Origin of the sequence: Xanthomonas albilineans (genome assembly GCF_002939705.1) — a bacterium.
Classification (GTDB): Bacteria; Pseudomonadota; Gammaproteobacteria; order Xanthomonadales; family Xanthomonadaceae; genus Xanthomonas_A; species Xanthomonas_A albilineans.
On sequence record NZ_MDCB01000005.1, the window covers coordinates 1 to 112,904 of the forward strand.

General features: G+C 63.1%; 102 protein-coding genes, 1 tRNA gene and 3 pseudogenes (1 of these 106 running past the window's edge). 65 read left to right on the forward strand and 41 right to left on the reverse strand.

Translation table 11 applies throughout. The features are described 5' to 3' along the window. The 15 genes from XalbCFBP2523_RS05985 to XalbCFBP2523_RS06055 all read left to right on the forward strand — a co-directional run. Positions 1–2,861: YadA-like family protein (locus XalbCFBP2523_RS05985; protein ID WP_045766269.1), on the forward strand; the 2,861-nt coding region annotated here is incomplete at its 5' end. Positions 2,862–3,063: 202 nt separating this feature from the next. Further along, positions 3,064–4,908 (forward strand): S8 family peptidase, encoded by a 1,845-nt coding sequence (locus XalbCFBP2523_RS05990; RefSeq protein ID WP_407071009.1) that lies wholly within the window; start codon positions 3,064–3,066, stop codon positions 4,906–4,908. Positions 4,909–5,143: 235 nt separating this feature from the next. Beyond that, positions 5,144–6,874 (forward strand): type II secretion system ATPase GspE, encoded by a 1,731-nt coding sequence (gspE, locus tag XalbCFBP2523_RS05995; RefSeq protein WP_045766267.1) that lies wholly within the window; start codon positions 5,144–5,146, stop codon positions 6,872–6,874. A gap of 124 nt (positions 6,875–6,998) precedes the next feature. Further along, positions 6,999–8,216 (forward strand): type II secretion system protein XpsF, encoded by a 1,218-nt coding sequence (gene xpsF / locus XalbCFBP2523_RS06000; protein WP_045766266.1) that lies wholly within the window; start codon positions 6,999–7,001, stop codon positions 8,214–8,216. A 300-nt stretch (positions 8,217–8,516) separates the two neighbouring features. Beyond that, positions 8,517–8,951, forward strand: a complete 435-nt coding sequence (gene gspG, locus XalbCFBP2523_RS06005; protein WP_012917132.1) for a type II secretion system major pseudopilin GspG — start codon at positions 8,517–8,519, stop codon at positions 8,949–8,951. A gap of 78 nt (positions 8,952–9,029) precedes the next feature. After that, a complete protein-coding gene (xpsH, locus tag XalbCFBP2523_RS06010) occupies positions 9,030–9,479 on the forward strand; it encodes a type II secretion system protein XpsH (protein ID WP_080928225.1) in 450 nt (149 codons plus the stop codon). Then, positions 9,476–9,892, forward strand: coding sequence for a type II secretion system protein XpsI (gene xpsI / locus XalbCFBP2523_RS06015; protein WP_045766265.1), 417 nt, complete (start codon positions 9,476–9,478; stop codon positions 9,890–9,892). The genes xpsH and xpsI overlap by 4 nt, the downstream gene beginning before the upstream one ends. Further along, positions 9,889–10,542 (forward strand): type II secretion system protein J, encoded by a 654-nt coding sequence (locus XalbCFBP2523_RS06020; protein WP_012917129.1) that lies wholly within the window; start codon positions 9,889–9,891, stop codon positions 10,540–10,542. The genes xpsI and XalbCFBP2523_RS06020 overlap by 4 nt, the downstream gene beginning before the upstream one ends. Next, complete coding sequence (locus XalbCFBP2523_RS06025; protein WP_012917128.1) at positions 10,539–11,396, forward strand: type II secretion system minor pseudopilin; 858 nt, start codon at positions 10,539–10,541, stop codon at positions 11,394–11,396. The genes XalbCFBP2523_RS06020 and XalbCFBP2523_RS06025 overlap by 4 nt, the downstream gene beginning before the upstream one ends. After that, positions 11,393–12,517 carry a PilN domain-containing protein gene (locus XalbCFBP2523_RS06030; RefSeq protein ID WP_012917127.1) on the forward strand — a complete coding sequence of 375 codons (1,125 nt, stop codon included), beginning with the start codon at positions 11,393–11,395 and terminating at the stop codon, positions 12,515–12,517. Before XalbCFBP2523_RS06025 ends, XalbCFBP2523_RS06030 begins: the two co-directional genes overlap by 4 nt. Then, the gene (gene gspM / locus XalbCFBP2523_RS06035) at positions 12,498–13,301 is read left to right on the forward strand and encodes a type II secretion system protein GspM (RefSeq protein ID WP_012917126.1); all 804 of its coding nucleotides are present in this window, start codon (positions 12,498–12,500) and stop codon (positions 13,299–13,301) included. The genes XalbCFBP2523_RS06030 and gspM overlap by 20 nt, the downstream gene beginning before the upstream one ends. Further along, the gene (xpsN, locus tag XalbCFBP2523_RS06040; RefSeq protein ID WP_012917125.1) at positions 13,291–14,043 is read left to right on the forward strand and encodes a type II secretion system protein XpsN; all 753 of its coding nucleotides are present in this window, start codon (positions 13,291–13,293) and stop codon (positions 14,041–14,043) included. Before gspM ends, xpsN begins: the two co-directional genes overlap by 11 nt. Positions 14,044–14,054: 11 nt before the next feature. Next, positions 14,055–16,373, forward strand: coding sequence for a type II secretion system secretin GspD (gspD, locus tag XalbCFBP2523_RS06045; protein WP_045766264.1), 2,319 nt, complete (start codon positions 14,055–14,057; stop codon positions 16,371–16,373). A 6-nt stretch (positions 16,374–16,379) separates the two neighbouring features. After that, positions 16,380–17,213 (forward strand): glycosyltransferase, encoded by an 834-nt coding sequence (locus XalbCFBP2523_RS06050; RefSeq protein WP_045766263.1) that lies wholly within the window; start codon positions 16,380–16,382, stop codon positions 17,211–17,213. Beyond that, positions 17,206–18,060, forward strand: coding sequence for a glycosyltransferase family 2 protein (locus XalbCFBP2523_RS06055; protein WP_012917122.1), 855 nt, complete (start codon positions 17,206–17,208; stop codon positions 18,058–18,060). Before XalbCFBP2523_RS06050 ends, XalbCFBP2523_RS06055 begins: the two co-directional genes overlap by 8 nt. A 231-nt stretch (positions 18,061–18,291) precedes the next feature. On the opposite strand, the gene XalbCFBP2523_RS06060 is transcribed toward XalbCFBP2523_RS06055, so the two are convergent. The 3 genes from XalbCFBP2523_RS06060 to XalbCFBP2523_RS06070 all read right to left on the reverse strand — a co-directional run bounded on the left by XalbCFBP2523_RS06060 (position 18,292) and on the right by XalbCFBP2523_RS06070 (position 21,181). Next, a complete protein-coding gene (locus XalbCFBP2523_RS06060; RefSeq protein ID WP_012917121.1) occupies positions 18,292–19,578 on the reverse strand; it encodes an AGE family epimerase/isomerase in 1,287 nt (428 codons plus the stop codon). Positions 19,579–19,670: 92 nt separating this feature from the next. Then, positions 19,671–20,999 carry a sugar MFS transporter gene (locus tag XalbCFBP2523_RS06065; protein WP_012917120.1) on the reverse strand — a complete coding sequence of 443 codons (1,329 nt, stop codon included), beginning with the start codon at positions 20,997–20,999 and terminating at the stop codon, positions 19,671–19,673. Then, a complete protein-coding gene (locus tag XalbCFBP2523_RS06070; protein ID WP_045766262.1) occupies positions 20,996–21,181 on the reverse strand; it encodes a hypothetical protein in 186 nt (61 codons plus the stop codon). The genes XalbCFBP2523_RS06065 and XalbCFBP2523_RS06070 overlap by 4 nt, the downstream gene beginning before the upstream one ends. Positions 21,182–21,589: 408 nt before the next feature. Here XalbCFBP2523_RS06070 and glgB point away from each other — a divergent pair, with 408 nt between their 5' ends. The 3 genes from glgB to XalbCFBP2523_RS06085 all read left to right on the forward strand — a co-directional run bounded on the left by glgB (position 21,590) and on the right by XalbCFBP2523_RS06085 (position 25,242). After that, positions 21,590–23,776, forward strand: a complete 2,187-nt coding sequence (gene glgB / locus XalbCFBP2523_RS06075) for a 1,4-alpha-glucan branching protein GlgB (protein ID WP_045766261.1) — start codon at positions 21,590–21,592, stop codon at positions 23,774–23,776. Between the two features lie 312 nt (positions 23,777–24,088). After that, positions 24,089–24,164 (forward strand) — tRNA-Ile (locus XalbCFBP2523_RS06080). Between the two features lie 178 nt (positions 24,165–24,342). Further along, entirely contained in the window at positions 24,343–25,242 is a 900-nt protein-coding gene (locus XalbCFBP2523_RS06085) for a hypothetical protein (RefSeq protein ID WP_045766260.1), read from the forward strand. A 295-nt stretch (positions 25,243–25,537) separates the two neighbouring features. Here the strand turns inward: XalbCFBP2523_RS06085 and fabR are convergent, their stop codons facing one another. Next, on the reverse strand, positions 25,538–26,182 hold the full coding sequence (fabR, locus tag XalbCFBP2523_RS06090) for an HTH-type transcriptional repressor FabR (protein WP_012917076.1): 645 nt from the start codon (positions 26,180–26,182) through the stop codon (positions 25,538–25,540). A gap of 94 nt (positions 26,183–26,276) precedes the next feature. Between fabR and XalbCFBP2523_RS06095 the strand changes: the two genes are divergently transcribed. From XalbCFBP2523_RS06095 to XalbCFBP2523_RS06115, 6 genes are all read left to right on the forward strand, one after another. Further along, positions 26,277–27,353: a ferredoxin reductase gene (locus XalbCFBP2523_RS06095; RefSeq protein WP_045766259.1), complete on the forward strand. Its 1,077-nt coding sequence runs from the start codon at positions 26,277–26,279 to the stop codon at positions 27,351–27,353. 11 nt (positions 27,354–27,364) lie between these two features. Beyond that, positions 27,365–28,489, forward strand: a complete 1,125-nt coding sequence (locus tag XalbCFBP2523_RS06100) for a fatty acid desaturase family protein (RefSeq protein ID WP_012917074.1) — start codon at positions 27,365–27,367, stop codon at positions 28,487–28,489. Positions 28,490–28,572: 83 nt separating this feature from the next. Beyond that, positions 28,573–28,731: a hypothetical protein gene (locus tag XalbCFBP2523_RS16540; protein ID WP_155394559.1), complete on the forward strand. Its 159-nt coding sequence runs from the start codon at positions 28,573–28,575 to the stop codon at positions 28,729–28,731. Between the two features lie 112 nt (positions 28,732–28,843). After that, complete coding sequence (locus XalbCFBP2523_RS06105) at positions 28,844–30,280, forward strand: sensor histidine kinase (RefSeq protein WP_045766258.1); 1,437 nt, start codon at positions 28,844–28,846, stop codon at positions 30,278–30,280. Next, positions 30,265–31,602, forward strand: coding sequence for a sigma-54-dependent transcriptional regulator (locus XalbCFBP2523_RS06110; RefSeq protein ID WP_045766257.1), 1,338 nt, complete (start codon positions 30,265–30,267; stop codon positions 31,600–31,602). The genes XalbCFBP2523_RS06105 and XalbCFBP2523_RS06110 overlap by 16 nt, the downstream gene beginning before the upstream one ends. A gap of 186 nt (positions 31,603–31,788) precedes the next feature. Beyond that, positions 31,789–32,541 carry a hypothetical protein gene (locus XalbCFBP2523_RS06115; RefSeq protein WP_012917071.1) on the forward strand — a complete coding sequence of 251 codons (753 nt, stop codon included), beginning with the start codon at positions 31,789–31,791 and terminating at the stop codon, positions 32,539–32,541. Between the two features lie 207 nt (positions 32,542–32,748). On the opposite strand, the gene glgX is transcribed toward XalbCFBP2523_RS06115, so the two are convergent. The 7 genes from glgX to XalbCFBP2523_RS06150 form a co-directional block, all read right to left on the reverse strand. Next, entirely contained in the window at positions 32,749–34,917 is a 2,169-nt protein-coding gene (gene glgX, locus XalbCFBP2523_RS06120; RefSeq protein WP_045766256.1) for a glycogen debranching protein GlgX, read from the reverse strand. 12 nt (positions 34,918–34,929) lie between these two features. Further along, on the reverse strand, positions 34,930–35,127 hold the full coding sequence (locus XalbCFBP2523_RS06125; RefSeq protein ID WP_012917069.1) for a DUF2934 domain-containing protein: 198 nt from the start codon (positions 35,125–35,127) through the stop codon (positions 34,930–34,932). Between the two features lie 14 nt (positions 35,128–35,141). After that, positions 35,142–37,763: a malto-oligosyltrehalose synthase gene (treY, locus tag XalbCFBP2523_RS06130; RefSeq protein ID WP_045766816.1), complete on the reverse strand. Its 2,622-nt coding sequence runs from the start codon at positions 37,761–37,763 to the stop codon at positions 35,142–35,144. Next, positions 37,760–39,736 carry a 4-alpha-glucanotransferase gene (locus tag XalbCFBP2523_RS06135; protein WP_045766255.1) on the reverse strand — a complete coding sequence of 659 codons (1,977 nt, stop codon included), beginning with the start codon at positions 39,734–39,736 and terminating at the stop codon, positions 37,760–37,762. The genes treY and XalbCFBP2523_RS06135 overlap by 4 nt, the downstream gene beginning before the upstream one ends. Positions 39,737–39,896: 160 nt before the next feature. After that, on the reverse strand, positions 39,897–41,690 hold the full coding sequence (gene treZ / locus XalbCFBP2523_RS06140; protein WP_045766254.1) for a malto-oligosyltrehalose trehalohydrolase: 1,794 nt from the start codon (positions 41,688–41,690) through the stop codon (positions 39,897–39,899). Between the two features lie 97 nt (positions 41,691–41,787). Next, complete coding sequence (gene glgA / locus XalbCFBP2523_RS06145; RefSeq protein ID WP_045764690.1) at positions 41,788–43,392, reverse strand: glycogen synthase GlgA; 1,605 nt, start codon at positions 43,390–43,392, stop codon at positions 41,788–41,790. 457 nt (positions 43,393–43,849) lie between these two features. Next, positions 43,850–44,227, reverse strand: a complete 378-nt coding sequence (locus tag XalbCFBP2523_RS06150; RefSeq protein ID WP_045766253.1) for a response regulator — start codon at positions 44,225–44,227, stop codon at positions 43,850–43,852. A gap of 117 nt (positions 44,228–44,344) precedes the next feature. Between XalbCFBP2523_RS06150 and XalbCFBP2523_RS06155 the strand changes: the two genes are divergently transcribed. The 5 genes from XalbCFBP2523_RS06155 to hemC all read left to right on the forward strand — a co-directional run bounded on the left by XalbCFBP2523_RS06155 (position 44,345) and on the right by hemC (position 50,414). After that, complete coding sequence (locus tag XalbCFBP2523_RS06155) at positions 44,345–45,643, forward strand: two-component system sensor histidine kinase NtrB (protein WP_012917064.1); 1,299 nt, start codon at positions 44,345–44,347, stop codon at positions 45,641–45,643. A 339-nt stretch (positions 45,644–45,982) separates the two neighbouring features. After that, the gene (gene mdoH, locus XalbCFBP2523_RS06160) at positions 45,983–47,914 is read left to right on the forward strand and encodes a glucans biosynthesis glucosyltransferase MdoH (protein WP_045766252.1); all 1,932 of its coding nucleotides are present in this window, start codon (positions 45,983–45,985) and stop codon (positions 47,912–47,914) included. Positions 47,915–47,952: 38 nt separating this feature from the next. Beyond that, positions 47,953–48,618, forward strand: a complete 666-nt coding sequence (locus tag XalbCFBP2523_RS06165) for an alpha/beta hydrolase (protein WP_045758083.1) — start codon at positions 47,953–47,955, stop codon at positions 48,616–48,618. Positions 48,619–48,721: 103 nt separating this feature from the next. Further along, a complete protein-coding gene (locus tag XalbCFBP2523_RS06170; RefSeq protein WP_012917061.1) occupies positions 48,722–49,447 on the forward strand; it encodes a LytR/AlgR family response regulator transcription factor in 726 nt (241 codons plus the stop codon). 58 nt (positions 49,448–49,505) lie between these two features. After that, a complete protein-coding gene (gene hemC / locus XalbCFBP2523_RS06175) occupies positions 49,506–50,414 on the forward strand; it encodes a hydroxymethylbilane synthase (RefSeq protein WP_012917060.1) in 909 nt (302 codons plus the stop codon). A gap of 90 nt (positions 50,415–50,504) precedes the next feature. Here hemC and XalbCFBP2523_RS06180 read toward each other — a convergent pair whose 3' ends face one another. Next, entirely contained in the window at positions 50,505–51,290 is a 786-nt protein-coding gene (locus XalbCFBP2523_RS06180) for a DUF481 domain-containing protein (protein ID WP_012917059.1), read from the reverse strand. Positions 51,291–51,468: 178 nt separating this feature from the next. Here XalbCFBP2523_RS06180 and XalbCFBP2523_RS06185 point away from each other — a divergent pair, with 178 nt between their 5' ends. After that, a complete protein-coding gene (locus tag XalbCFBP2523_RS06185) occupies positions 51,469–52,440 on the forward strand; it encodes a helix-turn-helix transcriptional regulator (RefSeq protein WP_045766251.1) in 972 nt (323 codons plus the stop codon). Between the two features lie 33 nt (positions 52,441–52,473). Here XalbCFBP2523_RS06185 and XalbCFBP2523_RS06190 read toward each other — a convergent pair whose 3' ends face one another. Together XalbCFBP2523_RS06190 and XalbCFBP2523_RS06195 are read right to left on the reverse strand one after the other, a co-directional pair. After that, complete coding sequence (locus XalbCFBP2523_RS06190; protein WP_268747609.1) at positions 52,474–52,905, reverse strand: winged helix-turn-helix transcriptional regulator; 432 nt, start codon at positions 52,903–52,905, stop codon at positions 52,474–52,476. An 89-nt stretch (positions 52,906–52,994) separates the two neighbouring features. Further along, positions 52,995–53,582 carry a lipocalin family protein gene (locus XalbCFBP2523_RS06195; RefSeq protein WP_045766249.1) on the reverse strand — a complete coding sequence of 196 codons (588 nt, stop codon included), beginning with the start codon at positions 53,580–53,582 and terminating at the stop codon, positions 52,995–52,997. Between the two features lie 125 nt (positions 53,583–53,707). On the opposite strand from XalbCFBP2523_RS06195, the gene XalbCFBP2523_RS06200 reads away from it, so the two are divergent. After that, positions 53,708–53,998, forward strand: a complete 291-nt coding sequence (locus tag XalbCFBP2523_RS06200) for a hypothetical protein (protein WP_045766248.1) — start codon at positions 53,708–53,710, stop codon at positions 53,996–53,998. A 67-nt stretch (positions 53,999–54,065) separates the two neighbouring features. Beyond that, positions 54,066–56,177, forward strand: a complete 2,112-nt coding sequence (locus XalbCFBP2523_RS06205; RefSeq protein WP_045766247.1) for a prolyl oligopeptidase family serine peptidase — start codon at positions 54,066–54,068, stop codon at positions 56,175–56,177. A 139-nt stretch (positions 56,178–56,316) separates the two neighbouring features. Here the strand turns inward: XalbCFBP2523_RS06205 and XalbCFBP2523_RS06210 are convergent, their stop codons facing one another. Then, positions 56,317–57,528 carry a pyridoxal phosphate-dependent aminotransferase gene (locus XalbCFBP2523_RS06210; protein ID WP_045766246.1) on the reverse strand — a complete coding sequence of 404 codons (1,212 nt, stop codon included), beginning with the start codon at positions 57,526–57,528 and terminating at the stop codon, positions 56,317–56,319. Positions 57,529–57,724: 196 nt separating this feature from the next. Here XalbCFBP2523_RS06210 and XalbCFBP2523_RS06215 point away from each other — a divergent pair, with 196 nt between their 5' ends. The 7 genes from XalbCFBP2523_RS06215 to hslU all read left to right on the forward strand — a co-directional run bounded on the left by XalbCFBP2523_RS06215 (position 57,725) and on the right by hslU (position 65,175). After that, positions 57,725–59,806, forward strand: a complete 2,082-nt coding sequence (locus tag XalbCFBP2523_RS06215) for a S9 family peptidase (RefSeq protein WP_196297599.1) — start codon at positions 57,725–57,727, stop codon at positions 59,804–59,806. 205 nt (positions 59,807–60,011) lie between these two features. Continuing rightward, on the forward strand, positions 60,012–60,251 hold the full coding sequence (lptM, locus tag XalbCFBP2523_RS06220; protein ID WP_045757003.1) for an LPS translocon maturation chaperone LptM: 240 nt from the start codon (positions 60,012–60,014) through the stop codon (positions 60,249–60,251). Further along, positions 60,238–61,098 carry a diaminopimelate epimerase gene (gene dapF / locus XalbCFBP2523_RS06225; RefSeq protein WP_045766244.1) on the forward strand — a complete coding sequence of 287 codons (861 nt, stop codon included), beginning with the start codon at positions 60,238–60,240 and terminating at the stop codon, positions 61,096–61,098. Before lptM ends, dapF begins: the two co-directional genes overlap by 14 nt. After that, positions 61,095–61,760, forward strand: a complete 666-nt coding sequence (locus tag XalbCFBP2523_RS06230) for a DUF484 family protein (RefSeq protein ID WP_012917050.1) — start codon at positions 61,095–61,097, stop codon at positions 61,758–61,760. The genes dapF and XalbCFBP2523_RS06230 overlap by 4 nt, the downstream gene beginning before the upstream one ends. After that, positions 61,757–62,731, forward strand: a complete 975-nt coding sequence (gene xerC / locus XalbCFBP2523_RS06235; protein ID WP_080928153.1) for a tyrosine recombinase XerC — start codon at positions 61,757–61,759, stop codon at positions 62,729–62,731. Before XalbCFBP2523_RS06230 ends, xerC begins: the two co-directional genes overlap by 4 nt. A gap of 340 nt (positions 62,732–63,071) precedes the next feature. Next, the gene (hslV, locus tag XalbCFBP2523_RS06240) at positions 63,072–63,623 is read left to right on the forward strand and encodes an ATP-dependent protease subunit HslV (protein ID WP_045766243.1); all 552 of its coding nucleotides are present in this window, start codon (positions 63,072–63,074) and stop codon (positions 63,621–63,623) included. 175 nt (positions 63,624–63,798) lie between these two features. Then, positions 63,799–65,175: an ATP-dependent protease ATPase subunit HslU gene (hslU, locus tag XalbCFBP2523_RS06245; protein WP_045766242.1), complete on the forward strand. Its 1,377-nt coding sequence runs from the start codon at positions 63,799–63,801 to the stop codon at positions 65,173–65,175. A gap of 157 nt (positions 65,176–65,332) precedes the next feature. On the opposite strand, the gene XalbCFBP2523_RS06250 is transcribed toward hslU, so the two are convergent. Then, positions 65,333–66,700, reverse strand: a complete 1,368-nt coding sequence (locus tag XalbCFBP2523_RS06250; protein ID WP_045766241.1) for a DUF2252 domain-containing protein — start codon at positions 66,698–66,700, stop codon at positions 65,333–65,335. A gap of 367 nt (positions 66,701–67,067) precedes the next feature. Between XalbCFBP2523_RS06250 and ubiE the strand changes: the two genes are divergently transcribed. From ubiE to XalbCFBP2523_RS06270, 4 genes are all read left to right on the forward strand, one after another. Beyond that, positions 67,068–67,829 (forward strand): bifunctional demethylmenaquinone methyltransferase/2-methoxy-6-polyprenyl-1,4-benzoquinol methylase UbiE, encoded by a 762-nt coding sequence (gene ubiE / locus XalbCFBP2523_RS06255; RefSeq protein ID WP_045757392.1) that lies wholly within the window; start codon positions 67,068–67,070, stop codon positions 67,827–67,829. Between the two features lie 418 nt (positions 67,830–68,247). Then, the gene (locus tag XalbCFBP2523_RS06260) at positions 68,248–68,835 is read left to right on the forward strand and encodes a hypothetical protein (protein ID WP_045761984.1); all 588 of its coding nucleotides are present in this window, start codon (positions 68,248–68,250) and stop codon (positions 68,833–68,835) included. Beyond that, entirely contained in the window at positions 68,832–69,548 is a 717-nt protein-coding gene (locus tag XalbCFBP2523_RS06265) for an isopentenyl transferase family protein (RefSeq protein WP_045761983.1), read from the forward strand. The genes XalbCFBP2523_RS06260 and XalbCFBP2523_RS06265 overlap by 4 nt, the downstream gene beginning before the upstream one ends. 85 nt (positions 69,549–69,633) lie before the next feature. Beyond that, on the forward strand, positions 69,634–71,562 hold the full coding sequence (locus tag XalbCFBP2523_RS06270) for a M1 family metallopeptidase (protein WP_045766240.1): 1,929 nt from the start codon (positions 69,634–69,636) through the stop codon (positions 71,560–71,562). A gap of 11 nt (positions 71,563–71,573) precedes the next feature. Here XalbCFBP2523_RS06270 and XalbCFBP2523_RS06275 read toward each other — a convergent pair whose 3' ends face one another. Beyond that, the gene (locus XalbCFBP2523_RS06275) at positions 71,574–71,795 is read right to left on the reverse strand and encodes a hypothetical protein (protein ID WP_146084047.1); all 222 of its coding nucleotides are present in this window, start codon (positions 71,793–71,795) and stop codon (positions 71,574–71,576) included. Between XalbCFBP2523_RS06275 and XalbCFBP2523_RS06280 the strand changes: the two genes are divergently transcribed. The 4 genes from XalbCFBP2523_RS06280 to XalbCFBP2523_RS06295 are packed head-to-tail and all read left to right on the forward strand — an operon-like array spanning position 71,794 to position 74,524. Continuing rightward, positions 71,794–72,144, forward strand: a complete 351-nt coding sequence (locus XalbCFBP2523_RS06280; protein ID WP_045766238.1) for a cupin domain-containing protein — start codon at positions 71,794–71,796, stop codon at positions 72,142–72,144. The genes XalbCFBP2523_RS06275 and XalbCFBP2523_RS06280 overlap by 2 nt on opposite strands. A 33-nt stretch (positions 72,145–72,177) precedes the next feature. Further along, on the forward strand, positions 72,178–73,167 hold the full coding sequence (locus tag XalbCFBP2523_RS06285; protein WP_045766237.1) for an alpha/beta fold hydrolase: 990 nt from the start codon (positions 72,178–72,180) through the stop codon (positions 73,165–73,167). Further along, positions 73,164–73,883 (forward strand): hypothetical protein, encoded by a 720-nt coding sequence (locus XalbCFBP2523_RS06290; RefSeq protein WP_045766236.1) that lies wholly within the window; start codon positions 73,164–73,166, stop codon positions 73,881–73,883. Before XalbCFBP2523_RS06285 ends, XalbCFBP2523_RS06290 begins: the two co-directional genes overlap by 4 nt. A 5-nt stretch (positions 73,884–73,888) precedes the next feature. Next, the gene (locus XalbCFBP2523_RS06295) at positions 73,889–74,524 is read left to right on the forward strand and encodes an HAD family hydrolase (protein ID WP_196297625.1); all 636 of its coding nucleotides are present in this window, start codon (positions 73,889–73,891) and stop codon (positions 74,522–74,524) included. 292 nt (positions 74,525–74,816) lie between these two features. Here XalbCFBP2523_RS06295 and XalbCFBP2523_RS06300 read toward each other — a convergent pair whose 3' ends face one another. The 16 genes and pseudogenes from XalbCFBP2523_RS06300 to XalbCFBP2523_RS06370 all read right to left on the reverse strand — a co-directional run bounded on the left by XalbCFBP2523_RS06300 (position 74,817) and on the right by XalbCFBP2523_RS06370 (position 87,496). Further along, positions 74,817–76,931, reverse strand: a complete 2,115-nt coding sequence (locus XalbCFBP2523_RS06300; protein WP_045766234.1) for a peptidase domain-containing ABC transporter — start codon at positions 76,929–76,931, stop codon at positions 74,817–74,819. A gap of 3 nt (positions 76,932–76,934) precedes the next feature. Continuing rightward, complete coding sequence (locus tag XalbCFBP2523_RS06305) at positions 76,935–77,813, reverse strand: rhomboid family intramembrane serine protease (protein WP_230599141.1); 879 nt, start codon at positions 77,811–77,813, stop codon at positions 76,935–76,937. Between the two features lie 324 nt (positions 77,814–78,137). Beyond that, a complete protein-coding gene (locus XalbCFBP2523_RS16295) occupies positions 78,138–78,434 on the reverse strand; it encodes a hypothetical protein (protein WP_146084048.1) in 297 nt (98 codons plus the stop codon). Between the two features lie 599 nt (positions 78,435–79,033). Further along, the gene (locus XalbCFBP2523_RS06310; RefSeq protein ID WP_146084049.1) at positions 79,034–79,435 is read right to left on the reverse strand and encodes a hypothetical protein; all 402 of its coding nucleotides are present in this window, start codon (positions 79,433–79,435) and stop codon (positions 79,034–79,036) included. A 53-nt stretch (positions 79,436–79,488) separates the two neighbouring features. Continuing rightward, complete coding sequence (locus XalbCFBP2523_RS16545; RefSeq protein ID WP_155394558.1) at positions 79,489–79,821, reverse strand: hypothetical protein; 333 nt, start codon at positions 79,819–79,821, stop codon at positions 79,489–79,491. Positions 79,822–80,516: 695 nt separating this feature from the next. Next, positions 80,517–81,110: a DUF6624 domain-containing protein gene (locus tag XalbCFBP2523_RS16550; protein WP_155394557.1), complete on the reverse strand. Its 594-nt coding sequence runs from the start codon at positions 81,108–81,110 to the stop codon at positions 80,517–80,519. A 74-nt stretch (positions 81,111–81,184) separates the two neighbouring features. Then, a complete protein-coding gene (locus XalbCFBP2523_RS06325; RefSeq protein WP_230599137.1) occupies positions 81,185–82,051 on the reverse strand; it encodes an MvdC/MvdD family ATP grasp protein in 867 nt (288 codons plus the stop codon). A gap of 330 nt (positions 82,052–82,381) precedes the next feature. Then, the gene (locus XalbCFBP2523_RS06330; RefSeq protein WP_230599134.1) at positions 82,382–82,552 is read right to left on the reverse strand and encodes a hypothetical protein; all 171 of its coding nucleotides are present in this window, start codon (positions 82,550–82,552) and stop codon (positions 82,382–82,384) included. Between the two features lie 572 nt (positions 82,553–83,124). Continuing rightward, positions 83,125–84,369, reverse strand: coding sequence for an HlyD family secretion protein (locus XalbCFBP2523_RS06335; protein WP_045766231.1), 1,245 nt, complete (start codon positions 84,367–84,369; stop codon positions 83,125–83,127). Continuing rightward, positions 84,366–84,644 (reverse strand): hypothetical protein, encoded by a 279-nt coding sequence (locus tag XalbCFBP2523_RS06340; RefSeq protein ID WP_045766230.1) that lies wholly within the window; start codon positions 84,642–84,644, stop codon positions 84,366–84,368. Before XalbCFBP2523_RS06340 ends, XalbCFBP2523_RS06335 begins: the two co-directional genes overlap by 4 nt. Positions 84,645–84,721: 77 nt before the next feature. Next, the gene (locus XalbCFBP2523_RS06345) at positions 84,722–85,123 is read right to left on the reverse strand and encodes a hypothetical protein (RefSeq protein ID WP_080928151.1); all 402 of its coding nucleotides are present in this window, start codon (positions 85,121–85,123) and stop codon (positions 84,722–84,724) included. 53 nt (positions 85,124–85,176) lie between these two features. Further along, on the reverse strand, positions 85,177–85,392 hold the full coding sequence (locus XalbCFBP2523_RS06350) for a hypothetical protein (protein ID WP_230599131.1): 216 nt from the start codon (positions 85,390–85,392) through the stop codon (positions 85,177–85,179). 76 nt (positions 85,393–85,468) lie between these two features. Next, positions 85,469–85,846: pseudogene (locus tag XalbCFBP2523_RS06355) on the reverse strand (hemolysin D); the annotation flags it as partial. Then, positions 85,774–86,052: a hypothetical protein gene (locus tag XalbCFBP2523_RS06360; protein WP_045766228.1), complete on the reverse strand. Its 279-nt coding sequence runs from the start codon at positions 86,050–86,052 to the stop codon at positions 85,774–85,776. The pseudogene XalbCFBP2523_RS06355 and the gene XalbCFBP2523_RS06360, both read right to left, overlap by 73 nt. 169 nt (positions 86,053–86,221) lie before the next feature. Continuing rightward, positions 86,222–86,430 (reverse strand): annotated as a pseudogene (locus XalbCFBP2523_RS17055) (IS30 family transposase); the annotation flags it as partial. A 172-nt stretch (positions 86,431–86,602) separates the two neighbouring features. Then, positions 86,603–87,496: a LysR family transcriptional regulator gene (locus XalbCFBP2523_RS06370; protein WP_045766227.1), complete on the reverse strand. Its 894-nt coding sequence runs from the start codon at positions 87,494–87,496 to the stop codon at positions 86,603–86,605. 102 nt (positions 87,497–87,598) lie between these two features. Between XalbCFBP2523_RS06370 and XalbCFBP2523_RS06375 the strand changes: the two genes are divergently transcribed. Both XalbCFBP2523_RS06375 and XalbCFBP2523_RS06380 read left to right on the forward strand, forming a co-directional pair. Then, positions 87,599–88,606, forward strand: coding sequence for a YeiH family protein (locus XalbCFBP2523_RS06375; protein ID WP_045766226.1), 1,008 nt, complete (start codon positions 87,599–87,601; stop codon positions 88,604–88,606). A 123-nt stretch (positions 88,607–88,729) separates the two neighbouring features. Continuing rightward, on the forward strand, positions 88,730–89,743 hold the full coding sequence (locus tag XalbCFBP2523_RS06380) for a cation diffusion facilitator family transporter (RefSeq protein WP_045766225.1): 1,014 nt from the start codon (positions 88,730–88,732) through the stop codon (positions 89,741–89,743). Positions 89,744–89,918: 175 nt separating this feature from the next. On the opposite strand, the gene XalbCFBP2523_RS06385 is transcribed toward XalbCFBP2523_RS06380, so the two are convergent. Continuing rightward, entirely contained in the window at positions 89,919–91,982 is a 2,064-nt protein-coding gene (locus XalbCFBP2523_RS06385; RefSeq protein ID WP_045766224.1) for a 3-hydroxyacyl-CoA dehydrogenase NAD-binding domain-containing protein, read from the reverse strand. A gap of 237 nt (positions 91,983–92,219) precedes the next feature. On the opposite strand from XalbCFBP2523_RS06385, the gene rpoE reads away from it, so the two are divergent. From rpoE to recO, 9 genes are all read left to right on the forward strand, one after another. Next, positions 92,220–92,840, forward strand: coding sequence for an RNA polymerase sigma factor RpoE (gene rpoE, locus XalbCFBP2523_RS06390; protein WP_045760981.1), 621 nt, complete (start codon positions 92,220–92,222; stop codon positions 92,838–92,840). After that, on the forward strand, positions 92,837–93,811 hold the full coding sequence (locus XalbCFBP2523_RS06395; RefSeq protein WP_045766223.1) for a sigma-E factor negative regulatory protein: 975 nt from the start codon (positions 92,837–92,839) through the stop codon (positions 93,809–93,811). The genes rpoE and XalbCFBP2523_RS06395 overlap by 4 nt, the downstream gene beginning before the upstream one ends. A gap of 108 nt (positions 93,812–93,919) precedes the next feature. After that, positions 93,920–95,458, forward strand: coding sequence for a DegQ family serine endoprotease (locus tag XalbCFBP2523_RS06400; protein ID WP_045766222.1), 1,539 nt, complete (start codon positions 93,920–93,922; stop codon positions 95,456–95,458). Positions 95,459–95,614: 156 nt separating this feature from the next. After that, positions 95,615–97,408 (forward strand): translation elongation factor 4, encoded by a 1,794-nt coding sequence (gene lepA, locus XalbCFBP2523_RS06405; protein WP_012917018.1) that lies wholly within the window; start codon positions 95,615–95,617, stop codon positions 97,406–97,408. Positions 97,409–97,529: 121 nt separating this feature from the next. Further along, positions 97,530–98,330, forward strand: coding sequence for a signal peptidase I (lepB, locus tag XalbCFBP2523_RS06410; RefSeq protein WP_012917017.1), 801 nt, complete (start codon positions 97,530–97,532; stop codon positions 98,328–98,330). Positions 98,331–98,350: 20 nt separating this feature from the next. Then, complete coding sequence (locus XalbCFBP2523_RS06415; RefSeq protein ID WP_045766221.1) at positions 98,351–98,728, forward strand: DUF4845 domain-containing protein; 378 nt, start codon at positions 98,351–98,353, stop codon at positions 98,726–98,728. Continuing rightward, complete coding sequence (gene rnc / locus XalbCFBP2523_RS06420) at positions 98,718–99,398, forward strand: ribonuclease III (protein WP_045757388.1); 681 nt, start codon at positions 98,718–98,720, stop codon at positions 99,396–99,398. The genes XalbCFBP2523_RS06415 and rnc overlap by 11 nt, the downstream gene beginning before the upstream one ends. Next, positions 99,395–100,294 (forward strand): GTPase Era, encoded by a 900-nt coding sequence (gene era, locus XalbCFBP2523_RS06425; RefSeq protein WP_012917014.1) that lies wholly within the window; start codon positions 99,395–99,397, stop codon positions 100,292–100,294. The genes rnc and era overlap by 4 nt, the downstream gene beginning before the upstream one ends. A 232-nt stretch (positions 100,295–100,526) precedes the next feature. Then, positions 100,527–101,297, forward strand: a complete 771-nt coding sequence (gene recO / locus XalbCFBP2523_RS06430; RefSeq protein WP_045766220.1) for a DNA repair protein RecO — start codon at positions 100,527–100,529, stop codon at positions 101,295–101,297. Positions 101,298–101,523: 226 nt separating this feature from the next. On the opposite strand, the gene XalbCFBP2523_RS06435 is transcribed toward recO, so the two are convergent. After that, the gene (locus XalbCFBP2523_RS06435; RefSeq protein WP_045766219.1) at positions 101,524–102,219 is read right to left on the reverse strand and encodes a response regulator; all 696 of its coding nucleotides are present in this window, start codon (positions 102,217–102,219) and stop codon (positions 101,524–101,526) included. A gap of 154 nt (positions 102,220–102,373) precedes the next feature. Here XalbCFBP2523_RS06435 and rlmD point away from each other — a divergent pair, with 154 nt between their 5' ends. The 6 genes from rlmD to XalbCFBP2523_RS06465 all read left to right on the forward strand — a co-directional run bounded on the left by rlmD (position 102,374) and on the right by XalbCFBP2523_RS06465 (position 107,694). Further along, positions 102,374–103,699: a 23S rRNA (uracil(1939)-C(5))-methyltransferase RlmD gene (gene rlmD / locus XalbCFBP2523_RS06440; protein ID WP_045766814.1), complete on the forward strand. Its 1,326-nt coding sequence runs from the start codon at positions 102,374–102,376 to the stop codon at positions 103,697–103,699. Positions 103,700–103,836: 137 nt separating this feature from the next. Beyond that, positions 103,837–104,331 (forward strand): CYTH domain-containing protein, encoded by a 495-nt coding sequence (locus tag XalbCFBP2523_RS06445; RefSeq protein WP_045766218.1) that lies wholly within the window; start codon positions 103,837–103,839, stop codon positions 104,329–104,331. Between the two features lie 110 nt (positions 104,332–104,441). Then, entirely contained in the window at positions 104,442–105,119 is a 678-nt protein-coding gene (locus tag XalbCFBP2523_RS06450; protein WP_045766217.1) for a DsbA family oxidoreductase, read from the forward strand. Between the two features lie 89 nt (positions 105,120–105,208). After that, positions 105,209–106,216, forward strand: coding sequence for a beta-N-acetylhexosaminidase (gene nagZ / locus XalbCFBP2523_RS06455; protein ID WP_045766216.1), 1,008 nt, complete (start codon positions 105,209–105,211; stop codon positions 106,214–106,216). Further along, positions 106,216–106,770, forward strand: coding sequence for a hypoxanthine-guanine phosphoribosyltransferase (locus XalbCFBP2523_RS06460; protein WP_045766215.1), 555 nt, complete (start codon positions 106,216–106,218; stop codon positions 106,768–106,770). The genes nagZ and XalbCFBP2523_RS06460 overlap by 1 nt, the downstream gene beginning before the upstream one ends. A gap of 177 nt (positions 106,771–106,947) precedes the next feature. Further along, positions 106,948–107,694: an S-methyl-5'-thioinosine phosphorylase gene (locus XalbCFBP2523_RS06465; protein WP_045766214.1), complete on the forward strand. Its 747-nt coding sequence runs from the start codon at positions 106,948–106,950 to the stop codon at positions 107,692–107,694. A 581-nt stretch (positions 107,695–108,275) separates the two neighbouring features. Here XalbCFBP2523_RS06465 and XalbCFBP2523_RS06475 read toward each other — a convergent pair. Then, a complete protein-coding gene (locus XalbCFBP2523_RS06475) occupies positions 108,276–109,286 on the reverse strand; it encodes a S1 family peptidase (protein WP_249027714.1) in 1,011 nt (336 codons plus the stop codon). Positions 109,287–109,334: 48 nt separating this feature from the next. Continuing rightward, positions 109,335–109,526, reverse strand: coding sequence for a hypothetical protein (locus tag XalbCFBP2523_RS06480; protein WP_146084053.1), 192 nt, complete (start codon positions 109,524–109,526; stop codon positions 109,335–109,337). A 207-nt stretch (positions 109,527–109,733) separates the two neighbouring features. Here XalbCFBP2523_RS06480 and XalbCFBP2523_RS06485 point away from each other — a divergent pair. Then, positions 109,734–109,926: pseudogene (locus tag XalbCFBP2523_RS06485) on the forward strand (FAD-dependent oxidoreductase); the annotation flags it as partial. Between the two features lie 72 nt (positions 109,927–109,998). Here XalbCFBP2523_RS06485 and XalbCFBP2523_RS06490 read toward each other — a convergent pair. The 4 genes from XalbCFBP2523_RS06490 to XalbCFBP2523_RS06505 form a co-directional block, all read right to left on the reverse strand. After that, the gene (locus XalbCFBP2523_RS06490; RefSeq protein WP_012917004.1) at positions 109,999–110,361 is read right to left on the reverse strand and encodes a hypothetical protein; all 363 of its coding nucleotides are present in this window, start codon (positions 110,359–110,361) and stop codon (positions 109,999–110,001) included. After that, complete coding sequence (locus XalbCFBP2523_RS06495; RefSeq protein ID WP_045766211.1) at positions 110,358–110,915, reverse strand: bactofilin family protein; 558 nt, start codon at positions 110,913–110,915, stop codon at positions 110,358–110,360. The genes XalbCFBP2523_RS06490 and XalbCFBP2523_RS06495 overlap by 4 nt, the downstream gene beginning before the upstream one ends. 108 nt (positions 110,916–111,023) lie before the next feature. Next, positions 111,024–112,733, reverse strand: a complete 1,710-nt coding sequence (locus tag XalbCFBP2523_RS06500) for a sensor domain-containing diguanylate cyclase (RefSeq protein ID WP_012917002.1) — start codon at positions 112,731–112,733, stop codon at positions 111,024–111,026. A gap of 117 nt (positions 112,734–112,850) precedes the next feature. Next, positions 112,851–112,904, reverse strand: partial view of a hypothetical protein gene (locus XalbCFBP2523_RS06505; protein WP_012917001.1) — the 3' portion only. 300 nt of this gene lie beyond the right edge of the window; 54 of the gene's 354 nt are visible here — the last part of the coding sequence; its start codon lies beyond the right edge, outside the window — the gene reads right to left on this strand; it ends in the stop codon at positions 112,851–112,853.

Here is a 112,904-nt window from a genome sequence, read left to right on the forward strand (position 1 = left end):
CCAGTGCGGTCGGCAGCAATGCCACGGCCGTCGGCGCCTCGGCCACGGCGATTGGCGGCATCGCCACGGTGTACGAATACGACGATCTAGGCAACCTCATCGGCAGTCATCAGCAAACCACGCAAGCCATGGGCATTAACGCCACGGCGGTCGGTGGCGGTGCGCAGGCGATGAGTCAGTTTTCGACCGCGGTCGGCGCTGGCACCTCGGCGAGCGGCATTCAGAGCACCGCGCTGGGCTTTCAAGCGCAAACCTCCCAGGATGGTGGCACGGCGGTCGGTGGCCGTTCGCAGGTGTCTGCCTATGTGGGCACGGCCATCGGTTACAACACGCGTGCGGCAGGCGATTACGCCGCTGCGGTGGGTTTCGGCGCGCGGGCGACGGCGACCAGTACCGTGGCAATGGGCATGAATGCGCTTGCCAGTGGAACCGATAGCGTGGCGCTGGGTGGCGTGAGTACCGCTGCGGCCAGCGCCGGCAACGGCGTGACGATCACCGCCGCGACCGGCGTCGGTGGGGTTGCGTTGGGCGCGGGCGCTGAGAGTCAGGCCAACTATGCGATTGCGCTTGGCTACAACGCCAATGTGTTTCCCAATCGACCCGGCAATATCGATTCGGTGGTGATCGGTCACAGCGCCGCATCGTTCGCGCCTTACAGTGTGTCGTTGGGGGGCTATGCACTTGCCACCGGCAACGGCAGCATGGCGCTGGGCGAGAATTCCACCGCCGGCAACGACAACAGCATCGCGCTTGGCGCGCGTTCGGTGACCTCGGACTTTCGAGTCAACGGGACCGCACTCGGGACGGACTCTGCGGCATATGGCGTCGATGCCACTGCGATCGGTGACGGCGCACGGGTCGGTACGTGGCTGGACGATGCGCGCGGCCGTGCGCCGAAAAGTGCGGTGGCGCTGGGGGCGCATTCTTACGCCAGCCGCGACAACAGCGTGTCGATCGGTGATGTTGGTAACGGCCTCACTCGGCAGATCACCAGCGTGGCCGCCGGCACCGAGGCGACCGATGCGGTGAATGTGGCGCAGTTGAATGTGGTCAAACAAGCCGCTGCCGCAACCGGCCAACAGTTCAAGAGCAATAGCGGCAGCGATCCGACGAAGGCTGTCGGCAGCGAGGTGGCGGGCAATGATGCGATCGCTGCAGGTGAGGCGACCAAGGCGCACGGCGATGGCGCTTCGGCATTCGGCAGTGGTGCGCTTGCCGGCGCCCGTTACGCGACCGCTTCCGGCTACAACGCCACTGCCAGCGGGGAGTCCAGCACCGCGCTCGGCGGTGCGCTGTACCACACCGATGCGTCTGGTAAGCAGGTGCTCGATGGTGCCACGACCGCCAGCGCCGTCGGTGCGACTGCGCTGGGTGCCGCCGCGACCGCCAGTGGCCTGCGCAGCTCTGCCATGGGCGTCGGTAGTGTGGCGACTGGGCTTGGTGCTACCGCGTCCGGCGCCGCCAGTTCGGCGACCGGTGCGCGCAGTACCGCCATCGGCCTGCAAACCAATGCCATCGGCGATAACGGCCTGGCGATGGGGTACAACAGCGTTGTCCGTCGCAGTGATGGTGTGGCGCTCGGCGCCAATGCCGGTGTGTCGGCGGACAATGCGGTCGCACTCGGTGCCGGTTCGCGTGTGTACCAGGCCGACACCGTGTCGCTGGGCAGTGGCGACGGCCGCGGCGGCCCCGCCACGCGGCGCATCGTCAACTTGACCGCTGGCAATATCGCGCTAGGCAGTACCGAGGCGATCAATGGTAGCCAGATGTACCAGTCCCTGAGCAGCATGGCGGCGTTCCTTGGGGGCGGTGCCGCCCTCGGTGCGCAGGGGCTGTTCGTCGCGCCGACTTACGTGATCCAGGGCGCCATCTACCACAATGTCGGCGATGCGCTGACGGCGTTGGACAGCAAGGTCAGCGATCTCGCTGCCGGCAGTGGCGGTGTCGCCAGCACCGCGCGCAGCGTGAGATTGGCGGCTGCGCACCCGGTTGCTGCGCAGCAGGCGGCGGTGGTTGCTTCGGCAGCGGTGGCGGTGCCGAGAGCGGTGTTCCCCGCGACGCCGGTATCCGGCAGCCCGCATGCCGCACAGTTCGGTGAGGCTGTGGCAGTCGATACGGTCGGCGGTGCTGCGATTGGGGCGGCGGCGCGCGCCGTCGACACGACTGGGACGGCGATTGGCGCTAGCGCCTATGCGCGCGGCCCCAACGACACCGCGATCGGCAGTAATGCGCTGGTCAATGCCGACGGCAGTACAGCGGTCGGCGCCAACAGTCAGATCGCGGCGGTGGCGACCAATGCCGTGGCGATGGGGGCCGGTGCAAGCGTGAACGCCACTGCGGGGACTGCGTTGGGCCAGGGCGCCACGGTCAATGCGCAGGGCGCGGTGGCGCTCGGGCAGGGTTCGGTTGCCGACCGTGCGCAGACGGTGTCGGTGGGCAGCGCCGGTAACGAACGTCAGCTTGTCAACGTCGCTGCGGGGACTCAGGCCACGGATGCGGTCAACAAGAGCCAGCTCGATAACGGTATGGCGAGCGCCAAGTCCTACACCGATGCGCGTTTCGGCACGATGGCCGATAGCTTCGACATGCTGCGCGGCGACGTCGATGCACGTTTGCGCGATCAGGACCGTCGCATCGACCGTCAGGGCGCGATGAGCGCGGCCATGCTCAATATGGCCACCAGCGCCGCGGGTATCCGCACCCAAAACCGTCTTGGCGCCGGCGTCGGTTTCCAGAACGGTCAATCGGCCTTGTCGGTGGGTTACCAACGCGCGTTCGGCGATCGCGCCACGATGACCATCGGTGGCGCGTTCAGTCGCAACGACAGTTCCGTCGGGGTTGGTGCCGGTTTCGGTTGGTGATCCACCGCGGACGGTGGCATGGCCGCCGTCCGCGACGCAGTGGCTCGAAAGTGCAGACCACGGAACCTTGGCGTGGCCGGGCCAACGGATTCGGAACAAAGCAGTGCCAAGGCCGCAATTGTCGCCTGGTCCACGTAACTTTGAAGGGGATTCCATCGTGATCGACAAGCAACATCTTCGTATCAATGTCATCGCCGCCGCCATGCTGGCCATGTCGCTGGGGGCGTCGGGTGCGTTCGCGGCGGCGGCTGTATCGGCGTTGCCGGTCGAGCAGCCGAGAACGCTCCCGCCTGCCGATGCGGTGACCTCCAACCGCATTCTGGTGCGCTACAAGGCGGGTACCTCCGCAGTCTTCGATCGCTCCGCCAAGCTGTCGGCGGTGCAGGCTGCGGTGTCCCGTGCCAGCAACGGCAAAGGCAACGGCAACGGCATTGCACGCGCGGTCGCGCCCAGCGTGCATGCCGAGTATGTGCGCACCCTGGGCATCGGCGCCGATGTGATCCGCCTGTCCGGCAAACTGAGCAAGGCCGACGTCGATAAGGTGGTCGCGGAAATCGCCTCCGACCCGTCGGTGCAATACGCCCAGATCGATACCATGTTCCATCTCTTGGATCTGCCGCAGGCACAGGCACAGTTCGTGCCCAACGACCCGCTGTACGCCAAGTATCAGTGGCACTTCAGCGACCCTACCGGCGGCATCAATGCGCCTGCCGCGTGGCAGCTGTCCAAGGGCGATGGCGTGGTGGTCGCGGTGCTGGATACCGGCATTCTGCCGAACCATCCGGATGTCGCGGTGAACCTGTTGCCAGGCTACGATTTCATTACCAATGCGGCGGTCTCGCGGCGTCAGACCGACGAACGCGTCCCTGGTGCGCTGGACTACGGCGACTGGATCGAGGACGATAACGTGTGTTATTTCGGCTCCTCGGCCGAGTCCAGCTCATGGCACGGCAGCCACGTCGCCGCTACCATCGCCGAGGCGACGAATAACGGCATCGGAATGGCGGGCGGCGCGCCGAACGTCACTTTGTTGCCTGTGCGGGTGGCTGGTAAGTGCGGTGCCCAATTGTCCGATATTGCCGACGCGATCACCTGGGCCTCGGGCGGCACCGTTGTTGGCGTGCCTGCCAATGCCAATCCAGCCGAGGTCATCAACATAAGCCTGGGTGGCGGTAGCTCCTGCGATCAAGTCACTCAGGATGCGATCAACGGCGCGGTGGCACGCGGCACCACGGTGGTGGTAGCGGCTGGCAACAGCTCGGCCGATGCCAGCAATATCAGTCCTGCTGGTTGCGCGCATGTGATTGCAGTCGGCGCCACCCGAATCACTGGCGGTATGACCGACTACACCAACTACGGTCCGGCCGTGGATCTGTCCGCTCCGGGCGGCGGCGGCTCCATCGATGGCAAACCGGGCGGCTACATCTGGCAGAACGGCTATACCGGCGCGACCACGCCGACTTCCGGCACATACACCTACAAGGGCATGGCCGGCACCTCGATGGCCTCGCCGCACGTGACTGCGGTCGCGGCGCTGGTGCAGAGCGCAGTGATTGCGGCCGGCAAGCCGCCGTTGAGTCCGTCTGCGCTGGAGAACCTGCTCAAGCAGACCGCGCGCCCGTTCCCGGAGTCGATCCCTTCCGGCACGCCGATCGGCACCGGGATTGTCGATGCCAAGGCAGCACTGGACAGAACGCTGCAAAAACCCTGCGATCCGCAGACCCAAAAATGTAAGCTCCCGGCGATTGCACTGACCAGGAACGTGCCGTTCACCGGCCTGGCCGGCGCGGGGGGGAACGAGGTGTTGTACAGCTTCGATGCCCAAGCCGGCTCGGTGCTGAGTTTCCTCACCTACGCTGGCAGCGGCAATGTGTCGTTGTATGTGAGCTTCGGCAAGGAGCCGGGTCCCAGCAACGCCGACGCCAAATCGACCCGCCCAGGCAACAACGAGACCGTGCGTTTCACGACGCCTAAGACGGGTACCTACTACGTCAAGTTGGTTGGAGAGACCAACTACAACGGTGTCAACTTGGTCGCGCGTCAATAAATCCATTCGGCGTAGGAGGCGTCGGGTGTTCCCGGGAAACCCGGCTTCGGCCGGGTTTCCTGCGTTTGCGGCCCATGCTGTGGGCATGTGATATGTCTGGCGTGTCGCCGCGATGACGTTCGGTGCGCCAATCTAGCTCCCGCATGCCGCAGTAGACAGCGGCTGCCATTGGTACGTGGTTCGGCGTTGGCTCATGCCGAACTGCTAAAGTGGACTGTCATCTGGGAGAGATTGCGTGAACGCGCTCGTGAAGGACATTGCTGTCGACGGCGATACGCCCGAAGCCCGCATCGTTGCGGCCTTGCTGGCCAAGGGCCGGCTCAAGGAAAGCGATTTGGCACGTGCGCGCCAGTTGCAGCGCGAAGCCGGTGGCGACCTGCTGTCGCTGTTAGCGCGGCTGGGCTTGGTGTCCGAGCGCGATCATGCCGAGGTCAGTGCCGAAGTGTTGGGCCTGCCGTTGCTCGACGCCAAGCAGCTGCCGGCCACCGCGCCGGAGACCCAATCCGAGGCGCAGCTGCTGTCGCTGCGCTTCCTCAAACAGTTCCACGTCTGTCCGCTGGGCGAGCGCGATGGCGCATTGGAGTTGTGGATGGCCGATCCGCACACCGCATACGCCGCCGACGCTGTTGGCCTGGCCACTGGCATGCGGGTGTTGCCACGGGTGGGGCTGCGCTCGGAGATCGACGACCTGATCGAACGCTGGTTCGGCCAGGGCCGCAGCGCGATGGGCGCGATCGTGGAGACCGCCGACGGCGACAGCGTCGCCACCGACGACATCGAGCACTTGCGCGATCTGGCTTCCGAAGCGCCGGTGATCCGGCTGGTGAACCTGGTGATTCAGCGCGCGGTGGAGTTGCGCGCCTCGGATATCCACATCGAGCCGTTCGAGAGCCGGCTGAAGGTGCGTTACCGCGTGGATGGCGTGCTGATCGACGGCGAAAGCCCACCGGCCAATCTGACCGCGGCGGTGATCAGCCGGGTCAAGATCATGGCCAAGCTCAACATCGCTGAACGCCGTCTGCCGCAGGATGGTCGCATCATGCTGCGCGTGCAGGGCAAGGAACTGGATCTGCGCGTGAGCACCGTGCCGACCGCGCATGGCGAAAGCGTGGTGATGCGCCTGCTCGACCGCGAGACGGTGGTGTTCGACTTCCACCGGCTCGGTTTCACCGATGCGTTCCTGCCGCAGTTCCGCAAAGTGCTGGAACAGCCGCACGGCATCCTGCTGGTCACCGGCCCGACCGGCTCGGGCAAGACCACCACGTTGTACACCGCCTTGAGCCAGCTCAACACCGCCGACGTCAAGATCATCACTGTCGAAGATCCGGTCGAGTACCAGATCGAGGGCATCAACCAGATTCAGGCCAAGCCGCAGATCGGCCTGGATTTCTCGCACGCCTTACGCAGCATCGTGCGCCAGGACCCGGACATCATCATGATCGGCGAAATGCGCGACCTGGAAACCGCACGTATCGCGATCCAGTCCGCGCTCACCGGCCATTTGGTGCTGTCCACCCTGCACACCAACAACGCCTCCGGCGGCATTACCCGCCTGCTGGACATGGGCGTGGAGGATTACCTGCTCACCTCCACAATCAATGGTATCCTCGCCCAGCGTCTGGTGCGGCGGCTGGAGCCGACCCATGCCGAACGCTATGCGGCCTCGCAGGAGGAAATCGAGCGATTCGAACTGCGCCGGTTGCAGCCGGAGGGCGAGATCTTCCTGTACCGCCCTAGACCTTCGGCGATTGCGCCGACCGGATACGTCGGTCGGACCACCATCATGGAGTTCCTGGTGATGAACGATGCGCTGCGCCGTGCGGTGATGCGCCACGCCGGCATGGGCGAGATCGAGCAACTGGCGCGCGAGGCCGGTATGCGGACCATGTACGAGGACGGCCTGGCCAAGGCGCTCAGCGGCCAGACCACGATCGAGGAAGTGCTGCGCGTGACGGAGGAAACTTGATGCGCGCGGTGCGTCGCGCAAGAGCGCAAACGCGCCTGGTCCCGTCCCTGTGGTGCAAGTTTGCGGTGATGGTCCATGGCGTCCTGCCCGTGTCCCCACTCTCGACGCCCGAGTTCCGTTGCTGATGCCTCCTCTGTACCGTTACAAAGCCCTCGATTCGCGCGGCGAGATTCTGGAAGGGCAGATGGACGCCGCCAGCGAAGCGGAGGTGGCGCTGCGTCTGCAGGAACAGGGGCATATGCCGATACAGGCCAAGCTCGCCACCGAGGGCGGCGGCACTTCGCTGCGCGGCCTATTTCGCACCAAACCGTTCGACGGCGCCGCGCTGGTGCAGTTCACACAGCAATTGGCGACCCTCCTCGGCGCTGGTCAGCCGCTGGATCGCGCGTTGTCGATCCTGTTGGAGTTGCCCGAGGACGAACGCTCCAAACGTACCATCGGCGACATTCGCGACGCCGTGCGCGGCGGCGCGCCGCTGTCCACCGCGCTGGAACGGCAACATGGCTTGTTCTCGCGCTTGTACATCAATATGGTGCGGGCGGGCGAGGCGGGCGGTAGCCTGCACGATACCCTGCAACGTCTGGCCGAATACCTGGAACGCAGCCGCGAATTGCGCGGCCGGGTGATCAATGCGCTGATCTATCCGGCGATCTTGGTCAGCGTGGTCGGCTGTGCTCTGTTGTTCCTGCTCGGCTATGTGGTGCCGCAGTTCGCGCAGATGTACGAGAGCCTGGATGTCGCCTTGCCGTGGTTTACCCAGGCGGTGCTGAGCGTGGGCCTGTTCGTGCGCGATTGGTGGATCGTGCTGTTGGTGGTGCCCGCGCTGACCGTGTTGGTGGTGGACCGCAAACGTCGCGATCCGGCGTTCCGGGCCAGCTTCGATGCCTGGTTACTCGGACAACGCTTCGTCGGCGCACTGATCGCACGCCTGGAGACAGCACGGCTGACCCGTACCCTGGGTACTCTGCTGCGCAATGGCGTGCCGCTGCTGGCGGCATTGGGCATCTCGCGCAACGTGTTGTCGAACTTGGCGTTGATCGAGGATGTCAGTACCGCGGCCGATGACGTGAAGAATGGCCACGGTTTGTCGGCGTCGTTGTCCAAGGGCAAGCGCTTCCCGCGGCTGGCACTGCAGATGATTCAGGTGGGCGAGGAGTCCGGCGCCCTCGACATCATGCTGCTCAAGACCGCCGATACCTTCGAACAGGAGACCGCGCAGGCGATCGATCGCCTGCTTGCGGCCATGGTCCCGGCGATCACCCTGGTGTTGGCCTCGGTGGTCGGTCTGGTGATCATCTCCGTCCTCGTGCCTCTCTACGACCTGACCAATGCAATCGGGTGAGGCATCACGCACGTTCCATGGCGCATATGACACTGTTCACGCCGGCCAAGTCCGGTGCTGTATCGCGATCACGGAGTGTGACGCTGGCCCATTCCCGAGGGGAACCTTCGGCTGCCTGCCCTGTCACACTTCATGCGGGAGTTTGCATGCAGATTTCCGCGTTTCGTGCGTAGACGGCGGCGGTGCCGTGCGCTCCCCGCGGGCCGTAGGCGTGAAGTGCAACCGCACGCTCCGCGCACGGCCGCTGTCGTTTTCACCGCGTTTGGCTACATAGGTTTTCCACCGCAAGGACCCGAGGCAATGCGAAATCTCCGCTCCATCACCCGTTCCCCCTCCGCCGCGCGACAGTCCGGTATGAGTCTGCTGGAAATCATCATCGTCATCGTGCTGATCGGCGCGGTGCTGACTCTGGTTGGCAGCCGCGTGCTCGGTGGTGCCGATCGCGGCAAGGCCAATCTGGCCAAGTCGCAGATCCAGACCCTGGCCGGCAAAATCGACAACTACCAGTTGGATACCGGCAAGCTGCCATCCAAGCTCGACGATCTGGTCACCGCGCCAGGCGGTGTCAATGGCTGGCTGGGTCCGTATGCCAAACCTGCCGAACTCAACGACCCATGGGGCCATCCGATCGAATACAAGGTGCCCGGCGACGGTCGTCCGTTCGATCTGATCAGCCTGGGCAAGGATGGTCAGCCCGGCGGCAGTAGCTACGACGCGGATATCAAGTACGAGTGATCCGACGCCGTGATTCAGGCCCTTGCCGGCGGTCTGCGCTCGGGCGCGCGGGAGCGCGTCGCGGTGCCATGTGCGCGCATGCGCGGCGTGTCGCTGCTGGAGATGTTGCTGGTGATCGGTCTGATCGCGATGGCTGCGGTTCTGGCCGCGTCGGTCTTGAGTGGCGGTATCGATGGGATGCGTTTGCGCTCGGCGGCCAAGGAAATCGCTGCGCAGTTGCGCTATACGCGTGCACAGGCCATCGCCACCGGACAGCCACAGCGGTTTCTGATCGATCCGCAGATGCACACCTGGCAGGCGCCCAATGGCCGTCACGGCGAAATCCCGCCGTCGCTGACGGTGCGTTTCAGCGGTGCGCGTCAGGCGCAGCAGCGCGAAGGCCAAGGTGCCATCGCGTTCTTCGAAGACGGCGCCGCCACGGGCGGACGCATCGAACTGCAAGCGCGGCAGACACTTTGGCGTATCGATGTGAGCTGGCTCACCGGCGCGGTCAAGGTGGGGCGGCCGCCGCAGCAGGATCGGCCATGAGACGGCAACGCGGCTACACCCTGATCGAGGTGATTGTGGCGTTTGCGCTGTTGGCCTTGGCGCTGACCTTGTTGCTGGGGTCGCTGTCCGGCGCGGCGCGCCAGGTACAGCGAGCCGACCAGCTCAGTCGCGCCACGCTGTATGCGCAGTCGCTGCTGGCCGCGCAGGGAGTGGAGCAGCCCCTGCAGCCCGGCCACACCCAGGGCGACTTCGAGCAAGGCCGCTTTCACTGGACGCTGGACGTGGCGCCCTATGTCGATCCACGGCGCCCTCCGGATGCGGCCGTGGCGCTGGGCGCTCCCACGTTGTTGCAACTGGATTTGCAGGTGCGTTGGGGCGATGCGTCGGCGCAGGTGCTGCACTGGCAGACGTTGCGTCTGGTCAATCCGCAGGCCGCGGGGATCCCGCTATGACCTCTGCGCCCCGTCGCGCCGCTGCCGGTGGCTTCACACTGATCGAAGTATTGCTTGCCACGGTGTTGCTGGTCGGCGGCCTCACCCTTGCGTTTGCCACTTTGCGCTCGGCGACCGCCATTAGTGGCCGTGGCGAGGCGATCGCTGGGCGCAGCGAGCAGATACGTGCGGTGGAGGGCTTCCTGCGTCAGCGTCTGAGCGGTGCCAAGCCGATGGTCATGAACATCGATCCGCAGACGTTGCAGCAGGTGCGATTCGTCGGTGAGCCACAGCGGATGCAGTTCGTGGCCGATCTGCCCAGCTATCTTGGCCGTGGCGGTCCCTATCTGCACGACCTGCAAGTGAGTGGCGAGGGCGACCATCGGCAATTGGCTATCGCCTTGGTGCAGGTACAGGCTGGCAAGCAGTTGCCGGAATCCACCCCGCGTCCGCCCGAGCCGTTGGCCGAGGATCTGCGCGAGGTGCGCTTCCGTTATCGCGGCATCGATCCCGAGCGCGGCACGATCGGATCCTGGCAGGAGCGCTGGACGCGTATCGACACGCTGCCGCTACTGGTTTCGATCGAATTGCGTGGCGGCGACGGCACCGTGTGGCCACCGTTGGTGGTCGCGCTGCGCCAGGCTGGTGGCATGGCGGGGGGGCACCAATGAAGCCGGTATCGGAGCGGAGCCGCGGGGCGGCGCTGGTGCTGGTGCTGTGGTTGATCGCGTTGCTCACTGCGCTGATCGGCGCGTTTGCACTCACCGCGCGCACCGAAGGTCTGGAAGGCAAGGTGCTGGGCGACGGTGCGCAAGCGCAGGAGCGCGCCCGCGCCGGACTGGAGTACGGGCTGACCCGGCTCGCCAGTACCGCGACGCAGCCGGGCTGGCGTGTCGATGGGCGCCGTTATCGCTGGCAATACGCCGACGCCACCGTGGATCTGCGGCTGACCGACGAGAGCGGCAAGGTCGACGTGAACAAGGCCGATGCGTCGTTGCTTGCCGCACTGATCCGCGCGGTTGGCGAAGACCCGCAGCGTGCCCAGCGCATCGCCGGAGCGATCGTGGACTGGCGCGATCCGGATAATCTCAGTCAGCCCGGCGGTGGTGCCGAGGATCCGGACTATGCCGCCGCGGGCCTGCCCTATGGTGCGAAGGATGCGCCGTTCGAGAGTCTGGACGAACTGCAACTGGTGCTGGGCATGGACCCAGCGCTGTACGCCAAGCTATTGCCCAATGTCACGCTATATAGCGGAATTCTGCGCCCGGCCCCGGAGTTCGCGCCGGCCCCGGTGCTCACTGCGCTGGGCATGGATGCGCAACAGGTGCTCGCGCAGCGCGAGCGTAACGACCAGACACCAGGCATTGGGGCGTCCGGGCGCGGCACCTACAGCGTCGAAAGTCGGGCGCGTTTGGAGAACGGGCGCGAGGCGGTTCTACGCGCAATCGTGCGATTGGGCTCGTCGCCGCTACCTGGCTCCGCCTACACTGTGCTGCGATGGGAAGAAGGATCGACAGTGCGATGAAGGTGTGGCGCGACACGATGGGAAAAATTGGCTTGCGCCTCGCCCCCGGTGCCGGTGGCCTGTTGGCCTGGTGGCAGCGCTCGCTGATGGCGTGGCTGCCGCCGCGCTGGCAGCTGCAACTGGGCTGGTCGCAGGCGCGGTTGTTGCTATGGCGCCAGGACGATCAACTGATGTTGGCGCGGCAGGTCGACGCCGAGTTGGGTCAGGCGCTGGCCTTGCCGTGGCCGCTGCTGCCCGACGAACTGGATGCGGTGTTGGGGCCGCGGCTGGCCGCACTGCCGCGGGTATGGCTGCTGCCGGCGGCATCAGCGTTGCAACGTCGGTTGCGGCTGCCGGTTGCGGCTGCCCAACATCTGCACGAGGTGGTTAAGTTCGAGATCGACCGGCAGACCCCGTTCCAGCCCGACCAGGTGATCTACGACGTGCGCGCCGACGGTCACCGCGACGATGCCCAGCTCGATGCCGAACTGGTGGTGGCTCCGCGCTCGGTTCTGGAAGATCTGCAGGTCGCTGCTGGTGCGTTGCGTCCGACCCTGGCCGGCATCGATGTGGCCGATGCCGTTGGGGTGCCGCTGGGGGTCAATCTGCTGCCGTTGGAACAGCGCTATCGTCGTGCCGATCCGATGCGGCGCTGGAACGCGATTCTGGCCGTCGTCGCGTTGTTGGCGTTGTGTGCGGCTGGCTGGCAACTGCTCGATAACCGCCGCGATGCACTGCAACAGCTACGCATGCAGGTGGATAGTAGCGCGCAGCGCGCCCGCGCGGTCGCCGCGCAGCGCCAGCAATTGGTCGATCTGGTCGAAGGCGCAGCGTTTTTCGATCAACTGCGCGCCGAGCACCCGACGGCAGTGGAAGTCTGGAACGAATTGAGCAAGCGCCTTCCCGAGGGTACGTATCTGGAAAAATTCTCGATCGAGGGGGACCAGTTGCAACTGATTGGCCTCAGCAGCGAAGCGTCCTCGCTGGTTGGTCGGCTGGAAGGCTCGCCGTTGTGGCACGCGCCCTCCCTGACCGGCGTACTGCAGTCCGATCCGGGCAGCCACCGTGACCGCTTCACCCTCACCGCCACATTGGTGGGGAGCAAGCACAAGGAGGCCGCCGATGCCGGTGCAGGTCGATAAGCGCGATCGCTGGCTGGCGCTGGGGCTGCTGCTGGCGGTGCTGGTGATCAGTTATCTGGCGCTGGTGCATCCATGGTGGAGCGTGCCGATGCATGAGGTCGAGGTGCAGATCCAGGACCTGCGCCAGCGCGAGTTGCGCGTGCGTATGCAACTGCAACAGGCGCCGGAAGTGACGCAACGGCTCCATCAGGCAGAGCGCGAACTGGCGACGCGTCCAGGTTTTTTGCGCGAGGCCTCGGCCGAGTTGGCTTCGGCGGGCCTGGTGCAGCGCCTGGAGAGCGCAGTGGCCACGGCGAGCCCGGGGAACCGCAGTTGCGCGATCAGTAATCGCTCGCCATTGGCTGCCGACAACCGCCGCGACCGTTTCACTCGCGTCGCGGTGCAGGTGCGGCTGCGCTGCGGCACTCCGGAATTAGCGGCGGTGCTGCACGCACTGGAAAGCGGGACGCCGGCGCTGTTTATCGATAATCTCAACGTGATGGCGCAGCGCTACCAGCTGTCGCTGAGCGAAAGCGGTAACGGTCTGGATGTGGCGTTCGAGTTGGCTGGCTACCTGCGGCCGAATGCCATGCCGGCATCGACGGATGCATCGGCGGCGGCTGCGCCGCAGGCGACTGCTGAGCCGGTGATGGATGTCGATACCCCGGCTGGCGATGGGGCGGGCGAACTTGTGCCGACTCCAGCGCCCGCGCCTGCGGTACCCGTATCACCGGCTTTAGCGCCTACACCACACACACCACCCAAGCAGTTACCGCACCAGTCGGTGGACCGTCATGCGGGTTGAGGCGATGGGACTGCGCACCATATGGCTGGGAACCCTGGCACTGTGGGGGCTGCTGATCTGGGTACTGGGCCTGGCGGGTCTCGGCGAGCGCATCGCGCCGCTACCCGACGACCCGGCCATGGTTCCGAGCCTGCCCACCTTGCCCAAGGCGGCACCGGATCGGCTTGCCGATTTATCGCACTACGGCGAGATCGCCGCGCGCCCGGTGTTCGCCGAGGACCGCCGACCGCATCCATTTTTCCTCACTGCCGACAACGGTCAGACAGCCGCGCCGACGGTGCGCTTGACCGGGGTGCTGCTCACGGATGACTTCAAGATGGCCACGCTGACCACCGAGCATGGCGAATCGCTGCGCTTACAGGAAGGTCACGATCCGGTGCAGGGCTGGCGGCTGCTGTCGCTGGAGCCGCGTCGGGCGGTGATCAGCGGCGGTGGCGGCACCCAGACCCTGGAGTTGAAGGTGTTCGACGGCAAGGGCGGGCAGCCGCCGACCGTACTCGGCCACGGTGCCCGCGCACCGGTTGCGCAGCCTGGTGTGTCGAATGTGCAGCCCAACACCGTCCCCGCGCCGCACCTGCCGTCCCCGCCAGGCTCCCCCCCGGTGCAAGCCACGCCGTCCCCGCCTGCGGCGTCTTCGGGGCCATCATCCGAGCAGTTGCAGGCGATCCGTGAACGGATCGAAGCCCGCCGCCGGCAATTGCAACAACAGAGCCAGACCCCCCCCTCCGGCCAGAACCCTTGAAGAGTGATCGCATGACGCCGCGCCTGTTTTCCTTGTTTCTCGCGATCGGCCTGGTGGCCGGCTGCGCAACCACTCCCTCGCCCGACGTCCGCCGTGGCGCCGCGATCAATTCCAATGTCGGTCAAGCTGGCAGCTCGCAGTCTGTTGCAGCGGGCGGCAAGGCCGATCCCGATGCGTTCCCTGCGCGGGCGACGCCGGTGATCCATCACGGTAGCGGCAGCATGATCAACTCCGCGGCTGCCTCCGCGCCGGCGCCGTCGCTGGCCAATGCCAGAAGCGGTAGCGCCACGTTCAACTTCGAGGGCGAATCGCTGCAGGCGGTGGTCAAGGCGATTCTCGGCGACATGCTCGGGCAGAACTATGTGATCGCGCCGGGCGTGCAGGGGACGGTGACCCTGGCGACCCCCAAGCCGGTCTCGCCGGCACAGGCGTTGAATCTGTTGGAAATGGTGCTGGGCTGGAACAACGCCCGTATGGTCTACAGCGGCGGTCGCTACAACATCGTTCCCGCCGATCAGGCGCTGGCCGGCACGGTCGCGCCGAGCAGCGCCTCGCCTGCCAGTGCGCGCGGTTTCGAGGTGCGGGTGGTGCCGCTGAAGTTCATCTCCGCCAGTGAGATGAAGAAGGTGCTGGAACCCTACGCGCGTCCGAATGCGATCGTCGGGATCGACAACGCGCGCAATGTCATCACCCTGGGCGGTACCCGCGTCGAGCTGGAAAATTACCTGCGCACTGTGCAGATCTTCGATGTGGACTGGCTGTCGGGGATGTCGGTGGGTGTGTTTCCGATCCAGTTCGGTAAGGCGGATAAGGTTGCCTCGGACCTGGAGAAGGTGTTCGGCGAGAATAGCAAGACGCCCAGTGCCGGCATGTTCCGTTTCATGCCGCTGGAGAATGTCAATGCGGTGTTGGTGATCACCCCGCAGGCGCGCTATCTGGACCAGATCCAGGAATGGCTGGATCGTATCGACAGTGCAGGCGGCGGTGCACGGCTGTTCTCTTACGAACTCAAATACATCAAGGCCAGAGATTTGGCCGAGCGTTTGTCCGAGGTGTTTGGTGGGGGCGGCAGCAATCGCGGCGATCCCAATGTTTCGTTGATGCCCGGCATGCAGATGAACCAGTTGAACGGCGGCGGCAGTTTTGGCGGTAGCGACCTCAGCATGAGCGGCGGTAACAGCAGCTTCGGCGGCGGGAATCTGGGTGGCAGCGGGAGCGATATCAATTCCTTGGGCGGCGGTGGTTCCTCCAGTGGCATCGGCAGCGGCGGCGGGCTGGGGAATGGCGGCCTGCAACTGTCGCCGCGCACCGCCGGCAACGGCAGCGTGACTCTGGAAGTGCAGGGCGACAAGGTCGGCGTCGCGGCGGTGGAGGAAACCAATACCCTGCTGGTGCGTTCCACACCGCAGGCTTGGCGTTCCATTCGCGACGTGGTCGAGAAGCTCGACGTGATGCCGATGCAGGTGCACATCGAAGCGCAGGTGGCCGAGGTCAGCCTGACCGGCGATTTGCAGTATGGGGTCAATTGGTTCTTCGAAAATTCGGTCAACGCGTCCACCGATGGGAGCGCGGCGAATGGGACGGGGATTGGTCGTGGTGCGGGTCTGCCCAGCGCCGCCGGTCGCAAGATATGGGGCGACATCGCCGGCAAAATCGGCAGTGATGGCGTGGGTTGGACTTTCCTCGGCAGAAACGCCGCGGCGGTGATCACCGCGCTGGACAAGGTCACCAACCTCAAGCTGCTGCAGACGCCGTCGGTGTTCGTGCGCAACAATGCCGAAGCCACGCTCAATGTGGGCACGCGCATCCCGATTAACTCCACCTCGATCAATACCGGGATCGGCATCGATTCCAGTTATTCGTCGGTGCAGTACATCGATACCGGTGTGATTCTCAAGGTGCGTCCGCGAGTCACCAAGGACGGGATGGTGTTCTTGGATATCGTGCAGGAAGTGAGCACGCCTAGCGCGCGGCCGGCCGCATGTACCGCCGGCACGACCAATGTGGTCAACACTTCGGCCTGCAACGTGGACATCAATACGCGCCGGGTCAAGACCGAAGCGGCGGTGCAAAGTGGCGATACCATCATGCTGGCTGGCCTGATCAACGACAGCACAGTGGATAGCAGTCTCGGCGTGCCGTTCCTCAGCAAGATGCCGGTGATCGGTGCGCTGTTCGGACAGAAGACCCAGCAGAAAAACCGCAACGAAGTGATCGTGCTGTTGACCCCGACGATCGTGCGCGACCCGCAGGAAGCGCGCAATCTCACCGACGAGTACGGGCAAAAATTCAAGGCCATGCAGCCGCTCCCGGCGCCCGGCAAAAAGTAAGCGCAGGTGAGCCTGCCCATCGTGTTGGTGCCGGTCGGTGTCGACGATGTTGCGCTGGATGCCTGCCTGGGAGCGCTGGAGGCGAATACGCCGGCGGGCACCCGGGTATGGCTGGCCGACGATGCGCAGGCCGGGCCGCGTGGTGTCCGGGTGATCGAGGCGTGGCTGGCGCGCACGCGCCTGCAGGCTGACTACACCCGGCGTGCGTGCATGCTCGGTGAGGTGGCGCATCTGGACGAGATGTTGCGCGCTTGTGCCGACGCCGATGTGGCGGTGCTGGCGGCCGATGCGCAGCCGCTGCCGGGGTGGTTGCAGCACTTGAGCGCGTGCCTGGCGCGCGATGCCGCCATTGCCAGTGGCACGCCGTGGAGCAATGCCGGCGAGACGTGTGCGTGGCCGCGCTTGGGCGAGATCAATCCGTTGCCCGAGGATCCCGAACGCCTGGCTCGCGCTTGCGCGGCATTGCCGCCGCTACATCCGGAGTTGCCAGCGGCGGTGTGCCATGCGGTCGTCTTGCGCGGCGCGGCGCGGCAGCGCGTCGGTGGATTGGACGCCAGCAGTTACGGTTCTTGGTATGCGGCGCTGATCGATCTGTCCCTGCGCATGGCAGGACTCGGCTGGCGCAATGTGCTGTGCGAGACGGCGCACGTCGCGCGGCGTGCCGAAGGTTGCGCCGCCGATGGCGACATGGAGGCATTGGCGACGCGTTGGCCGGCCTGGCATGCGCGCCTGGCCGGATTCCTGATGCACGATCCGTTGCGCGCCTGCCGCGATGCACTGCGGCGTGGGTACGACACCCTGTCGCCGCTGGATCCGCAAGGGATGCTGTTCGATGTCTAGCCTGCGCGAACAACCCATCGCGGTGGTGGTGGTGACTTACGAGAGCGGCAGTACCATCGATGCGTGCCTGCAGCGGCTGCGCGCCGCCGCCGAAGTGGGGCAGATCCGGGTCGTCGACAACGCTTCGCGCGACGACACCCTGGAGTTGGTGCAGCGTCATGCACTGGAGGATTCGCGGGTACGCTTCGTCGCCAATCCAGATAACCCAGGATTCGCCACTGCATGCAACCAGGGGGCTGAAGCCAGCGATGCGCCGTGGCTGGCGTTCGTCAATCCCGACCTGCTGGTCGAGCCGGAGACGTTGGCGTTGCTGCGGGCGCGGGCGGTTGCGCTCGGCGAGGCATTGCTGGGGGTGGAGCAAGTCGACACGCAGGGCAATGTCGATGCGGCGGTGCGCCGTCGCGATCCGGATTTTGCGGCGATGTTGCGGCATCCGCTGTCCGGTGCACGGCTGGCGTTGTTGGCCGATCCAACGCAGCCGGTACAGCGTGTGCCGGCGCTGTCTGGCGCACTGATGGTGCTGCCGCGCACGTTGTTCGTGCGCATCGGCGGATGGGATGCAGGTTATCGCCTGCATGCCGAGGATCTGGACCTATGCCGGCGCGCACGCGAGGCCGGGGCGACGGTGGCGGTGGTCAACACCTTGCGCGTGTTGCATGTGCGTGGTGTTTCCGGCCGCAAGCGACCGTGGTTCGTCGAATGGCACAAGCATCGTGGCTTGTGGCGCTACTTCCGCAAGTTCGAGGCGCCGACGCGCACCTGGCCGGTGCGCGTGGCGGTGTGGCTGGCGATCTGGCTGCATGCCTGGGTGACCTTCGCCCGGCTGTGCTGGCGCCGTCGCGGCTGACGCGGCGGCGACTGTTGAAGTAGGCGCGTATCGCGGCGCAGGCCGTAAGTGGAGAGTGGACGCCAGCGTCGGCGAACGGCATTTCCGTAGCGGCGACAGCGGTCGGCGTGTCGATGCAACAGGCCACCGCCGCGTCATGGCAAGGCGCCGTCAGCACTCCATCCGGACGCCGCCAGCAGATGCTCCGGCACGGACCCGCAGCGCGCTCTCCTGCAGCGGTCGCGTCGCGGCTTACGCGAAAGCGTGGCTGTTGCGCATCACCGTCAGCACATCGTGGCAGGCGCCCATGGTGTGGTAGTCGGTCTTGCCGGCGGGGCTCTTCTCGTCGCTATAACTGCGGTTGTCGCGGCTGAGGATGCGGAACCAAGCCCCATAGCGGTGGTCGACGAGATGCGTCCAGGAGTACGCCCACAATTTTTCGTAGGTGGCGCGATAAGCCGTATCGCCGGTGGCGGCGAGTAGCCGCGCGGCGGCGGCGATGGCTTCGGCCTGTACCCAGAAGTATTTGTCGTCATCGCAGAAATAGGTCGGGGCCTTTGCCACGTCGGGCACGCCAACCACCGGCGCGTTTGCGCTGCCGGAAGCGAAACCGTAGACGATGCCACCGTGTTGTGCGTCCCAGCCGTGCGTGAGCGCGGTATCGAACAGGTGCCTTGCGGTCGGCAGCAGCCACGCCGGCGCGCCGTTTGAGGATGCTTGCAAGTGGCCGTGCAGCAGCACCAGCAGCTTCGACCACTCCACTTGATGGCCGGGCTGGAAGCCCCACGGTCGAAACAGATGTTTGGGATTGTCGCGGTTATAGTCCCAGTCAACTTGCCAATTGGTGTCGTAGTGCTCCCACACCAAGCCGCCGGCCAGTGCTGCCTGCCGGCGGGTGATGTGGTCGGCGAGCAGCAGCGCGCGTTGCAGGTAGCGTGTGTCGGCGCTGGCCTCGTAGGCCGCGATCAGCGCCTCGCACAGGTGCATGTTGGCGTTCTGGCCGCGATAGCTGGAGAAGACCCATTCCGGCGTCGCTTCGTCGCGATATAGGCCGGCTGCGGCATCCCAGTAGCGCGTTTCCAGCAGTCGCCAGGTTTCTTCCATCCACGCATCGGTGTCGAGGCCGGCCTTCTTCGCGGTGGCGTACGCCAGCAGCACGAAAGCCGCGCCGTAAGCGTGCTGGGTGCGGTCCTCGGGGACGCCGTCGCGCAGGGTCCACACGTAGCCGCCGCTGGCGGCGTCGCGATGGGTGTCGCGCAGGTAACGTAGGCCATGGCGCGCGGCGTCCAGGTACTCGGCGGCCAGCGGCGAGTCGGCGAATTCCTTGGCCGCCATCGCGTAGTTGAAGACGAAGCGGGTGCTGCTGACCAGATGGCGATGGCCGGCGTCGTACACGCTGCCGTCATCGCGGAAGTAGTGAAAGAAACCACCGTTCGGATCGATTGCACGCGGGTGGTAAAAAGCCATGGTGTCGGCGATGTGCGCGCGCAGCACGGTGGCGTCGGCGAAGTTGGGCAACGGCGTGGAGGGCAGATTCATGGGGGCGCTGGCAAACAGGGTCGGAGGAGGGGGAAGCCACAGGCTGCACGACGGTGGCGGTCGCGCCGCCGTCATGGCTGGCGTGGATCAGATCAGTGCATGACGCGGTTGATGGACGCGGCGCCGGGAACGGTCGCCGACAAGGTGGCCGATAGTCGCGAGCCGCGCACGCCGTACCAGAGGATGTAGGTGTAGCACAGCAGTGGGATCACGAAGGCATGCTGGATACCCACCGCGTCGGCTAGCGCACCCTGCGCCAGCGGTATGATGGCGCCGCCGACGATGCTCATGATCAGCAGGCTGGAAGCCGTGCTGGTCATCAGCCCCAGGCGCTCGATCGCCACGGTGAAGATGGTCGGGAACATGATCGAGTTGAACAGGCCGATTGCGATCACGCTCCACATTGCTACATGGCCAGTGCTGAGCATGCTGGTGACGAGCAGTAGCGAGGCGATGCCGGCGAATAACGCGAGCAGCTTGCGTGCCGGGATCACCTGCAGCAGCGCCGCGCCGGCGAAGCGCCCGACCATCGCCCCGCCCCAGTAGAGTGACAGATAGCGGCTGGCGACGGCTTCGCTGAGACCGCCAGTGGTCGGGCCGGAGATGTAGTTGATCAGGAAACTGCCGATCGACACTTCCGCACCGACGTACATGAAGATCGCCACTACCCCCCAGGTCAAATGCCAGTGGTTGAGCACGTCGACGTATTCTTTCACCGTCTGCGTCACGCTGCGTCGTGTGCCGGTGCTGGCGGCATTGCCTTCTTCGCGCAGCGACGGAAGACGCATCACCAGCACGAACACCGCCAGCACCACCAAGCCAGCAGCGAGCATCAGATAGGGGAACTGCACCGAACGCGCCTGCTCGATGTGGTAGGCCGACAATTGCGCCGGCGTCATCGCCGCCAGCTGATCGGCGCCGAGCACCGTGCCGGCCAGAATCAGCGGGCCGATCAACCACGGGAATACGGTGGTGCCCAGCGAGTTCAGCGCCTGCGCGAAGTTGAGCCGGCTCGGGGCTTTTTCCGCTACGCCAAGCAAGCTGATGTATGGATTGGCCGCGACCTGCAACAGGGTGATGCCGCTGGCGAGCACGAACAACGCGGTCAGGAACAGCGGGTACGACGGCAGTCGCGCGGCCGGGAAGAACATCAGCGCGCCGATCGCCGCCACCATCAGGCCAATGACGATACTGGCCTTGTAGCCGACCCGTGACACCACCGCGCCAGATGGCAGCGACATCAGAAAATACGCGCCGAAGAAGGTGAACTGGATCAACATCGACTGCGCGTAGTTCATCTGAAACACGGCTTTCAGATGCGGGATCAACACGTCGTTGAGGCTGGTCAGACCGCCCCAGGTGAAGAAGATCATGCTGACCACCGCGATGGCGGCGGTGTTGGACAGCGGGCGGGAATTCATACAGCGACTCCGGGAACAGGCAAGAAGGCGGCCCGGCGACCGGCGCGCAGATACAGCCGGGCAGGCACGGCGGTCAGTGCAGGCAGGGCCAGCGCGTCCAACACCCAGCGCGCGTCCTGTACACCAAGCGCGGCGGTAGTGTTGGACAGGGTGGCGTGGTGGTCGGTGGGAGACAGCGCCACGACGGTTGGAAGGGTTCAAAAGGTCGCATATCCTGCGCCGTCGTGACCCTTCGCGCATTTTGCAGTGCAGCAAAGTCCTGGCCGTCGTCGGTGCGGTCGGTATCCGGCGGTGTCGCCGTCCCCACGCGCATGCGCTGGTGAAGCTGTGTGGCGCCCCCTTTTGCATCGCCTGAATGCGCTGGGCGCGAGGTCGGCGGGAGCCAGTGCGTCGTCGCGCCAGTGTGTGGTGACGATCACGGTATCTGGAAGGGCCTGCGCGCGTAACGCCGTATGGGTGACGCTCATCTTCTGTGTATGCGCGCCATGATCTGCGCAGCCGTTGCCAACGGGACAATGGTGGATCATGTGGCTGCGACAACCGTGTACGCATACTCGAACGCTTTCCTACACGCCCCAGGAGTCGATTCGATGAGCGATGCCGTGCACGTCTGGGACGAGGCGACGCAACACGCCTTCGCCACCGCTCAGCACCGCGATCCGTTCGCCGTGTTGGGCGCGCATTGTCTCGGCGACGCGCACGTGCTGCGTAGCTATCTGCCCGGAGCCGAAGCGGTGATCGCCATGTTCGAGGACGGCCGCGATGTGCCGTTGCAGGAGGGGCCGGAAGCTGGCTTCTTCCATGCGCGTTTGTCGCACGCTGGTCACTACCGCTTGCGCATCCGTTGGCCCGGTGGCGAGCAGGAGACGGCCGACGCCTACGCGTTCGGCCCGCAACTGAGCGATTTCGACCTGCATCTGATTGGCGAGGGACGCCATCTGCATCTGGCCGATGTGCTCGGTGCGAACGTGGTGGAAGTGGGAAGCGTGCGTGGTACCCGCTTTGCGGTGTGGGCACCGAACGCCTCGCGCGTGGCGGTGATTGGTGATTTCAACGGTTGGGATGCGCGCCGCCACCCGATGCGCTTGCGTCACCAGGTCGGCGTATGGGAACTGTTCGTGCCCGACGTCGGCCCAGGCACGCATTACAAATACGCCTTGCGCGGCCCAGATGGCGAAGCATTGCCTGCGAAGGCCGACCCGGTTGCGCGGCGCGCCGAATGGGCGCCTGGCACCGCTTCCATCGTCGCCGACCCAACGCCGTTCCAGTGGCATGACGACGCATGGATGGCGGCGCGCGCGCGCCGCCACGGCCCGCAGGCACCGATCAGCGTCTACGAAGTGCACGCCGGTGCGTGGATGCACGACGACGACGGCCACATACTCGACTGGGATGGCTTGGCCACACGGCTGATTCCTTATGTCGCCGAGATGGGGTTCACCCACATCGAACTGATGCCGATTGCCGAGTATCCGTTCGGCGGCTCTTGGGGCTACCAGCCGCTGGGGCTGTTCGCGCCAACGGCGCGCTTTGGCACACCGGAGGGCTTGGCGCGTTTCGTCGATCGCTGCCACCGTGAGGACATCGGCGTCATCATCGACTGGGTGCCCGCGCATTTCCCCACCGACGCGCATGGCCTAGCGCACTTCGACGGCACCGCACTGTACGAGCACGCCGACCCGCGCGAAGGCTTCCATCGCGACTGGAATACCCTGATCTACAACCACGGACGCTGCGAAGTGTCCGGTTTCCTCATTGCCAGTGCGCTGGAATTCTTGCAGCGCTACCACATCGACGGCCTGCGTGTGGATGCCGTGGCTTCCATGCTCTACCGCGACTACAGCCGCAATGCCGGCGAGTGGGTGCCCAACCATCATGGTGGCCGCGAGAACTACGAGAGCATCGCCTTCCTGCGTCGGCTCAACCAGGTGGTGGCCGAGCATGCGCCCGGTGCCATCACTATCGCCGAAGAATCCACCGCCTGGCCCGGCGTCACCGCCGACCGCGCCCACGGTGGCCTGGGCTTCGACTACAAATGGAACATGGGCTGGATGCACGATAGCTTGCAGTACATCGCGCGTGATCCGATCTACCGTGGTCACCACCACGACGAACTGCGTTTCAGCATGGTTTACGCCTATTCCGAGCGCTTCATGCTGCCGATCTCCCACGACGAAGTGGTCCACGGCAAACGCTCCCTGCTCGGGCGCATGCCGGGCGACGACTGGCAGCGCTTCGCCAACCTGCGCGCCTATCTCGGCTTCATGTACACCCACCCGGGGCGCAAATTGTTGTTCATGGGCTGCGAACTGGCCCAGCCCACGGAATGGAACCACGACGCTGCCTTACCCTGGCACCTGCGCGACGACCCGCGCCATCGCGGCATCCAGTACCTAGTGCGCGACCTCAACCGGCTCTATGTCGAGCATCCCGCGCTGCACGTCTGCGACGACGTCCCCGAAGGCTTTGCCTGGGTCATTGGCGATGACGCCAGCAACAGCGTATTTGCCTACCTGCGTCAGGCGCACGACGGCGACGCCCCAGTGCTGGTGGTGGTCAACTTCACCCCAGAGGTACGCCATGGCTATCGCATCGGCGTCCCGTGTGCCGGCCGCTGGCGCGAATGGCTCAACTCCGATAGCGCCATCTATGGCGGTAGCAACGTCGGCAATGGTGGCGATGTTTGTAGCGAGGCGCTCGGCGTTCACGGTCACCCCGTCTCCCTGGTTCTGACCGTGCCGCCGCTGGCGGTGTTGGTGTTGGGGTATGCGGATTGAGGCGAGGTTGTGCTGGGTCGGACTAAGGCGGACGAACCTGAGGCGGTTGGGTGTCGGCTGGGAAGATGGATGGTTGTCGCAGCGCCCGTCCTGTCGTGCCTTGCTGCGTTCGATTGGTCGAGGCACGCCCGCACACGTGGACGCATGCATCAGGCCTTGCGCACGGCCACTTCCGCTGGCGTTTGACGCGCGGGCAGACAGCGCCCCGTCGTGGACGTTAAACTCACCCTCGCCTCGGTGCCTTGCGCCGCGTGGATGCCAGAGGCGCCAAGCCGGCAGCCAACGCATCGCCTGCATGTTCCGGATGTTTCCGGGCCTATAGCTCAACGGTTAGAGCAGAGGACTCATAATCCTTTGGTTCCAGGTTCGAATCCTGGTGGGCCCACCAAACGCATGAAAATGCAGTTGGATACTGTATGTATTTGAGAAAGTTGAATTTTAGGGTGGTGCGTCACCAGGCATTGGAGTTGCCAGTATCCTTGATCAGGTAATTCTCGGAAACTTGCTCGGCCATCTGTAGCGAGCCACTCCAGTTATTCCACCTCCAGTTCACCATCAGGATATCTATGCAAGGCAGCCTCTCTCAAATCGTCGCATTGGTGCTTGAGGGGAACGCCGCTCTTCGCGGCATCGCTTCGACTGGACTGCATCAGCACCATAGTACCCTGTCGTTTTGTGAGTACGTGCACTTCGTAGAATTGACCATGAAGTCGGCCGGCTGGTCCGAGAGACGTGTTGCCGACGACCCCGCAGCATGGTTTGATTACCTGAAAGCACACGGCTTCACGGCGTTGCGGATGACGTACAGCCCATCGGGTGACCCCCGCCTCGCGGAAAGAGGCGTCACCGACCGCATGCTTGTGGGATTTGTTGGTGGCGGTGGAAGTTGGAAGATCCAAGCCAACAAATCTGACTCGTCAGATTACTGGGAAGTGCGCTGGGTCGTGGGCGACCGGCAGCGCGAAGATCAGAAAGTCTGGCAAGTCACCTACGGACGGACCGCTATTAACGATCCCCTTGGCGAGGTCGAGCAGCCTAATCTGCGTGCTTTGCACGTAGAGTTTCGCGACATTCTTGAGCAGATCCGCAGCTTTGCCGCCAAGCATGGCCTGGATAGTTTTGAAAACTGCTTCGTAAGAGCGCTCGAGGATCTTACAGCCGAGAAATCGTGGAACGGATTCCACAAGGAACTGCTCAACCCTTCCCTGCTCACACTCGATGCCCTCCAACTGCTGTCTGCCGCCCAGTCATCATGGGTCTTCGGTGGCATGGGCTCGTGGAATGACCTGGGTTTTGAAGGCGACGAACAGCAAACTTACGAACGCTTGTCCGAAGCGCTCTACAAAATTGCCAACTGGGCGATCGTGGCAGCGACAAACAGCTCGGTTGGCAGTTCTGTCACCGTTGCCGCGCAGAGCAGCAGCAACGCACTTCCCAAACAGAAGTGGTGGCGACTCTTCAGCTGACTTAGTGCGTCGCCGGTGCCCCCTACGCATCCACGTGTGCACCTGTTGGTGCTGCCGTTGTCGTCCACGCCATTGATCGGGCCATTGCCACCGGATTCGTTGCCTCTGGAGGGCGTCACCCAGGTAAACACGTTGCCTGCGAGGCATGAGGATTGAATCTGCTGAGTTAGATGTGTTGTTTCTTCATGCTATCTACGCAGTTCGCCGAGGTAAGCATTTGGCGCTGAGCAACCTAGGCGGTTGAGTTAGTGCGTCCAGGATCTTTGGATAAGCCCGCATCTGGCGCCGTCACACCTCAACCAACAGCCAATGCCCGTGAGCCGAGGATGATCATGCGCAGCATCGCGGTGATCTGCCGGATCAGTTGCGGGTCTTTCTCCGGTGGCAGGTCCATTGCCGTTGCGCCCATCGCGAAGACCAGCCGGGTGATCGCTTTGGAAACCAGCGCCGGCTCGTGCAGCGGTGCGCCCTCCTGCGCAGCCAGGCGGATCAAGTCCACGCGCAGTTCGTCTTCGAAATAATTCAATTCGCGATCCACCGCCCGCTTGAAAGCGTCCGAGCCGACCGTGCCTTCGCGCAGCAGGACGTGCAGCAGCTTGTCGTCGGCACGTAACTGCTCCATGAACGTCTCCACGGAGCTGAGGATGATGCTGCGGCGGTTGCCAGCGGCGCGCTGCCGGGCTTGGCCGATGATGGTGCGCAGCGAACTGCCGGCCAGGTCGATCAGCGCCACCGCCAGTTCGTCCATGTCGCGGAACTGGCGGTAGAAGCTGTTCGGCGCGATGCCGGCCTCGCGGGTGACCTCGCGCAGGCTCAACGTGGACACGCTGCGGTGCGGTCCGATCAGCTTCAGCGCCGCCGCCAGCAGGTCTTCGCGCGAGATCGCACCCTTGCGCGCGGGTAGCGCGTCCTCGGGCTGGGGCAGGGGGGGCGAGGTCATGGACTGGGCCGGAGCAGGCAATGAGCGATCATAGCGCCTTTGCTGAATATACAACTGTATAGACATTTGTCTCTGTGTCTGTATAGTGGATGCCATGAATGCCGTCCGTCGTCCCGCCAAGCTCCGTCCCGCCATCAGCGCGTTGCACGCTTGGGTGCGGCCGGATGTCTTCGATTTCTGGTCCACACGCCTGCATCCGTTGTGGACTTGGCAGCGTCCACGTGCGCGCTTGCTGCAGCGCGAGGCTGCCAGCAGCGACGCGGTGACCCTGGTGTTGCAACCCAACCGTCACTGGCGTGGGCTGCGCGCCGGTCAGCATGTGGAACTGGGCGTGGAGATTGATGGGCGTCGGTTGTTACGCAGTTACAGCCCCACGCGATTGCCGGACGGGCGCCTGGCGATCACGGTCAAGGTGATCGACGGTGGCCGTGTCAGCCAATATCTGGCCAGTACGGCGCGGATCGGCGAGGTGTTCGAGCTTGGCCAGGCTTTCGGCGAGATGGTGCTGCCGGCCGCGCCGCAGGGGCACTGGTTGCTGCTGGCGGCTGGTAGCGGCATCACCCCGATGCGTGCGCTGTTGCGGCAGTTGGCGGCGGACGGGATGCCTGCCGATGTCGACTTGATTTATTGGGCGCGCCGCCACGACCAAGTGTGCTTCCGCGACGAACTGCAGGCGCTGGCCGCCGCGCATCCGCGCTTTCGCCTGCAACTGGCGATCACCGGCGAGGGCGATTCTCCCGCGCCGCGGGTGGATGCGCTGCCGCTGGACCATCTGCACGGCCTGGAACAGGCACAGGTGCTGGCCTGCGGCCCGGGAGGTTTCGTGCAGGCGGCGCGTGCACGTCTACAGCCGCATGTCGCGCGCTTCCAGGCCGAGGCGTTCAGCCCGCCGCCGGCGCTGGACGACACCGAGCAGGGCACGGTCGCGGTGACCCTGGCGCGCAGCGGCCGTGTGCTGCAACTGCCGCGCGGGCAATCGTTGCTCAGCGCGCTGGAAGCCGAGGGCCTGCGGCCCAAGCATGGCTGCCGCATGGGGATCTGTAACAGCTGCGCCTGCGGCAAGCAGTCCGGTGCGACCCGCGACCTGCTCAGCGGCGTCCACACCACCGAACCCGGTTCGCTGAAGCTGTGCATCAACAGCGCCAGCAGCGACCTGATCTTGGACCTTTGAAGGACTTTTCCATGGCGACTCCCCGCAACCGCGCACTGACTCCGGCCGAATTGCAAGCGTTCGGCGATGAACTGGACGCGCTGCGTACGCGCACACTCGCCGACTTGGGTGCGCGCGATGCGCGCTACATCCGTCGCATCGTCGCGGCGGTGCGCTACACCGGTCTGGCGGGACGCGCGTTGCTGTTCCTGGGCGCGTTCGTGCACAGTGTTTTGCTGCCGGCGTGGATCGCTGGTGTGCTGTTGCTCACTTTGTCCAAGATCTTGGAGAACATGGAGCTGGGCCACAACGTCATGCACGGCCAGTACGACTGGATGGGCGATGCGCAGTTGAACGGCAATACCTACGAATGGGACATCGTCGCCACTGGCGAGAACTGGCGTAAGACGCACAATTTCAAGCACCACACCTACACCAACGTGCGCGGCATGGACGATGACATCGGCTACGGCCTGTTGCGCATCTTCCCCGAGCAGCGCTGGCGTCCGTTCTACCTGGCGCAGCCATTCATCGCGGTGGTATTCGCGGTGCTGTTCGAATGGGGCGTGGCGATCCAAGACCTGCGTCTGGGCCGCTGGTTCGCGGGCAAGATGAAGCCCGGTCAGTTGCGCCGTGCGTTCGCTCCGGTCGGGCGCAAGATGGGGCGGCAGATCATCAAGGACTACGTGGTGTTTCCGGCGCTGGCCGGCCCGTTCTTCCTGCCGGTGTTGCTGGGGAACTTGGTCGCCAACGTGTTGCGCAGCATCTGGACGTTCGTGATCATTTTCTGCGGTCACTTCACCGCCGAAGTCGAGACGTTTTCCAAGGACTCGATCAAAAACGAGTCGCGTGGTCACTGGTATCTGCGCCAGTTGCGTGGTTCGTCCAATCTGGCAGGCGGCAAGTTGCTGAATCTGCTCTCGGGCAATCTGAGCCATCAGATCGAGCACCATTTCTACCCTGATGTGCCGGCCAACCGCTATGCGTCGCTGGCGCTGGAGGTGCGCAAGATCTGTGCGCGTTACGGTCAGCACTACAACACCGGGTCGCTGCCGCGGCAGTTCGGCCAGGTAATGTGGCGGATCGTGCGGCATGCCTTCCCCAGCCGGCCACGGCCGGCGCGTGCCTTGCGGGTCGAGGTGCAACAAGCCGGTTGAGTACACGCACGGCGCCGCAACACGTGCCGTGCCGTTGGTGCCCGCAGCGATCATGACGTTGCGCGCATGCCCAGCGCATCCTCATGATCACGACCGCAAGTGCGGTGCTGATCGCGGCGAAAACCGACGCCGAACTAGACCCGACCAACCTCATGGCCGTCGTCCAGTCAACCAGGGCGCTGCATGTACTGTCTGAGCACATGGCACAACAGATGCGTGTTCGTGCCGTCGAAGCAGGCTGACACGAGCACTGAGAACGAGGTGTAACACTGCGTGATGCGTGCCGCGCATGGCCGTGGTTTCGCCCCGCAGGTACGATCGGCTTCGTCGCTTCGTCTCGTGCAAAGGTCGGCCATGCCCCGTTCGCTGCTGCGCCAACTCCTGTTGATCTGGATCGTCATCGTCGCCGCCTGCGTGGGCATGGCGGTGGTGCTGGTCGGGCTGTATCGGCACAGCGAGGGCGTGCGCGCGCAGCGGGCGCAAGCGCAGTTGCAGGAGGTCTGCGCACACATGGTCCAGCGCTACAACGGCGCCAGCGTCGCCGCGCACGGCAGCGATGGCACCGGCCTGGCGGCGGTGGTGACCCAATTGGTTCTGGCCGATGCCGCCGGCGTTGAAGGCGGCATCTGGAACCGTCAGCACGGCTTCCTGGCTTATGCCTACCCGACCTATGATGGCAGCGAGCACAAAACCGACGTGCCCGTGGCCGAACGCGCGGTGATCGTCGCCACCGCACAGCGCGGCGTCGATGCGCACCAGGCGGTGACATACCGGCGCGACGGGCAGCGCGAGACCTTGCTGATCGCCGCGTGTCCGCTGGATCGCCATGCCGTGGCCTGGACCATGACCCGGGTCGCTTCCAGCGATGCTGCGGCCAGTCTACCGCTGGCGTTGGGCATGGCGCTGATTCTGGCCTTGGTGGTGGGGTCGGCGCTGGCCCTGGGCTGGGTGGTGCGGCGCTGGAGCCAGCGCCTGCGGCGTATCCAGCAGGCGCTGGCGACGCCGGCCGAAATCCCCGTCATCCCCGCGACCGGCGCACCGGAACTGGACCGGCTCGGCGCGGCGGTCACCGACTACGCACAGCGTAGTGCGCAGGCGTTGGCGCAGACGCGCCGGCTCGGCGAGGAACTGTCGCGGCACGAGCGGCTGGTCGCGCTCGGGCGCATGACCGCGACCGTGGCGCACGAGATCCGCAACCCGATCGCGACCTTGCGTCTGGCGTTGGAGAACCAGATCGCAGCGGGCGGGGATGCATTCGACGATGCCCAGGCGCAACTGATGCTGACGCAGATCCAGCGCCTGGACGGAGTGGTCGAAAGTCTGCTTGGCATGGTCCAGCCGATCCGCTTGCAGCAGCACACGGTGGAACTGCGGGCTTGGCTGCAGGCGTTGCTGGACCCGGCCGAATGGGACGCGCAAGTGCCGCTGATTGCACTGCATCTGGACGCGGCACCAGCGCAGTGGAGGCTGGATCCACTGCAGGCTGCGCGTGCCTTGCATAATTTGTTGCGCAACGCATTGCAGCACGCCGCGCCAGGCACCGAGGTGACCCTGGCCGCGCATGCCGACGCGGACCTGCTCCGATTGAGCGTGTGCAACCGCGGCGAACCGGTTCTCGCGCCGGTCGCCGCACACTTGTTCGAGCCATTCGCCAGCGGTCGCAGCGATGGCAATGGCCTGGGCCTGGCATTGGTGCGCGAAATCGCCCGCGCACATGGTGGCGAGGCGCGCTACACGCACCACGACGGCATCACCACCTTCACCCTGGAGTTGCCATGGCGCGCATCTTGATCATCGACGACGACCAGGCGTTTCTCGCCACGCTGCAGGCCACGTTGCGCTCGTTCGGTCACGAGGCGATTGCGCTGGCCGATCCACAGGCAGGGCTGCTACGGTTGGGCGAGGGCGATATCGATCTGGTCTTCGTCGATTTCCGTATGCCGGGGATGGATGGCATCGCGCTGATGCGCGCGCGCCAGAACGATGTGCGTGCCGCGTGCGTGCCGTTGGTGATGCTCACCGCCCATGCGTCCAGCGGCAATACCATCGAAGCGATGAAACTCGGCGCGTTCGATCATCTGGTCAAGCCAGTTGGCCGTGCCGACATCGCGGCGGTGGTCGAACGCGCACTGCTCAGTCGTGCCGAGCAGGCCGCGACATCCGTGCCGGCGACGCCTGCCGAGGACGACGATGCACTGCTCGGTCACAGCGCGGCGATGCGCACCGTGCATAAGCGTATCGGCCTGGCTGCGGCCTCCGATCTGCCGGTGTTGATCAGCGGCGAGACTGGCACGGGCAAAGAGTTGGTGGCGCGCGCCTTGCATCGTGCCAGCGCCCGCGCCGGGCAGCCCTTCGTTGCGGTCAACTGCGCGGCCATTCCCAGCGAACTGATGGAGAGCGAGCTGTTCGGTTACCGCAAGGGGGCGTTCTCCGGCGCGGTCGCCGACCGCAGCGGCCTGATTCGCGATGCCGATGGTGGCACGTTGTTCCTCGACGAGATCGGCGACATGCCATTGCCGATGCAGGCCAAACTGCTGCGCTTTCTGCAGGAGGGCGAGGTGTCGCCGCTGGGCGGGCGCGGTGCGCAGAAAGTGGACGTGCGCGTGATCGCCGCAACGCACCGCGATCTGGCCCAGGCGGTGGAGAAGGGGGGCTTCCGTGGCGATCTGCGCTACCGGCTCAACGTGGTGCCGATCGAATTGCCGCCGCTGCGCGAGCGCGGCGACGATATCCTGCTGCTGGCGCAACACTTTCTGGAGACTGGCGCGACCAGTGTGCAGACGTTATCGGCCACGGCGCAGGCACGGCTGCGCGTCTATCCCTGGCCGGGCAACGTGCGCGAATTGCGTAACGCCATGCAGCGTTGCCAGGTGCTGGTGCGCGCGCCGGTGATCGAAGCGCACGATCTGGACGAACTGCTGGCCGAGCCGAACGATGCGGCGGCTGTCGACACCGATGCGATGACCCTGCCGCAGGCGATTGCGCAACTGGAGCGACGCATGATCCAAGCGGCGCTGGCGCACACCCACGGCAATCGCGCCGAGGCCGCGCGCCGGCTCGGCATCCATCGTCAGTTGCTGTACCGCAAGCTCGACGAATACGGCCTGCAGTGAGTGTCCGCTGCGTGTGGTACTGGGTGAAAAGGTGTCCGCAAAACGGACGGAAGTGGATGGAATGCAGACGCCGCGATCCCCGGAGTTCTATTGTATTTTCTTTTAAATCAAATATTTGGAGGTTGGCACGGTGCCTGCTCTATTTCCACTGCAAGCGGCACTCCCTGCCGCTGTGGAGAACCTCTCATGATCCGTCGTAGCGCACTCGCTCTGTCCCTGGTTTTTGTTGCCACCACTGCCGCCGCGCAGGTGTATCCGCCGCCCGCACCGCCGCCTGTCCCGCCCGCACCGCTGGGAGCCGACGCGCCCGTCGCCGCCACGCAGGTGCAGGTGGACGGTACCGTCGAACGCTTCATGATCAACCCGAATGGCGATGTCGATGGGATGTGGTTGATGGACGGTACCCAGGTCAACTTCCCGCCGCATCTGTCGGCCGACCTGCAAGCGGCGGTGCGCCGTGGCGATGCGGTGTCGGTGCAGGGCTATCGTCTGGGCAGCCTGCCGGTGTTGCAGGCGAGCACGATTACCGCGCGCCGCAGCGGTAAGCAGGTGGTGGACCGCCCGCCGAACCCGATGACGCCGCCGCCCGCGCCTCCAGCGCCGCCGTCGCTCACTCCGCTGCAGGCCGATGGCCGTATCGAACGGTTGATCTACGGGCCGCGTGGCGAAACCGCTGGCGTGCTGCTCAGCGACGGCACGGTGGTGCGAATGCCGCCTCCGGCTGCGTTGCAATACAGCGAACTGCTGCGTACTGGCGCGCGTCTGAGTGTCAGCGGCTTCGGTGTGATCACCAATGTGGGGCGTGCGGTGGAAGCGACGCAAGTGGGCCGCGACCGCGCCTCGCAGCAGGGGGTGTTCATGCATTCCGTCCCGGCCCCGCTGCCGGCAGTGCAGGGACAGCCTGGCGTTCCGGCCGTGCCGCCGCCGGCTTCGCGCTGATCGGTTGCCTCTCGCCACGTCGTGCCCGCCGCATGCGGCGGGCACGTTCGCCGGCCTAATGACGTCGCTTTTGCAAGGTGCGCTGCTGACGTCACCGCATACACCCGCGATTCTGGTCACCAGCCTGTTGCAGCATCAGCAGGCGCGGCTGCAATGGATGCAGGCGATGGCGTGAGTCGATAACGCAATGTTGCGCGTGCCGTTGCGTCAGCCTGTTGCTGGTGCATCGGCGTTTTGATGATGCGCGGCGGCCAACGTGCTGTCGCGTTCGGCGGCCATCAGGGTCAGCGAGCGGCCAATGCCATGCCACTGCGCGCCGCCTGGCAGGCCATGTTCGCCGCTGCGCTCGGCGGTATCGATCAGCACCCGCCAGTGTTCGCCTTTCACCAGCGGCAGGGTAAACACCATGTCCTCGGCCGCGCTATTGAGGATCATCAACAAGGTCACGTTCGCGGCCGCCCGGCGCAGGCCGCTGGAGGGCGCGCGACCGTCCAGGCGCATCATCAGTGCGCGCGCGTGCGGGTCGTGCCAGGCGGTTTCGGTCATCTCCTCGCCGTCCGGTGCCAGCCAGGTCACGTCCTTGATGCCCAGTTCTTCGTCGTAGACACCGTCGAAGAAGCGGGCGCGATGCAGTAGCGGGTAGTGCGCGCGCAAGTGGGTCAGGCGCGAGACGAAGCGGCACAGGTGGCGGGCGCGCTCGCCGCCCTCCCAGTGCAGCCAGTTCAGTTCGCTGTCATGGCAATAGCTGTTGTTGTTGCCGCCCTTGCTGTGCCCGAATTCGTCGCCGGCCAGCAGCATGGGCGTGCCTTGCGACAGCAGCACGGTGGCCAGCATGTTGCGCATCTGGCGCAGGCGTAGTGCGTTGATCTGCGCGTCGTCGGTTTCGCCTTCCACGCCGTGGTTGGCGCAGAGGTTGTTGTTCGATCCGTCGCGGTTGTCTTCGCCGTTGGCATGATTGTGTTTGTCCGCGTAGCTGACCAGGTCGTGCAGGGTGAAGCCGTCGTGGGCGGTGACGAAGTTGACCGAGGCGGTGGGGCGGCGGCCGCGGTGGTTGAACACGTCGGCCGAGCCGGTCAGGCGCGTGGCCAGTTCCGCAAGTTGGCCGGCGTCGCCACGCCAGAACGCGCGCACGGTGTCGCGGAATTTGTCGTTCCATTCCGACCAGCCCGGTGGGAAGCCACCGACCTGGTAGCCGCCTGGGCCCACGTCCCACGGTTCGGCGATCAGCTTGACCTGACTCAGCAGCGGATCCTGGCGACAGGCGTCGAGGAAACCGCCCTTGGGGTCGAAGCCGTGGTGTTCGCGACCCAGGATCGTGGCCAGGTCGAAGCGGAACCCGTCCACATGCATCTCCGACACCCAGTAACGCAGCGAATCGTTGACCATGCGCAGTGCGCCGGCATTGGTCAGATCGAAGGTGTTGCCGGTGCCGGTATCGTTGATGTAGAAGCGGCGGTTCTCGGCCAGGCGGTAGTAGCTGGCGTTGTCGATGCCCTTGAACGAGAGCGTTGGCCCCAGTTCGTTGCCTTCGGCGGTGTGGTTGTAGACCACGTCCAAGATCACCTCCAGCCCAGCGTGGTGCAGGCGCGCCACCATCTGTTTGAATTCGGACACGGTGCGCGTGGCCATGTAGCGCGGATGCGGCGCGAAGAAGCCGATGGTGTTGTAGCCCCAGTAATTGCGCAGGTTCTGTTTGAGTAGGTGTTCGTCGTCGACGAAGGCGTGTATCGGCATCAGCTCCACCGCGGTCATGCCCAGCCGTTTGATGTGTTCCACCACCTCGTCCACTTTCAATCCGGAGAAGGTGCCGCGCCAGGCTTCTGGCACCGCGGGGTGGCGCATGGTGGTGCCGCGCAGGTGGGTTTCGTAGATGACGGTGCTGTCCCACGGTGTTTGCGGATGTTGATCCTTGCCCCAGGTAAAGGCCGGATCGATCACCGCGCACTTGGGCATGTAGGCGGCGCTGTCGCGACGGTCGAAACTCAGGTCGGCATCCTTGTGGCCGATGACGTAGCCGAACAGCGCCGGCGCCCATTTCAATTCGCCGACGAGTTGTTTGGCGTAGGGATCGAGCAGCAGTTTGTTGGGGTTGAAGCGGTGGCCAGCATCGGGCGCGTAGGCGCCATGCACGCGGTAGCCGTAGAGCTGGCCGGGGCGTGCATCGGGCAGGTAGCCGTGCCAGATCTCGTCGGTGTATTCCGGCAGTACGATGCGTTCGATCTCGCGACCGCGGTCGTCGAACAGGCACAGTTCGACCTTGCTGGCGTGGGCGGAGTACAGCGCGAAATTGACCCCCAGCCCGTCCCAGGTGGCGCCCAGTGGATAGGGTCTGCCTTCGCGGATGCGCGAACGACGGATGAGCTTGCGCATAGGCATGCGGAAAAATCCTTACGAAGAAGCAGTGCCGTCGTCGGTGGGCGGCGGCGGTGGGTGAGCGTCCGCGTCGGCTTCGGCAGCGGCTTCCGCGTCCACCAGGCGTTCGGCCATCGCCCAGTGGCGGGCGGCGTGGCCGTCGGGTCGGCCTTCGGCCTCCCAGATTTCATGGGCGAGTTGGCGGATGCGGCGCTGGCGTGTTTCTGCGTCCATGGCGTTCTTGCGGATCAGGGGAAGGTGGCCAGCACGGCCAGTGGGAAATCGGCGAACAGCGTCGACGCCGGTGTGGCGTTTGATGCTGCGACGGTGGTTGCGGTCAGCACGGCGCGATACTGTGCCGTTGGCAGTGTCAGCAAGGTGTCACGCCAGTCCAGTCGCGGTTGCAGCGGTGCGGCTGGATCCAGCGCCTGTGCGCTTGCGGTTAGGCGCGGCACCACGACGACCAGGCTGTTGCCTGCGTGTTCGCGGACGAAACCGAGCACGTGTTCGGCGCGCGCGCCGCGCGCCTGCAACGGGCGATAGCTGCCTTGTGCGAACAACACGGGATGCGCGCGCCGTAGTTGCAGCAGGTGTGCGATCAACCAGGCTTTGATGTGTCCGCTGTGCCAGTCGCGCAACAGCACCGAAGGCGCGGTCGTATCGCGTAACCAGGCGTGACGCAGCGGGTAATCCACCGGGCGACGGTTGTCCGGATCCACCAGCGATAGATCCCAGCCTTCGCTGCCTTGGTACAGGTCGGGGACGCCGGGTAATGTCAGGCGCAGCGTGGTCTGCACCAGGCTGTTGAGTGCGCCTGCCGGGGCCAGCGCCGCTGCCGTCTGCGCTAGCGCATCGCGCAGCGCAGCGCCAGCGGGGTGCAACAACGTGGTGTCGAGCAGGGCACGCGCGTCGTGTTCGTAGGCCTGGTCCGGCCAGGTCCAGTAGGTGCGCAGCTTGGCCTCGCGCGCGGCCTTGCATTGCCATGCGCCGATGCGTTCGGCGTAGGCGCGCAGGCCATCGGGATCGTCGACCGCCAATTCCAGCGGCCAGGCCGCGACCAGCATCTGCCACAGCATCAGCAGGTCGCCGGGCGAGGGGGCGGTGGGACTGACTGGCAACAGGTTCGCCGAGAGTGTCTGGAATCGCGCGACTTGCGCTTCCCACCACGGCGCTTGGCTGCTGAGCACGGCCAGGCGCATGCGCAGGTCTTCGCCGCGCTTGTGGTCGTGGGTGGCGGTGGCCAGCAGCGCGCGCGGATGCTGCTGCGCGCGTGCGGCATTGCCGGCATGGAAGTGGGCTGGCGCCAGTGCGAACAGCGCCGGATCGCTGCCGACCTCGTTGCGCGAGAGCAGCACGCCATGCCGGTAGAACGCGGTGTCTTCGACCGACTTGGCGTTGAGCGGGGCCGACAACTGCTCGATGCGCTGGCGCAGCATGCGACGCAACGCCACGTGGGTCTTGTCGCTGCCGTGGTTTTCGCGGCTCCAGCGCTCGATTGCGTCGATCGCCGCGCAGAGCTGCGGCTCGCCGTCGGCGTCGGCGCGTGCGCGTAGCGCCGCCTGTGCCAGGCGTGCCGCCTCGGTCTTGTCCAGACCGTCGGCGCCGGCATAGGTGCGATAGACGGTGAAGTGCCGCAGTATTGCGGCCAGACCGCGCGCCAGCATCTGCGAGCTGAATTCTTGGGTGAGCGGATCCAGTCGCGCGGCGGCGGTCAGCGCCTGCACCGCACGCATAAATTCGGTTTGCAGCGATCCTTGCAGAATCTCCTCGCGCGCGGTGCGTTGCTCTTGGTCGAAATCGCCGCTGCGTCCGCTCCAACGCCGCCACAGCGCGGTCAGCGGCGCTGCGCCAGCGGGATCGTGTAATACACCGGCGATCTGGTCCATGGCGTCGTAGCCAGTGCCGCCGTCGCACGGCCAGTCGGTGCGCAGACGTTCGTGCGGGGCCAAGATCTTTTCCAGATACAGCGCGATGCCGCCGGCGCCGACGCCACGCTGGCGTCCGGCGCGATCCAGTTGCGCGCGCAGCCGTTGCACGTAGCCGGTGGGGTCGGCGAGTCCATCGACGTGGTCCACGCGGACCCCGTCCAGGTGGCCCTCGGCGACCAGCCGCAAGGGCAGTGCGTGGACGGCGGCGAATACCTCCTGCCGCTCCACGCGCAGCGCTGCCAGCGAGGTGATGTCGAAGAAGCGGCGGTAGTTGAGCATGTCGTTGCCGACCCGCCACCAGGCCAGGCGGTAGCATTGACGTTCGAGTAGGCGGTGCAGTGCGTCCTCGCCCGTCTGCGCGGCAGCGTTGAGCTGTGCCGCCCAGACTTGGCGCGTGGCGGGCGATGCCTGGGCGATCGCGCCTTCCAGGCGGATCGGGAAACGTTGATCGTGGTGCTCCACGCGCACGTTGCCGTCCTCGGTCACACCCAGTTGTAGTGCGCCCTCGCGCAGTGCTTGCGCGTAGGGGCGGTCCAGAACGGGCAACCATAGCTTGCCGTCGCGTCCGGGCGCGCGCCAGTCGATGTCGAACCAGTTGGCATGGCGGCTGCGCCGGCCGTGGCTGAGGACGTCCCACCACCACGGGTTGTTCGGATGGGTGGCCATGTGGTTGGGCACGATGTCCAGGATCAGGCCCATGGCATGCGCGCGGACTTGTTCGGACAGGTGTCGTAGCGCCGGCTCGCCGCCCAATTCGGGGTTGACCTGGCGCGGATCGGTCACGTCGTAGCCGTGGGTCGAGCCGGGCACGGCGGTGCCGATCGGCGACAGATACAGGTGGCTGATGCCTAGGCCGGCGTAGTAAGGCACCTGCGTGGCCGCATCGTGGAGGGTGAAACCAGCATGCAGTTGCAGGCGGGCAGTCGCGCGCAGCGGGATCATGCACATGCGTCGGTGGTTGGCGCGTCAGTGGTGGTGACGGATGTGTGGCTGCGTGTCTGCGCGAAGGCATCCAGGCGCGTCGCCAGCGTTGCCTCCGTGGTGTCCGCGTCGGGGGATTGCAGGCGTCGACGCCAGTTCGGATGGCCGTCGACGGTGCCGGGCAGGTTGGGTTGCTGGTCCAGGCCGAGTGCGTCCTCGGCGGGCAACAGCGCCAGCGGCGAAGGTGTGGCACCGACGAAGCACAGTGCCATCTGTTCCGCGTCGATGGGCGGTCCCGGCGGCAGTGCGGCGGCACAGGCGCGTTCCATCTGTGCCACATCCGCATGCCGTGTCAGATGGTCGATGCGTTGCTGGGTGGCATTGCACAACTGCAGGCGTGCGCGCCAGTCGATGTCCTTGCCTTGGCACCAGCCGCGTAGGGTCGGCAGATCGTGGGTGGTGGTGGTGGCGATGGCGTCGTGGCGCCACTGCATCGGTGGAAGAAAGGCGCCGTTTTTGTCGCGAGTGAACAGCAGTACGTCGATGCCCATCACGCCGCGTTGGGACAGCTCTGTGCGGATGCCGTCCGGCACCACGCCCAGGTCTTCGCCGATCACGATGGCGCGGTGCCGCCACGATTCCAACGCCAGCAGGCGCAGCAGGTCGTGCAGTGGATAGCGCAGATACACGCCGTCGGTGGAGGACGTGCCACTTGGGATCACCCACAGTCGCAGCAGGCCCAGAATATGGTCGATACGTACGCCGCCACGGTCGCGCAGCACCGCGCGCAACAATGCGATGAAGGGCGCATAGCCGCTGGCACGCAGTGCGTTCGGCGCATAGCCGCTGATGCCCCAGGCCTGGCCGTCGCGGTTGAACGCATCCGGCGGCGCGCCCAGTTCCAGGCCATGTAGCACCGCCTGTGGCCAGGCTGCCGCTTCGGCACCGTGTGGGTCGAAGCCCACCGCCAGGTCGGCGATCAGGCCGATGCCCATGCCGGCCGCCCGCGCCTGCCGCTGCACGCTGGCCCAACTGCGTGCGGCCAGCCACTGCGCGAAGCGATGCAGGGCCGGATCGGTATCGCCGAAGGCGTGCGCGGCGAAGATGGCGTATTCGCGCAGCGCGGTTCCGCCATCGCGCTCGAAGTTCGCCAGGTCCGCGTGCAGTGCGGCGTCGGCGTGGCCGAAATCGGCATGCAACTGACGCAACCAGCGCCATTTTGCTGTGGCCGAGGCGGGCCAGTCGATCAGCGAGCGTGCCTGTGCCGCGGCGAAGCTCTGCGTCAGCCCGGCCGTTTCTATGGCGCGCTGCGTGGCGAGCGTGCCGAGGACGTGCGCCGGTGCGGCTTGCAGTGGGTCGAGGAAACGGCGGTCGCTGGGGGAATACGGGCTGTAGTGGGTGCCGACCGGAGCCGCCGCGTGGACCGGGCTGAGGGCGATGGCATCGCCACCGGCCGCGGCGATGCGTGTGACCCAGGTGGCCACGCCGTCTGCATCGCCAATGCCGGCGTCGTGCGCACCTTGTGTCGAATAGACCTGTAGCGATAGCCCCCAACGCCGCGGGTCGTGGATGCCGACTGCGTCGGCGACGCTGTAGCAGCGCGGCGGCGCCACCGCCACGGTGGTGCGGCGTTCGCCATGCAGTAGGGTCCAGTAGCCGGGCGCGGCGGGTGCGGCGAGGCGACCATGTGCATCGAAATGGCCTTCCAGGTGCAAGCCGTCTTCGCGTTCCAGTCGGTACGCCGTGCCGGGTGTAGCGCCGATGTCGAGCGCCGCGTCCGGGTCTGTGGTCAGTAATGGCGGTGTGGCGGTATCAGCCTGTAGTCGGCGCAGACTGTCGCGGCAGGTGGTGTTGTCGCGTGCGTCCAGGCCCAGCGTGTTCAGTACCAGGCGTAGTGTGTCTGCGCCGACCGTGCGCGGGATGTCGCTGGCATCGATCCAGTTCACCAGCAGGCCGGCAGTGCTGGCCAGGGTATGCAGTGCGGCGTCGGTCATGGGGACGGGCCGGCTGCATCGAGATGGAAAGCGCACCGCATCTTCGCTGTCGCCGGTGGTGCGTGTGATCGCAGAGCGTATGCGTGAGCGTAGGGGGAAGCGGAGCACCAGCGGGGTGTCGTCGGCCACACGGACGCGATCGCGTCGCGACAGCCTGCGCTCACGATGCGCTGCCGCAGCGGTAGTGTGCGACGAAGGCGGCCGGTGGCAGGGACGCCGGGTTTTCCCCGGTGTTTTCCCGGTGTACAGCGATGCCGGGCAGGTCCAGCGGCACCGGCGTGTCACCGAAGTTGACCGCGACGTGCCATTCGTCCCTGCCCATGCGCCAGCCGGCGGTAACCGCCTTCGGCCCGAGCACGCGCGCGCCTAGCGAACGTGCCTGGGTCAGTGCAGGCAGCAGGTACTGACGACGCAATGCCAGCACGGCCACGAACCAGTCGCACCAGCGCACACCGTCGCCGTGGGTGGTGTCGCCGATGTCGGCGATGGAGGTTTGGAACGTACTTGGCGCATTCGGGTCGGGAATGCGCGCGCGCTGCTGTGGGTCGGCGAATGCGGCAAATTGCGCGAACTCGCGGCGTCGGCCTTCGCGTACGGCCTCGTCCAGCGGTGGCGGGAAATCGGTGAAAAACAGGAATGGTGCGCGGCAGCCCCAGGGTTCGCCCATGAAGAACAGCGGGATCATCGGGGTCAGGGCAGTCAGCGCCAGCGCTGAGCGCAGTGTCGGTTCGGTGACCTGGGTGATGAGCCTGTCGCCATAGGCGCGGTTGCCGATCTGATCGTGGTTCTGCGCGAAAATCACGCATTTGTGCGGTGGCAACTGGCTGCTGGGCTCGCCGCGGGGATGGCCGCGATGATCGGCCTGGCCCTGGTAGGCGAAGCCTTCGCCGAGTACCCGCGCCAGGTGTTGCGCCGGGGCATCGGCAAAGCCGGCGTAGTAACCCTCGTGTTCGCCGGTCAGCAGCACGTGTAGGCTGTTGTGGAAGTCGTCGTCCCACTGTGCGCTATAGCCGCGCATCAGCAAGCTGGTTTGGTTTGCTTCGTTCTCCAAGACCAGGTGTACGTGACGTCCATCCTCCACGCTGGCCATGATTGCCTCGCGCAGCGTATCCAGAAAGGCGTTGGGCTTGATGGCGTGGACCGCGTCCAGGCGTAAGCCGTCGAAGCGATATTCGTGCAGCCACATCAGCGCGTTGTCGATGAAATAGCGCTGTACTTGTGGCAGGCGGAAGTCGATCGCTGCGCCCCATGGCGTCGGTGCATCGGCACGGAAGAAGGTCGATGCGTACTGTCCCAAGTAGTTACCATCCGGCCCGAAATGGTTATAGACCACGTCCAGGAACACGCTCAGACCCAGGCCGTGGGCCTCGTCGATCAGTGCCTTGAGTTCGTCCGGATGGCCGTAGGCCGACGCCGGCGCGTATGGCAGCACGCCGTCGTAGCCCCAGTTGCGGCGGCCGGGAAATGCGCTCAGCGGCATCAGCTCGATCGCGGTCACGCCGAACGCTGCCAGCGTAGGCAATTGCGCACGTAATCCGGCATAGCCGCCGCAGGTGCCGACGTGCAGTTCGTAGAACACCGTTTCCGCCCAGGGCCGGCCTTGCCAGTCGTGGTGCCGCCAGCGATAGCCATCGGTGGCCAGCACGGCGCTGGCGCCGTGTACGCCGTCGGGCTGCCAGCGCGAGGCCGGGTCCGGTACCGGCGCATGGCCATCGACCGCATAGCGGTAGCGGGTGCCGTGCGGGCATGCCACCGTGGCAGCGAAATAGCCGTCGCCGACGGCGCTTAGCGCCTGCCGCCGGTCATCGTCGAAGACAAGTTCCACACCTGTGGCGTCCGGTGCCCATAGCGCGAAGACAACCTCGCCCTCGGTGCTCGGCCAGGCGCCGCAACGCGGCGCAGCGCTGTTCGTACTGGCGTTATCGGTTGATGCGAGCATCGTTGCCATGTTCATTCGCCGTACGCTTGTCGTGCAAGACGAGGGTTATCCAGTTGCATGTGTGTCGTCACATGCGATTTCGCAACAGGGAGCCCGGCCTGTTCGCATTCGCTCATACGCTGGCCGTTGCTATCGACGCGGTGCCGGTTGTCGTGGCTGCCACTGGCGCGGCGGTACGCTCGTACAGCGCCATGTACTTGCGCCCGGCCAACTCCCAGCCGCTGGGGCGTAGCATCGCCGCGCGCCGCATCGCTTGCAGCAGGCCCGGCAGACGGAAGGTGCGGAATACACGCTGCAGGCAGCGGCCCAGGCCGTCGGCGGATGGCTCTTCGAACAGGAAACCGGTCACCCCATCGTCCACCGTGTCGATCAGGCCGCCGGTGGCGTGCGCGATCGGCAGGCTGCCGAAGCGCTGAGCGTACATCTGGCTGAGTCCACAAGGCTCGAAGCGCGAGGGCATCAGCAGGAAGTCCGAGCCGGCGAACATGCGCCGCGCTAGTTGCTCTTCGAAGCCGATGTACGCGCCGACATGGCCGGGGTAGTGATGCGCCAGCGCCGCCACCGCCGCTTCGATTTGCGGCTCCCCGCCGCCGATGATCACGATCTGCCCGCCAGCGGCGACGATCTGCGGCGCGACCTCGCAGATCAGATCCAGGCCCTTTTGGTGGACCAGCCGCGATACCACCGCGAACAGTGGGCCCTCGCTGTTGAGCAGGCCGAATGCGTGGCGCACCTGCGCGGCGTTCTCGTACTTGCCCTGGAACTGGCCGATGCCGAAATGGGTTTGCAGGTGCGTGTCCGTGCGTGGATCCCAGCTCGCGTCGATGCCGTTGACGATGCCGCTGAGGCGGCCGCTGGCGGCGTGCCGTGCCAGCAAGGCGTCCAGGCCGCAGCCCTGCGCCGGGCTGGTGATCTGCGCTGCGTAGCTGACGCTGACGGTGTTGACATGGTGGGCGTGGACGATGCCGGCGCGCAGGAACGACATCTGCCCGTAGAACTCCATATCCTGCAAACCTTCATTGGGAATGCCCAGCGCCGCCGCCTTCGCATACGGGAACAAGCCCTGGTAGGCGAGGTTGTGGATGGTCAGCAGGCATGGGGTATGTCCGCCGGACCAGCGCACGTAGGCGGCAGCCAGTGCGCATGGCCAGTCGTTGAGATGCAGCAGGTCCGGGGTCCAGTCCAGTCCGGCGCGGTCGCCCGCGATTTGTGCGGCCGCATACGACAGGGTGGCGAAGCGCAGTGCATTGTCGTCCCAGTCGCGGCCCTGGCTGCAGACGTAGGGCGATCCCTGGCGCTCGAAGAGTGCCGGGCACAGCAGGACATAGACGCACAGTCCATCCGGCTGCTCGATGCGACCAAGTGCGCAGGCCGGCAATGCCGCATGCGCAGCGACCCGGCCCACAATTTCCAGCGGACCGGTCTTGCGCAGTACCGCTGGGTAACCGGGGATCAAGACGCGGATGTCGCAACTGCAGTGCAGCGCACGCGGCAGTGCCGCGGCAACGTCGCCGAGTCCGCCGGCCTTGATGAAGTCGGCCATCTCGGAGGTGACGAACAGGCTGGCGCGGCGTAGTGTCGACTGTAACTTGACAGTTAGCTCGGCGCTGCGCACGAAGCGGCCGCGCGTATCACGGTGACGATGGCGCCGTACAGGTAGCACGGGGTGGCTATCGCGTTGTCTGTCGGAAAGATCGGTAGTGATGCGGGGAGACATGGCGATTCCGTCGGAGCATTGGGGGGACGGTCACACGTAAAGCAACAGCAGTTGCGAGTCCTCGCGGACGCGCGACGTGGCCATGGGATAAGGGCGATGCGCTTGCTAGTATCGAAGCAATTTGACGCTGTTCGATTAAACTACGATTCACGCAATAAAAGGTGCGTGAAGTGCCGCCTTGTCTACATTGGTAAGCGGGTGACGGTAGAACATAAAGCCGTTGGCATGCAGTCGCATGCGCAACATGGGTGCCAATGAATCGTTTAATTTCGCTGTGCGGGGAGGATGGTGCGCCAGTGCGCAATCGTTGCTGTGCGCGGTGCCATTTCTGGGATGCTGGTGCGTATTCGCGAGATGGTGCGAGTTACAGTGCATTTACGACTGGAATTGAACGGTTTTGTTCTTGCGGGAAAATCCAGTATGCGATTCGATGATGCACGGGCGTAGGTTGCCGGGGCTAGAGGGTTCCACTTTGCAAGCGATGTAGTGCGGCGAGCAGTTCGCTGCGGCGGTATGGTTTGGGCAGGAAGCAGGTCTGCGTTGGTAGATTGCCTGCCTCGGGGGTGTGCAAGCCCGAGGTAAGCAGGACGGGGAGGGCAATCCCTTTGCGCCGGAGCTGGCGGACCATGCCGAGGCCGTCGCAACGGGGCATCTGCACGTCGCTGAAGATCAGATCCACGTCCGGGTGCCGCGCCAGCTTCTCCATAGCTTCGTTCGCTGTGCTTGCCGCCAGCACGCGGTATCCATCGGCAGCCAGCATGTCGGCGGCTAGTTCTCTTATGGTTTGATCGTCTTCAACCAAAAGAATTGTGGCCAGGGCGCCTGTCGTGCGCATAATGCTGTCACCACCGAATACTGGGTGGACGCAGCTTCACGGTTTTCCAGTGAAGCGCTGGTGATGCTGGGGCAATCCCGATATTCTCGATTTCACTAAATTACTGCGAGATGCAGCTTGTCCACTCACGCCCGCTATCGGCAGATCGTCGAACTCTCGCACGATTGCATCAAAGAAGTCGGTCGCGATGGCATCGTGCGTTCGATCAATACGCACGGGTTGACCTTGCTTGGGGTATCGGAGCCCAAGAGCATCGTCGGGCGCCTCTGGGTGGGGCTGTGGCCAGAAGATATGCAGCCGCTCGCCGATGCCGCCTTTGCTGCGGCCTTACGCAACGAGCAGAACGAATTCTGGGCGCAACGCCCATCTCAGGATGGGCGGCAACGGTGGTGGCATGTGATGGTCAGTCCGCTGGCCAATGCGTCGGCACTGGTCGAAAGCGTGTTGGTGATCAGTCGCGATGTCACCCCGCAGCGTCAAATCGAGCAGGCGCTGCGCACCCTCGGCGACCTGACGCTGGGGCGCGCGGAGGACGGGGCGGAGACAGAGGCGGTGGTGCAGGCCGAGGCTGCGGCGCTTGGACGGCATTGGCAGGCGCAGCATTCGCAATTGCGTGGGCAACTGGATATCGCCTTGGCGGCGCAGCGCGTTGCCGAGCGCGCCATGGCCCAGGCACAGAAGGGCGAGGCGGTCGGACAGATGCTCGCCGGCGTCGTTCACGACTTCAACAACATGCTGCAGACCGCGATGACCTCGGTGAGTATGGTCGCCGACCAACCGCAGCGTCTGCAGCCGGATCAGCGCAGGTTGCTGGGCATCGCCGGCGATGCGCTGCAGCATGGTGCGCGGATGACCCGGCGCCTGCTCGGCTTCGCGCGGGCGCATCCGGTCAAGCCAGAGTGGTTGGACCTGTGCGATCTTGTCGTGCAGATGCAGCCGCTGCTGGCACAGGCACTGGGCAGCGAGATGCGGCTGCAGATGGATACATCCGCCAGTCCCGCGACCACCTATGCCGACCGCAATTCGGTCGAACAGGCGGTGATGAATCTGGCCCTGAATGCGCGCGATGCCTGCCGCCCGGGCGACGTGGTCTGGATCCGTTGCGGTACGCTGGAAGTGCCGCCTTTGCGCGCGGTGGCGATGCGCCAACCCGGTACGTACGTCACCCTGGTGGTTAGCGATCAGGGCGAGGGGATGTCGGAAGAGACCAAGTCGCGCCTGTTCGAGGCGTATTTCACCACCAAGCCGGAAGGGAAGGGGACAGGGCTGGGGTTGGCCCAGGTCTATGGCTTGGTGCGTCAGGCCGGTGGGTTTGTTGATGTCGATTCCGAATTGGGCCGCGGCACCACGATCACGCTGGCCTTCCCGTTGGTGCCTCGGCCGCTTGGCGATAGCGCTGATTCCAACGTTTCTTAGCAGGTGTAGGTGTTCGCCCGTGCTGGTGGTGGCTGTCCCGTGTCTGGCCCGAACCCGGGCGGGGCTCGTGTCCTGGGGAGATCTTATGGTCCGTTGAAGGCTGGCATGCCTGAATGGATCTGGCGCCTGGGGCCGCCGCAACGCCTGTAACAGCCTTCGTGAGCATACTATCTAGGCTTTACAGTGGCACTGGTGTGCCTGCCGACAGGAGCGAGCGAACGTGGTATCGAGTGGCGAACATAATAAGGTTCGTGCGGCTGTGACGTTAAACGTCGCGATGTCCGTGCGCACACAGCCCCAATACTGGCGCGGCTGTGTCCAAAGCCATCGGTGGATGGCATGAGCACTGTCGCCCCGTCCCGGCCCATGCCCTCAGCAGTGTTCCTCGATGCCGGTCATGCCGTGTTGCCGCCGGAGGCACCGCTAGCAATGCCGCTGCAGTCGCTGAGCGAAGGCAAGCTGCTCAATCGACGTCTACCCAGTACGCCAATGGGCATCGCTTGGCGACGTTTCTATGTCTTCGGCACCACCGCAGCGATGACCGCCTATGCCAGCATGCTGATCGGCAAGGTCCTGCTGATCGGCGGAGTCAGCGTGCTCGAAGGCTGTCTGATGGTGTTGTTCGTTCCGCTGTTCGCCTGGATTGCGTTGTCCTTTGTCAGTGCGCTGGCCGGGTTCTTTACCATGGTGTTCGGCCATGGCCGCAAGCTCGGCATCGACCCGGATGCGCCGCTGCCCAGCGTGCACTGCCGCACCGCCTTGTTGATGCCTACTTACAACGAGGATCCGCATCGGCTGATGGCCGGCTTGCAGGCGATCTACGAGTCGGTGCAGGCCACGGGGCAACTCGAGCGCTTCGATTTCTTCATCCTCAGCGACACCACGCGTCCCGCCATCGGCGCAGAGGAAGAAGTCGTCTACGCCGAACTGCTTGAGCGTGTCGGTGGCCAGGGCCGGTTGTTCTACCGCCGTCGTGCCAGCAACACCGGGCGCAAGGCTGGCAATATCGCCGACTGGGTACGCCGTTTCGGCGGCGCTTATCCGCAGATGTTGATCCTTGACGCGGATAGTCTGATGACCGGCGATAGCATCGTGCGCCTGGCAGCGGGGATGGAAGCCAATCCGGATGTCGGCCTGATCCAGACGCTGCCGGAAGTGGTCAATGGCAATACCCTGTTTGCTCGCATGCAGCAGTTTGGCGGCCGTGTCTATGGTCCGGTGATCGCTTTCGGTGTCGCCTGGTGGCACGGTGCGGAGAGTAACTACTGGGGCCACAATGCGATGATCCGTACCGAGGCATTTGCCGCGCACGCTGGCCTGCCGGTGCTACCTGGACGCAAGCCGTTCTGCGGTCATGTGCTCAGCCACGATTTCGTCGAGGCAGCGTTGATGCGTCGTGACGGTTGGGCAATGCACATGGTGCCGTATCTGCAGGGCAGCTACGAGGAAGGTCCGCCGACGTTGACCGATTTGCTGGTACGCGACCGTCGTTGGTGCCAGGGCAACTTGCAGCACTCCAAGGTAGTGACCGCGCGCGGTCTGCACTGGGTCAGTCGGATGCACATGCTGGTCGGTATCGGACATTACTTCACCGCGCCGATGTGGGGCATGCTGATGTTGATCGGCATCGCCATCCCGCTGCAGAACGGCGGCATCGATCTAGTCGCTTCGGTGCTGGCGCCGTTTTCGCCTGCACGCTACTGGCACCAGCAGGATTCCAGCCGGATGTTCTGGGTGTTCGCGGTGACCATGTTCGTGCTGTTGGCGCCCAAGATGCTGGGTTATCTGGCGATGGTGTTCAAGTCTGAGAAGCGACGCGGGTGCGGCGGCGCATTGCGTGCGCTGTTGAGCATGTTGCTGGAGACGCTGTTGGCTGCGTTGATGGCGCCGGTGGTGATGTACATACAGTCGCGCGGTGTTGCCGAGGTGCTGGCCGGCAAGGATTCCGGTTGGGATGTGCAGCAACGCGACGACGGCCGTCTGTCCTGGCGGGCACTGTTGCGCGGCTACGGCGGGCTGAGCGCGTTTGGGCTGTTGATGGGCGGCATGGCTTATGCGGTCTCGCCGTCACTAGCCGCGTGGATGGCGCCAGTGGTGATCGGCATGGCGCTTGCCGTACCGGTGGTGGCGATCAGTTCCTCGCGCGCGGTTGGCCTGTGGTTGCGCAAGTTGCACATTTTCGCCATTCCAGAAGAATCCCAGCCACCGGCGGTGTTGTTGCGCGCGGCAGAGTTGCGCCGGGAGGCCGCCGCGCGGTGCGTCGAGGCGTGAGCCGGGCATAATGCCTAGCGTCACGATAGGGAGCTAACATGCTGGAGACAGTGGAACACGAAACCGGTGCCGCGCCACGCTGGACCGTTCTTTGGCTGCATGGGCTGGGGGCGGATGGTCACGACTTCGCACCATTGGTGCCGCAACTGGTCCGGCCGGGTTGGCCTTCGTTGCGCTTCGTGTTCCCGCACGCGCCGATGCGCGCGGTGACCATCAACAACGGCGTGCGTATGCGTGCCTGGTACGACATTGTCAGCATGGACTTTGCTCACCGCGCCGACAGCAGCGGGGTCGCGGCCTCGGTCGCCCAGGTTGAGGAACTGATCGCGCGCGAGCATGCCCGTGGTGTTCCTGCCGAACGCTTGCTATTGGCCGGTTTCTCCCAGGGTGGGGCGATCACCCTGGCGGCCGGGTTGCGTAGGCAACAGCCGTTGGCGGGCCTGATCGGTCTGTCGACTTATCTGCCGGAACTTGCCGAGGTGGCCCGCTGGCATGCCCCGACGGCGCTGTCGCAGCCGCTGTTCATGGCCCATGGGCAGAGCGATCCGGTGATCCCGCAGGTCTATGCCGAGCAGACCGCGCAGGCGCTGCGGGCGCTCGGCATGCCGGTGCAGTGGCAGCGTTATCCGATGGCGCATCAGGTCTGCCCCGAGGAGGTCGCCGATCTTGGCGATTGGATGGCGGCGCGTTTCGCTGCCGTCTGAGCCCAGGCTGGTGCTGGCGGGGTCGCTTGCCGCCGATGGCAGGTATCAAGGGCGCCCGTTACTATGCATCCAGCGCGCACGCCAGCCGACCGAGGACACGCAGGTGAAAGTGCTGATCGCCGACGACGAACCCCTGGCCCGCGAGCGTCTGCGTGTCCTGTTGACCGAGCACCCCAGTGTCGAGGTGGTGGCTGAGGCCGGCAGCGGTTTGGAGACCTTGCATGCCTGCGATCGGTTGCGCCCAGATCTGGTGTTACTGGATATTGCGATGCCCGGTCTCGATGGCCTGGAGGCCGCTCGCTACCTTGCTGCGTTCGAGCCCCGGCCGGCGGTGGTATTTTGCACGGCTTACGACGCGCATGCCTTGTCCGCGTTCGAAGCGGCGGCGATCGACTATCTGATGAAGCCGGTGCGTGCCGAGCGTCTGGCGGCGGCATTGCAGCGTGCCCGCATGTTCGTGGCTGGGCGTGCCGACAGCGCGGCTGTGCCGATGCAGCGTCGTACCCAGCTGTGCGCGCGTTTGCGCGGCATTCTGCGCCTGATTCCGCTCGATACCATCCACTATTTCCAGGCCGAGGAGAAGTACGTGGTGGTCCACCATGCGGGGGGCGAAGATTTGATCGAGGAATCGCTGCGCTCGCTGGAGGAGGAGTTTGCCGAGCGCTTCGTTCGCATCCATCGCAACTGTTTGGTTGCGCGCCAGGAACTGGTCGAACTGCGCCGTCTTGGCGATGGACAGGTACAGGCGGTGCTGCGCCATGGCAAGCAGCCGTTGGAAGTGAGCAGGCGTTGCGTGGCGCAGTTGCGGCAGGAGATCCGTCAGCGCTGAAGGTGCCGCATTCCCATTGCGGCAGCGGCGGAAGACGACTTTCCGTGATAATGCGTGGATGAAGATCCTGCGTATTGCCACCCGCAAGAGTCCGCTCGCCCTTTGGCAGAGCGAATATGTCGCCGCCTGCCTGCGGCGCGCGCACCCGCAACTGGAGGTGCTGCTGGTGCCGATGAGTACGCGCGGCGACGAAGTGTTGGACCGCTCGTTGGCGGCGATCGGTGGCAAAGGACTGTTTCTGAAGGAACTGGAGCTGGCGATGCTGCGCGGCGACGCCGATTGCGCGGTGCATTCGCTCAAGGATGTGCCGATGGAATTGGAGCGACCGTTCGTGCTGTCGGCGATCTTGCCACGTGCCGATTCGGCCGATGCGCTGATTTCCAACCTGTACGCGGCATTGGATGCGCTGCCGCTCGGTGCCCGTGTAGGGACCTCGTCGTTGCGTCGGCAGGCGCAACTGCGTGCGCGGCGTCCTGATCTGCAGCTGTTGGACCTGCGAGGTAACGTCAACACGCGTCTGGCCAAGCTGGACAATGGTGATTACGACGCGATCGTACTGGCTTGTGCTGGCCTGCAACGGCTGGGCCTGGAACGTCGCATCACTCAGCGGCTGCAGGCGCCGGACTGGCTGCCGGCCCCGGCGCAGGGGGCAATCGCGGTGGAATGCCGCCAGGACATGGCGGCAGCATGCGCGTTGTTCGCCGTGTTGGACGATGTTGCGACGCGTACCTGCGTGGAGGCCGAGCGGGCGATGAACCGCGCGCTGCACGGCAGTTGTCACGTTCCGGTCGCTGCCTTCGCCCAGTGGCGCGGCGAGGATCTGTTGCTGCAGGGACTGGTCGGTGACGTTGCCGACGGGCGCCTGGTGCGCGCGCAGATACAGCGCAGCGCGCAGGATCCACAGGCGCTAGGTCAGGCCGTGGCCGATGCCCTGCTAGCTGCCGGCGCTGGCGCATTGCTCGCATAGACCGGGCGACTTGCCCCGGAGGTTCTGCTGCCCGCGCTAGCAGGCACCCGTCCGTGGCCGTCTAGGGCAGGGTGGTGCCGAATCTTGGGTTTATTTGAACTTGTACACCACGTTCATCGTGGCCAGCGTGTCGGTCTTCTTCTTTCCGCCACTGACGACGCTGTTGTAACGCGCTTGCCAAGCGGCTTTGAGCGCCAGCCGCTCGTTCATGCTCACCGAGATGCCCAGGTCGTCCTGAGCGAAGGTGTCGTAGGCGCCCGATTCGACCAGTAGGGTGTTGCTCAGTTCGGTGTTGTGGGTCAGTCCATACTTGAAATCAACCAGACCGCGGCCGATCAGCCCGGTTTCGGTGCGGTCCTGCGCCACGTCGTGGGCGCGGCGTACGCCGGGGCCGATCTGTACATCGATGCTCTTGTGGTCGCCGTCCATGATCCGCGTGCCGTAGCCGATACCGATCGTGCCCAGCCGGTCGTAGGTGGCGAAGTCGTCGCGTTCGTAGCGCAGGTTGGCTGTCAACTGACGGTGCTCGCCGAGTTGCAACGCGCTGCCAGCGCTGCCGGTGTAGCGGTTGGAGGTGGTCTGGCGCAAGCGTGTGATCGTGCCGTCCGCGTTGGTGTTGGTGTAATCGGCGCTGGCGCGTAACGCGAACAAGTCCAGGCTGTGGATCCAGTCGCCATCCACGTATTGACCTTTGAACCTGCCGTTGATGCTCTCGTTGGAGCTATTACCATGCGAGGACGCGATACCCAGTTCGCCAGAACCGCTCCAAGGCGAGCTGGCCGGATCCGTGGGGGCAGCCGTGTCGGCGGCCCATGCCGGAGACGCGCTCAGCAGCAATGAGGCGATGGTGGATGCGATGGGGGCGCGGCGGGACATGAGTTTTTCTCCGGAGGGGGGCGGGACGCAGCCTTCGGCTAACGAGTTGAAAACGATTTCATCATACCGGATCCACATGACACCCTGGTCATGCGCTGCATTGCCGGTTTGGTCGCTGGCGGCGCCAGGCTGCGCTGCAGCGGGCGTTTTCGGCCTCGGACTCAGACATAATTGTGCCATGGACCGCTACGAACGTATCAATGCACTGCACCGCCAGCTCAAGTCCGCGCGCTACCCGGTGACGGTGGCGCGGCTGCAGGACGAACTGGGCTGTTCCCGCGCCACTGTTTACCGCGATCTGGCGTTCCTACGCGATGCGCTGATGGCACCGGTCGAAGGCGATGGCGAAGCGGGTTTCCGCTACGAATCCGCCGAGAGCGACCGTTTCGAACTGCCCGGGCTTTGGCTGAGTTCCGAGGAGCTGCATGCGCTGCTGGCCTCGCAACAGTTGCTGGCGCGTACTGGTGGCGGAGTGTTGTCCTCGGTGCTGGCGCCGTTGCAGCAACGTATCGAGAGCCTGCTCGCCGCGCAGGCTGGGGTGACCCAGTGGCCGGTGGAGCGGGTGCGGGTGATTCCGCATCGCGGTCGTAAGCTCGACGAGGCCAGTTTCCGCACTGTCGCCTCGGCGGTGCTGGAGCGTAAGCGGCTGTCGTTCGATTACCGCGCGCGTTCCACCGACGAATCGACCAAGCGGACCGTCTCGCCGCAGCGCATCACCCACTACCGCGACAACTGGTACCTGGATGCTTGGGATCACGGTCGCGATGCGGTGCGTAGTTTCGCGGTGGACCGCATCAATCATGCGCGGTTGCTCGATCAGCCGGCACAGGACGTCGCCGATGCCGAACTGGATTCTCAGCTTTCATCTAGCTATGGGATTTTCTCCGGTGCGCCCAAGGGGTGGGCCACGATCGTGTTCAGTCCCAAGGCGGCGCGTTGGGTCGCCGACGAGCACTGGCACTCCAAGCAACAAGGGCGATTTTTGCCCGATGGCCGCTACGAACTGAAAGTACCGTACAGCGTCTCGCGCGAGTTGTTGATGGATGTGCTGCACTATGGTTCCGACGCCGAGATCGTCGAGCCGCGCTCGCTGCGCGAGCAGGCCAAGGCGCTTCTCGCACTGGCATTGAGCAATTACAGCGAGGATTGAGCTGGCCAGCGTCGGTGGCCGCGCCCTGTTGGGCTATTCCGGCAGGGCGTCTGCTACGGTGCTACTGCTGAGGATGTTGCCGATGTTGCGCTCGATGCAGTCAACCAGTGCATGCACATGCACGGCGATCTCTTCGCCGAGCGGAGTCAGGGTGTACTCCACATGCGGCGGTACCACTGGGTAGGCGGTGCGCTGCACGAATGCGTCCGCTTCCAGCGCATGCAAGGTCTGTGACAGCATCTTTTCGCTGACTCCCTCCAGGCTGCGGCGGAGGTCGCCGAAGCGGTGCGTGCCCTTGCGCAGCCCTACCAACACCAGCACGCCCCAGCGGCTGGTCACGTGGCTCAGTACCGCGCGGGAGGGGCAGTTTTGCGCGAACACCTGGCCGCGTAGCATCGCCGTTTGGGCAGAGGATCCGGCTGGGTTGTCGATGGATTCGGAAAGTATGCTGGCCAAGTGGTGCACCTGTCTGTGGGGGAGGGCACCCCGATCATACGAGCAGCGCCGGGGAATTCGCTGAGCGCCAGGTGATCGATCGGCGAGTGCTGGGCCGTTCAGGGCTTTTCCGGGACCTCGAAGCCAAGCCGGCCGACCTGTTCGCGGCGTTGCGCGATGCGCAGGAGCTTGTCGGTGTTGATGCCGTATTTGTGGTCCATTTTGTCGACCAATTCGCGGTACTGCTTGTGGCTCATGTCTGGACTGCGCGCGAACACCCAGGCCAGATCGCGTCCGGGATAGTCGATTAGCGCCCAGGAATAGTCTGGCGCCACTTCCAGAATTCGGTATTTGGTGGGCAACACGGCGAAGAACCAGGTGGTCCAGCGGCGGTTACCGGTCCCTGCGTTAACCGTGGCGCGAGAGGTGATTTCCTTGAGCGGTTCGTCGAAGCCCTTACGGTACTGGTAGCGCACGGCGATCTTGCCATTGTCCTTGAGCGTGTACTCGTCGCTGCTGGCGACATGGCCGCGTTCGGCGAAATACGGGATATGCGCGATCACGTACCAGCGGCCCATGAAACGCTGCAGGTCGATGGGCGGTCGCGCCGCTTCCTGCTCCGGGCCTGGCGACTTCGCCCGCACTGTCGACGCAGGGGCGAGGATGCCGAGCAGCAACACGGAGGCAAACAGAGGAAGCAGGCGCATGGGGAGTTCCGAGAGGTAGGGTCGAGCGTAACGAATTTTGCGCTTACAGCGTGTCAATGGTACGTCGCAGTCCTTGAGATGTGGCAGCGGCACGCTGCGCGCCTTGTCCCTCCGGAGTCACCGTCATGCCGAATATTCCCGTGTCACGTTTTGTTCATGTCCCGCATCCGGGCCTGTGTCGCTTGCTGAAGCAGGTGACGCTGGTCGGACTGGCGATGGTTGTGGTGTGGCCCGCCGCGCGCGGAGACAGCGCATGGCTGGGCTGGTGGCCGCTGTGGTTGCTGGGGATGCCACTGAGCGCCTGGTGGGCGTTGCACCGCTTCCCGATGTCGCTGCGGCCGCTGCTGGCCTGGGTGCGGGCCCGGCCGCGGACACAGGCCCGGTGGCGGGTGCGACAGCCTCCCAGCGTGGCCTGACCTTCGGCAGGGGAAGGCCGAAATGACGCATGATACGGTGCGGGGCCCTTCTCCAGGATCTATCGCCATGTCGTCTCTCGCGCAGGCTTGCTTGCTCGTCGCTTTGCTCACGGCCGGCTCCGTTGCCGCCAAGGAACCCGCAATGCCCCAAGATCCCTATGCTTGGCTCGAAGACGTCACCGGCGCCAAGGCGCTGGACTGGGTCAAGACGCAGAACGCCAAGGCTGAGGCGCGGCTCGCCGACACACCGGCGTTCAAGGCCAGGGAAGCCGGTATCCGCGAGGTGATGGATTCCGATGCCAAGATCCCGTGGGTGAATAAGATCGGTCCTTACTACTACAACCTGTGGAAGGATCGCGAGCACACGCGTGGCCTGTGGCGACGCACCACCCTGGAGGAGTACCGCAAGCCCGAGCCGAAGTGGGAGACGGTGCTGGACCTGGACGCGTTGAACAAAGCCGAAGGCGAGAACTGGGTGTGGCATGGCGCCGATTGCCTGCGCCCGCAGTATCGCCGCTGCTTGATCGCGCTGTCGCGCGGCGGCGCCGATGCCGACGTCACCCGTGAGTTTGACCTGAGCACCAAACAGTGGGTCAAGGGTGGCTTCTTCCGATCCGAGTCCAAGGGCCACCTGGGCTGGATCGATGCCGACACGGTCTACGTGAGCACCGACTTCGGTCCCGGGTCGATGACCACGTCCGGCTATCCGCGCATCGTCAAACAGTGGAAGCGCGGTACCCCGATGCAGAGCGCGACGCTGGTGTACGAGGGCAAGCCGCAGGATATGCAAATCCTCGCGATGCACGACGACACCCCCGGTTACGAGCGCGATTTCGTATCCCGCGTATTGGCCTTTTACAACAGCGAACGGTATCTGCGCGATCCCCATGCCGGCGGCCGTCTACGCAAGATCGATGTGCCCAATTCGGCCAACAAAAATGTGTACCGGCAATGGTTGACCGTGCAATTGCGCGATCCGTGGACCGTGGATGGCACCACGTATCCCGCCGGAGCCTTGCTGGTGACCAAATTCGACGACTTCATGGCGGGTAAGCGTGCGTTCCAAGTGTTGTTCGCGCCGACCAAGACGACGTCGCTGGAGTCCTTCGCCTGGACCAAGTCGCGGCTGGTGCTGAATGTTCTCGACGACGTCAAGAGCCGGTTGTGGGTGCTGACCCCGGGCGAGGGCGAGTGGGCGCGGGCGCCGTTTCCGGTGAGCAATATGGCGTTCGGCAGCATTTTTGCCGAAACGGTCGATGCTGACGAAAACGATCAGGTCTGGCTGACTGTCACCGACTTCCTCACCCCGACCACGCTGATGCTGGCCGATGTGCAGCGCGGTCCGCAGAGCATCGAGAAGCTCAAAGCAACGCCGAGCTTCTTCGATGCGTCCAAGGACGAAGTCGAGCAGTATTTCGCGGTGTCCAAGGATGGTACCAAGGTGCCGTATTTCCTGATCCGGCCGAAGCAGTTCAAGCGCGATGGCAGTCATCCGACCCTGTTGTATGGCTATGGTGGCTTCGAGATCTCGATGACGCCGGGCTACTCGGGCAGCTTGGGCCGCGCCTGGCTCGATCAGGGCGGCGTGTATGCCTTGGCCAACATCCGTGGGGGGGGCGAATATGGCCCGGGCTGGCATCAGGCCGCGTTGAAGCAGAACCGGCATAAGGCTTATGAAGATATGGCGGCGGTCGCGCAGGATCTGATCGCGCGCAAGATCACCTCGGCCAAGCACTTGGGGGTGGAAGGCGGCAGCAACGGCGGGCTGATGGCTGGCAACATGCTGGTGCAGTACCCGCAGTTGTTCGGCGCGGTGGTTGTGCAGGTGCCGTTGCTGGACATGAAGCGCTATAGCCACCTGCTGGCTGGCGCTTCGTGGATGGCCGAGTACGGCAATCCGGACACCGACGATTGGAAATTCATTCGGACCTTCTCGCCTTATCACCTGTTCGATCCCAAGAAGGCCTATCCTCCAGTGATTTTCCTTACCTCCACCCGCGACGACCGGGTGCATCCGGGGCACGCGCGCAAGATGGCGGCGAAGATGCTCGATGCCGGCAAGGACGTGACCTTCTACGAGAACATCGAAGGCGGCCACGGCGGCGCGGCCAATAACGCGCAGCAAGCGCACATGCAGGCGCTGGCTTACAGTTTCCTATGGGAGCATCTTGCCAAGTGAGAGCGTCGTGGTCCGCTGCCTGCAAGGCCGCGGACCAGCGGTTGTGTCGTTTGGCAGTTAAGTCAGCCGGCACAGCCGCGCGAACGCAGCGTCCTGCAGCGTCTGGGCCGTGGCCGAGACGCCGATGCAGTGCGGCGTCTCAGCGCTCCCAACGCGCCAGTCCGCGCGCAATCCGCGCAACCGCCTCCTGCAGCCGCGGCAGGCTTTGCGTGTAGGCGATGCGCACGTGCTGGTGCGCGCGGTGATGGCCGAAATCCACCCCGGGGGTGAGCGCCACATGCTGGGTTTCCAGGAAGTGCGTGCAGAGCGCTTGTGCGTCGTCGGTGAACGCGCCAACGTCGGCATACAGATAGAACGCACCCTGCGGCTCGACATCGATGCGGAAGCCGAGTGCCCGTAACGCTGGTAGCAGGTAATCGCGGCGCCGTGCGAATTCGGCGCGGCGCGCTTCCAGGATCTGTAACGTATCGGGATGAAAACACGTCAGCGCCGCCTGCTGGGCAATGCTGGAAGCACTGATGTACAAGTGCTGTGCCAGCTTTTCCAGTGCCGGTACCGCCGCGCGTGGTGCCACCAGCCAACCCAGGCGCCAGCCGGTCATGCCGAAATACTTGGAGAAACTGTTGAGCACGTAGGCGTCGTCGTCGACCTCCAGCACGCTGGGCGCGTCGATGCCGTAACTCAGGCCGTGGTAGATCTCGTCCACGACAAAGTGGCCGCCGCGTGCGCGCAGCGCCAGCGCCAGCGCTGCCAACTCGGCACGCGTGAGCAGCGTGCCGGTCGGGTTGGCCGGCGAGGCCACCAGCGCACCGACGCACGCGGCGTTCCAGTGCCGTTCCAGTAATGCGGGCGTCAGTTGGTAGCCGCTGTCCGGTCCGGTCGGGACCAACTGCGCGTTGCCTTCGACCAGGCGCAAAAAGTTCCGGTTGCAGGGATAGCACGGGTCGGCCATCAGCCAGTGTTTGCCAGGATCCACCAGCAGTGCGCTGGCCAGCAGCAGCGCACCGGAACCACCGGGGGTGATCAGGATTCGTGCCGGGTCCAGGTCGATGTCGTGGCGTTGTTGGTAGAAATCTGCCAGTGCCTGTCGTAAGGCCGGTAATCCCCGTGCGGCGGTGTAACGGGTGTGGCCGGCGGCGAGCGCCGTTTGACCGGCGGCGACGATCGGCGCGGCGGTGGTGAAATCCGGCTCGCCGATTTCCAGATGGATCACATCGTGGCCAGCGTGTTCCAGTTCGTTGGCGCGCGCCAGCAGTGCCATCACGTGGAACGGTTCGATCTCGCGGCTGCGCTGGCTGTATTCCGGTCCAGTCGGGGGCGCCGCAGGGGTGTCGCCGGACAAACAGGTCATGGCGGCGATGGTAGCTGATGGTGAAGGGGCCGGAAATACTCATCGCGTGTATTGCCAGAATGCGGTGTTGTGGGGAGACTCGACCGACATTGCACGGTGACGTCTCTCCCTTGTCGGGCGCAGTCCCATTGCGTTTCACTAACCGGAACCCCATCACATGCCGTATCGCCCTTTGCTAGCGTGCCTGCTCTTGCTCATGACCACTTCTTTCGCTTCCGCCACCGATGTCACACCGCCGCGCCCAGCCAAGCATCCGCATGCGGTCAAGGCGCCGTTCGGCGCGGTGCGCCAGGACCCCTATTACTGGCTGCGCGACGACACCCGCAAAAATCCGAAGATGTTGGCCTATCTCAACGCCGAGAACGCCTATGCCGACCATGTGCTGAAGCCGCTCAAACCGCTAGAGGACACGCTGTACACCGAGATCGTCGGTCGCATCAAGCAGGACGACAGTAGCGTGCCGTATCGCGAGCGTGGCTACTGGTATTACAGTCGCTACGAAAGTGGTAAGGATTATTCGATTCATGCGCGGCGCAAGGGCAGCATGGACGCGCCGGAGCAAGTTCTGCTCGACGTCAATGCGATGGCTGCGGGGAAGGGATATTTCAACGTGGGCGATGCGGTGGTCAGCCAAGACAACCGCCTGCTGGCCTGGACCGAAGACGAAGTTGGTCGTCGCCAGTATGTCGTGCGTTTCAAGAACCTGGATACGGGCGAGGTGTATGCCGACCGCATTCCGAGTGTGTCGCCGGAGGTGGTCTGGGCCGACGACAACAAGACTCTGTTCTACGTCGAGAACGACCCGGAAACCTTGCTCAGCGTGCGGGTCAAGAAGCATGTGGTGGGTACGCCGGCGACCCAGGACACACTGGTCTACGAGGAAAAGGACGATAGCTTCTATCTGAGCCTGGAGCGTACCCGCGACGACAAGTACATCGTCATCAGTATGGGAAGCACCGTGTCTTCCGAGCAGCGCTACGCGTCTGCCGCCGACCCGCAACACTTCGCGGTGCTGGCTCCGCGCGAGCGCGATGTCGAATACTTCGCTGACCATTTCGACGGACGCTGGGTGATCCGCACCAACTGGAAGGCCAAGAACTACACGCTGATGACCGCGCCCGATGGTGCGAGCGCACGCGCGCAATGGCAGCCCTGGCTGCATTACGACGAAAACGTGTTCATCGAGGGGTTTGCCTTGTTCGATGGTTTCACTGCCATTGCCGAGCGCTCCGATGGCTTGGAGCGGATTCGCCTGCACTTCGTCGACGGCAAAGAGGAATACGTCAAGGTCGACGAGCCGGCGTATTCGATGGGGCTGTCGATCAATTCCGAACCCAACACGCCATGGTTGCGTTACAGCTACACCTCGTTGACTACGCCGGCCACGACGTATGAACTCAATACCCGCACCGGCGAACGCAAACTGCTCAAGCAGCAGCCGGTGATCGGTTACGACGCCAGCAAATACCAGACCGAACGTCTGTGGGTCACTGCGCGCGACGGGGTCAAGGTGCCGGTGTCGCTGGTCTACAAAAAGGGCTTCAAAAAGGACGGTCGCGCGGCGTTGTACCAGTACGCCTACGGCAGCTACGGCTTGTCCACCGATCCGAGCTTCAATCTGCCGGTGGTCAGTCTGCTCGATCGCGGTGTGGTCTATGCCATCGCCCACATCCGCGGTGGCCAGGAAATGGGGCGCCGCTGGTACGACCAAGGCAAGTTGTTGCATAAGAAAAATACCTTCAACGATTTCATCGACGTGACCCGCGCGCTGGTACGGCAGGGCTATGCGGCGCCGGACCGTGTCGCCGCCGCCGGCGGCAGCGCGGGTGGTCTGTTGATGGGCGCGGTGGCGAACATGGCGCCGCAGGACTACCGCGTGCTGGTGGCGCAGGTGCCGTTCGTCGATGTGGTCACCACCATGCTCGATCCGAGCATCCCGCTGACCACCAACGAATACGACGAGTGGGGCAACCCCGAGCAGAAGACCTATTACGATTACATGCTCAGCTACTCGCCCTACGACAACGTCAAGCGCCAGGCCTATCCGGCGATGTACGTCGGCACCGGCTTGTGGGACTCGCAGGTGCAGTACTGGGAACCTGCCAAGTGGGTGGCCAAGCTGCGCGAGGACGATACCGGCACCCGGCCGATCGTATTCCGGGTCAATATGGAGGCCGGCCACGGCGGCAAGTCCGGACGGTTCCGCCGCTATCGCGAGTTGGCCGAGTCCTACGCGTTCGTGCTCGATCAGTTGGGGGTGGAACACGTCGCGAAGTGATGCGTGCGCGCCACTGGGAGTCCAGATGGCCTGGAGGCTGTGGCGTCGCGCATCTGGATGGCGGCGCTGACAATGGCGCTGTGCATGCGGCGACTGCTGTGGTACCAGCAGTCGCCGCACGATGGACTGTGGCGTGGTCGCTCCCGCGCGCGAGGTGGAAGAGGTGGCAAAGCCAGATTCATGCCGGTGTGGCTATACTCGGCACATGAGCACCCCGTCCTCTTATTCGATCCGTATCGTCCTGGCCGCTGCCGTGCTGTTCGCGCTGACCGGATGCGGCAACAAGGGGCCGCTGGTGATGCCGCAGAAACCGGTACCGGTGGAGGTCGCGCCGGCCAGCACGCCCGAGGCAACGCCGCCGGCCAGCTCCGATCCCGCCACCCCGTCCACGCCGACCGACGGTCAACCGTCGCAACCGACTACCCCCGCCGATGGAAAAGGGTGAGACCAGTCGCGGCGCGCGCCTGCGCTTCACCAAGATGCAGGGTGCGGGCAATGATTTCGTGGTGCTCGATTTGCGCGATGGCAGTTCCCCGCCGGATGCCGCGTTGGCGGTGCGTCTGGCCGATCGCCACTTCGGTATCGGCTGCGACCAAATCCTGACGATCGAGCCCGCGCGCAATGCGGCGGCACTGGCCAGCTATCGCATCTGGAACACCGATGGCAGCGCCGCTGGGCAGTGCGGTAATGGTGCGCGTTGCGTCGCCGCGTGGCTGGTGCGCGATGGCAGCGCCAGTGGCGATCGTTTCGTCATCGAAAGTCCCGCCGGAGCGCACCGTATCGAACGCTGCGACGATGACCAGTTCGCCGTGGCGATGGGAGTGCCACGCTTTGCCCCGGAAGACGTGCCTCTGATCGGTTTTCCGGATGCGCTGGACGAATATCTGCTGCCGATGCACGGCGAGAGCGTGCGTTTCGGCGCGGTGTCGATGGGGAATCCGCACGCGGTACTGGAAGTGGGCTTGGTCGATGCCGCGCCCGTCGAACGGCTGGGTCCGCTGCTGCAGCAGCATGCCTCGTTTCCGGACTCGGTCAATGTCGGTTTCGTGCAAGTGATCGATCGTGATCGCCTGCGCCTGCGCGTGTACGAACGCGGTGTCGGCGAAACCCTGGCTTGTGGCAGCGGTGCCTGTGCCGCGGCGGCGGTGTTGATGCAACGCGGTCGTGTGGATCGCGATGTGCGCGTGGTCTTGCCCGGCGGCGAGTTGCGCGTGCAATGGCCGCACGCTGCCGCGCCGCTGGTGATGTCCGGGCCGGCCGCGTTTGTTTTCGATGGAGAGTGGATTCAATGAGCGAGAGTCTGGACAAGATCGGTGCGCACGAGGTCGCGGCATGGTTGCGCCGTCATCCGGGCTTTCTGAAGCAGTTTCCCGATCTGGCGCTGACCCTGGTGGTGCCGCGCGATGATGGCCCGACTGCGTCGTTGGCGAGTTACCAACTGGAAGTGCTGCGCGACAAAAATCGCGAATTGTCGCGACGCCTGGCCGAATTGGCGGCCAACGCGCAGGTCAACGAACGTCTGGCCGTGCGTACGCATCAGTTGACACTGGCGCTGATGCGGCAAGGCAGCGCCGCCGACAGCGTCCGCGCGATGGCGGCGTCGTTGCAGGAGGATTTCCACGGCGATCTGGTCAGTATCGTGCTGCTGCAGCCGTTGCCCGGCCTGGAACAGGCGCCTTGGTTGCAGATCGTGGCGCAGGACGATCCGCGGCTGGCACCGTTTCGCGATTGCCTGAAGGATGGCGAACCGATCTGCGGACGCCTGCAACCGGAAAAACAGGCGTTGCTGTACGCCGAGCGGATCGATACCGTGCAATCCACCGCATTGTTGCCGCTGCCTGGCCTGGGCCTGATCGCGGTCGGTAGCCGCGATCCCAATCGTTTCTATCCCGGCATGGGGACATTGTTCCTACGCATGATGGGCGAGGCGCTGGTGGTGGCGCTGCAGCGATGAAGGTGGCGGCGACAGACGCCAAACGCGGAAAGCGTGCAAGCCGCCCTGGCACGGTTGCCGATGCGGCCGTTGGCAATGCGGTGTCTTCCGCGACGTGTCGCGTCTCCGAGTTCCTTGCCTATCTCCGGGTCGAGCGCCGGATGTCCGCGCATACCCTGGATGCATACCGCCGCGATCTGGCGGCGCTGACCACGTGGGCGGCGGATAACCTGTTGGGCGATCCGGCATTGCTCGGTGCCGAACAACTGCGTCAGTTCATCGCCGCCGAGCATCGCCGCGGATTGTCGCCGAAGAGCCTGCAGCGGCGCCTGTCGGCCTGCCGCAGTTTCTATGTCTGGCTGCTCAAGCACGGTCATATCGAGGCGAGTCCTGCCGCGGCGTTGCGTGCACCGAAGGCGCCGCGCAAATTGCCGCAGGTGCTCGATGCCGACGAGGCGGTGCGCCTGGTCGAAGTTCCCACCGACGTGCCACTGGGCTTGCGCGATCGTGCCCTGCTGGAATTGTTCTATTCCTCCGGTTTGCGCCTGAGCGAGCTGTGCGCGTTGCGTTGGCGTGACCTGGATGCCGCCAGCGGCCTGGTCAGCGTGCATGGCAAGGGGGGTAAACAACGCCTGGTGCCGATCGGCTCGCATGCGCGCAAGGCGCTGTCGGAATGGCGTGCGGAGCACTGCGCCGATGCCGCCGCGCCGGTATTTCCTGGCCGTGGCGGGGTGCCGATCGGCGCGCGCGCGGTGCAGATTCGGATCAAGCAGTTGGCGGCCCGCCAGGGGCTGTTCAAGCACGTGCATCCGCACATGCTGCGGCACAGTTTTGCCAGCCATATTCTCGAATCCTCCGGTGACTTGCGTGGGGTGCAGGAATTACTCGGCCATGCCGATATCGCCACCACGCAGATCTACACCCATCTGGATTTCCAGCACTTGGCCAAGGTCTACGATGCCGCGCATCCGCGCGCCAAACGCAAGTCCTGAGCGCTGAGCTTGTGGTATCGCTACCGTGGCGTAAGCGTGTCATGAAGTACGCTGCGATAGTACGCAGCAGCGCCGCAGCGATGGCATTGTGCAAGGCGGTGGTTGTTGTCGATTCCTTCGCGTTGCTGCGCGACATTGGTGACGGCCTCGCTGTCGCGAGTGTGTGCTCATGCGCTACACGATGCGTTGTACGCGCAGTCGTGGCCGAGGGCGTGGCGTGAGCCAGCGTGGGCAGTGTCGTGGAGGCGCATTGCAGCCGCGCGGACATGCCGACATCGGCTGCAGCGCTTGAACCCGGCGCCGCCCGCCCCCACACCTCAAAAACCCTTTCGGAGGCCGCATGGATCCCAGTCAGAATCCTCACGTTTTCCACGCCACCACGATTCTGTCGGTACGCCGCGACGGCCGTGTCGCCGTCGCTGGCGACGGTCAGGTGACGTTGGGCCATACTGTGATGAAAGGCAATGCGCGCAAGGTGCGCCGGCTCGGTCGCGACGGCCAGGTGCTGGCCGGTTTCGCCGGCGCGGCCGCCGATGCCTTCACCTTGTTCGAACTGTTCGAGGCCAAGCTGGAAAAGTACGGCCAACTGACTCGCGCGGCGGTGGAGCTGGCGAAGGACTGGCGCACCGAGCGCCGCTTGGGCAAGCTCGAGGCGTTGCTGGCGGTGGCCGATCGGGAAACCTCGCTGATCATCGGCGGCACTGGCGATGTGATCGAGCCGGAGGACGGCATCATTGCCATTGGCTCCGGCGGTTCCTATGCCCTGTCGGCCGCGCGCGCGCTGCTCGGTCATACCAGTCTTGACGCCAGAACTATCGCGGTCGAGGCGTTGAACATCGCCGGCGACATCTGCATCTATACCAACCGCAACGTGGTAGTCGAAGAACTGTGAGCGGCATGCGCCATCGTGTTTGCCTCGATGCCATCCGATCAGTGCTGTGGCGTGCGCAGCATCCTTGCAACCGCTTCCTCTTGCATCGATCGGCTGCACGTCGTGCGCGGGGCGTGGTGAGTCGCGTGCGTCGGTCGTCAGTGCCGATAATCCAACGTCATTCGTGAGTATATCCATGTCGCACAAGATCGAATCCTCCTCCGCCACCATGACCCCGCGCGAGATCGTGCAGGAGTTGGACCGCCACATCGTCGGTCAGCACGACGCCAAGCGCGCGGTGGCGATCGCGCTGCGCAACCGTTGGCGGCGCATGCAGTTACCCGACGCGATGCGCGATGAAGTGATGCCCAAGAACATCTTGATGATCGGCCCCACCGGCGTCGGCAAGACCGAGATCGCGCGGCGTCTGGCGACGTTGGCCAATGCGCCGTTCGTCAAGGTCGAGGCGACCCGCTTCACCGAAGTTGGCTACGTGGGCAAGGACGTGGAGCAGATCGTGCGCGATCTGGCCGATACCGCAGTCAAACTGTATCGCGAGCAGGCCAAGACCCGCGTGCGCGCCCAGGCGGAGGAACGTGCCGAAGAACGCATCCTGGATGCACTGCTGCCGCGGCGCAGCGTCGGTATCGGCTTCGATCCGGACGCTGTGCGCCAGGAGCCTTCGGCGCAGGACAGCGACACGCGCAGCAAGTTCCGGCGCATGTTGCGCGCCGGAGAACTGGACGAGCGCGAGATTGAACTGGACGTGCCGGTCAATGTCAGCATGGATATCATGACCCCGCCGGGGATGGAGGAGATGGGCCAGCAGTTGCGGCACATGTTTTCCAACCTCGGCGGCGGCAAGTCGCAGTCGCGCAGGCTCACCATCAAGGCCGCGCGGCCACTGTTGATCGAGGAAGAAGCCGGCAAGCTAGTCAACGAGGATGATGTGCGTGCTGCTGCGATCGACGCCTGCGAGCAGCATGGCATCGTATTTATCGACGAGATCGACAAGGTCGCCAAGCGCAGCGAAGCTGGCGTGTCCGGCGGCGATGTCTCGCGCGAGGGAGTGCAGCGGGATCTGCTGCCGCTGGTGGAAGGCTCCAACGTCAGCACCAAGTACGGCACGGTCAAGACCGACCATATCCTGTTCATCGCTTCTGGTGCGTTCCATCTGGCCAAGCCCAGCGATTTGATTCCGGAACTGCAAGGCCGTTTCCCGATCCGGGTGGAGTTGTCGGCGTTGTCCAAGGACGATTTCATTCGCATCCTCACCGAGCCTAAGGCGGCGCTGATCAAGCAATACGAGGCCTTGTTGCTGACCGAGGGCGTGAGCCTGAGCTTCAGCGATGATGCGATCGTCCGTCTTGCCGAAATCGCGTTCCTGGTTAACGAGCGTCAGGAGAACATCGGTGCGCGGCGTTTGCATACCGTACTCGAGCGCCTGCTCGACAGCCTGAGCTATGAAGCGCCCGACCGCGACGGCGAGAGTGTCACCGTGGATGCCGGCTATGTCGACGCGCGCCTGAGCGAACTGGTGCAAGACCCGGATCTGAGTCGGTACATCCTGTAAGCGCGTCGTGGCCGAAGCCGCGGCACACAGTCGCAAGAACGCCTGTTGCGACTGTGTGCGATGCTGAACGCTGTCGGGCCGTGCGGGCAGATCCGATTGCGATGCATCTCGCCGATCCCAGGCGTTTGCATCGCGACACCGCCGTGCAGGCGCGGAATCAGTACAGCGGTGTCCCTGCCTTGTACGCGGCCACGAAGGATTGCCAATCCATTTGCACCTGTGCGGCATAATCGAATGCGAACCGGCGCAGCTCCCACTTCAGTCCGCTTGTGCTGGTGACGGCTTTGTCGATTTGCTTGTCGATGCTGTATGGCGTCACCCATGGGTTGTAGTCCCGGTCGGCCAGCGCGTGCGCCGAGGCCAGTGCCTGGCCAACATAGGTCGCTGCGGTGACGAGCGTGTCGGCGCTGTTCAGCACGCTCGGGTCGAAGTCTTCCTGGAACGGCGATTTTTCATGCACGTAGAACGGGGTGCCGTTGACCCGGGTGTAGCCGATTAACACATCGGCAGCGATGGTCTGTGCTTTGGCGGTAAGCGCCACGCGCGCGCCTTCGTTGTTGCCATAGGTGAAGGCGGGCATCTGCCATGGCGGCGTGGCGATCGCCACCGCACTGGTTGCTTCCTGCTTCCATTCCAGGATCACATCATCGTCGGTGGACGTCGTGGGGCCTTCGATCAGCACGTACAGACGCAGTCGGCCCAGGCTGCCGACGCCAGACCCCAGCTTCTGATGCACGTCCTTGATCGTGTAGTAGCTGGATGGATAACGTTTGGAGACGGCGATCGAGTCGATGTAGCCATGCATCGCCGCTGCGACTCCCGCAACGGTGGCATTGTCCACGGCGACCAGATCTTTCAGGGTCTGGAACGTGCGCTTGCCGCCGCTGACCTCGGTGTACTTGGACAGTAATTTATCGCGGCTCTTGCCATCGGCCTTTTCGATGATCTTGGCGACGGCGCCGCTGGTGTTGTCCTTGGTCAACTGAAAGGTCTTTTCCGCATCGCTGCGACTGAACTGGCGCATTTTGTCCATGTAGGCGCCGACCATGGTGTCGATCGCATCGCCGATGTCGCTGTCGGACAAGCCGTTGTCGCGCCCGGCCAGCACCATGCTCGCCGCCAGCCGGCGCAGGTCCCAGATGTATTGGCCGAGATGACCTTCGTCGAAGTCGGAGACCTTGAAGACGGCCACGCCGTTGCTGTCGCGTGCGGCATCGAAGTTGTTGATGTGGGCATCGCCGCTGAGCCAGGTGTAGCCAGTCTGCGGGGAGGTCCAGGGCGAACACGGCAAGCGCTTCATGTCGTGATAGAAGATGGTGTCGGTGCCGCGGTAGAAGGCGTAGGCGCTGCCTGCCATCTTCGCCATCTTGGTATCCAGTTCGCCGTGTTGCGCGGCATAGGGGTGGTTGTCGTTGTAGATCTGCTGCACGACCCAGGCGTCGCGTTTGCTCGCCGCCAGCGCATCGCAACTGCTTGTAGCGAGGGTCATGCCGATGAATAAACACAATGGGAGGTGGGTGGACATCTTGGATCTCCAAGCGTGTACAGTGGAATCCATTCGATCATGCCGGGATTGCCTGCGGATGAATCTCGTGTGTCTGCGTCGGTGCTTGCCGCGCTCGGGCATTGCAAAGTGAGAGGCGGTTTGGGCGATGTTCAGCGGTACGACGCGCAGCGGTCGTACAGGCGTGATGGCGATCATCCACAGGGCTCGCGTTCCATCACGCAAATCGGACTATAGGTTTGCATCACATGACGTCCTGAATGGTCAGGAATCCCAGTGTCGGCAAGTGCGCCAGTGTGGTCCGTCTCACATCCGCTGGATCGCCGAGGTGCGGATCGTGCCCGCGCCACTACCACCACATAACGGCTGGCAGTGCGATAATCTCGGCATGAGCGAATCTCCTTACACGACTGGTACGACCCATTTCGGTTTCCGCGACGTTGCCGCCAAGGACAAGCAAAAGCTGGTCGGCGACGTGTTCACTTCGGTCGCCGGTAATTACGATCTGATGAACGATCTGATGAGTCTGGGCATTCATCGGGTGTGGAAGCGCTATTTCGTGGCTACTGCCCAGGTCAAACCGGGCGACCGCGTCCTCGATCTGGCTGGTGGCACTGGCGATATCGCCGCGCTGCTCAAGGAGCGCGTCGGCAGCGACGGTGCGGTGGTGCTAGGCGACATCAACGCCGGCATGTTGTCGGTGGGTCGTGACCGGCTTACCAACCGTGGCCTGGTGGCTGGCCTGGATTATGTGCAATGCAATGCCGAGGCGCTGCCGTTCCCGGATCAGTGCTTCGATCTGGTCACCATCGCCTTCGGTCTGCGCAACGTGACCGACAAGGACGCGGCGTTACGCGAGATGTACCGTGTCCTCAAGGTTGGCGGACAAGCGCGGGTGCTGGAATTTTCCGAGGTCACCGTCGACTGGTTCAAGCCGCTCTACGACTTCCATTCATTCAAGGTGCTGCCGCGGCTAGGCAAGTTGTTCGCCAAGGATGCCGAGAGCTACCAGTACCTGGCGGAAAGTATTCGCAAGCATCCGCCCCAGGAACCGCTGAGAGCGATGATGGAAGAGGCCGGCTTTGCCCGCAGTCACTATAAGAATCTGACTGGCGGAATCGTGGCGATCCATTCCGGCTACAAGATCTGAGGCTGTCAGTTATCTGGTAGCGGATGCGTTGCGTCGCTGTGGCGTCCGCGCGAGCAGTTGTGCATCCAGAAGGCGTGCAGCGCATTGTGCTAGGCCGCCGAACTCGGCTCCACCGTTTGAGTCTTTGCGGATGCGTTGGCCTACGTTTGGCCGTCTCTCGCATCGTTACGTGAATTTTTAATGTTTCTGAGTTTGCATCGGATCGACGAATGGTGCATTGTCTGGATCATTTATGCACCATTGGTAAATTCATAAGGAATATTGGGCTTGTCGCGAGATCGTGAGTCGATTTTATGAATTTGAAATTCATCTTTTTGAAAATTCACGCCCTCAGCATCTTTTCAAGCTGTTATGGCTGAGGTGTGCCGCAATACGTTTCTTCTGTCTATATTCATCGGGCTGGTTGGGTTGGTGACGAATGACGATTTCTCCTGCGTGCGGTAGCTGCGATACCTTCGAATGGCTTGCGCTCATGGATGTTCTCGGATTCGAGGATTTCGAATTCACGGTCCTGTGCGGCCAGTTAACACCGTTGATGCTGGATATGCCGCAGCCCGGCTTGCTGAAGTTCAGCCTTGCCAGCGGTAAGCGGTTTTTTTTGATATGCGATGTCGATGCGCAATCTGATCCGTGCTTCCGTCCCACCGATATCGTCTGCCTTTATTCGTCCATGCCGTTGGTGGCGGGAGACGTTTTCATTGCGCAAGCCGAGCGCTTCAATGCGCTAGTCCGGCAAGGCTTGCGGACCTGTCTTCTTTATCGGTGCGAAGGGGGAGCGCTGGGGCAGGCGCTTGAAGAGTGCACCTGCGCTGCTGTCCGGATCGAATGGGAAACACCTTATATGCACGCCGAGGAGCAACGCAGCGGTCTGATGCTGTCCTCGGGTTGGAGGACGGGAATCAGTGAGCATGCGGCCAGCTTGATCGCCAACTATATGCACACACGTGCGCGGTCAGGCGATGCGCTTGCGCAGAGGTCATGCCTGGACGAGGTCGAGAAGCTATGAATGGTGCGTTGTATTTGATCTGGGGGCCAACCTGCAGCGGCAAGACAGCGCTTGCCGTGGCGTTGGCCGAGCAAAGTGGATGGCCGGTCATCGGGCTGGATCGGATTCAGTGCTATCCAGAACTGGCCACCGGCAGCGGGCGTCCGCTGTCGTCAGAACTGCGCGGCACCCGCAGGATCTATCTCGCCTCGCGCGCGGTGCGCGAGGGAATCATCGCAGCGGATGAGGCGCACGCCTTGCTCAAGGACATGGTCGGCCGGCACAGCGCTGCTGGTGGCGTGATTCTGGAGGGCGGGTCGATTTCGCTGATCAATCGGATGATCGCCGACCCATACTGGGCGAGCGGTTGGCAGTGGCATTCGCGCAGATTACGCCTGGGCGATCCTGCGGCGTTCCTCGATAGAGCGCTGCGCCGCGTCGAGCAGATGCTGCGCACGCACCAGGAACACCCCTCGCTGCTGGAAGAACTGGTGGCGCTATGGCCCGATCCTGCGCTGCGCCCGATCCTCGAGGATGTCGATGGGTATCGGTATGCGATCCGTTTCGCGCGACACTGGAACTTGCAGGTCGCCGACCTGCTGTCCATGCGTGATGAGATGAAACAGCGCCTGATTCGCGGCATTGCCGAGGAATATCTTGAACATGCGCAGTGGCAGGAGCGGGATTTGCTGGCCTTGCCGGCAAGCTGGCAAGCACAGGAGTTATCGATGTAACGCGGTGGCCTGCGCCAATCGGGCACCGTAGGGCGCGCGGGCGAGGCTGCGTTAGAATCGGGTTTTGCCCGATGGGTTGGCCTGTATGCGATCCCCCTTGTTGTTGACCTTGACTGTCGCGCTCGGCATGGCGGGCTGTTCCAATGAACAGGCTCCTGTCGCCGCGGCTCCCGTAACGCCTGCTGCCGCACCGCGCGTGGATCGTAGTCACGACGAGACCTCGTACGCCGAGCCGTCCAAGGTCGTCATCAAGGATCTGGCGCTGGATCTCAAGCTGGATTTCGACCACAAGCAGATCGGTGGCACCGCGACCTATACCTTGGACTGGAAGGATCGCAACGCCAAGCAATTGGTCTTGGACACCCGTGAGCTCACCATCGAGAAGGTACAGGCCGACGATGGCAAGGGCCACTTGGCGCCGCTGCAGTACACGCTGGCGCCGGCCAACGCGATCTACGGCAGCAAGCTGACGATCGAAGCGCCGAACCGGCCGCAGAAAATCACCATCGCTTACCATACCTCCGCCACTGCCTCAGGCTTGCAGTGGCTGGAACCGGCGATGACCGAGGGCAAGAAACTGCCCTTCATGTTCAGCCAATCGCAAGCCATCCACGCGCGCTCGTGGGTGCCGTTGCAGGATACCCCGAGCGTGCGCTTCACCTACAGCGCGCATGTGGTTTCGCGCCCGGATGTGATGGTGCTGATGAGCGCCGACAACGATCCGAACGCGGTGCGCGACGGCGACTACACGTTCAAGATGCCGCAGCCGATTCCGTCCTATCTGCTGGCCATCGCCGCCGGAGACCTGGTGTTCAAACCGATCTCCGCGCGCTCGGGCGTGTGGGCCGAACCGGCGATGGCCGACAAGGCGGCCAAGGAGTTCGAGGACACCGAAAAAATGATCGTCACCGCCGAGACGCTGTACGGCCCGTATCGCTGGGGCCGCTACGACATGCTGGTGTTGCCGCCGTCGTTCCCGTTCGGCGGCATGGAGAATCCGCGCCTGACCTTCGCCACGCCGACCGTGATTGTCGGCGACAAGTCGCTGGTGTCGTTGATCGCGCACGAACTGGCGCATAGCTGGTCCGGCAACTTGGTGACCAACGCCAGTTGGAAGGACATCTGGCTCAACGAAGGATTCACCACCTATGTGCAGGCGCGCATCACAGAAGCGCTGTACGGTGCCGAAGCGGCGGAGATGGAGCGTCAGATCGACCAGACCGATTTACTGGCCGATCTGAAGGGCATGCGGCCGACCGACCAGCTGCTGGCGCTGCCACCGCTGACCGAGCGCGATCCGGATGATGCCCTGAGTCAGATCGCCTATGTCAAAGGCGCTTGGTTCCTGCAATTTCTGGAGCAGCGCTTCGGTCGCGACACGTTCGATGCGTTCCTGCGCGGTTGGTTCGATGACCATGCCTTCCAGAGCGCCAACACCGACCAATTCGTCGATTATCTGAAAACCCATCTGCTGGCCAAAAAGCCCGATGCGGTGAGTGCGCAGGAGTTGCATGCGTGGCTGGACGAGCCGGGCATTCCCGTCTTCGCGCAGAAGGCGCGTTCGCGCAATTTCACGATGGTCGATACCGCACGCATCGCCTGGAGCGGGAGTGGCATCTTGCCGGGCAAGCAGATCACCGACGCCTGGAGCACGCAGGAGTGGGTGCGTTTCCTCAGTGGCCTGCCGCCTGTACTCACGCTTGAACAGATCAAACAGCTCGACGCGGCCTACCATTTCACCGGCACGCCGAACGGCGAGATCGCGATGCGCTGGTACCCGCTGGCCATCCGCAGCGGCGACCTCGACGCGCGTCCGGCGGCTGGGGAGTTCATCGCCCGCATCGGTCGTCGCCGGCTGATCCTGCCGGTCTACGCGGAGCTGGTGAAGACCCCGGATGGTCTGGCGTTCGCCGAGCAAGTCTTCGCCCAGGCCAAGCCCGGTTACCACCCGATCACCACGGCGTCGGTGCAGGAGATGCTGGACAAGGCCAAGGCCGGCGCTGTCGCGCATTGAGCCGGTCGCATTCATAGACGAGACAGGTGGCGCGCGCGATGCCGGTGGCGATCCCGGCGCTGGGCATTCGCGCTATCCTCGGCCGTTCCGATGGCCTCATCGTCCATGCGTGCCTGCCCTTCGTCCGCCAATGCCGACCCGGCTTCCCAGCATTCGCCGTCGTCCTGGTCCTGCGCTTCCAGGGCTAGCCCGATCGCGCCGGCTTGCATCTGCCGAGGAGAATGCCCTGACATGACCCATATCTGCACCATGTTCGGGAAGCGGCTGACGCCGTTGCCGGATGCCGCCGGCGGCGAAGTCTTCACCGAATTGCTCAGACGCCCCGGCTGCCGCATCGAACGCATCGTCTCGCATGGGCAAACTACTCCCCAGGAAACGCCCTATCTGCAAGCGCACGATGAATGGGTGATGGTGTTGAACGGCCACGCACGCGTGGTCGTGCACGACCAGGAGGTCGCGCTTGCGCCTGGCGATGACCTGTTGATCCCGGCGCACACGCCGCATTGGGTGAGCTTCACCGACTTGGACCAGGCCACCGTTTGGCTGGCGATCCATCTTGGCGAAGCCGACGCGGCCGTCTGAACGCATGTCATGTTTGTGCTTGCGGGTTTTTCCATGGCGTTGATCGCGTCGTTGCTGTGGTGTGTGTTCACCGTGCTTGCCGTGACCTTGGCGTTGTTATTGGGCGTTGTGCTGTTGTTGCGGCACAAGCCATTCCTGCTGCTGCGCCTGGAAGGCCTGCGTCAGCGCTGCGGCAGTAGGTTGCATCGGCGTCAGGCGCAGGTCGCCGGACATCGCTGGACGTATTTGCAACGCGCCGCGACCGAGCCTACCGCGCCGACGCTATTGCTGCTGCACGGCTTCACCGGCAGCAAGGAAAACTGGCTGCCGCTGGCGCGTGCGCTGGGCACGCGCTATCACCTGATCATCCCCGATCTGCCTGGCTGGGCGGAGAGCCAGCGCATTGCCGGCGAAGATTATGGTTTCCTCGCGCAGGCTGAACGCGTCGCCGCATTCGCCGCGCACTGCGTGCGCCGTGCCGGCAGCGAGTGCGTGCTGATTGGGCATTCGATGGGCGGTGGCATTGCCGCGTTGGCTGCCGCGCGTTATCCCGCGCGATTTGACCGGGTCGGTTTGCTCAATGCGGCCGGCGTGCGTTTTGCCGACAACGCGTTCGGCCAGACGGTGCTGGAAGGTCATAACCCGTTTGCAGTGCACGATGCCGCATCGCTGCGCCGTTACATCGATACCGCGTTCCTGCTCGAACGCAGCAAGCCGCGCATCCCAGCATGGGCGGTGCCGTTGGTGGTCGCCTGGCGCCGCCGAGAGGCCGATTTCGAGCAGCAGGTACTCGCACGGATCGGTCGCGGCGAGGAGGCGTTCCTGCCATTCGAGCAAGCCGCATTGATCCGTCAGCCGGTCTTGCTGCTGTACTGCGTGCAGGATGCGGTGATCGATGCCAGCGCGCTGGCGTTGTACGCGCAGCGCCTGCCGCAGGCGATCCAGGTGATGCTGGATGGCTGCGGCCACATGTCCATTGTCGAAAAACCCAACGACGTCGCGCAGGCGATCGCAACCCTGATCCAACGAGGAACCCCACGATGAAACGTCTCCTGCTCGGTGCGCTGTGCGCTGTTGCCCTGGTCGGTTGCGGCGACCACGAAGCCGAACGTAAGGCGCAAGCCGCCGCTCAAGCGCAGGCCAAGGCGCAGGCCGCCGAGGACCTGGCCAAGCAATACGCCGCCGCCGCCGCATCCGCCAACTGGGAATTGGCGCGGATTCACGGCGCCGCATTGCAGCAGCAGTATCCCGACTCCGCTGCCGCCGAACGCATCCGGCCCGGCTACGCAGAGGTCAAGGCCAAAGGCGAGGCCGCGCGCGAACTGCGGCGCATGCAGGCCGCCTGGCAGTATTCGCAGGTGCCGGCCGGCAAGGGCATGCAGCGCGCGGCGATGCTGTACAGCCGTGACAAGGTGGACGTGGACGGCAGCGGACCGAAGCCGGTGCAACTGGTGTTTCGCGATCATCCCGAGTGGAAGCGCAGCGCCTACCTGGTGTTGCAGTCCGGCGATTTCCGCTGCGCCAACGGCTGCAAGGTGGAATTGAAGGCCGATGCCGGCGCGCCGCGTCCCGCTGCGGCGAGCCGCCCGAAGACGGACGAAGCCATCGCCATGTTCATCACCGACAACAAGGCGCTGTGGAAGCTGGCGCGCAAGACCACGGTGTTGCAGATCACCTTTCCAGTGAAGGCGGGCGGGACGCGCACGGCGGTGTTCGAGACCGGCGGGCTGGACGGCGCGCAGATGCCGGGATGGGATTGAGCCGCATGCATGCCGCCACGCCGCAGGCACAGAGATTGCGCCAAGTGCGGCATTGGGTGTTCGACATGGACGGTACACTGACTCGCGCGGTGCACGATTTCAGCTCGATTCGCCGTGTCCTGGATATCCCGCTGCAGGCCGATATTCTGCAGCACCTGGCGACATTGCCGGAAGCGCAGCGCGCCTCCAAGCATGCTTGGTTGCTCGAACACGAGCGCGCATTGGCGCAGCAAGCGATCGCCGCCAACGGTGCTGCTATGCTGCTGCGGACGCTGCATAAGGCCGATTGTCGGTTGGCCGTGCTGACCCGCAATGCGCGCGAACTGGCGCAACTGACCCTGGAAGAGATCGCACTCCACGATCTGTTCGACGCGGTGACCATCCTCGGCCGCGACGACGCCCCGCCCAAGCCGCATCCGGGCGGCCTGCTGCAGCTAGCCGAACACTGGGGCGTGGCGCCGCAGGCGATGGCGATGGTGGGCGATCACGAATACGACCTGCAATGCGGTCGCCATGCCGGGGCCGCCACGGTGTTGCTGCGTGCGGAGAATCCCTGGCCGGCGCTGGCCGATCTGCACTTCGCCGATTGCGCCGCGCTGCTGGCGTGGTGGCAGGATGCTGCGCCTGTTCCATCGGATTGAGGTGTTGACGCAAGCGCATGATTTTTCAGGAGCGACTAATTTTTCCATTTAATCTTATTGGAAAACTTCGAACATAAAAACCATATTGTTACTAGCAATGCAAATATTGCATAAAATTTCCACCAGCCACTCGGTTTCGTGAAAGATATTAAAAATGCTAAACTAGCCAAGCAAAGGCTATATTGAATGCCATTTAGTTTATACATGTGCATTCCATGTTCCAAGGAAATTCAAAAAATTCAGTGCGGTGGGCGCGCTTGGAAATCGGTCATTCCACTCTTGTTGCCTATACTCAAGCACTGAAGACCTGATCTTCAAGACGTGGCATCTCCGGCGATGGTTGCGGCCTCAATTCTTGCACGATCCGTCCATGCTCCATTACCAGGACGCGGTCAGCGCTGGCAATGGTTTCGGGGCGGTGCGCCACGATCACTTTGGTCAGTTGCAAGTGCTTCACCGCCTCGTTGACCAGGCGCTCGCGGGTGACATCCAGATGGCTGGTGGCTTCGTCGAGGAAGAGTAGCTTCGGCTGCCGATACAGCGCACGCGCGAGAATAATCCGCTGCTTCTGGCCGCCCGAAAGCGAACTCCCCATGTCGCCGATCAGGCTGTGATAGCCCATCGGCATCGCGGCGATATCCTCATGCACCGCCGCCAACTGCGCCGCCGCCTCGATCCGTTCCAGGTCGAAATCCGTATCGAAGAAACCGATGTTGTCGGCGATACTGCCTGCGAACAACTGGTCGTCTTGCATCACTGCGCCGACCATCGCGCGCACATTGCGCGGGCCGAGTTTGTGCAGGTCGTGCCCGCCAATGCGGATCGTCCCAGCACTGGGCGTGAGTAACCCCAGCAATAGCTTGACCAGCGTCGTTTTACCGCAACCAGACCCGCCAATGATGGCCACCGATTCCCCCGGCACAATCGTGAAGCGACAGTCCTTGAGCACCCACGGCTCGCCATCGGCGTAGCGAAACGACAGCCCTTCCACCTCGATGCTTGGCTCGGCGGGTGGCAGCGCGTGCGGTAATGCGTGATCGTCTTCTGGCGGAGTCAACACGATATCGGCCAGCCGCTCGCCATGCAGGCGCAGCATGCGGAACTCGATCCATTTGTCGATCAACCCGCTCACGCGCGTGGCGAATTGGTCCTTATAGGCCAGGTAGGCGACCAGCATGCCGACCGAAAATACGTTGTCCAACGCCAACCAGGCGCCGATCCAGATCACCGCGATGCGCTCCAGGCCGAACACCAACTGGCTGGCCGTATTGAAGCCCAGGGACATCCGCGCCAGCTTCACGTCCTGATTGACGGTGTCGTTGAGCAAGTTTTCGTAAGCGGAACGGCGCACCGATTCTTCGCCGGTCACTTTCAAACTTTGCATGCCACGCAGCGATTCCAACAAATGTGTCTGTTGCTTGGCCGCGGCCACCAATTGTTGTTCGGCGCGGTCGCGCATGGGCCGATAGGCAATTGCGCGGATACCAAGATAGAGCGCGACGGCCAGCAGCGTCACCAATGCCAACTTCCAGCTATAGACCAGCATCAGCACCAGCGTCACCATCGCCATCACGCCATCGATCATCGCCTCGACAAAGCTGGTGGTGAGCGTGTGTTGAATGGTCTGCACCGACGACATGCGCGAGGTGACGTCCCCCAGGTGCCGTTTTTCGAAAAAGTCCAGCGGCAACTTGAGCAAATGCGCGAACACGTTGCTCATCCACTGCAATCCGAGCCGGGAAGAGAGAGAGACCACCGACCAACCACGCAGCAGGCCAATGCCGACTTGCAGCAGCAGCGCCAACCCAAAACCCAGGCCGAGCACCACGAGTAAATCGCGGTCCGCCGACACCAGCACTTGGTCCACCACCCATTGCGTGTAGAACGGCGCCAGGATGACGAAGACCTGCAACGCCATCGACAACAATGCGATCTGCGACAGCGCACTCCACAGCCCACGGATGGGGCCGGTGAGTTGGCGTGCGGAAATGGAAGGGGCTGCCTTGTGCTGCTTGAACTCGGTAGTAGGCGTCAGCTCCAGTGCCACGCCGGTAAAGTGCTGGGACACTTCGCTGAGCGATAACCTGCGCTCGCCGATGGCTGGGTCGAGGATCGTCGCTTTGGTTTTGCCAACCTTGGCAAGTACCACGAAGTGGTTGAGATCCCAGTGCAGGATGCAAGGCAGGGCGAGTTGATCCAGTTGTTCCATCTCCAGCCGCAGAGGGCGGGTGGAGAAGCCCAGCGCCTGTGCAATCTGGACCAACTTGTTGAGCCTGATACCCTTGAGCGACAAGTGGAAGCGCCGCCGCAACTCGGGCAGGCCAAGTTGCATGCCATGCGCCGATGCCACCATCGCCAATGACGCCAGCCCGCATTCGCTCGCTTCTGCTTGCAAAATCGCTTTCATCGCTCAGATCGCTCCAGTTTCTGAAGATGGCAGTATTGGTTTTTTAAGATCATGCTTGAATCCTATCTCCAATAAGCCAATCGCAAGCCCCAGCAGCCAACCCGATGCATGTGCAAACCAACTCGTGCGAGGAGAGAGCAATGAGGAAGCCAACATCGTTACCAGTGCGAAATAGGCAAGCAGCCACCCAAGGGCGGGAGGGAATATTCGACGATTGCGTAGCGATATGCCGGCAATCCATCCATATAACGCAAATACTCCGCCAGAGATGCCCAGAAATGCATCCGAGCCGACCCAATGCGGGAGGAATGTCAATGAAAATGCGGGCGACAATACTCCGGATAAGAACGTCAGCCAAATAACCAGCGCCCGGCCAAGCGAGAAAGAAATGCCGGCTGCAACCATGAGTAAAGAAAAATTGGCTGCCCAGTGTGCAACACCGGAGTGCAGGAAAGGCCCGCTGAAATAGCGCCATGGTTGGCGCGGCGCATCTTGGAAAACAAGCCCGTAATGCTCAATTAGACTGAAAATGTTACCGGCGCGCGTCTGTAGGTAGAGCTGAATTCCGCCGATCGCTATCATCATGACGGCGATTGAAAGTGTTTGCCTTTTCGGTTGTAGATAACACCATGCGGAAAATCGAGAATATTCGCATAGACTGGATAATTTTCTAAAAATAAATATGTATTGAAAAATCAAAAAAGTGGAAAATAATGCAATTGCAGCGCTTGCTTTGATGAAATAGCTGGCATGGGTTTCAAAGCTTGCAATGGCGAAACCTAGTGTCATGCATAGCATCAGGGAAAATAACGCGAGGTATTGAAAATGCATTATTTTTTGAATTTCAGATGCCATGCGTGCAAAGCAAATGGGCGGGAGCATCGACTTCTCGCCTGGGATCGACACGATGATCGGGTCGAATGGATGCCATTGCCAGGTGGCGCGTCGTACTGCGGATTCACCCTCTAATCGACGTCCCCAAGGCGGTCGCCATGCTGACCATCTGTCTGGTGCGTGGGGGAAGCTATTGTCTGAATTCCAATGCATGATACATATTTTCAATACGTGATACTACGCCATTATGCCGGTTATCAATTCAGCGGATTAAGGGGGAGTTGAGCTATTCACTTGAGACATGCTCCACAAGGCGTTTGAACGACATCATGTTTGTCAAAGTTCGATTTTCGCGTTTGCATTTGTTGAAATTCAAAAAAGTTCCGCACAAAAATCATGGATTTTTTTAGAAATCAATTTGGGGGCGATAAATTTGCAGCCATCTTTCACGTCGATTAATCTCAATGAATTTTCTTTCCAGGAGATAATCTTTGGGAGTTTACTGAAATATACAAATTCAGTCTGCTTCTCGCACCTTTCGTATCCAAGTTCATCTAGTTTTTCTTCGATTTTATAGCAGATTTCAGTGGCGCTGATTCCTTCGATAATAAAGCTTTTGGGGGTAACTTCGTAAAGTGGGAAAAATGATAGAAGGATGGATGGAATCATGATAAATATCTTATCCTCAATATCTCCTGGGAGGATTTCTATTAGGGGAAAAACAAGTATTTCAGCGAAAAAAAGATAGAAAAAAAGCTTGCTAGTTGGCTAATTGACTGAAAGGGGATGATCCTTCTTTTAAGGCTTAATTCCCAGCGGAAATATTTAATCGAAGCCACTGTCGCCTCTTTTTTAAATGGTTCTCAAGTGAAAAGTATTTGATTAATTTAATCAAGGAGGCGCTGAGCTATTTATTTCAAAGTAACTTTGAAAAACATCGGAGAGATGTGTTTCGAAGGTCGCGTGCCGAGGAGTGTGCAATGAATCAAGAAAGGCATGAATTTAATTTTATATTCATTGGATTATCAAATTTCCTATGAATCTGAATTTTGAGAAATTTCCTTATATGTAAATACTGAAATGATAACGCCAAGCGCAATCACAAGGTAGCGAATGATAAGGTGTTCATAAAAGAAGGCGGAAATTATCGAGGCTAATAAGCAGATGCATAGCGCAGACAGAAGTGGAAAAATATTTTTCATGTTGATATTATTGATTTGTGATAAATAATCGCATCCATTGGTTGTGCGAAATCATCTTTATTTTATTCAATATTGGTCTTCCGAAAAATAGTCTCGCCTTATTCCTGCAGCCTTCTCTGCCATTATTTTTGATTGATGTGGACGGATAATCATCCAGAGAACAAAAAGAATTAATGAGCCAGTAATCCAGTATCCAATTCCGATGAAAATCCCGCAAGAGCGGATCAAAAAGACGATTGATAAAATCAAATACACCAATAGCATTCTAAAGTACAAAAAATGTCCTTTGTGAGAGCCAAGGATATAGTTGTAAATAGACATCAATCCGAATGCATAAAAAAAAGTTCCAGTCAGCCAACCAACCAACGGGAATGGCCATTCTTCATGCACCATGAAGGCAATGGAAAAAAGTAAAAATGAAACCGCTGCGATCGCGCATGCAAGCAGCTTTTTGTGTATCACTTTCATTTCGAATCCTCGATATGAAATGCCCCCGAACATGCTCAGGGGCACCATTAGTATTAAATTGAATCAGTTAAGACCAAGCCCAATTTGATACTGCCTCCCAGGCCCAGGGCAAACCCTCCGGCACCAGCCAGAACGCCAGTCCCTAGAGACAGTGTGCCTCCTGCAATTAGTAAGTCAGCAAAACCATTGAGCTGAGATGCAGGGCTGCCACCACTCACTTCCATGATTTCTTCAGTTGTCATGTCGCGCATCGTACTTCTCCACTGATGATGGTGCATGCCTTGCACCGTAGGTGCCAGAATATTATCTGGCGATCTCATTGACAAAGCACGCCTGAACATCTTGATTACAGACATCGCTTCCGTCGATGTATCGAAACCGATCATCTCCCAAGCGACAACAAAGGTTCAAGCGCCCATCTGCAAGCAGACCCATCAATTCCAATACGAACGCTGACTTGATACCAGCCTTCTTTATTGCATCCTGAACTATTTCATTGTTGTATTTCTGACAATACTATTACCCATTAACTCCATATTTTTCCAGCGTAGCGCGCTGAGGAACCCATACAGACGGGGTGGTTGTATAGGTATATTCCGCGGTCTTTTCATCAAGCTTGTACTCATCCAGCTTCCCAGGATTCTTTTTTACCTACTGATCCGCACGTTCCAGTATTTTATAGTTCACGCCCGCACGAATGTAAAAATCCTCTCCTCGTTATGAAATTTCTCCAGCCAATCACGATACTTCGCCGCCAAAACCCTGGGGCCTCCTTCCGCCACCAACATAGCCTCTCCTTCCTTCCCAGTGGGCAACGTGCCATGCCCGTAAAAAATGGGGGGCATCGAATTTTCGCCAGGGATTGACAAAATGATTGGGTCAAATGGATGCCATTGCAAGATGGCACGCCGTACTGCTGAACCCCCACTCTTGTGTACATCCCAATGGCGGTGGCCATGCTGACCATCTGTATGATGCGTGCGGGAAAATCTCATCCGAATTGAAATGCATTGTGCATATTTCCTCGTCAGCCTGTCAAAGGATAGTTACACACTTTAATTTACAGAATCAGGGGCGGTCATTAATGAGAATTTTTGTAGAGTTGTTCACTGATACAGCGGTAGTCGGCGAGCTTCATCAGCCCGAGTGCATCCCGTTCACGTTCGATCGCGACGGAATTACCTACGTCCAGCGGCTCGCCCGTAGTAGGCGATCGTAGTTGCGAACCGAAGCGTTGAGGCTTTCCTGATGCCAGAAGCACTCTGTCCGATAGCAAGGCGAACTTGCTTGCATCTATTTCACCACTTTTAACCATGGGTTCAAATTTCTTTAGTGCTTTTGATTGAAGTTCAACATCTCCATCAGCGTGTTGAATAAGTAGCCAAAGTGCAGCAAGCCCGTCGCGTCCCACTTCGTCAATAGAGGGAATGGATACTGCATGCCCCAGTTCTTTGTGGAGATAGCGCAGATTCCGTGCTTGCAGTTCCTTAAGGGCAGTTGGATTGACGCTTCCGGATGCCAACTGCTCGTAGAGCCGCTGATCCTCCTCTTCGTGCTCCAGAATGCGATGCCGCTTTGCTTCATCTGTTACCACCGGTGCCTTAGGTGGCCCCGCCGCCAGCTGCCGGGAAATTTGTGCTTGAATGAACTTCGCTGCGCCGGGGCATGCATCCATTGCTTGACTCAGATCAACCGCCCCGCACGAATCTATGAAGAGCAGGGACGCTAGTCCCAGTGCGCTAACAAGTCTCATATGGCCACCATATCTTGGTCTATACGGGTAATCACGCGGTCGTTCTGTCGGAAGCGCTGTGTTGCAGCGCGAAACTCGACGTACCGATCGCTACTCTCAAAGTCAGGCAGGTTTGCCACATCCCATGGCAATGCCTGGTAGTCCGATGATCCGGCAAGGAGTAAACCGGCCATCTCGCCAAGGAGGTTCATCTCGGGGATGTGGTCATCAATAAATAGAAATTGACCGCCAGTGTTGACCTCGAAGAAAAATACGTTTCCCTGCAAGTCGACCGCAAGGTCGATGCAGCCATATCGCAGGTCAAGCTTTTCCATCAGCGCGTTGATTGAGGTGCGTGTTCTTGCGTCGACGTCGTACCAATCCATGCGTAATTCACCTGGCTTTACTGAGCTTGGCCTCCAATCCAGTAGCGCAGTTCCATTATGCCCCACAATTCTCGCAGAGAAAATACGATGTCCAATCACTGTGATTCGAAGATCAAACGCTTTATTCACCAAAGTCTGGTAGATCGCTGGGCATGCACGGATACTGGCATCGTCGATTTTTCGATCTTGTGGGATCACCACAGGCCCACACTGCCAGCACTTTCGATTCTGCTCGCTCGACCAAAAGTGTGGAGTGAAGTGCTTCACTAAGAGATTTTCCTGTCTTGCGCGGAAATCAGCAACGACAGCAGGATCGTTCGTGATCACCGTATCTGGAATGTGGAATCCACATGCGACTGCAGCATCGAGCTGGAGCCCTTTCATGCCTGCATCGATTGGATGCCAATCCCCAACTATGAATGAAGCCTTGGAGCGAAGAGCCGCAGCTAGCGATCCATGCGCGCTCTGAAGTTCGTTGCGCGTGAATTTCAGAGACACCGGATCTAGTCCAGCCAGCGGCTGGTAAGGTACTGGGCGCCTGAACCACAGTGAACGTACGTCGTTGATCCTCTCTTTTCCCATGCGCAAATCGGAACCCGCACTAGTAGGGAAGTGTGTAACGACTGAACTATCAGATACACCGATTCCATCCCATAACACAACGCATGCACCCGCCCGCTCAAGCGCCCATGCTACGGCCACAGCATGGATATCTTCAGAATTCCCCACGATGATGTGCGCTGGTCCCATAGGGTTAGCTCCCTGATCCGTTTAACTCCCTCCGCCGCAAGGCGGAGGGAGGGCTTTTGCCAATATGCTAAGAAGATATTACCAATCAACAGTTACTGAAGCTTCCCAGTCGCCACCAGACGTAACCTTGCCAGTAGCGCTATGGGTAGTCTCACCCCCGCCAGCACCGACACTCATTAGCTCTTCAGCACTAAGTTCACGTGCCATTTCCAGACCTACCGGCTTGATCGAAGCGTTTTCGTCAAACATGGTTAACTCCTTCCTAGATGTGCGGTGGTATTCAAATCCCCCCATCCGCAAGGGGGTTACGTCCATGCAGGTCCTAATTTTGCTGCGTGGATCGTCTTGAGCCGCAGGTACTTGCTGCGGGGAATTCAATTGCCAGATCTGTACTTTGAATTGTTCCTGGTCGGCGCGCAGCGATGCTGCGAGTTATGGGGGGGGGGCTCGAAAAATCCCCTGATATGCATTCCGATAAATTTTCGGATTGCACCGCAGGTTGATTCACAGCCCAGCACGCAGCGTTTGGTCACCGCCGCCGCCTTGTAGTGAAGGCGGCAACCGCGCTGCGTACATGTCGCGCACTCATGCAGGAAAAACTTCAGCTTCCTGCAGCGGTGCCAGATGCATCAGGTTGTGACTGGCGACTTTCGAACGCGTCCATGATTTCTCCAATTGTCATATCGCGCATCGTACTTCTCCACTGATGAGGGGGCATACCTTGCACCGTAGGTGTCAGCGATTGGCTGGCGATCTCACTCACAAAGCACTCTTGAACATCTTGATTACAGGGATCGCTTCCGTCGATGCATCCAAACCAATCACCTACCAAGCGACAACAAAGGTTCAAACACCCATTCGATCAGCCTTCTCCGCTCGCCGATGATGTCGGCTTGTAACAGCATCCCCGGCTTGAGCATTTCGGGCTTGCCGTAGGCCATGACGCTTTGCCGCCCCAGCGCAACGGTGACGCGGTAATACGGTTCCCCCTGCTGAGCATTGCCGATCAACGCGCCCAGTTCACTCGAACTCAGCGCGCTGCGGCTGATCCGGCTCAGGTGGCCTTGCTGGTGACCAAACTTTTGATACGGGAAGGCTTGATAGCGCAGCAACACGGTATCCCCAGGGGCGATAAAGCCGATGGCACGGCTGGGGACCAGTAATTCGGCTTCCAGGCGTCCATCGCCCGGCACCACGCTCAGCAGCGGCTGCCCGAGCTGGATCGCTTGCCCAGGTTTTGCCATCTGTGTGGCCACCACGCCTGCCACCGGTGCCGTCACCACCAAGGCGCCATTGACCTGGGTTTGCACCTGTTCCTGTTCCACCGCCGCCGCATCCCGTCGATAATCGGCCTGCACGCCCCCGCGCTGCCCCGGCAACACGCGTAGTTGCTGTTCGATCTGCGCCGCGCTGCGTCGCATCTCCGTCGCCTGCCGCTGCAAGGCCTGCATCTGGCTGGTGTATTCCAGGGCGGTGGATTCCTGCTGCTTGATTTGCAACACGCTGACGTATTTGTCGTCCTGCAATTGGCGCCAGCGTTGCAGCACCTCATTGGCAAGCGCGATCTGGTTGCGACGGGTGGTGACTTCTGCATCCACTTGCACCAATTCCTGGCGCAGATTGGCTAGCTGCGCACGCAGGCCCTGCTCTTGCGCATCCAATTGCTGCAACTGTGCTTGCTCGGATGATTTCAAGCCTTCGCCGCGCTGGCGCAATTGGTGTTGCAGTGCCACTTCCGTGTCGCCGCTGCCTAGGGTCGCGCGCGGGACCGTGACCACGGCGAGCATCTGCCCGGCCTTGACCCGTTGCCCTTCACTGACCTCCAGCCGGCTCACGACGCCAGTGGCCGGCGCCATCACCGTGGCCAGGCCCTTGATCGGCACCAGTTGCCCGGTCACCGTGGAGCGGTGGGTATAGGTGCCCATGCACAGGAAGACCAAGACGGATGCCGCCACGATCCCGGCGGCGCTGGCGAGCACCCATGCCCGCACGGGCTGCGCCAAGGAGATGCCGCCCAGCCAACTGTTGCGGCGTGCTTGTAGCACTTCCTGGCGGAACAGGGTCATGGCTTGTTCTCTCGGCCGGTGCGGCGGGTTGCATGGCGAGCGGACACCACCATCGCGCACATGGTGAATGCGCCGATCAACACTGCCTCCAGGATCGGCAACGCTTGCTCGGGTAGCCAGGCGGTTGCCTGGATGCAGTGTGCGCTCATCAACGCCGCGAGGATGGCGGCCAGCGTTGTCCACTTGGGTCTGCCACCGCGAAGCCGGACGATGCCGATGATCGGCAGCGCCAGAACAAGGTCGTCAAGCAATATCGTGGGGAACGATTGAAGCACGGGACGATCCTTTGAAACGGTCAAAATGGGTTTTTGACTATGTGTTCAGTATGGGATGAAAATTTCTTGCCACGCCCTCATTGAAAGATTGGATTGGAAAGCATTTTCCTTAGGATGTAAAAAGGGCCGATAACAAGTGGTAAATTATCGTCCTTTTTGATCATGACGTCTTGAGCGTCAAATCTCAGTAGTCTATGAATATCAGGCTCCCAGCAATTTTTATTTTTATTAAATACATATCTATTGGAAATCAGGAATTCTTCAATGTCACGGAAATTAGCGATTGAAACTTCGACTTTTGATATCCATGTGGCTTTCCAGTGCCCGGCAATTCCCGCAATGCAGCCAAGTAACGCAGTAGTGCCATGATCAATCAAGTGTGCTGCTATATATCCCGCAAGGAAAAGTGAAATGTAAAATATAACTTTGGGGCGATCCTTGAGCTGTTGGTTGAGTCCTAGGTATTTTATTTTTTTCATATAATTTTTTATTGTAATGGTGGGGCATTTTTCAATGCCCCACCATGATTAAGTCAACCCTCTACAACTGACTTGCCAATGTAGTAGCCGACGCCAAATCCGATTGCAGCGCCGATAGCTCCTCCTATGTGGCCACCAATGCCGAGTCCAATCATTGCCCCTTCTGCTCCGGCTTCGCCGCCTAGATAGCCGCCGGCTGCACCTGTGAAGTCGGCAAGCCCCAAGCCCCCTGATACCATGTTAATTTCATCTGCGCTTAGCTCGTACATATCCTACTCCATTTTAGCCTGAGTTAATTCGCCTCAGGATTGCGATTTCCAGGTATTCTGGAAATACTAAATATGCCGCGCGCGGAACCGTGACCACGGCGAGCATCTGCCCGGCCTTGACCCGTTGCCCTTCGCTGACCTCCAGCCGGCTCACGACGCCAGTGGCCGGCGCCATCACCGTGGCTAAGCCCTTGATCGGCACCAGTTGCCCGGTCACCGTGGAGCGGTGGGTATAGGTGCCCATGCACAGGAAGACCAAGACGGACGCCGCCACGATCCCGGCGGCGCTGGCGAGCACCCATGCCCGCACGGGCTGCGCCAAGGAGATGCCGCCCAGCCAACTGTTGCGACGTGCTTGCAGCACTTCCTGGCGGAACAGGGTCATGGCGTGTGTTCTCGACCGGTACGGCGGTTTGCATGGCGAGCGGACGCCACCATCGCGAACAGGGTGAATGCGCCGATCAACACTGCCTCCAGGATCGGCAACGCCTGCTCCGGTACCCCGGCGGTTGCCTGGATGCCGCGTGCGCTGAGCATTGCCGCGAGGATGGCGGCCAGCTTCACCCGATTGAGCCTGCCACCACGAAGCCGGACGATGCCGATGATCGGCAGGGCCAGGAGAAGGCCGTCAAGCAATAGCGTGGAGAGGGATTGAAGCATGCGACGATCGATCCTTCGAAACGGCTAAGAGTAGTGGTGAGGAAAGCGTCCTAGCGCACCAGCATATGCCCGCCTTCGCAATCATTGGTAACCGGTGAATGCGCGAGTGTCAAGCGTCGAAAGTGTGTCGAATTTCGCGGTTTTAATTTCCATGCCTAGCAGGGCGGTTTCAACTTGCAAGCGCGATACGTCAGTTGAATTTAGCGCTCTTTTTTCCAGCGCCTGATTTTGCGTCTGCCAGTCGAGCGTCTAGCGTGATCGAGCGTTCATCAGATCAGCGACATTATTTAGATATTCCTGGTTTGCCTCGGAAAGGTTTGCCCCCTTGGGCATGAATTGACGCAGAATTTCGTTGGTATTCTCATTGTTTCCACGTTGCCGCGCTCGACCTGCAGAAACGCGCGTTCTTCGCAACTCAAATGACGGTATTGTTTTCCCATGCCAATACTAGGTGATTGCGGAGTTCGATCGCGGAGTGTTGCACTTGGAAATTGAATCAAATCATTCGCATGCCAATGCAGTGCTGGCGCGGGAGATCGGGCGTGACGGATCAGCCTGCCGTGGCCGGTGTTTGCAGCGCCAGCAGTGCGGACGCGGCGGCACCGAGGCTGCGTTCGCGATGCCTCAGGGCGTAAAAGCTGCGTGCGTCCAGCGGTGCACCGATGCCACGTAGGCGTCCGCTTTCCAGCCACGGCGCGGCGGCGAGTTGCGAGATCGCGGCCAGGCTCTCGCCGGCATGCACCGCCGATAAAACCGCCTCGTTGGAGGGCAAGGTCAGCGCGACGCGCAGTCGGTCCGGAGCAATCCCGGTGGCACGCAATGCTGTCTCGAACGCCGAGCGTGTGCCCGAGCCAGGTTCTCGCATGATCCAGGTGCCGCGCTCGACCAGCCGAGGCAGGCCGAAGCGTCGTTGCCCTGCCAGCGGGTGCCCTGGTGCAGCGACTACCCTCAGTCGATCGTGGTCCAGTGCCGACGCGTGCAGTTCCGGCGCCTGCACGTGGCCTTCGACGAAGCCCAATTCGGCGCGTCCTTCGCTTACCGCGCGCGCCACGTTCTCGGTATTGCCGACGCTGAGCCGCACTTGGATCTGCGGATAGCGCGCATGGAACGCCATGAGCCGGGCTGGCAGCCAGTAGCTGGCGACGGTCTGGCTGGCGTGCAGGTCGAGGGTGCCGCGCAGCACGCCGCGCCATTCGCTCAAGGCCAGTTCGGCGGCGCGGCGGCGCGCCAGGATCGCCCGGGCATCCTCGCAGAACGCAGCGCCGGCGGCGGTCAGGACGATGCCGCGCCCGACGCGATCGAACAGCGTGACGCCGTACTGGCGCTCCAGTGCCTTGATCGCGGCACTGGCCGCAGACGGTGTGCGGTGCGCGGCGTGTGCGTCCAAGGTCAGATGCTGGCGTTCGGCGACTGCGACGAATAGCGCGAGTTGTTCCAGGGGCATGATGGAACCATTCGATTCATGCGAATGAAGTGTGCACAATTATCCGATGGATCAGAAGGGTGCGTAGGCACATCCTGTGGTCATTTCGAGGAGCGCGACACGATGTACACGATGGGGTGGAGCGCCAAAAGGCTGCTGCCGGGTGGCGCGTTGGCGGTGGCCATTGCGCTGTTGGCGTGGTTGGTCGAGTGGGGGCAATTGCAGTGGTTGGGGCGGCGGTGGATCGATGCGCTGGTGTTCGCGATCGTGCTCGGCACGTTGCTGCGTACCGCATGCACGCTGCCATCGTGCGTTCATGACGGAGTCGCCTTCGCCGCCAAATTGCCGCTGGAACTGGCAATCGTGCTGCTCGGGGCCACAGTCGGCCTCGCCGCCATCGGTGCGGCTGGTGGCTGGCTGCTGATCACGATTGCCGCTGTCGTGCTGTTGGCCATCGGGATCGGCTACGGCATCGGCCGCGCGTTTGGCCTGCCGCCGCGCTTGGCCACGTTGGTTGCCTGCGGCAACGCGATCTGTGGCAATTCGGCGATCGTGGCGGCCGCGCCGGTCATCGACGCCGATTCGCAGGACGTGGCCGCTTCGATCGCATTCACCGCGGCACTCGGCATCGTGGTGGTGCTGGTGCTGCCGCTGACGGTGCCGTTACTGGGACTGGATCATCACCACTACGGCATCCTGGCCGGCATGACCGTGTATGCGGTGCCGCAGGTACTCGCGGCGACCCTACCGGTCAGTGCCGTCAGCGCCCAGGTCGGTACGCTGGTCAAGTTGATGCGGGTGGTGATGCTGGGGCCGGTGCTGCTGCTGCTGGGCGTACTCGGTGGACGCCGACAGACGCAGCGCAGGCCGCTCCATACCCTGGTGCCGTGGTTCGTGTTCGGTTTTATCGGCATGATGGGATTGCGTGCGTGCGGACTGCTGCCGGCGCCGTTGGTGGAAGTGGCGCAATCTGCCTCTTCCCTGCTGACCTTGCTGGCAATGGCGGCTCTGGGGTTGTCGGTTAACCTGCGAGCGATGTTGGCCTCTGGCGGTCGTGTGCTTGCGGCTGGGGCGTTGTCGCTGTTGGCGCTGGCGAGCATCAGCGTGCTGCTGCTGCGCTGGCTGCCCTGACATTCGCAGTCGCAGCAAGCGTGCCCCGGTGCATGGCATTGCCGCCACGGTGTAATAGTCTGCGTGCTGGCACCGGCGTATGGTGGTGTCCACTTCCCTTATCGCTTCGTTGCCAGGTGTTCCATGGGACACGACCACAACCACGCGCCGACTCAGATCCGCCACGAAGTACCCTTATGGTGGGCTTTCGGTTTGACGGCCATGTTCCTGATGGTGGAGGTGGCAGGGGGGCTTGTCACCAACAGTCTGGCGTTGCTTTCCGATGCCGCGCACATGGCCACCGATGCGTTGGCGTTGATGATCGCTTTGGTGTCGGTGCGGCTGAGTCGGCGTCCGCCCGATGCCAGGCGCAGCTACGGCTATGCGCGGTTGGAAGCGCTCGGGGCGCTGGTCAACGCGGCGCTGTTGTTCGTGGTGGCCGGTTACATCCTGTGGGAGGCGTTGCAGCGGTTCCATCAACCCCAGCATGTCGCAACAGTTGGAATGCTCGGCATCGCCGCGTTCGGCTTGCTGGTCAACCTGATCGCGATGCGTCTGCTCAAGGCCGGCAGTGGCGACAGTTTGACCATGAAAGGTGCTTATCTGGAAGTGTGGAGCGACATGCTCGGCTCGGTTGCCGTGATTGTCGGTGCGTTGGCGATGCGTCTCACAGGTTGGAAATGGATCGACCCGGTCCTGGCGATCCTGATCGGGGCGTGGGTGCTGCCGCGGACCTGGGTGCTGTTGCGCGAGGCGGTCAATGTGTTGCTGGAAGGCGTGCCCAAAGGAGTCGACATGGAGGCGGTGCGCGGTCATCTGCATGCGGTACCGGGCGTGTCGAGCGTGCATGACTTGCACATCTGGGCGTTGGCTTCCAGTACGCCGGCGATGACCGCGCATGTGGTGTTCGCCGAGGGCATCGATGGCGATGTGTTGCGTGCGCGTCTGCGCGAGGAGTTGCACGAACGTTTCGGTATCGATCACATCACCTTGCAGATGGAGGCGGGCCATTGCGGTGCGGCACCGTGCGGCACTCCGGTGGCGAGTGGTGAGCACGACCATGATAGCCACGAGCACGAGCACGAGCACGAGCACGACCACGACCACGACCACGGCGCGCACCGGCATGGTCGTGCGCAGGTGCCTCCGCATTCTTGAACTGGCCTGTGTGCGGCAGTAGCCGCGAGCGGTTTCCAGTGCGATGCGTCGCGATCAACGTGACCGTGAGGGTGCGACCAGGCCGTGCTGTTCCTTGGCCGGACGTTGCTGATGTTTCAATCCACGCACCCGCGACAGTCCGTCGCGCTTGCGAACTTGCCGGCCTGGTGGAATCTCAGACCGGCGTTTCGCGTAATGCCGGCGAATCCCAACCTGGGCGCGGTGCGAAGCGCTCGCCGTAGCGCGCTTGCAGCGTGCGCAAGCGTGCCAGCAGTGTGTCGGCACCGGCGGCGCGGATGTGCTGGATCGGGCCGCCACGGAATGGTGCGAAGCCGGTGCCGAAGATCACGCCGGCATCCAGCAGATCGGCATCGGCGACCACGTCGTCGTGCAAGCATGCCACCGCTTCGTTGAGCAACGGCAGGATCAGGCGGTCTTCCAGATCGTCCGGCGCGCGGTAGTCCTTGGTCAATTCGGGTTTCTTGGCGCGACCGTTTTCCCAGACGTACAGGCCCTTGCCGTCCTTCTTGCCGCGCTTGCCCGGCTCCACTGTCTGCAGCGCCGCCGGAATTGGCAGGCCCAGGAATGGCGCCAGCTCCGCGCCGACGCCAGCGGCCACGTCCAGGCCGACGGTGTCGAGGAGTTCGATCGGGCCCATCGGCATGCCGAACTTCACCGCGACCTTATCGATCGCAGGGCCGGGAATGCCCTCGGCATACGCGGTGGCCGCTTCCAACATGTACGGGAACAGCACCCGGTTGACCAGGAATCCCGGAGTGCCGGCGACCGGCACCGGCAGCTTGTCGATCGCCTTGCAGAATGCCGCCAGGCGTTTTTGATTTTCCGGTGGCAGGCCGTCGTGGCAAACGATTTCCACCAATGGCATTTGCGCCACTGGGTTGAAGTAATGCAAGCCGCCGAACTGCGCCGGGTGCTGGAGCTGTTCGCGTAACTCGTTCAACGGAATCGAGGACGTGTTGGTGCTGAGCAGCGCGTTCGGCTGCATCCGTGGTTCCAGCTCTCGATACAGGTCGCACTTGGCTTGCGGGTTTTCGATGATGGCTTCGATCACCAGGTCGGCTGTCGATACGCCGTTGCCGCTCAGGTCGCTTTTCAAGCGTGCCGCCACCTCCGGGCGCTTGCTGTCGTCCTTGACGCGCTTGGCGAACAGGTCGCCGGCACGGCGTAGTGCGCCGTCGATGAAGCGCTGTTCGCGGTCTTGCAGGGTCACTTCGAAGCCCTTGTAGGCAGACCACGCCGCGATGTCGCCACCCATCACGCCAGCGCCGACCACGTGCACATGGCGGATGCCGTGCTCCTTGCCGCCTAGCGACTTGAGCCGTTCGGTGAGGAAGAAAATGCGAATCAAGTTGTGCGCGGTCGGTGTGCCGGCCAGCTTGACCACCGCTTTGCGCTCGGCGTCCAGACGTGCCTGAATGTCGCTGCCGCCGGTGCGCTCCCACACGTCGATCAGCGCATACGGCGCCGGGTAGTGTTCTTTTCGTGCCTTGCGCGCGACCTGCTTGCGCATCTGCGGCGCCAGCAGTTTGCGCGCCGGCCAGGTATTGGTCGCCCAGGCAGTGACACGCTGCTGGAATGGCCGTGCGCTGCCGGACAGGGCCAGCGTCACCGCGTTATCGGTCAGCACGGCCGGCGCGGCGATCTTGTCGATCAAGCCGAGCGCCCGCGCCGCCACCGCCGATACGGTACGCCCGGTGAGCATCAGATCCATCGCCGCCGGTGCGCCGATCAGTTGTGGCAGGCGCGCGCTGCCACCCCAGCCGGGGAAGATGCCGAGTTTGGTCTCGGGCAGGCCGATGCGCGTGGACGCATCGCTGGAGGCGATCCGGAAGCGGCAGGCCAGCGCGATCTCGGTGCCGCCGCCCATGCAGAAGCCATGGATCGCAGCGACGGTGGGGCAGGGCAATTCCGCCAGCTTCTGGAAGGTGGCCTGACCACGCCGGATCGCGTCGTTGACGGTGCCGCGGCGGTCGAATTCCTGGAACTCCTTGAGGTCGGCGCCGGCGATGAAGCCATTGGGTTTGGCCGAACGGATCACCACGCCCCTGGGCGGATCGATGGCAATGCGGTCGAGCAGGTCGTCCAGCTCCAGCAGGACGGCCTGCGACAGCGCATTGACGGGCGCGTCCTGGCGATCGAGGCTGAGTACGACGACCCCGTCGTCGCGGATGTCCGCTTGCCAGTGACTGAATCGGAGCCCATCGAAGCCTGAGACCATGGGAGGACCATTCGTGTGTGTATGGAGAAGGCCGTTATCATCCAGAGGTTGTTTCCATAGCGTCAAATCCAATGTATCGGCATTGACGTGGGTCTTGCGACCGCTGGTCTTGCGCCAGCCTAACGGACTTCTGGTTAACGTGGTGGGACGGCGGTCCGTTGAGGAGCGCTGAACTTTTTTCCGAATTGGCGGTCATACGGTCCGACGTAGGTTGGGCTGACAGGAGTGCGGCCCGCTATGGCCGATGTCGAAACATCCCAGGAGCTGGACTCGGAACTGGTCCGGCGTGTGCAGCGCGGCGAGAGCGCGGCGTTCGATGTGCTGGTGCGCAAGTACCAGCACCGGGTCGTCGGCGTGATCGGGCGCTACATCGCCGACTGGAGCGAATGTCAGGACGTGGCCCAGGACACTTTCATTCGCGCCTACCGCGCGATGGGGAGCTTCCGCGGCGATGCCCAGTTCTCTACATGGTTGCACCGGATCGCCGTGAATACCGCTAAGAATTACCTGATTGCACATAAGCGCAGGCCGCCCACCGACGATGTCGATGTGCTCGATGCCGAGCAGTTCGACAGCGGCGCGCGGCTGCGCGACACCGATACGCCGGAACGCGAGCTGATGCGTCAGGAGTTGGAGCGCACGGTGATGCAGGCGGTCGATGCCCTGCCGGAAGAATTACGTACCGCCATCACCCTGCGCGAGGTGGACGGTATGCGTTACGAGGACATCGCGCAGAAGATGGGGTGCCCGATCGGCACGGTGCGTTCGCGCATCTTCCGTGCGCGAGAAGCCATCGACGCCCAACTCCGTCCCCTGTTGGATACCGACAGCGCCACTCGTGAGCGACACCGCGTATGACCGAGAACACGCCTTTTCCCCAGCCCGTGCCACCTCCCGGCACTGTGGTCCCGGACAAGTTCGAACTGCACTACCGGCAGCAGTTGTCCGCCTTGATCGATGGCGAATTGCCGGCCGACGAGGCACGCTTCGTGTTGCGTCGGTTGCAGCACGATGAAGAATTGGCCGGCTGCCACGAGCGTTGGCAATTGTGCGGGGAGATTCTGCGTGGCCGTGTCAGCGTGCCGGCGCCAGCGGATTTCAGTGCCCGCGTGCGCGAGGCGGTCGCGGCCGAGGCATCGCAGCAAGTGCAGGCCCGTCGGCTCGGTGCTGCCGGCAACCGCCGCACATGGCGCTGGGGCGGCGGCGTGGCGTTGGCCGCCTCGGTTGCGGGGCTCGCTTTATTCGTGACCCGCGAACGTTTGCCCGAGGCACCCGCGGCAGTGCCGCCGGCGCAGGTCGCCAGTGACACCACACAGGCGTCTGCGTCCGCTGCATCGCCGGCGCGGCTTCCAGCGCCCCAGCCGACGCCCATCGATCCGCAGGACGATCTCGCCGCCGCTGTTGTCGCTGCCCCGGCGGTGGCAACAGCGGCACCTCGACGTCAGGACGCCGAGGCCCGTGGCGATGGGATGCGCCGTGCGCAAGTGGAGCGCGCGGCTGGCGCTGTCGCGGTCGAGCATCCCGCGCGTGCGGTTGCCGTCACGACATCTGCGGTTGCCGCGCCGCCGGTGCAGGCGACGCCCCCGTTTGCCGTTCCTGCAGTCGCCGCGCCGGCGATCGCGCAGCGCGCAGGCGATCCGTTCGGGCATGCGACGCCTACCTTGCAGCCACGACCGTGGCCGCGCTCACCGCTGCCTCAGGGGGCTTCCGGCAGCGAGTTCACGGCTAGTTTTCCTAGTCAAGGTGCGTCCTCGACGGCGTTTTACCCGTTCGAGCCGCAGTTGTCTGCAGGCGCTACGGTCGCCGCACCACCTTCGCAACAGCCTTGATTGCGTGCGTCGGTCGGAGTCCTTGCTTCGTCTCTGCGGATGGTGACCGCGGCATCTTTTCCTCGTTCTAAGTTCTAACTCTTCCCTCGAACCGAAGGCTCGTGTCCGATGACTCACCGTATCCACAACAATCTACTGTGCCTGTTGGTCCTGATCATGCCGTTGACCGCTTGCGCGCAGCAGCATGCACCCAGTACGTCCGCCGCGTCGCCGCCAGCCGCGCAGACGGCACCAGCGCCACAACTGGTCGCTGGTTTGCCCGATTTCACCCGGTTGGTCGAGCAGGCCGGGCCGGCCGTGGTCAATGTCGAATCCACGATCAGCCGCCGCGCGGCGGCCGCGCGTTCCAATGGCGGCATGCCCGACGACGACCAGATTCCCGAATTCTTCCGTCGCTTCTTCGGGCCGGACGGAATGCCGGGCATGCCTGCGCAGCCGCGCGGGCGCGCGCCGGACGATGACGATGGCGCGCCCGCTGGCCGCTCCATGGGGTCGGGCTTCATCATTTCCTCCGACGGCTATGTGTTGACCAATCATCACGTGATCGATGGTGCCAGCGAGGTCAAGGTCAAACTCACCGACCGCCGCGAATTCACCGCCAAGGTGGTGGGCAGCGACCAGCAGTACGACGTGGCGTTGTTGAAGATCGACGGCAAGAACCTGCCGACGGCACGGATCGGCGATTCCAACCTGCTCAAGTCCGGGCAGTGGGTGGTAGCGATCGGCTCGCCGTTCGGTCTCGATCATTCGGTCACCGCGGGCATCGTCAGCGCCACCGGCCGCAGCAATCCCTATGCCGACCAGCGCTACGTGCCATTCATCCAGACCGACGTGGCGATCAACCAGGGTAACTCAGGCGGTCCGTTGCTCAATACCCGTGGCGAAGTGGTCGGCATCAACTCGCAGATCTTCTCCGCCTCCGGTGGCTACATGGGCATCAGCTTGGCGATCCCGATCGACCTGGCGATGAGCGCGGTCGAGCAGATCAAGAAGACTGGCAAGGTGACCCGCGCCCAGCTCGGCGTCATGGTCGGCCCCATCGATGCGCTGAAGGCACAAGGACTGGGGCTGCCGGATACGCGTGGCGCCCTGGTCAACCAGTTGGTCGAGGGCGGTCCAGCGGCCAGGGCCGGGCTGGAAGTGGGCGACGTCATCCGTGCCGTTAACGGCACCGAGATTGGTGCGTTCAGCGATCTGCCGCCGATGATCGGGGTGATGCAGCCTGGCACCAAGGTGCGCCTGAGCATTCTGCGCGACGGCAAGCCGCGCGACATCAGCGTGCAGTTGACCGCTCTGGCCGACGACCGCACCGCTGGCGCGCGTAGCGCAGGTGCCGACAACACAGCTCCGGCCCATGGCGCCAACGCGTTGCTGGGGATCGAGGTGGCGGATCTGGATGCCGCCTCGCGTCAGCAATTGGGACTGGAACCGGGCAAGGGCGTGCGCATCGCCGCGGTGACCGGCCGTTCGGCCCGCGACGCGCAGTTGGTCCCGGGCATGGTGATCCTGCAGGTCGGGCGCGTGCCAGTCGGGAGCGTGGCTGCGTTGAACCAGCAACTGAGCGGCTACAAGAAGGGCGATGTGGTGATGCTGCTGATCAGCTACCGCAACACCACCAGCTTCGTCGCGGTGCGCGCCGGCGGCTGAGTCTGGCGCCCGGCTGCTGCTTGGGCAGCGTTCCAGGGGCGGTCCAGGAGGGGCCGTCCCCCGGGCTGTGGCGACCCTCTGCTGCCAGCCATGCGATAATAGCCCGTTATCCTGACGACGGTCCTGGCCGCCGCCCACCTCATGTCCTCTGATTCGATGCGGAACATCCGCAATTTCTCCATCATCGCCCATGTCGACCATGGCAAATCGACCTTGGCCGATCGCATCATCCAACTGTGCGGTGGCCTGCAGGCGCGCGAGATGGAGGCGCAGGTGCTCGACTCCAACCCGATCGAGCGCGAGCGCGGGATCACCATCAAGGCCCAGTCCGTGTCGCTGCCATATACCGCGCAGGATGGGCAGGTGTACCACTTGAACTTCATCGACACGCCCGGCCATGTCGACTTCAGCTACGAGGTCAGTCGCTCGCTCGCCGCTTGCGAAGGCGCACTGCTGGTGGTGGACGCTGCGCAGGGGGTTGAGGCGCAATCGGTAGCCAATTGCTACACCGCGGTGGAGCAGGGCCTGGAAGTGGTGCCGGTGCTGAACAAGATCGACCTGCCGACCGCCGACATCGAGCGGGCCAAGGCCGAGATCGAGGCGGTGATCGGTATCGACGCCACCGACGCGGTTCCGGTCAGCGCCAAGACCGGCCTGAACGTGCGCGATGTGCTGGAGGCGATCGTGCAGCGCATTCCGCCGCCGGTGCCGCGCGACACCGACAAGTTGCAGGCGTTGATCATCGATTCCTGGTTCGACAATTACCTAGGCGTGGTCTCGCTGGTGCGGGTGATGCAGGGCGAGATCAAGGCCGGCGACAAGCTGCTGGTGATGTCCACCGGCCGCACCCATCAGGTGGACAGCGTCGGCGTGTTCACCCCAAAACGCAAAGTGCTGCCGAAGCTGGCCGCCGGCGAGGTGGGTTGGGTCACCGCCAGCATCAAGGACGTGCACGGCGCGCCGGTCGGCGACACCCTGACCCAGGCAGGCGACCCGGCCGCCAAGCCGTTGCCAGGTTTCCAGGAGATGCAGCCGCGGGTGTTCGCCGGGTTGTTTCCGGTCGATGCCGAGGACTATTCGAACCTGCGCGAGGCGCTGGACAAGCTGCGCCTGAACGATGCGGCGCTGCGCTTCGAGCCGGAAAGCTCCGAGGCGATGGGCTTCGGCTTCCGCTGCGGCTTTCTCGGCATGTTGCACATGGAGATCGTGCAGGAGCGCCTGGAGCGCGAATACAACCTAGACCTGATCAGCACCGCGCCGACGGTGGTGTACGAAGTACTGAAAACCGACGGCGCGATCATCAACATGGACAACCCGGCCAAGCTGCCGCAGTTGAACATGGTCGAGGAAATCCGCGAGCCGATCATCCGCGCCAACATCCTCACGCCCGAGGAATACATTGGCAACATCATCAAGCTGTGCGAAGAGAAGCGTGGCAGCCAGATCGGCATCAATTATCTTGGCAGCCAGGTGCAGATCAGCTACGAGTTGCCGATGGCCGAGGTGGTGCTGGATTTCTTCGACAAGCTCAAGTCGGTCAGCCGCGGCTACGCCTCGCTGGACTACCACTTCGTTCGTTTCGAGGCCGGTCCGTTCGTGCGCGTGGACGTCCTCATCAATGGCGACAAGGTCGATGCGCTGTCGTTGATCGCCCATCGCAGCCATGCCGACCGCCGTGGCCGCGAGTTATGCGAGAAAATGAAGGATCTGATTCCGCGGCAGATGTTCGACGTGGCGATCCAGGCGGCGATCGGCTCGCAGATCATCGCTCGCACCACGGTCAAGGCCATGCGTAAGAATGTGCTGGCCAAGTGCTATGGTGGTGACGTATCGCGCAAGAAGAAACTCCTGGAAAAGCAGAAGGAAGGCAAGAAGCGCATGAAGCAGGTCGGTCGCGTGGAAATTCCCCAGGAGGCCTTCTTGGCTGTGTTGCAGATGGACAATAAATAAGGCATGGCGCAGGGCACCGGCGGCCGTGTAAACGGTCTGGATCGGCCGGGCTTTCACGTCGTAAATCCCTCCACGTTTTGTCGCGGCCACTGGCTGCTCGTCCCGTTCCGAAGGAAGCAGAATGAAATGGTTTGAAATCGCGCTGGTGGTCCTGACCCTCGCCACTGGCATCGTGACGTTGCTGGACAAGTTGTTCTTTGCCAAGCGCCGTGCCGCGCGCGCCAATTTGCTGGACACCGAGCCTGTGCTCGTGGATTACTCGCGGGCGTTTTTTCCGGTGTTGGCGGTGGTGCTGATCTTGCGTAGCTTCATCGCCGAGCCGTACAAGATCCCGTCCAGTTCGATGATGCCGAATCTGTTGGTTGGGGATTTCATCTTGGTCAATAAGTTCGCTTACGGCTTGCGTTTGCCGATTACCAACAAAAAGGTGATCCCGGTGAGCGAGCCCAGGCGCGGCGACGTGGTGGTATTCAATCCTCCGCAAAATCCAGAAGAGAACTGGATCAAACGTATCGTTGGCTTGCCGGGCGATCGTATCGGCTTCCACGGCGACACCCTGTACATCAACGGTACGCCGATGAAGTACAAGGTCATCGGCGAATACGTGGGCAAGGGCAAAGGCGCGGAGATGACCGGTGCGACCTTGCTCACCGAGTACTTGCCGGGCCGGACCCATACCGAACTGGAGTGGCTGGGCCGCAACATGCCGGCCAGCCAGGGCGACTGGGTGGTGCCGCCAGGCAAGTACTTCGTGATGGGCGATAATCGCGATAATAGCGAAGACAGCCGGTTCTGGACCCAGACCCACTTCCTGCCCGAGGAAAACTTGCGTGGCAAGGCGTTCCTGATCTGGTTCAATTGCCAGGGGTGGTTATGTAACGGCAGTTTCGATCCGTCGCGGATCGGAACGGCGATCCAGTAACGTGCGTGAGGGGAAACGCGATGAAGCATAAACAAAGTGGGATCACCTTGACCTCGTTCGCGGTCGTGTTGGCGGTGGTCGGATTCTTCATCTACATCGGCATGAAGCTGTTTCCGATGTACCTGGAGTTCTACGCGGTGCGTTCGGCGATGAAGGGGTTTGCGGCCGAAGCTGGTAGCGCGGAGATGGACCCGGCGGAGGCGAAGAGGTCGTTGTTTCGTCGCCTGGATATCAGTAACGCGGACAACGTGAAGCCCGAAGACGTTACTTTCGAACGCACCGGTACCGGTGTGAAAATGCACGTGGACTACGAAGTGCGCCGCTCGCTGATCGCCAACCTGGACGTGGTTGGCAAGTTCGACGCCACCCAGGATCTGACGACGCGTGGTGGGCAGTAAAACCGTGCTGCGTGGTGACCGTATCGGTCATCGCTTCACCGAGCCGCAGTTGTTGGCGCAGGCGCTGACCCACCGCAGCGCCGGCGCACCGCACAACGAACGTCTGGAATTTCTTGGCGATAGCATCGTCAACTTGTTGATCGCCGAGGCGCTGTATCAGCGCTGGCCCAAGGCTGACGAGGGTGCGCTGACCCGTGCCCGCGCCGAATTGGTGCGCGAGGCGTCGCTGGCTGCGATCGGTCGGCAACTGGAACTGGGCGACCGCCTGACCCTGGGGCCGGGCGAGATGAAGTCCGGTGGGCATCGGCGCGATTCGATCTTGGCCGACGCCGTCGAAGCGGTGGTCGCGGCGATCTATCTCGACGCCGGCTTCGAGACCTGCCGTGCGACGATCCTGCCCTGGTTCGAGAGCGGATTGGCGGCGTTGCCGGTGGGCAAGCCGGAGAAGGACGCCAAGACCCGCTTGCAGGAGTGGCTGCAGGCACGGCAGCGGGCGCTGCCAGCCTACGAATTGATTAGCGAGACTGGCGACGAGCACGCCAAGCGATTTCGGGTGCGCTGCGCACTCACCGAGCCTGTCCTCGTCGCCGAGGGCGAGGGCACCTCGCGACGACTGGCCGAACAACAGGCCGCCGCCGCTGTCATCGAGCAACTGGATTCGAGCAAGTGAATGACGCAGTGACTTCATACCGCAGCGGCAGCGTGGCGGTGATCGGCCGGCCCAACGTGGGCAAATCCACCCTGACCAACGCCTTGGTCGGCGCCAAGGTCAGCATCGTCTCCAACCGGCCGCAGACCACGCGGCACCGGCTGCTGGGCATCGCCAGTTTTCCCGCAGGGCAATTGCTGCTGGTCGATACGCCGGGTTTGCACCGCGAGCACAAGCGCGCCATGAACCGGGTGATGAACCGCGCCGCGCGCGGTGCACTGGAAGGCGTGGATGCGGGTTTGCTGGTGATCGAAGCCGGGCGCTGGGACGAAGAAGACACGCTGGCATTCAACGTCCTTGGCGATGCTGGGATTCCGGTGGTGTTGGTGGTCAACAAGGTCGACCGGCTCAAGGACAAAACCGCGTTGCTCCCATTCCTGCAGCAGGTCAGCGACGGTCGAAGTTTCGCCGCGGTGCATCCGGTCTCCGCGCTCAAGCGCAAAGGCATGGAGGCGCTGGTGCGCGACCTGCTGGCGTTGGTGCCGGAAGCGCCGCCGATGTTCGGCGAGGATGAGATCACCGACCGCAGCCAGCGCTTTTTGGCTGGCGAATTGGTGCGCGAGCAACTGATGCGCCAGCTCGGCGAGGAGCTGCCTTATGCCACCACGGTGGAGATCGAACGCTTCGCGGAGGATGGCGCGCTGTTGCGCATCGGCGCGGTGATCTGGGTCGAGCGCGAAGGCCAAAAGGCGATCGTCATCGGCAAGGGCGGGACGCGTTTGAAGGAGATCGGCGCCAAGGCACGGCAGCAGATGGAGCGCCTGTTCGGTGCCAAAGTGTTCTTGGAGACCTGGGTCCGGGTGCGCGAGGGCTGGTCGGACGACGAAGCGGCGCTGAAGGCGTTCGGATACGAATGAAGCCGGGACGCGGGACTCGGGACCCGGGACCCGGGAGAAGCCAGGGCAACGGTCTCGGCCATGCTTGCTTGCGCGCATCCCGCCCCGAACTCGTCGCTTCACTGCGACTGCGCACTGCATCAATCGGAGAAATCCAGGGCAAATGCGTTCTTGGTCGCGTTTGCTCGTGCGCTTTCCGACGCCTGATTGCTGCTTTTCCCGGGCCCCTGGCCCCGGGTCCCGAGTCCCGGCTTTGATCGAGCACGAGCCAGGCTTTGTGCTGCATGCGCGGCCCTGGCGCGAGACCAGCCTGTTGGTCGAAATCCTGAGCGTGCACCACGGCCGTCTCGGTGTGCTGGCGCGAGGCGTGCAGGGGCCGAAAAAGCAGGCGTTGCGCGCGATGTTGCAGCCGTTGCAGTCGATCCGCTTCAGCGCCCAGCGCCGTGGCGAACTGGCGCAGCTGCATGCGGCCGAGCCGCTGGATACGGCGCCGCGGCTCACTGGCGAGGCGATGCTCGCCGGCTTCTACATCAACGAGCTGACTCTGCGCCTGGCGCCGCGTGACGACCCCGCGCCGGACCTGTACCTGGCGTACGCACGCGTCCGCGCGCGGCTGGCTGCCGAGGCGCCGCTGGCCTGGTCGCTGCGGTGTTTCGAGCGCGATATGCTGGAGGCGCTGGGGGTATGGTTCGACCTGCGCCACGATGGCGATGGCGCGCCAATCGATCCGGCGGCGCGCTATGCGCTCGATCCCGAACACGGGCCAAGGCGGCTGTTGCGCGATCACGGCCACGACCAGCGCAGCGGTATGGCTACCGGACGTGCGCTGTTGGCATTGGCAGACGATACCCTGCCGGTCGCCGAGGACTTGCCCGGCTTGCGTCGCGGCATGCGTGTGGTGCTGCTGCATCACCTCGGTGGGCGTGGTTTGAAGTCGTGGGAAATGCTAGAAAATCTGCTGCGCAAGCCGATGCCGCAGGGAGACGCAACGTCGGATCCGGCAATGGGAACGCCAGAATCGTAACGCGGTCGGGACGTGGCGGCGGGCAGGGGAAATAGCGCGGCCAGCACACGCAAGCACCGCAGCCTGCGCCAAGCAGGTGCCTGGATCGGCCGGAACACCGATTTTTTTGGCGACGTATGCTGGCGCCCTCCTGCCGACAAGTAGGTGTTCGATGTTTCTGCCGTCAGCGGCGCAGGCCAAAAGCGCCGCTGCGGAGGCGTCTTGCTGCAAGTCCCGCTGTCCAGACCTAATGCAGCAACGCCGCCACCGCCTCGCTGAACTGGTGCAGCGCCTGCGGCGAGGCGGGGTTGCCATGCAACTGGCGCACCGCACCCGCCAGCCGCGTGGCGCCGACGAAACCACAACTGGCCTGCAAGCGGTGCAGGTGGCTGCGTACCGCTTGCTCGTCGCTGAGTTGCAGTGCCGAGGCGATCGCGTCGCGGGCGCCGGGCAGTTCCGTCAGGAACAGTTCGCGTAATGCGATCAGGTGGGCGTGTTCGCCGTTGAGCGCAGTCAGGGCCTTTGTTTCGTCCCAGTCCATGGCGGACAGGTCGCTGGTGGGGCCGCGTGCGAGCAGCCAGCGCACGCGCTGCAACAGGTGCTCGGCACTTAGGGGTTTCAACAGGACCTCGGCGAACCCGCCGCGTAACAGTTGCTCGCGGACGGTGTCGCTGGCGTCGGCGGTGTGTGCCAATCCCTGCGCACCGGGGCACTGCCGCTGCAACTGCTGCAATAGTTCTGTGCCGCTGCCGTCGGGCAGGTTGGCGTCGATCAGCCAAAGATCATGGTTGCGTATTCCCGCGTGGGCGAGGGCAGTGGCGACGGAGTCGGCCAGATCGATCTGTGCTGGCAGGGATTCCAGCGTGATATGAAAAAAGGCGCGGCTGATCGGGTCGTCTTCGACGAGCAAAAGTCGCGTCACAGTGTTCTGATTCGATGCCATCTTGCGTTGCCTCCATGCGGCGTTGGTACATCATAGCGGTGTCTACGGAGACGCCGCGTCACTTTGCCGCGTCGCTGTGACCAGCGCAAGTCAGTCCCGGCGCCTGGCCATCTGCGACAATGGCCGCCCTTTTCAGCCCGCAGCCAATCGCCACGTGGCCCGATCCAGAAACCGCCTCGACCGTACCCCTTTCCAGACTGAAATCGCCGATTTGAGCCACGACGGCCGCGGCGTTGCCCGCCGCGAGGGCGACAAGGTCGCCTTCGTCGCCGGCGCGCTGCCTGGCGAGATCGTTCTCGCCGAACCCACTGCCCGCAACCGCCATTTCGACGAGGCGCGCACCCTGCAGGTGCTGCAGGCCTCGCCGCAGCGGGTTGCGCCGCGCTGTCCGCATTTCGGCGTCTGTGCCGGTTGCGTGTTGCAGCACCTGGCCGAGGACCAGCAAATCCTCGCCAAGCAGCAGGTGCTGACCGACAACCTGGAGCGCATCGGCCATGTCACTCCACAGGTGGTTCTGCCAGCGCTGTCGGGCGCGTCCTGGGGCTACCGCCGGAAGGGACGTTTCTCGGTCCGCCGGGTAGAGAAGAAGGATAAAACTCTGGTCGGCTTTCGCGAGCAGGATCCACGCTTCGTCGCCGACCTATCGGTGTGTCATACGGTGATTCCGCAGGTCGGGCTCAAGGTTGCGGCGCTGGCCGAGTTGGTCGAGCGCCTGGACGCCAAGCGCGACATTCCGCAGATCGAGTTTATCGCCGGCGATGCCACGGTGGCGCTGACCTTTCGCCACATGCAGCCGCTCAGCGAACACGACCAGGATGCGCTGATCGCCTTCGCTCAGGCACACGATTTCGCCATCTTCCTGCAACCCGCTGGCGTGGACAGCGTGCATCCACTGTATCCGCAGGCGGCGCCGCTGTCGTTCCGGTTGCCACAGTGGGACGTGGAGTTGGCGTTCCGGCCATTGGACTTCATCCAGGTCAACGCCGCGCTCAATCAGCAGATGATTGCGCATGCGTTGGCCTTGCTCGATGCGCAATCGGGCGATCGCGTGCTGGATTTGTTCTGCGGCCTGGGGAATTTCACCTTGCCGCTGGCGCGCACAGTGCGCGAGGTGGTGGGAGTGGAGGGCGATGCCGGACTGGTGGCGCGCGCGCGCGAAAACGCGCAGCGCAACGGCCTGGATAACGCGCAGTTCTTCGCTGCCGACCTGACCCAGGATCAGCGTCAGGCAGCGTGGATGCGCGATAGCTTTGACAAGCTGCTGCTCGACCCGCCGCGTTCCGGTGCGCTGGAGGTACTACAGCAACTGCCGCTGAAGCAGTTCCAGCGCATCGTCTATGTGAGCTGCCATCCCGGCTCGCTGGCCCGCGACGCTAGCTATTTGGTGAATACGCAGGGTTTCGTGTTGAAGGTAGCGGGGGCGATGGACATGTTTCCGCATACCGCGCATGTGGAGAGTATCGCGGTGTTCGAGCGGTAGATCTTCCGCGGGGCCTGGGATGGCGCCTTGCACAGCGGTACTGCTTTTCGTCGTCGTTAAATCGTTTGACCGCGTTGCGGATGTGCGTATCACGTAATCGTATCGAGACCTCCCCCCGTTTCTGCGAGATTCCCATCATGTCGATCGAAATCGAACGTAAATTCCTGGTTGCCGGCGATGGCTGGCGCACGACGACGCATGCCGTCATCCCGATGGCGCAGGGCTACCTCAACGACCCGGTGGCGCTGGCCAGTGGGGCGGAGAAGGCGTCGGTGCGGGTACGCTTACAGGGTGAGCAGGCGTTTTTGAATTTCAAGTCGCGCGAGCTGGGGCATACCCGCCAGGAATTCGAATATCCGCTGCCGTTGGACGATGCACGCGCATTGTTGGCGTTATGCGTGGGCGGACTGATCGACAAGCGCCGACATTTGGTGCAACACCAGGGGCATCTATGGGAGGTGGACGAGTTTCTTGGCGATAACGCAGGTCTGGTGGTGGCCGAGATCGAACTGGATAGCGCCGATGAGAGCTTCGCCATGCCCGATTGGATCGGTGTCGAGGTCACGGACGATCGGCGTTACTACAACGCCGCCCTGGCGGCACATCCGTTTTGTCGCTGGTCGCAGGATTGAATCTGGGAAGTCGCATATGGGAAACGGAGAGCGCGCTTCGGCAATCGCCTTCGTTGTTCAGTGTCGTATGCTGTCTCATGTTTCATCGTGCTGAGTCTTAAGTCTCCCCAATGCGTATCGACATCTGGTCCGACGTAGTCTGTCCCTGGTGCTGGATCGGTCTGCACCGCCTGCAACAGGGCGTCGCGGCGCTTGGCGCGGATGCGCCGGCGTTGGAGATCCATTGGCATCCCTATCTGCTCGATCCCGAGGCCGATTTCACTCCGGTGCCGTTGCGCGAGGCCTACGCATCCAAGTTCGGCGGTCCTACGCGGACCGAGCAAATTTTGATGCAGACCCAGGCCACCGCGCGTGCCGAGGGCCTGCCGTTGGATTTCGGTCGCGGTCAGGTGCGAGTGACCACGTTGCCGGCACACCGAGTGTTGTGGCTGGCCGCGCGCGAAGGCGATGCCGACGCGGTTGCCGAGGCGCTGTTCCAAGCGCATTTCGCTCAAGGCCGCAATCTCGTCCAGACGCAGACATTGCTTGACGCCGGTGCTGCCGGAGGCCTGCCTCCAGCGCGCGTGCAGGCGTTGCTGGACGGGGAAGAGGGCCTGGTCGAGATCCAGGCGCAGTTGCAGCAGGCGCAGGCGATGGGGATTCGCGCGGTACCCGCGTATGTCATCGATGGCCGCCAGGCGCTGCAGGGCGCGCAGCCGCCAGAGGTGTTCGCTGCGACCTTGCGCGGTCTGCTGCCGGGCACCTCGGCATCGGGACGCGATTGCGGCGCGGATGCCTGCGCGCCCTAGTCCATCATCTGGGTGTCCGTCGTCGCTGTCGGCATCTGCGACAATACCGGCCTAGACGCGCTTGAATAGCGCTGGCAGGAGACTCAAGCATGCTCGCGATCGGCGTTGCTGGTACCGAACTCACCGCGCAGGAACGCGACTGGCTGCAGCACGACGCGGTGGCCGGTGTGGTTCTGTTCAAACGTAATTTCGCCTCGCGCGCCCAGGTGAGCGAACTGAGCGCGGCGATTCGCGCCGCTGCGCCACGGCCGCTGCTGATCTGTGTGGATCAGGAAGGCGGTCGCGTGCAGCGCTTCCGCGACGGATACAGCGCATTGCCGCCGCTGCAGGGCTTCGGTGCGCTTTACGCGCGCGATCCCGAAGCCGCCCTGGCGCTGGCCGAACAGCATGCCTGGCTCATGGCCAGCGAAGTGCGCGCGAGCGGTGTGGATCTGAGTTTCGCCCCGGTGCTGGATCTGGCGCGCGGTAATCGCGCGATCGGTGATCGCGCCTTCAGCGACGATCCGCAGGTGGTGGCGGCGTTTGCCGCCGCCTACGTGCGTGGCATGCACAGCGTTGGCATGGGCGCCACACTCAAGCACTTCCCAGGCCACGGCACGGTGCGGGAAGACACCCACGTCGACCGTGCCGAGGACTCGCGCGCGCTGGAGACGCTGCGCCAGGAAGATCTGGTGCCGTTCGCCGCCGGCATCGCCGCCGGTGCCGATGCGGTGATGATGGCGCATGTGGTCTATCCGCAGGTGGCGCCGGAGCCGGCTGGCTATTCGTCGCGCTGGATCCAGCAGATTCTGCGAGAGGAACTCGGCTTCCGCGGCGTGGTGTTCTCCGACGACATCGGGATGGCCGCTTCATTCGCTGTGGGCGGTGTCGCTGCGCGCGTGACCGCGCATCTGGATGCTGGCTGCGATGTGGTTCTGGTCTGTCATCCGGAACTGGTCGCCGAATCGTTGCTGGCCGTGCGCGATCGTCCGTGCAACACCGCTGCGCTGCTCGGCCTGATCGGTCGTGGCGGCCTCGGTTGGGATGGCTTGCTGGCCGATACCCGCTACGGCCATACCCAATCCCATCTGCTCTCCACTCTCGGGAAAATCGCCTGATGTCCACGTTCACCATCGCCCAGGTCCAGGCTCATGCCGACCTGCTGGTCGATCGTCCGCAGCTCGATCAGGCCATCGCGCGCATGGCCGATGCCATTGCCGCCGACTACCGCGGCGACATTCCGGTCTACCTGACCATCATGCATGGCGCACTGCCGTTTGCCGGGCAACTGGCACTGGAACTGGGCAGCCGTGGTCAGGATCTGGAACTGGATTATCTGCATGCCACCCGCTATCGCGGCGAAACTGTCGGCGGCGAGTTGGTGTGGAAGCATCGCCCCGCTACCGCGCTCTACGGTCGCCGCGTGCTGCTGCTGGACGACATTCTCGACGAGGGGCTGACCCTGCAGGCGGTGCGTCAGTGGTGCCTGGAGCAGGGTGCCACCGACGTCCGCATCGCGGTGCTGACGGTCAAACGCCACGGCCGCTGCGTCGGCGGGTTGAGCGCCGACTACAGCGGCGTGGAAGTGCCGGATCGTTACGTGTTCGGCTTCGGCATGGACGTCAACGAAGGCCTGCGCAATGTGCCGGCAATCTACGCGATGAAGGAATAGCGCGCGCTCCGCGCATCGCTCCGCGCGTCGGCGGTTGGCCGTCGGCGTGCTCACGTTCCGCACGAGGATTTTCATGGACCACATCGCATTGGCCGTCATCGGCGGCACCGGCGTCTACAGACTCCCGCGCGTCGGCGGTTGGCCGTCGGCGTGCTCACGTTCCGCACGAGGATTTTCATGGACCACATCGCATTGGCCGTCATCGGCGGCACCGGCGTCTACAGACTCGCACAATTGGACGACGTGGAAACCCGCGAAGTCGACACGCGGTACGGCAGCCCGTCCGGACCGTTGCGGATCGGCACGTTGCTCGGCCAGCGCATCGCGTTCCTGGCCCGTCACGGCGAAGGTCACGCGCTGCCGCCGCACAAGATCAACTATCGCGCCAACCTTGCCGCGCTAAAGCAAATCGGCGCGTCGCGGGTGCTGGCGTTGAACACGGTGGGGGGCATCACCGCGCGTTTCGGGCCGCGTGTGCTGGCCTGTCCGGATCAGTTGATCGACTACACCTGGGGGCGCATTTCCACGCTGTGCGAGGAGCCGGGGAGCGAGGTGCTGCACGTGGATTTCGGTCATCCGTATTCGCCGTTGCTGCGCAGCAAGATATTGGCTGCCGCACACGTGACTGGTACCGCGCTGGTCGATGGCGGCTGTTACGGCGCCACCCAAGGGCCGCGCCTGGAAACCATCGCCGAGATCGCGCGGCTGCGCCGCGACGGCTGCGATCTGGTCGGCATGACTGGCATGCCGGAGGCTGGCCTGGCGCGCGAACTTGGCTTGGATTACGCCTGCCTGGCGATCGTGGCGAATTGGGCGGCCGGTTGCGGCGATGCAGAGGAAATCACCCTGGCCGAGGTGCTGGCCAATGTGGAGGCGGCCTCGGTGTGGTTGCCGGAGTTGATCGGTGCGTTGGCGCGTGGGTGATGGTCTTCGTTGTGGTTTCTGCGCGCTGTCCGCGCCCGCCCGACAGCGACGCGCGACGTTTTGTTGGTCACTTTAATATCACGCCGACCGCGTAAACGTTTACGTCGATCCGGCTTGTTTTAAACCCTGCTGTAACCGGATTTCTTGCAATATGTAGTCGCCCCTGAAAAGCCCGCAAACTCGCCTGCACCAAGCCTTTTGTGCCGCAGAGGACGTGCCTGGATTGCCAGTTTCCGTTAGATTGGGCGCGGTTTTCTTGTATTTTCTGAGCATGCGCAATCGATGTCCCGCCGTAGAATATCGCCCGCCCGAAGAGTTGTTCCGTTTCCGCCTAGAGAACCAGATCGATCTGCGTCATCCCATGGCGCAGCTATCGGCTAGCGTGCTGGCGCCGATGGTGGTCAGGTCAACGCTGTATGTGAACCAGTTGCACGGGAATCCTGGGTTTTTCAGGTGCAACTCATGCACATAACAAAGCGCCGCATGGAGGCGGCGCTTTGCTGACTGAAACGCGATTCCCACGACTCACATGGGATGCTGACGGCACAGGCCGACGTCATGAACGCCGGACCCGCTCGTCTTTATCCGCCAATGGGCTGCGTCTGGGCAGCTCCCGCGTCGTCGTCCGCCTCGTCCGCTGGGGCCAGTTCCCAACCGGCGTTTTCACCGAAGGGGGAGAGCGGATTATCCTCGCCGGCACCGGCGGGTAGGCTGTTCGGAGCAAGGGTGTAGGTGCTTAACTCTTGCAGCACATCTGCCATTGACGTGTAGAAGAGCATGGAACTGTTGGCAGTGTTGCTGGACGAGATGATCCCAATCAAATTCAGGTCGTAGGTGAGGGCCGGTCCGCCGGAGTCGCCGCCGGCAAGGCTGTACAACTCGTCCCCGTGCGCGGCACTGATGTTGGCATAACTCGGTCGAAACATTCCCGGCTCGAGGGACATGCCTTGCCACACGCAACGGACACCGGTGACAAAACCGCTTGTGCAGAACCGCCCATCCGGCGCGTTCGAATACCCGGCAACAGGAAGACGCCTTTCCCGCCCCCCGCGTAGCATGAAGACTTGATTGCGCGCGCGGGGCGTATAAGCCGCGTATGGATTGCAGTAGGAGGCGCCGCTGTGGTGAGCCTGGCACCACGTGTACGTCGGATTTGCTATGGGCGATACCCGTACAAGCGCGATGTCCGAGCCAGCGGACTGCCACTCGACGGCGCCGAGTGCCTGGTCCCCCGAGTAGACGGTCGCATACATCGGCCCGCAGTGCTTGGCAATCACGAGCCATCGTGTGGCATTTTGGTACGGCGTCAGTCTTTGCCAGATGCTCGTGGGCACCAACACCGCCCCGACGGTGCATGATGACCATTCTGATCCCGTCCTAAGGCGGATCTTCGAGCCCGAGATGACCGGCAGGACGTTGCGGTCGGAATTGCGAGGTTCCACCGCCATGGCAGCCGAGCATGCGAGGGTGGTGCCGATGGCCATGGCGAGGCATGCCACGCGCTTTTGCAGTTGTAGGGTTTTCATCAACGATCGAGTCCAGGGGGATTCGGGATCGGGGAAAGTGGTGGTTTGCGAGATATGCTCGCGCATTGTATGGAGCGGTTATATCCGTGCGTAGACAGAAATAAGAAGGCGGTTTCAAGAAGCGAGAAACACCGCTGTGAACCATTTGGTTGCGGTGATCTGACACGAAAAGCATCGCAAGTAATCGGTTGTCTCTGAAAAACCGAGCATGGTCTCACCGGACAGGGCATCGGCATGCTTGAGTTGCAGCAATTGGGCCATCAATTGGATCAGCAACCCCAGGCATCCATTGAGCATAGGATTCACCGATACAGGTCGCTCATCAGCGGGGGAGGCCGACGGTGGCACATGCTTGAAACGTGCAAGAAAATCGCATCGAACTTAGCGAAAACGGGCAAACACAGCCCACATGACGAAGCTTATAATTCTGGCTCTGCAAGGTGGGTGAAGTTTTTCAGGGACGACTATGTATGGTCTTATGGGGCGTCCGGTTTCAGTAAATAACGTCTGGTTTCAGTAAATAAGATGAGTCCGCAACTCGGGGAGGGAGTCCAACATGGCGCTGATGGATGCCTGGACGCTGAGCGCCTGTCGTCTGCGCGAGGCGCCGGACTTTGACGTGGCGCTGAGCCGAGACCAGGCGCAACGTCAGGCGCATGTGGCGGTGTACCAATTCTGGAGCCGTTGGCTGACGCAGCTCTTCCAGATTGCCAACAGGGCATCGCCGTGGTTTTGAGCGATACTCGTCATGCGTTCCTGCGGATGGCACCGTTGGCTCCTAGAGTTTCCCCCGTTTGCTGCTCTTCACCGGAGTCGCCTCCACCGACAGGGTGAACGTGCGTTCCTCGCCATTGAGCATGGCCCCGACTCCGACCAACTGCCGCTTGATCTCCTCGCCGCGTCCGTTGCGAATACTCACCAGCACGCTGTACTCCCACGCGGTGCCATCGGCGGGATGGCGGATGGTGCCGTCTACGCGCAGCGGCACCATCGCCGACGGTGCCGATTGCTGCAGCACTGCCGAGTCGAAGCGCAAATGGTGCTTGCATGCCGGGCAGACGCTGGCACTTTCCAAGATCGTGGCCCGGCAGTGCGGGCAGGTCCGGGTCGCTCCCGGGGTGCCAGGACGCGGACTACTCATGCGCCGATGTCGGACTCCGTGGCCTTGGCCGGTTTGCGGCCATGCTTGTCGTCTTCCCAGCCGAAGTCGGCCTGGCCACGCATCCGCGAGCCGGCGGCGACAGTCAGCGATCCTGCCTTTACGTCGCCGATCAGCGCGCCGGAAGCCAGCAGTTCCACCCGCGAAGCCGATTCGATATTGCCTTCCAGTTCGCCCGCAATGATGACCTTCTCGGCGCGCACGCCACCGCTCAGCTTAGCGCCGGTCTCGATGGTCAGATCGCCTTGCACGTTGACGTCGCCCTTGAACTTGCCGGCAATGCGAATATGGCCGCTGCCTTCGATCTTGCCTTCGATGCTGATGTCGGCGGCGATCAGCGATTCTTTGGCCGCCGGTGTCGATGAGCGGACAGGGGTAGGGGCGGGGGTTGGTGTTGGGGCGGCGGCAATGCTGGTCAGCGGTTCGTTGCCGAGCGCTTCGCCCGTGGGGCGTGGATCCGCTGGCGCGGCGCCGTTACCGGGGACGGGGGGGAGGCCGTCCTTGCGCGTTGAACCCTGATCTTTCCAAATGGACATGGTCGTCGTCTCCAGTCGGGGGAAAACGCCACTATGGCTGCTCTAACGCGTCGATTTTGTGACCTTTATCGCCAATCGGGACCGTCGTCGCATTTGGGGGCGACCGGTTTAGCTGATGTCATCCAGGATTGAATCGTACTGTTGTACTTGGTTGCGACCGCTGCGCTTGGCCCGGTACAGCGCCGCATCGGCTTTGCGCAGCAGTGTAGTGGCGACTGTGCCGTCGCGGCTATAGCTGGCGAGTCCGATCGATAGCGTGACCCCAGGCAACGCCTTGCCGTCCAGATTGGCATTGAGTTGTGGGGCGGCGGCACGGATGTGCTCGGCGATCACCAGTGCCTCTTCGGGGCCGGTTTCAGGCAGGATCACGGTGAATTCCTCGCCGCCGTAGCGGCAGGCGATGTCTTCGCCCCGTAGTCGCGAGGACAGCATCTGCCCGACCGCCGCCAGCAGGCTGTCGCCGCCGCCGTGGCCATGCACGTCATTGAATTGCTTGAAGTGATCCACATCCAGCATCAGCAGCGACAGTGGCATCGAACGGCGTTCGCAGCGGGCCAGTTCGTGCTGCAACGACTCTTCCAGGTAGCGGCGATTGAACAGGCCGGTGAGCGGGTCGCGGATCGATTGCAGGCGCAGCGACTCGCGTAGGCGCAGATTGCTCAGTGCCAGAGACAACTGCTCGGCAGCAGCTTCGGCGATGGCGATGCGCGGCAGTGGCCCAGGGCCAGAACCTGCCAAGAAGACGAAGCCCAACTGCGTGCCCTGCGCCGACAACGGAATGCAGGCGGTACTGGCGCCGATGCTCTGTGGATCGTCGAGCATGTGCGTGCAGGCAGAGTCGTGCCGCTGTGCGTTGACGAAGTGGCTCTTGTCGCGGCGCAGCGCCCAACAGTCATGTGGTGTCACTATCGGTTCGCTGCGCACTGACGGCTGACCCCAGGTGACGATCTGCTCTGCTCTGTCCCGCGAGGCGCGCAGCAGGTAGATGCTGCCGCCGCTGTCGGGTATCAATGCGGCAAGCAGGCGCGTGGTCACCGTCAATGCCTCGGTCGGATCCATGCAGCTCTGTAGCAGGCCGGAGTAGCGGCTGAGTGCATTGAGGTCGGCAGTGGTGCGCTCAAGTTCCAGGATGCTGGCCTCCAGCTTTTCGTTGGCGACCGAAGCGGCCTGTTCTGCCGCGCTGCGATTGCGCAATTCGCGGAACAACAGCGCGTAGACCACGCAGACGCCGCCCAGTCCTAATGGAATTCCTGCCAGTGCTAGGCCTAGTAGCAGGTCGGCGCTGCGCTGGTTGGAGCGATCGCGGCTTTGCAGTAACCGTTGCTCCAGTTCGATCATCTGCTGCATATGATCGCGGATCGCACTGGAATTCTGGAAAACCTCGGCTCCCATCGCGCGCTGCAGGGCGATGAGGCCCGCGCGCTGGTAGGTGTCGAGTAACTGCCGCATCTGTGCCAGGCGTGTATTCGCCAGGTGTTGCAGGACACGGACGTTGGCGATCTGCACCGGATTGTCGGCCACCAGCGCGCGTAATTGCGCCAGTTGCCGCGGTACCCGCTCGGCGCTGTCGTGGTAGGTGCTCAGGTAGGCTTGGTTGTCGGTCAGCTCGTATCCGCGCAACGAAGATTCGCTCATCAGCAGTGTGGACTGCACCTCGTCGATATTGCGCAGCACTTCGTGCGTATGCGCCACCAGTGCGGCATCGGAAATGGCGCGTTGTGCTCCCGAAAACACGCCGAACCCGATTGCCACGAATACCGTGGCGGAGAACAGGAGAGCAAAGCGGGTCCTGGCCCGCACGCGATGAAGAGTCGACATTGGCAAAGTGAGCGCTCCGCGTTAATCGCCTTCGGCCTATGTCACGAAAAAATTCCGCCGTATATAAGGCTGCGCTCCCTCGTCAGCGCGGGTGAAGGCGGGGGCGAGGGCATAAGCTCAGTGCCGCTCTTTGTGCGCGTTATGCGGATCTGCGTCGGCGTTTTCGCGGGC

What these genes read in the sequence shown, in the direction of transcription:
- XalbCFBP2523_RS05990 (WP_407071009.1), top strand. Translation starts at nt 3,064, where the DNA reads ATGCTGGCCATGTCGCTGGGGGCGTCGGGTGCGTTCGCGGCGGCGGCT.
- xpsF (WP_045766266.1), top strand. Translation starts at nt 6,999, where the DNA reads ATGCCTCCTCTGTACCGTTACAAAGCCCTCGATTCGCGCGGCGAGATT.
- gspG (WP_012917132.1), top strand. Translation starts at nt 8,517, where the DNA reads ATGCGAAATCTCCGCTCCATCACCCGTTCCCCCTCCGCCGCGCGACAG.
- xpsH (WP_080928225.1), top strand. Translation starts at nt 9,030, where the DNA reads ATGCGCGGCGTGTCGCTGCTGGAGATGTTGCTGGTGATCGGTCTGATC.
- xpsI (WP_045766265.1), top strand. Translation starts at nt 9,476, where the DNA reads ATGAGACGGCAACGCGGCTACACCCTGATCGAGGTGATTGTGGCGTTT.
- XalbCFBP2523_RS06020 (WP_012917129.1), top strand. Translation starts at nt 9,889, where the DNA reads ATGACCTCTGCGCCCCGTCGCGCCGCTGCCGGTGGCTTCACACTGATC.
- XalbCFBP2523_RS06025 (WP_012917128.1), top strand. Translation starts at nt 10,539, where the DNA reads ATGAAGCCGGTATCGGAGCGGAGCCGCGGGGCGGCGCTGGTGCTGGTG.
- XalbCFBP2523_RS06030 (WP_012917127.1), top strand. Translation starts at nt 11,393, where the DNA reads ATGAAGGTGTGGCGCGACACGATGGGAAAAATTGGCTTGCGCCTCGCC.
- gspM (WP_012917126.1), top strand. Translation starts at nt 12,498, where the DNA reads ATGCCGGTGCAGGTCGATAAGCGCGATCGCTGGCTGGCGCTGGGGCTG.
- xpsN (WP_012917125.1), top strand. Translation starts at nt 13,291, where the DNA reads ATGCGGGTTGAGGCGATGGGACTGCGCACCATATGGCTGGGAACCCTG.
- gspD (WP_045766264.1), top strand. Translation starts at nt 14,055, where the DNA reads ATGACGCCGCGCCTGTTTTCCTTGTTTCTCGCGATCGGCCTGGTGGCC.
- XalbCFBP2523_RS06055 (WP_012917122.1), top strand. Translation starts at nt 17,206, where the DNA reads ATGTCTAGCCTGCGCGAACAACCCATCGCGGTGGTGGTGGTGACTTAC.
- XalbCFBP2523_RS06060 (WP_012917121.1), bottom strand. Translation starts at nt 19,578, where the DNA reads ATGAATCTGCCCTCCACGCCGTTGCCCAACTTCGCCGACGCCACCGTG.
- XalbCFBP2523_RS06065 (WP_012917120.1), bottom strand. Translation starts at nt 20,999, where the DNA reads ATGAATTCCCGCCCGCTGTCCAACACCGCCGCCATCGCGGTGGTCAGC.
- glgB (WP_045766261.1), top strand. Translation starts at nt 21,590, where the DNA reads ATGAGCGATGCCGTGCACGTCTGGGACGAGGCGACGCAACACGCCTTC.
- XalbCFBP2523_RS06085 (WP_045766260.1), top strand. Translation starts at nt 24,343, where the DNA reads ATGCAAGGCAGCCTCTCTCAAATCGTCGCATTGGTGCTTGAGGGGAAC.
- fabR (WP_012917076.1), bottom strand. Translation starts at nt 26,182, where the DNA reads ATGACCTCGCCCCCCCTGCCCCAGCCCGAGGACGCGCTACCCGCGCGC.
- XalbCFBP2523_RS06095 (WP_045766259.1), top strand. Translation starts at nt 26,277, where the DNA reads ATGAATGCCGTCCGTCGTCCCGCCAAGCTCCGTCCCGCCATCAGCGCG.
- XalbCFBP2523_RS06100 (WP_012917074.1), top strand. Translation starts at nt 27,365, where the DNA reads ATGGCGACTCCCCGCAACCGCGCACTGACTCCGGCCGAATTGCAAGCG.
- XalbCFBP2523_RS16540 (WP_155394559.1), top strand. Translation starts at nt 28,573, where the DNA reads ATGATCACGACCGCAAGTGCGGTGCTGATCGCGGCGAAAACCGACGCC.
- XalbCFBP2523_RS06105 (WP_045766258.1), top strand. Translation starts at nt 28,844, where the DNA reads ATGCCCCGTTCGCTGCTGCGCCAACTCCTGTTGATCTGGATCGTCATC.
- XalbCFBP2523_RS06110 (WP_045766257.1), top strand. Translation starts at nt 30,265, where the DNA reads ATGGCGCGCATCTTGATCATCGACGACGACCAGGCGTTTCTCGCCACG.
- XalbCFBP2523_RS06115 (WP_012917071.1), top strand. Translation starts at nt 31,789, where the DNA reads ATGATCCGTCGTAGCGCACTCGCTCTGTCCCTGGTTTTTGTTGCCACC.
- glgX (WP_045766256.1), bottom strand. Translation starts at nt 34,917, where the DNA reads ATGCCTATGCGCAAGCTCATCCGTCGTTCGCGCATCCGCGAAGGCAGA.
- XalbCFBP2523_RS06125 (WP_012917069.1), bottom strand. Translation starts at nt 35,127, where the DNA reads ATGGACGCAGAAACACGCCAGCGCCGCATCCGCCAACTCGCCCATGAA.
- treY (WP_045766816.1), bottom strand. Translation starts at nt 37,763, where the DNA reads ATGATCCCGCTGCGCGCGACTGCCCGCCTGCAACTGCATGCTGGTTTC.
- XalbCFBP2523_RS06135 (WP_045766255.1), bottom strand. Translation starts at nt 39,736, where the DNA reads ATGACCGACGCCGCACTGCATACCCTGGCCAGCACTGCCGGCCTGCTG.
- treZ (WP_045766254.1), bottom strand. Translation starts at nt 41,690, where the DNA reads ATGAACATGGCAACGATGCTCGCATCAACCGATAACGCCAGTACGAAC.
- glgA (WP_045764690.1), bottom strand. Translation starts at nt 43,392, where the DNA reads ATGTCTCCCCGCATCACTACCGATCTTTCCGACAGACAACGCGATAGC.
- XalbCFBP2523_RS06150 (WP_045766253.1), bottom strand. Translation starts at nt 44,227, where the DNA reads ATGCGCACGACAGGCGCCCTGGCCACAATTCTTTTGGTTGAAGACGAT.
- mdoH (WP_045766252.1), top strand. Translation starts at nt 45,983, where the DNA reads ATGAGCACTGTCGCCCCGTCCCGGCCCATGCCCTCAGCAGTGTTCCTC.
- XalbCFBP2523_RS06165 (WP_045758083.1), top strand. Translation starts at nt 47,953, where the DNA reads ATGCTGGAGACAGTGGAACACGAAACCGGTGCCGCGCCACGCTGGACC.
- hemC (WP_012917060.1), top strand. Translation starts at nt 49,506, where the DNA reads ATGAAGATCCTGCGTATTGCCACCCGCAAGAGTCCGCTCGCCCTTTGG.
- XalbCFBP2523_RS06180 (WP_012917059.1), bottom strand. Translation starts at nt 51,290, where the DNA reads ATGTCCCGCCGCGCCCCCATCGCATCCACCATCGCCTCATTGCTGCTG.
- XalbCFBP2523_RS06185 (WP_045766251.1), top strand. Translation starts at nt 51,469, where the DNA reads ATGGACCGCTACGAACGTATCAATGCACTGCACCGCCAGCTCAAGTCC.
- XalbCFBP2523_RS06195 (WP_045766249.1), bottom strand. Translation starts at nt 53,582, where the DNA reads ATGCGCCTGCTTCCTCTGTTTGCCTCCGTGTTGCTGCTCGGCATCCTC.
- XalbCFBP2523_RS06200 (WP_045766248.1), top strand. Translation starts at nt 53,708, where the DNA reads ATGCCGAATATTCCCGTGTCACGTTTTGTTCATGTCCCGCATCCGGGC.
- XalbCFBP2523_RS06205 (WP_045766247.1), top strand. Translation starts at nt 54,066, where the DNA reads ATGTCGTCTCTCGCGCAGGCTTGCTTGCTCGTCGCTTTGCTCACGGCC.
- XalbCFBP2523_RS06210 (WP_045766246.1), bottom strand. Translation starts at nt 57,528, where the DNA reads ATGACCTGTTTGTCCGGCGACACCCCTGCGGCGCCCCCGACTGGACCG.
- XalbCFBP2523_RS06215 (WP_196297599.1), top strand. Translation starts at nt 57,725, where the DNA reads ATGACCACTTCTTTCGCTTCCGCCACCGATGTCACACCGCCGCGCCCA.
- lptM (WP_045757003.1), top strand. Translation starts at nt 60,012, where the DNA reads ATGAGCACCCCGTCCTCTTATTCGATCCGTATCGTCCTGGCCGCTGCC.
- dapF (WP_045766244.1), top strand. Translation starts at nt 60,238, where the DNA reads ATGGAAAAGGGTGAGACCAGTCGCGGCGCGCGCCTGCGCTTCACCAAG.
- XalbCFBP2523_RS06230 (WP_012917050.1), top strand. Translation starts at nt 61,095, where the DNA reads ATGAGCGAGAGTCTGGACAAGATCGGTGCGCACGAGGTCGCGGCATGG.
- xerC (WP_080928153.1), top strand. Translation starts at nt 61,757, where the DNA reads ATGAAGGTGGCGGCGACAGACGCCAAACGCGGAAAGCGTGCAAGCCGC.
- hslV (WP_045766243.1), top strand. Translation starts at nt 63,072, where the DNA reads ATGGATCCCAGTCAGAATCCTCACGTTTTCCACGCCACCACGATTCTG.
- hslU (WP_045766242.1), top strand. Translation starts at nt 63,799, where the DNA reads ATGTCGCACAAGATCGAATCCTCCTCCGCCACCATGACCCCGCGCGAG.
- XalbCFBP2523_RS06250 (WP_045766241.1), bottom strand. Translation starts at nt 66,700, where the DNA reads ATGTCCACCCACCTCCCATTGTGTTTATTCATCGGCATGACCCTCGCT.
- ubiE (WP_045757392.1), top strand. Translation starts at nt 67,068, where the DNA reads ATGAGCGAATCTCCTTACACGACTGGTACGACCCATTTCGGTTTCCGC.
- XalbCFBP2523_RS06260 (WP_045761984.1), top strand. Translation starts at nt 68,248, where the DNA reads ATGACGATTTCTCCTGCGTGCGGTAGCTGCGATACCTTCGAATGGCTT.
- XalbCFBP2523_RS06265 (WP_045761983.1), top strand. Translation starts at nt 68,832, where the DNA reads ATGAATGGTGCGTTGTATTTGATCTGGGGGCCAACCTGCAGCGGCAAG.
- XalbCFBP2523_RS06270 (WP_045766240.1), top strand. Translation starts at nt 69,634, where the DNA reads ATGCGATCCCCCTTGTTGTTGACCTTGACTGTCGCGCTCGGCATGGCG.
- XalbCFBP2523_RS06280 (WP_045766238.1), top strand. Translation starts at nt 71,794, where the DNA reads ATGACCCATATCTGCACCATGTTCGGGAAGCGGCTGACGCCGTTGCCG.
- XalbCFBP2523_RS06275 (WP_146084047.1), bottom strand. Translation starts at nt 71,795, where the DNA reads ATGTCAGGGCATTCTCCTCGGCAGATGCAAGCCGGCGCGATCGGGCTA.
- XalbCFBP2523_RS06285 (WP_045766237.1), top strand. Translation starts at nt 72,178, where the DNA reads ATGGCGTTGATCGCGTCGTTGCTGTGGTGTGTGTTCACCGTGCTTGCC.
- XalbCFBP2523_RS06290 (WP_045766236.1), top strand. Translation starts at nt 73,164, where the DNA reads ATGAAACGTCTCCTGCTCGGTGCGCTGTGCGCTGTTGCCCTGGTCGGT.
- XalbCFBP2523_RS06295 (WP_196297625.1), top strand. Translation starts at nt 73,889, where the DNA reads ATGCATGCCGCCACGCCGCAGGCACAGAGATTGCGCCAAGTGCGGCAT.
- XalbCFBP2523_RS06300 (WP_045766234.1), bottom strand. Translation starts at nt 76,931, where the DNA reads ATGAAAGCGATTTTGCAAGCAGAAGCGAGCGAATGCGGGCTGGCGTCA.
- XalbCFBP2523_RS06305 (WP_230599141.1), bottom strand. Translation starts at nt 77,813, where the DNA reads ATGCTCCCGCCCATTTGCTTTGCACGCATGGCATCTGAAATTCAAAAA.
- XalbCFBP2523_RS16295 (WP_146084048.1), bottom strand. Translation starts at nt 78,434, where the DNA reads ATGATTCCATCCATCCTTCTATCATTTTTCCCACTTTACGAAGTTACC.
- XalbCFBP2523_RS06310 (WP_146084049.1), bottom strand. Translation starts at nt 79,435, where the DNA reads ATGAAAGTGATACACAAAAAGCTGCTTGCATGCGCGATCGCAGCGGTT.
- XalbCFBP2523_RS16545 (WP_155394558.1), bottom strand. Translation starts at nt 79,821, where the DNA reads ATGATCGGTTTCGATACATCGACGGAAGCGATGTCTGTAATCAAGATG.
- XalbCFBP2523_RS16550 (WP_155394557.1), bottom strand. Translation starts at nt 81,110, where the DNA reads ATGGATGCATGCCCCGGCGCAGCGAAGTTCATTCAAGCACAAATTTCC.
- XalbCFBP2523_RS06330 (WP_230599134.1), bottom strand. Translation starts at nt 82,552, where the DNA reads ATGTTTGACGAAAACGCTTCGATCAAGCCGGTAGGTCTGGAAATGGCA.
- XalbCFBP2523_RS06335 (WP_045766231.1), bottom strand. Translation starts at nt 84,369, where the DNA reads ATGACCCTGTTCCGCCAGGAAGTGCTACAAGCACGCCGCAACAGTTGG.
- XalbCFBP2523_RS06345 (WP_080928151.1), bottom strand. Translation starts at nt 85,123, where the DNA reads ATGAAAAAAATAAAATACCTAGGACTCAACCAACAGCTCAAGGATCGC.
- XalbCFBP2523_RS06350 (WP_230599131.1), bottom strand. Translation starts at nt 85,392, where the DNA reads ATGTACGAGCTAAGCGCAGATGAAATTAACATGGTATCAGGGGGCTTG.
- XalbCFBP2523_RS06360 (WP_045766228.1), bottom strand. Translation starts at nt 86,052, where the DNA reads ATGCTTCAATCCCTCTCCACGCTATTGCTTGACGGCCTTCTCCTGGCC.
- XalbCFBP2523_RS06370 (WP_045766227.1), bottom strand. Translation starts at nt 87,496, where the DNA reads ATGCCCCTGGAACAACTCGCGCTATTCGTCGCAGTCGCCGAACGCCAG.
- XalbCFBP2523_RS06375 (WP_045766226.1), top strand. Translation starts at nt 87,599, where the DNA reads ATGTACACGATGGGGTGGAGCGCCAAAAGGCTGCTGCCGGGTGGCGCG.
- XalbCFBP2523_RS06380 (WP_045766225.1), top strand. Translation starts at nt 88,730, where the DNA reads ATGGGACACGACCACAACCACGCGCCGACTCAGATCCGCCACGAAGTA.
- XalbCFBP2523_RS06385 (WP_045766224.1), bottom strand. Translation starts at nt 91,982, where the DNA reads ATGGTCTCAGGCTTCGATGGGCTCCGATTCAGTCACTGGCAAGCGGAC.
- rpoE (WP_045760981.1), top strand. Translation starts at nt 92,220, where the DNA reads ATGGCCGATGTCGAAACATCCCAGGAGCTGGACTCGGAACTGGTCCGG.
- XalbCFBP2523_RS06395 (WP_045766223.1), top strand. Translation starts at nt 92,837, where the DNA reads ATGACCGAGAACACGCCTTTTCCCCAGCCCGTGCCACCTCCCGGCACT.
- XalbCFBP2523_RS06400 (WP_045766222.1), top strand. Translation starts at nt 93,920, where the DNA reads ATGACTCACCGTATCCACAACAATCTACTGTGCCTGTTGGTCCTGATC.
- lepA (WP_012917018.1), top strand. Translation starts at nt 95,615, where the DNA reads ATGCGGAACATCCGCAATTTCTCCATCATCGCCCATGTCGACCATGGC.
- lepB (WP_012917017.1), top strand. Translation starts at nt 97,530, where the DNA reads ATGAAATGGTTTGAAATCGCGCTGGTGGTCCTGACCCTCGCCACTGGC.
- XalbCFBP2523_RS06415 (WP_045766221.1), top strand. Translation starts at nt 98,351, where the DNA reads ATGAAGCATAAACAAAGTGGGATCACCTTGACCTCGTTCGCGGTCGTG.
- XalbCFBP2523_RS06435 (WP_045766219.1), bottom strand. Translation starts at nt 102,219, where the DNA reads ATGGCATCGAATCAGAACACTGTGACGCGACTTTTGCTCGTCGAAGAC.
- XalbCFBP2523_RS06445 (WP_045766218.1), top strand. Translation starts at nt 103,837, where the DNA reads ATGTCGATCGAAATCGAACGTAAATTCCTGGTTGCCGGCGATGGCTGG.
- XalbCFBP2523_RS06450 (WP_045766217.1), top strand. Translation starts at nt 104,442, where the DNA reads ATGCGTATCGACATCTGGTCCGACGTAGTCTGTCCCTGGTGCTGGATC.
- nagZ (WP_045766216.1), top strand. Translation starts at nt 105,209, where the DNA reads ATGCTCGCGATCGGCGTTGCTGGTACCGAACTCACCGCGCAGGAACGC.
- XalbCFBP2523_RS06460 (WP_045766215.1), top strand. Translation starts at nt 106,216, where the DNA reads ATGTCCACGTTCACCATCGCCCAGGTCCAGGCTCATGCCGACCTGCTG.
- XalbCFBP2523_RS06465 (WP_045766214.1), top strand. Translation starts at nt 106,948, where the DNA reads ATGGACCACATCGCATTGGCCGTCATCGGCGGCACCGGCGTCTACAGA.
- XalbCFBP2523_RS06475 (WP_249027714.1), bottom strand. Translation starts at nt 109,286, where the DNA reads ATGCGCGAGCATATCTCGCAAACCACCACTTTCCCCGATCCCGAATCC.
- XalbCFBP2523_RS06490 (WP_012917004.1), bottom strand. Translation starts at nt 110,361, where the DNA reads ATGAGTAGTCCGCGTCCTGGCACCCCGGGAGCGACCCGGACCTGCCCG.
- XalbCFBP2523_RS06495 (WP_045766211.1), bottom strand. Translation starts at nt 110,915, where the DNA reads ATGTCCATTTGGAAAGATCAGGGTTCAACGCGCAAGGACGGCCTCCCC.
- XalbCFBP2523_RS06500 (WP_012917002.1), bottom strand. Translation starts at nt 112,733, where the DNA reads ATGTCGACTCTTCATCGCGTGCGGGCCAGGACCCGCTTTGCTCTCCTG.